Source organism: Tardiphaga sp. 768_D3_N2_1, from assembly GCF_052076105.1.
GTDB lineage: Bacteria > Pseudomonadota > Alphaproteobacteria > Rhizobiales > Xanthobacteraceae > Tardiphaga.
This window is the reverse complement of sequence record NZ_CP197245.1, coordinates 5,257,539-5,368,164: the sequence shown is the minus strand read 5'-3', so window position 1 is coordinate 5,368,164 and position 110,626 is coordinate 5,257,539. Positions and strand designations below refer to the sequence as shown.

Annotated in this window: 112 protein-coding genes and 2 tRNA genes (2 of these 114 only partly in view); 47 read left to right on the top strand and 67 right to left on the bottom strand. The window is 61.7% G+C overall.

Annotation, left to right across the window (positions count from 1 at the left end):
• Window positions 1-1,011, top strand: the 3' portion of a protein-coding gene (locus AB8A27_RS25240) for an ATP-binding protein (protein ID WP_441244249.1). The gene continues 1,236 nt to the left of window position 1, outside the view; 1,011 of the gene's 2,247 nt are visible here — the last part of the coding sequence; the start codon falls outside the window, past its left edge; its stop codon occupies window positions 1,009-1,011.
• 135 nt (window positions 1,012-1,146) lie between these two features.
• Window positions 1,147-2,097, top strand: a complete 951-nt coding sequence (locus AB8A27_RS25235; protein WP_441245022.1) for a GNAT family N-acetyltransferase — start codon at window positions 1,147-1,149, stop codon at window positions 2,095-2,097.
• A 4-nt stretch (window positions 2,098-2,101) separates the two neighbouring features.
• On the opposite strand, the gene coaA is transcribed toward AB8A27_RS25235, so the two are convergent.
• The 7 genes from coaA to hisB are packed head-to-tail and all read right to left on the bottom strand — an operon-like array spanning window position 2,102 to window position 6,757.
• A complete protein-coding gene (coaA, locus tag AB8A27_RS25230) occupies window positions 2,102-3,055 on the bottom strand; it encodes a type I pantothenate kinase (protein WP_089263094.1) in 954 nt (317 codons plus the stop codon).
• 28 nt (window positions 3,056-3,083) lie between these two features.
• Window positions 3,084-3,404, bottom strand: a complete 321-nt coding sequence (locus AB8A27_RS25225; protein WP_068730243.1) for a phosphoribosyl-ATP diphosphatase — start codon at window positions 3,402-3,404, stop codon at window positions 3,084-3,086.
• A 48-nt stretch (window positions 3,405-3,452) separates the two neighbouring features.
• Window positions 3,453-4,214: an imidazole glycerol phosphate synthase subunit HisF gene (gene hisF, locus AB8A27_RS25220; RefSeq protein ID WP_441244248.1), complete on the bottom strand. Its 762-nt coding sequence runs from the start codon at window positions 4,212-4,214 to the stop codon at window positions 3,453-3,455.
• Between the two features lie 10 nt (window positions 4,215-4,224).
• On the bottom strand, window positions 4,225-4,956 hold the full coding sequence (gene hisA, locus AB8A27_RS25215) for a 1-(5-phosphoribosyl)-5-[(5-phosphoribosylamino)methylideneamino]imidazole-4-carboxamide isomerase (RefSeq protein ID WP_441244247.1): 732 nt from the start codon (window positions 4,954-4,956) through the stop codon (window positions 4,225-4,227).
• The gene (gene hisH, locus AB8A27_RS25210) at window positions 4,953-5,603 is read right to left on the bottom strand and encodes an imidazole glycerol phosphate synthase subunit HisH (protein WP_441244246.1); all 651 of its coding nucleotides are present in this window, start codon (window positions 5,601-5,603) and stop codon (window positions 4,953-4,955) included. The genes hisA and hisH overlap by 4 nt, the downstream gene beginning before the upstream one ends.
• Complete coding sequence (locus AB8A27_RS25205) at window positions 5,600-6,130, bottom strand: DUF2628 domain-containing protein (protein ID WP_441244245.1); 531 nt, start codon at window positions 6,128-6,130, stop codon at window positions 5,600-5,602. The genes hisH and AB8A27_RS25205 overlap by 4 nt, the downstream gene beginning before the upstream one ends.
• A 33-nt stretch (window positions 6,131-6,163) precedes the next feature.
• On the bottom strand, window positions 6,164-6,757 hold the full coding sequence (gene hisB, locus AB8A27_RS25200; RefSeq protein WP_068730239.1) for an imidazoleglycerol-phosphate dehydratase HisB: 594 nt from the start codon (window positions 6,755-6,757) through the stop codon (window positions 6,164-6,166).
• 201 nt (window positions 6,758-6,958) lie between these two features.
• Here hisB and hslV point away from each other — a divergent pair, with 201 nt between their 5' ends.
• The 3 genes from hslV to hslU are packed head-to-tail and all read left to right on the top strand — an operon-like array spanning window position 6,959 to window position 9,482.
• Window positions 6,959-7,531, top strand: a complete 573-nt coding sequence (gene hslV, locus AB8A27_RS25195; protein WP_115032094.1) for an ATP-dependent protease subunit HslV — start codon at window positions 6,959-6,961, stop codon at window positions 7,529-7,531.
• On the top strand, window positions 7,528-8,139 hold the full coding sequence (locus AB8A27_RS25190; RefSeq protein WP_441244244.1) for a DUF2585 domain-containing protein: 612 nt from the start codon (window positions 7,528-7,530) through the stop codon (window positions 8,137-8,139). Before hslV ends, AB8A27_RS25190 begins: the two co-directional genes overlap by 4 nt.
• Window positions 8,140-8,180: 41 nt before the next feature.
• Window positions 8,181-9,482 (top strand): ATP-dependent protease ATPase subunit HslU, encoded by a 1,302-nt coding sequence (hslU, locus tag AB8A27_RS25185; protein ID WP_441244243.1) that lies wholly within the window; start codon window positions 8,181-8,183, stop codon window positions 9,480-9,482.
• An 89-nt stretch (window positions 9,483-9,571) separates the two neighbouring features.
• Here hslU and AB8A27_RS25180 read toward each other — a convergent pair whose 3' ends face one another.
• The 3 genes from AB8A27_RS25180 to AB8A27_RS25170 are packed head-to-tail and all read right to left on the bottom strand — an operon-like array spanning window position 9,572 to window position 12,589.
• On the bottom strand, window positions 9,572-10,168 hold the full coding sequence (locus AB8A27_RS25180) for a Smr/MutS family protein (protein ID WP_441244242.1): 597 nt from the start codon (window positions 10,166-10,168) through the stop codon (window positions 9,572-9,574).
• The gene (gene mltA, locus AB8A27_RS25175) at window positions 10,165-11,997 is read right to left on the bottom strand and encodes a murein transglycosylase A (RefSeq protein WP_441244241.1); all 1,833 of its coding nucleotides are present in this window, start codon (window positions 11,995-11,997) and stop codon (window positions 10,165-10,167) included. The genes AB8A27_RS25180 and mltA overlap by 4 nt, the downstream gene beginning before the upstream one ends.
• Window positions 11,894-12,589 (bottom strand): Tim44/TimA family putative adaptor protein, encoded by a 696-nt coding sequence (locus AB8A27_RS25170; RefSeq protein ID WP_441244240.1) that lies wholly within the window; start codon window positions 12,587-12,589, stop codon window positions 11,894-11,896. The genes mltA and AB8A27_RS25170 overlap by 104 nt, the downstream gene beginning before the upstream one ends.
• Before the next feature lie 504 nt (window positions 12,590-13,093).
• Between AB8A27_RS25170 and secB the strand changes: the two genes are divergently transcribed.
• On the top strand, window positions 13,094-13,573 hold the full coding sequence (secB, locus tag AB8A27_RS25165; RefSeq protein WP_092140941.1) for a protein-export chaperone SecB: 480 nt from the start codon (window positions 13,094-13,096) through the stop codon (window positions 13,571-13,573).
• Window positions 13,574-13,634: 61 nt separating this feature from the next.
• Here the strand turns inward: secB and dnaQ are convergent, their stop codons facing one another.
• Genes dnaQ through AB8A27_RS25145 form a run of 4 tightly spaced genes read right to left on the bottom strand, consistent with a single transcriptional unit; the run spans window position 13,635 to window position 16,429 of the window.
• Window positions 13,635-14,336, bottom strand: coding sequence for a DNA polymerase III subunit epsilon (dnaQ, locus tag AB8A27_RS25160; protein ID WP_441244239.1), 702 nt, complete (start codon window positions 14,334-14,336; stop codon window positions 13,635-13,637).
• 32 nt (window positions 14,337-14,368) lie between these two features.
• A complete protein-coding gene (gene coaE / locus AB8A27_RS25155; protein ID WP_441244238.1) occupies window positions 14,369-14,968 on the bottom strand; it encodes a dephospho-CoA kinase in 600 nt (199 codons plus the stop codon).
• Window positions 14,969-14,984: 16 nt separating this feature from the next.
• On the bottom strand, window positions 14,985-15,593 hold the full coding sequence (locus AB8A27_RS25150) for a Maf family protein (RefSeq protein WP_441244237.1): 609 nt from the start codon (window positions 15,591-15,593) through the stop codon (window positions 14,985-14,987).
• Window positions 15,590-16,429, bottom strand: coding sequence for a pyruvate, water dikinase regulatory protein (locus AB8A27_RS25145; RefSeq protein ID WP_441245021.1), 840 nt, complete (start codon window positions 16,427-16,429; stop codon window positions 15,590-15,592). Before AB8A27_RS25145 ends, AB8A27_RS25150 begins: the two co-directional genes overlap by 4 nt.
• A 472-nt stretch (window positions 16,430-16,901) precedes the next feature.
• On the opposite strand from AB8A27_RS25145, the gene hemJ reads away from it, so the two are divergent.
• Window positions 16,902-17,324 (top strand): protoporphyrinogen oxidase HemJ, encoded by a 423-nt coding sequence (gene hemJ, locus AB8A27_RS25140; RefSeq protein ID WP_441244236.1) that lies wholly within the window; start codon window positions 16,902-16,904, stop codon window positions 17,322-17,324.
• A gap of 13 nt (window positions 17,325-17,337) precedes the next feature.
• On the opposite strand, the gene AB8A27_RS25135 is transcribed toward hemJ, so the two are convergent.
• Window positions 17,338-17,559: a hypothetical protein gene (locus AB8A27_RS25135; RefSeq protein ID WP_441244235.1), complete on the bottom strand. Its 222-nt coding sequence runs from the start codon at window positions 17,557-17,559 to the stop codon at window positions 17,338-17,340.
• A 37-nt stretch (window positions 17,560-17,596) separates the two neighbouring features.
• Between AB8A27_RS25135 and rho the strand changes: the two genes are divergently transcribed.
• The 3 genes from rho to mnmG all read left to right on the top strand — a co-directional run bounded on the left by rho (window position 17,597) and on the right by mnmG (window position 22,617).
• Window positions 17,597-18,862: a transcription termination factor Rho gene (gene rho / locus AB8A27_RS25130; protein WP_068730228.1), complete on the top strand. Its 1,266-nt coding sequence runs from the start codon at window positions 17,597-17,599 to the stop codon at window positions 18,860-18,862.
• 216 nt (window positions 18,863-19,078) lie between these two features.
• Window positions 19,079-20,413 carry a tRNA uridine-5-carboxymethylaminomethyl(34) synthesis GTPase MnmE gene (gene mnmE / locus AB8A27_RS25125; RefSeq protein WP_441244234.1) on the top strand — a complete coding sequence of 445 codons (1,335 nt, stop codon included), beginning with the start codon at window positions 19,079-19,081 and terminating at the stop codon, window positions 20,411-20,413.
• A 332-nt stretch (window positions 20,414-20,745) separates the two neighbouring features.
• On the top strand, window positions 20,746-22,617 hold the full coding sequence (gene mnmG / locus AB8A27_RS25120; RefSeq protein ID WP_441244233.1) for a tRNA uridine-5-carboxymethylaminomethyl(34) synthesis enzyme MnmG: 1,872 nt from the start codon (window positions 20,746-20,748) through the stop codon (window positions 22,615-22,617).
• Between the two features lie 31 nt (window positions 22,618-22,648).
• Here the strand turns inward: mnmG and AB8A27_RS25115 are convergent, their stop codons facing one another.
• Entirely contained in the window at window positions 22,649-22,837 is a 189-nt protein-coding gene (locus AB8A27_RS25115; protein ID WP_441244232.1) for a hypothetical protein, read from the bottom strand.
• 68 nt (window positions 22,838-22,905) lie between these two features.
• Window positions 22,906-23,457 (bottom strand): DUF4269 domain-containing protein, encoded by a 552-nt coding sequence (locus AB8A27_RS25110; protein WP_441244231.1) that lies wholly within the window; start codon window positions 23,455-23,457, stop codon window positions 22,906-22,908.
• A gap of 102 nt (window positions 23,458-23,559) precedes the next feature.
• Here AB8A27_RS25110 and rsmG point away from each other — a divergent pair, with 102 nt between their 5' ends.
• The 3 genes from rsmG (at window position 23,560) to AB8A27_RS25095 (ending at window position 26,113) form a co-directional block, all read left to right on the top strand.
• Window positions 23,560-24,270, top strand: a complete 711-nt coding sequence (gene rsmG / locus AB8A27_RS25105; RefSeq protein ID WP_441245020.1) for a 16S rRNA (guanine(527)-N(7))-methyltransferase RsmG — start codon at window positions 23,560-23,562, stop codon at window positions 24,268-24,270.
• Entirely contained in the window at window positions 24,257-25,111 is an 855-nt protein-coding gene (locus AB8A27_RS25100) for a ParA family protein (protein WP_092140959.1), read from the top strand. Before rsmG ends, AB8A27_RS25100 begins: the two co-directional genes overlap by 14 nt.
• A gap of 111 nt (window positions 25,112-25,222) precedes the next feature.
• Window positions 25,223-26,113, top strand: a complete 891-nt coding sequence (locus AB8A27_RS25095; RefSeq protein ID WP_068730222.1) for a ParB/RepB/Spo0J family partition protein — start codon at window positions 25,223-25,225, stop codon at window positions 26,111-26,113.
• Here AB8A27_RS25095 and holA read toward each other — a convergent pair.
• From holA to AB8A27_RS25075, 4 genes are all read right to left on the bottom strand, one after another.
• Window positions 26,110-27,138 (bottom strand): DNA polymerase III subunit delta, encoded by a 1,029-nt coding sequence (gene holA, locus AB8A27_RS25090; protein ID WP_441244230.1) that lies wholly within the window; start codon window positions 27,136-27,138, stop codon window positions 26,110-26,112. The two genes, AB8A27_RS25095 and holA, sit on opposite strands and share 4 nt — an antisense overlap.
• Window positions 27,139-27,147: 9 nt before the next feature.
• Window positions 27,148-27,699: an LPS assembly lipoprotein LptE gene (gene lptE, locus AB8A27_RS25085; RefSeq protein WP_441244229.1), complete on the bottom strand. Its 552-nt coding sequence runs from the start codon at window positions 27,697-27,699 to the stop codon at window positions 27,148-27,150.
• On the bottom strand, window positions 27,686-30,295 hold the full coding sequence (gene leuS / locus AB8A27_RS25080) for a leucine--tRNA ligase (RefSeq protein WP_441244228.1): 2,610 nt from the start codon (window positions 30,293-30,295) through the stop codon (window positions 27,686-27,688). The genes lptE and leuS overlap by 14 nt, the downstream gene beginning before the upstream one ends.
• 183 nt (window positions 30,296-30,478) lie before the next feature.
• Complete coding sequence (locus AB8A27_RS25075; protein ID WP_441244227.1) at window positions 30,479-32,176, bottom strand: diguanylate cyclase domain-containing protein; 1,698 nt, start codon at window positions 32,174-32,176, stop codon at window positions 30,479-30,481.
• A gap of 75 nt (window positions 32,177-32,251) precedes the next feature.
• Between AB8A27_RS25075 and AB8A27_RS25070 the strand changes: the two genes are divergently transcribed.
• Window positions 32,252-32,980, top strand: coding sequence for a YggS family pyridoxal phosphate-dependent enzyme (locus AB8A27_RS25070; RefSeq protein WP_441244226.1), 729 nt, complete (start codon window positions 32,252-32,254; stop codon window positions 32,978-32,980).
• 146 nt (window positions 32,981-33,126) lie between these two features.
• Window positions 33,127-34,200, top strand: coding sequence for a YXWGXW repeat-containing protein (locus AB8A27_RS25065; RefSeq protein ID WP_441244225.1), 1,074 nt, complete (start codon window positions 33,127-33,129; stop codon window positions 34,198-34,200).
• Window positions 34,201-34,283: 83 nt separating this feature from the next.
• On the opposite strand, the gene AB8A27_RS25060 is transcribed toward AB8A27_RS25065, so the two are convergent.
• Window positions 34,284-34,793 carry a L,D-transpeptidase family protein gene (locus AB8A27_RS25060; RefSeq protein WP_441244224.1) on the bottom strand — a complete coding sequence of 170 codons (510 nt, stop codon included), beginning with the start codon at window positions 34,791-34,793 and terminating at the stop codon, window positions 34,284-34,286.
• Between the two features lie 249 nt (window positions 34,794-35,042).
• Between AB8A27_RS25060 and AB8A27_RS25055 the strand changes: the two genes are divergently transcribed.
• Both AB8A27_RS25055 and AB8A27_RS25050 read left to right on the top strand, forming a co-directional pair.
• Complete coding sequence (locus tag AB8A27_RS25055; RefSeq protein ID WP_068730214.1) at window positions 35,043-35,729, top strand: response regulator transcription factor; 687 nt, start codon at window positions 35,043-35,045, stop codon at window positions 35,727-35,729.
• A 72-nt stretch (window positions 35,730-35,801) separates the two neighbouring features.
• Window positions 35,802-36,251, top strand: a complete 450-nt coding sequence (locus AB8A27_RS25050) for a cyclic nucleotide-binding domain-containing protein (protein ID WP_092140977.1) — start codon at window positions 35,802-35,804, stop codon at window positions 36,249-36,251.
• Between the two features lie 6 nt (window positions 36,252-36,257).
• Here AB8A27_RS25050 and AB8A27_RS25045 read toward each other — a convergent pair whose 3' ends face one another.
• The 10 genes from AB8A27_RS25045 to tesB all read right to left on the bottom strand — a co-directional run bounded on the left by AB8A27_RS25045 (window position 36,258) and on the right by tesB (window position 46,667).
• Window positions 36,258-37,073 (bottom strand): exodeoxyribonuclease III, encoded by an 816-nt coding sequence (locus tag AB8A27_RS25045; RefSeq protein WP_441244223.1) that lies wholly within the window; start codon window positions 37,071-37,073, stop codon window positions 36,258-36,260.
• Between the two features lie 151 nt (window positions 37,074-37,224).
• Window positions 37,225-38,079 (bottom strand): outer-membrane lipoprotein carrier protein LolA, encoded by an 855-nt coding sequence (locus AB8A27_RS25040; protein ID WP_441244222.1) that lies wholly within the window; start codon window positions 38,077-38,079, stop codon window positions 37,225-37,227.
• Between the two features lie 193 nt (window positions 38,080-38,272).
• Window positions 38,273-40,753 carry a DNA translocase FtsK gene (locus tag AB8A27_RS25035; protein WP_441244221.1) on the bottom strand — a complete coding sequence of 827 codons (2,481 nt, stop codon included), beginning with the start codon at window positions 40,751-40,753 and terminating at the stop codon, window positions 38,273-38,275.
• 38 nt (window positions 40,754-40,791) lie between these two features.
• Complete coding sequence (locus tag AB8A27_RS25030) at window positions 40,792-42,021, bottom strand: aminotransferase class I/II-fold pyridoxal phosphate-dependent enzyme (protein WP_441244220.1); 1,230 nt, start codon at window positions 42,019-42,021, stop codon at window positions 40,792-40,794.
• A gap of 170 nt (window positions 42,022-42,191) precedes the next feature.
• Window positions 42,192-42,545, bottom strand: coding sequence for a HepT-like ribonuclease domain-containing protein (locus tag AB8A27_RS25025; RefSeq protein WP_441244219.1), 354 nt, complete (start codon window positions 42,543-42,545; stop codon window positions 42,192-42,194).
• Window positions 42,526-42,822 carry a nucleotidyltransferase family protein gene (locus AB8A27_RS25020; protein WP_441245019.1) on the bottom strand — a complete coding sequence of 99 codons (297 nt, stop codon included), beginning with the start codon at window positions 42,820-42,822 and terminating at the stop codon, window positions 42,526-42,528. The genes AB8A27_RS25025 and AB8A27_RS25020 overlap by 20 nt, the downstream gene beginning before the upstream one ends.
• Window positions 42,823-42,984: 162 nt before the next feature.
• Window positions 42,985-44,424 (bottom strand): ammonium transporter, encoded by a 1,440-nt coding sequence (locus AB8A27_RS25015; protein ID WP_441244218.1) that lies wholly within the window; start codon window positions 44,422-44,424, stop codon window positions 42,985-42,987.
• Window positions 44,425-44,478: 54 nt separating this feature from the next.
• Window positions 44,479-44,817 (bottom strand): P-II family nitrogen regulator, encoded by a 339-nt coding sequence (locus AB8A27_RS25010; RefSeq protein WP_068730208.1) that lies wholly within the window; start codon window positions 44,815-44,817, stop codon window positions 44,479-44,481.
• A 469-nt stretch (window positions 44,818-45,286) separates the two neighbouring features.
• Window positions 45,287-45,625 (bottom strand): P-II family nitrogen regulator, encoded by a 339-nt coding sequence (locus AB8A27_RS25005; RefSeq protein WP_441244217.1) that lies wholly within the window; start codon window positions 45,623-45,625, stop codon window positions 45,287-45,289.
• A gap of 166 nt (window positions 45,626-45,791) precedes the next feature.
• A complete protein-coding gene (gene tesB, locus AB8A27_RS25000; protein WP_441244216.1) occupies window positions 45,792-46,667 on the bottom strand; it encodes an acyl-CoA thioesterase II in 876 nt (291 codons plus the stop codon).
• 142 nt (window positions 46,668-46,809) lie between these two features.
• Here tesB and AB8A27_RS24995 point away from each other — a divergent pair, with 142 nt between their 5' ends.
• Complete coding sequence (locus AB8A27_RS24995) at window positions 46,810-48,030, top strand: ubiquinone biosynthesis hydroxylase (RefSeq protein ID WP_441244215.1); 1,221 nt, start codon at window positions 46,810-46,812, stop codon at window positions 48,028-48,030.
• Between the two features lie 7 nt (window positions 48,031-48,037).
• On the opposite strand, the gene AB8A27_RS24990 is transcribed toward AB8A27_RS24995, so the two are convergent.
• Entirely contained in the window at window positions 48,038-49,015 is a 978-nt protein-coding gene (locus tag AB8A27_RS24990) for a LysR family transcriptional regulator (RefSeq protein WP_441244214.1), read from the bottom strand.
• Window positions 49,016-49,102: 87 nt separating this feature from the next.
• On the opposite strand from AB8A27_RS24990, the gene gstA reads away from it, so the two are divergent.
• The 3 genes from gstA to AB8A27_RS24975 are packed head-to-tail and all read left to right on the top strand — an operon-like array spanning window position 49,103 to window position 50,776.
• Window positions 49,103-49,744 carry a glutathione transferase GstA gene (gene gstA / locus AB8A27_RS24985; RefSeq protein WP_441244213.1) on the top strand — a complete coding sequence of 214 codons (642 nt, stop codon included), beginning with the start codon at window positions 49,103-49,105 and terminating at the stop codon, window positions 49,742-49,744.
• Window positions 49,741-50,439, top strand: a complete 699-nt coding sequence (locus tag AB8A27_RS24980) for a glutathione S-transferase family protein (RefSeq protein WP_441244212.1) — start codon at window positions 49,741-49,743, stop codon at window positions 50,437-50,439. The genes gstA and AB8A27_RS24980 overlap by 4 nt, the downstream gene beginning before the upstream one ends.
• A gap of 7 nt (window positions 50,440-50,446) precedes the next feature.
• Entirely contained in the window at window positions 50,447-50,776 is a 330-nt protein-coding gene (locus AB8A27_RS24975) for a DMT family transporter (protein ID WP_092140998.1), read from the top strand.
• A 17-nt stretch (window positions 50,777-50,793) separates the two neighbouring features.
• Here the strand turns inward: AB8A27_RS24975 and AB8A27_RS24970 are convergent, their stop codons facing one another.
• The 3 genes from AB8A27_RS24970 to trxA are packed head-to-tail and all read right to left on the bottom strand — an operon-like array spanning window position 50,794 to window position 52,667.
• Window positions 50,794-50,994, bottom strand: a complete 201-nt coding sequence (locus tag AB8A27_RS24970; RefSeq protein ID WP_068730204.1) for a Trm112 family protein — start codon at window positions 50,992-50,994, stop codon at window positions 50,794-50,796.
• A gap of 47 nt (window positions 50,995-51,041) precedes the next feature.
• Entirely contained in the window at window positions 51,042-51,716 is a 675-nt protein-coding gene (locus AB8A27_RS24965) for an LON peptidase substrate-binding domain-containing protein (protein ID WP_441244211.1), read from the bottom strand.
• A gap of 30 nt (window positions 51,717-51,746) precedes the next feature.
• Complete coding sequence (gene trxA / locus AB8A27_RS24960; protein ID WP_441244210.1) at window positions 51,747-52,667, bottom strand: thioredoxin; 921 nt, start codon at window positions 52,665-52,667, stop codon at window positions 51,747-51,749.
• A 298-nt stretch (window positions 52,668-52,965) separates the two neighbouring features.
• Between trxA and AB8A27_RS24955 the strand changes: the two genes are divergently transcribed.
• The 4 genes from AB8A27_RS24955 to AB8A27_RS24940 all read left to right on the top strand — a co-directional run bounded on the left by AB8A27_RS24955 (window position 52,966) and on the right by AB8A27_RS24940 (window position 55,844).
• Window positions 52,966-53,040, top strand: a tRNA-Gly gene (locus tag AB8A27_RS24955).
• Window positions 53,041-53,201: 161 nt separating this feature from the next.
• Window positions 53,202-53,651 (top strand): hypothetical protein, encoded by a 450-nt coding sequence (locus AB8A27_RS24950; protein ID WP_199488734.1) that lies wholly within the window; start codon window positions 53,202-53,204, stop codon window positions 53,649-53,651.
• Between the two features lie 257 nt (window positions 53,652-53,908).
• Window positions 53,909-55,177 carry a PQQ-dependent sugar dehydrogenase gene (locus AB8A27_RS24945; protein WP_092141006.1) on the top strand — a complete coding sequence of 423 codons (1,269 nt, stop codon included), beginning with the start codon at window positions 53,909-53,911 and terminating at the stop codon, window positions 55,175-55,177.
• A gap of 76 nt (window positions 55,178-55,253) precedes the next feature.
• Window positions 55,254-55,844: a c-type cytochrome gene (locus AB8A27_RS24940; RefSeq protein WP_441244209.1), complete on the top strand. Its 591-nt coding sequence runs from the start codon at window positions 55,254-55,256 to the stop codon at window positions 55,842-55,844.
• 143 nt (window positions 55,845-55,987) lie between these two features.
• Here the strand turns inward: AB8A27_RS24940 and panE are convergent, their stop codons facing one another.
• From panE to AB8A27_RS24915, 5 genes are all read right to left on the bottom strand, one after another.
• Window positions 55,988-56,911 (bottom strand): 2-dehydropantoate 2-reductase, encoded by a 924-nt coding sequence (gene panE / locus AB8A27_RS24935; protein WP_441244208.1) that lies wholly within the window; start codon window positions 56,909-56,911, stop codon window positions 55,988-55,990.
• Between the two features lie 138 nt (window positions 56,912-57,049).
• A complete protein-coding gene (locus AB8A27_RS24930; protein ID WP_441244207.1) occupies window positions 57,050-57,787 on the bottom strand; it encodes an SDR family oxidoreductase in 738 nt (245 codons plus the stop codon).
• Between the two features lie 12 nt (window positions 57,788-57,799).
• Window positions 57,800-58,429: a 2-hydroxychromene-2-carboxylate isomerase gene (locus AB8A27_RS24925; RefSeq protein WP_441244206.1), complete on the bottom strand. Its 630-nt coding sequence runs from the start codon at window positions 58,427-58,429 to the stop codon at window positions 57,800-57,802.
• Between the two features lie 93 nt (window positions 58,430-58,522).
• Window positions 58,523-59,887, bottom strand: coding sequence for an MATE family efflux transporter (locus AB8A27_RS24920; protein WP_441244205.1), 1,365 nt, complete (start codon window positions 59,885-59,887; stop codon window positions 58,523-58,525).
• A gap of 88 nt (window positions 59,888-59,975) precedes the next feature.
• Window positions 59,976-60,572: a DUF2239 family protein gene (locus AB8A27_RS24915; RefSeq protein ID WP_441244204.1), complete on the bottom strand. Its 597-nt coding sequence runs from the start codon at window positions 60,570-60,572 to the stop codon at window positions 59,976-59,978.
• A gap of 117 nt (window positions 60,573-60,689) precedes the next feature.
• Between AB8A27_RS24915 and AB8A27_RS24910 the strand changes: the two genes are divergently transcribed.
• Window positions 60,690-61,355: a glutathione S-transferase family protein gene (locus tag AB8A27_RS24910; protein WP_441244203.1), complete on the top strand. Its 666-nt coding sequence runs from the start codon at window positions 60,690-60,692 to the stop codon at window positions 61,353-61,355.
• On the opposite strand, the gene AB8A27_RS24905 is transcribed toward AB8A27_RS24910, so the two are convergent.
• The 3 genes from AB8A27_RS24905 to ggt form a co-directional block, all read right to left on the bottom strand.
• Window positions 61,352-62,251, bottom strand: coding sequence for an amidohydrolase family protein (locus AB8A27_RS24905; protein WP_441244202.1), 900 nt, complete (start codon window positions 62,249-62,251; stop codon window positions 61,352-61,354). The two genes, AB8A27_RS24910 and AB8A27_RS24905, sit on opposite strands and share 4 nt — an antisense overlap.
• A complete protein-coding gene (locus AB8A27_RS24900) occupies window positions 62,238-63,542 on the bottom strand; it encodes an MFS transporter (RefSeq protein ID WP_441244201.1) in 1,305 nt (434 codons plus the stop codon). The genes AB8A27_RS24905 and AB8A27_RS24900 overlap by 14 nt, the downstream gene beginning before the upstream one ends.
• 80 nt (window positions 63,543-63,622) lie before the next feature.
• A complete protein-coding gene (gene ggt / locus AB8A27_RS24895) occupies window positions 63,623-65,368 on the bottom strand; it encodes a gamma-glutamyltransferase (protein WP_441244200.1) in 1,746 nt (581 codons plus the stop codon).
• A gap of 106 nt (window positions 65,369-65,474) precedes the next feature.
• On the opposite strand from ggt, the gene AB8A27_RS24890 reads away from it, so the two are divergent.
• The gene (locus AB8A27_RS24890) at window positions 65,475-66,866 is read left to right on the top strand and encodes an MFS transporter (protein ID WP_441244199.1); all 1,392 of its coding nucleotides are present in this window, start codon (window positions 65,475-65,477) and stop codon (window positions 66,864-66,866) included.
• Window positions 66,867-66,878: 12 nt separating this feature from the next.
• On the opposite strand, the gene purH is transcribed toward AB8A27_RS24890, so the two are convergent.
• The 3 genes from purH to AB8A27_RS24875 form a co-directional block, all read right to left on the bottom strand.
• Window positions 66,879-68,471: a bifunctional phosphoribosylaminoimidazolecarboxamide formyltransferase/IMP cyclohydrolase gene (gene purH, locus AB8A27_RS24885; RefSeq protein WP_441244198.1), complete on the bottom strand. Its 1,593-nt coding sequence runs from the start codon at window positions 68,469-68,471 to the stop codon at window positions 66,879-66,881.
• 100 nt (window positions 68,472-68,571) lie between these two features.
• The gene (locus tag AB8A27_RS24880; RefSeq protein WP_441244197.1) at window positions 68,572-70,263 is read right to left on the bottom strand and encodes a heparinase II/III family protein; all 1,692 of its coding nucleotides are present in this window, start codon (window positions 70,261-70,263) and stop codon (window positions 68,572-68,574) included.
• 182 nt (window positions 70,264-70,445) lie between these two features.
• Window positions 70,446-71,786 (bottom strand): RsmB/NOP family class I SAM-dependent RNA methyltransferase, encoded by a 1,341-nt coding sequence (locus AB8A27_RS24875; RefSeq protein WP_441244196.1) that lies wholly within the window; start codon window positions 71,784-71,786, stop codon window positions 70,446-70,448.
• Window positions 71,787-71,981: 195 nt separating this feature from the next.
• Here AB8A27_RS24875 and AB8A27_RS24870 point away from each other — a divergent pair, with 195 nt between their 5' ends.
• Both AB8A27_RS24870 and AB8A27_RS24865 read left to right on the top strand, forming a co-directional pair.
• Window positions 71,982-72,209 (top strand): DUF1674 domain-containing protein, encoded by a 228-nt coding sequence (locus AB8A27_RS24870; protein WP_441244195.1) that lies wholly within the window; start codon window positions 71,982-71,984, stop codon window positions 72,207-72,209.
• 111 nt (window positions 72,210-72,320) lie between these two features.
• Complete coding sequence (locus AB8A27_RS24865; RefSeq protein ID WP_441244194.1) at window positions 72,321-72,836, top strand: thermonuclease family protein; 516 nt, start codon at window positions 72,321-72,323, stop codon at window positions 72,834-72,836.
• A gap of 63 nt (window positions 72,837-72,899) precedes the next feature.
• Here the strand turns inward: AB8A27_RS24865 and AB8A27_RS24860 are convergent, their stop codons facing one another.
• From AB8A27_RS24860 to acs, 3 genes are all read right to left on the bottom strand, one after another.
• Window positions 72,900-73,415 carry a L,D-transpeptidase gene (locus tag AB8A27_RS24860; protein WP_441244193.1) on the bottom strand — a complete coding sequence of 172 codons (516 nt, stop codon included), beginning with the start codon at window positions 73,413-73,415 and terminating at the stop codon, window positions 72,900-72,902.
• A gap of 272 nt (window positions 73,416-73,687) precedes the next feature.
• Complete coding sequence (locus AB8A27_RS24855) at window positions 73,688-74,809, bottom strand: Kelch repeat-containing protein (RefSeq protein WP_441244192.1); 1,122 nt, start codon at window positions 74,807-74,809, stop codon at window positions 73,688-73,690.
• 37 nt (window positions 74,810-74,846) lie between these two features.
• The gene (gene acs, locus AB8A27_RS24850) at window positions 74,847-76,796 is read right to left on the bottom strand and encodes an acetate--CoA ligase (protein ID WP_441244191.1); all 1,950 of its coding nucleotides are present in this window, start codon (window positions 76,794-76,796) and stop codon (window positions 74,847-74,849) included.
• 351 nt (window positions 76,797-77,147) lie between these two features.
• On the opposite strand from acs, the gene AB8A27_RS24845 reads away from it, so the two are divergent.
• The gene (locus AB8A27_RS24845) at window positions 77,148-78,254 is read left to right on the top strand and encodes a DNA topoisomerase IB (protein WP_441244190.1); all 1,107 of its coding nucleotides are present in this window, start codon (window positions 77,148-77,150) and stop codon (window positions 78,252-78,254) included.
• A 3-nt stretch (window positions 78,255-78,257) separates the two neighbouring features.
• Here the strand turns inward: AB8A27_RS24845 and AB8A27_RS24840 are convergent, their stop codons facing one another.
• The 5 genes from AB8A27_RS24840 to tsaD are packed head-to-tail and all read right to left on the bottom strand — an operon-like array spanning window position 78,258 to window position 81,974.
• Window positions 78,258-78,965: a class I SAM-dependent methyltransferase gene (locus AB8A27_RS24840; protein WP_441244189.1), complete on the bottom strand. Its 708-nt coding sequence runs from the start codon at window positions 78,963-78,965 to the stop codon at window positions 78,258-78,260.
• Window positions 78,932-79,348 carry an EVE domain-containing protein gene (locus AB8A27_RS24835; RefSeq protein ID WP_115033147.1) on the bottom strand — a complete coding sequence of 139 codons (417 nt, stop codon included), beginning with the start codon at window positions 79,346-79,348 and terminating at the stop codon, window positions 78,932-78,934. The genes AB8A27_RS24840 and AB8A27_RS24835 overlap by 34 nt, the downstream gene beginning before the upstream one ends.
• A gap of 13 nt (window positions 79,349-79,361) precedes the next feature.
• On the bottom strand, window positions 79,362-79,913 hold the full coding sequence (locus tag AB8A27_RS24830) for a L,D-transpeptidase family protein (protein ID WP_441244188.1): 552 nt from the start codon (window positions 79,911-79,913) through the stop codon (window positions 79,362-79,364).
• Window positions 79,910-80,890 (bottom strand): NAD(P)H-dependent glycerol-3-phosphate dehydrogenase, encoded by a 981-nt coding sequence (locus AB8A27_RS24825; protein WP_441244187.1) that lies wholly within the window; start codon window positions 80,888-80,890, stop codon window positions 79,910-79,912. Before AB8A27_RS24825 ends, AB8A27_RS24830 begins: the two co-directional genes overlap by 4 nt.
• 10 nt (window positions 80,891-80,900) lie before the next feature.
• Window positions 80,901-81,974 (bottom strand): tRNA (adenosine(37)-N6)-threonylcarbamoyltransferase complex transferase subunit TsaD, encoded by a 1,074-nt coding sequence (gene tsaD, locus AB8A27_RS24820; protein WP_441245018.1) that lies wholly within the window; start codon window positions 81,972-81,974, stop codon window positions 80,901-80,903.
• Between the two features lie 145 nt (window positions 81,975-82,119).
• Between tsaD and AB8A27_RS24815 the strand changes: the two genes are divergently transcribed.
• From AB8A27_RS24815 to AB8A27_RS24800, 4 genes are all read left to right on the top strand, one after another.
• Window positions 82,120-82,866: a uroporphyrinogen-III synthase gene (locus AB8A27_RS24815; protein WP_441244186.1), complete on the top strand. Its 747-nt coding sequence runs from the start codon at window positions 82,120-82,122 to the stop codon at window positions 82,864-82,866.
• Window positions 82,867-82,922: 56 nt separating this feature from the next.
• A complete protein-coding gene (locus tag AB8A27_RS24810; RefSeq protein ID WP_441244185.1) occupies window positions 82,923-84,077 on the top strand; it encodes a COG4223 family protein in 1,155 nt (384 codons plus the stop codon).
• A gap of 7 nt (window positions 84,078-84,084) precedes the next feature.
• Complete coding sequence (locus tag AB8A27_RS24805) at window positions 84,085-85,800, top strand: heme biosynthesis protein HemY (protein ID WP_441244184.1); 1,716 nt, start codon at window positions 84,085-84,087, stop codon at window positions 85,798-85,800.
• A 154-nt stretch (window positions 85,801-85,954) separates the two neighbouring features.
• Window positions 85,955-86,030 (top strand) — tRNA-Thr (locus tag AB8A27_RS24800).
• A gap of 55 nt (window positions 86,031-86,085) precedes the next feature.
• Here the strand turns inward: AB8A27_RS24800 and AB8A27_RS24795 are convergent.
• Genes AB8A27_RS24795 through AB8A27_RS24770 form a run of 6 tightly spaced genes read right to left on the bottom strand, consistent with a single transcriptional unit; the run spans window position 86,086 to window position 90,655 of the window.
• Window positions 86,086-86,889, bottom strand: coding sequence for an ABC transporter ATP-binding protein (locus AB8A27_RS24795; protein ID WP_441244183.1), 804 nt, complete (start codon window positions 86,887-86,889; stop codon window positions 86,086-86,088).
• A 5-nt stretch (window positions 86,890-86,894) separates the two neighbouring features.
• A complete protein-coding gene (gene rutD / locus AB8A27_RS24790) occupies window positions 86,895-87,695 on the bottom strand; it encodes a pyrimidine utilization protein D (RefSeq protein ID WP_441244182.1) in 801 nt (266 codons plus the stop codon).
• Between the two features lie 31 nt (window positions 87,696-87,726).
• Complete coding sequence (locus tag AB8A27_RS24785) at window positions 87,727-88,518, bottom strand: ABC transporter permease (protein ID WP_441244181.1); 792 nt, start codon at window positions 88,516-88,518, stop codon at window positions 87,727-87,729.
• Between the two features lies 1 nt (window position 88,519).
• Entirely contained in the window at window positions 88,520-88,906 is a 387-nt protein-coding gene (rutC, locus tag AB8A27_RS24780; RefSeq protein WP_115032166.1) for a pyrimidine utilization protein C, read from the bottom strand.
• 7 nt (window positions 88,907-88,913) lie between these two features.
• The gene (gene rutB / locus AB8A27_RS24775) at window positions 88,914-89,642 is read right to left on the bottom strand and encodes a pyrimidine utilization protein B (protein ID WP_441244180.1); all 729 of its coding nucleotides are present in this window, start codon (window positions 89,640-89,642) and stop codon (window positions 88,914-88,916) included.
• Window positions 89,642-90,655: an ABC transporter substrate-binding protein gene (locus AB8A27_RS24770; RefSeq protein ID WP_441244179.1), complete on the bottom strand. Its 1,014-nt coding sequence runs from the start codon at window positions 90,653-90,655 to the stop codon at window positions 89,642-89,644. The genes rutB and AB8A27_RS24770 overlap by 1 nt, the downstream gene beginning before the upstream one ends.
• Window positions 90,656-90,797: 142 nt before the next feature.
• Between AB8A27_RS24770 and AB8A27_RS24765 the strand changes: the two genes are divergently transcribed.
• The 10 genes from AB8A27_RS24765 to AB8A27_RS24720 all read left to right on the top strand — a co-directional run bounded on the left by AB8A27_RS24765 (window position 90,798) and on the right by AB8A27_RS24720 (window position 100,292).
• Window positions 90,798-91,712 (top strand): LysR family transcriptional regulator, encoded by a 915-nt coding sequence (locus AB8A27_RS24765; protein WP_441244178.1) that lies wholly within the window; start codon window positions 90,798-90,800, stop codon window positions 91,710-91,712.
• A 76-nt stretch (window positions 91,713-91,788) separates the two neighbouring features.
• Complete coding sequence (locus tag AB8A27_RS24760; RefSeq protein ID WP_441244177.1) at window positions 91,789-93,081, top strand: glutamate-5-semialdehyde dehydrogenase; 1,293 nt, start codon at window positions 91,789-91,791, stop codon at window positions 93,079-93,081.
• A 30-nt stretch (window positions 93,082-93,111) separates the two neighbouring features.
• Window positions 93,112-93,741, top strand: coding sequence for a nicotinate-nucleotide adenylyltransferase (locus tag AB8A27_RS24755; RefSeq protein WP_441244176.1), 630 nt, complete (start codon window positions 93,112-93,114; stop codon window positions 93,739-93,741).
• Between the two features lie 372 nt (window positions 93,742-94,113).
• A complete protein-coding gene (rsfS, locus tag AB8A27_RS24750; RefSeq protein WP_441245017.1) occupies window positions 94,114-94,488 on the top strand; it encodes a ribosome silencing factor in 375 nt (124 codons plus the stop codon).
• A gap of 60 nt (window positions 94,489-94,548) precedes the next feature.
• Window positions 94,549-95,031: a 23S rRNA (pseudouridine(1915)-N(3))-methyltransferase RlmH gene (gene rlmH / locus AB8A27_RS24745; protein WP_441244175.1), complete on the top strand. Its 483-nt coding sequence runs from the start codon at window positions 94,549-94,551 to the stop codon at window positions 95,029-95,031.
• Between the two features lie 102 nt (window positions 95,032-95,133).
• Window positions 95,134-96,477: a murein hydrolase activator EnvC family protein gene (locus AB8A27_RS24740; RefSeq protein ID WP_441245016.1), complete on the top strand. Its 1,344-nt coding sequence runs from the start codon at window positions 95,134-95,136 to the stop codon at window positions 96,475-96,477.
• Window positions 96,474-97,850 carry a S41 family peptidase gene (locus AB8A27_RS24735; RefSeq protein WP_441244174.1) on the top strand — a complete coding sequence of 459 codons (1,377 nt, stop codon included), beginning with the start codon at window positions 96,474-96,476 and terminating at the stop codon, window positions 97,848-97,850. Before AB8A27_RS24740 ends, AB8A27_RS24735 begins: the two co-directional genes overlap by 4 nt.
• Window positions 97,851-97,996: 146 nt before the next feature.
• Window positions 97,997-99,205, top strand: a complete 1,209-nt coding sequence (locus AB8A27_RS24730; protein ID WP_441244173.1) for a divergent polysaccharide deacetylase family protein — start codon at window positions 97,997-97,999, stop codon at window positions 99,203-99,205.
• An 81-nt stretch (window positions 99,206-99,286) separates the two neighbouring features.
• On the top strand, window positions 99,287-99,790 hold the full coding sequence (locus tag AB8A27_RS24725) for an RNA pyrophosphohydrolase (protein ID WP_092141072.1): 504 nt from the start codon (window positions 99,287-99,289) through the stop codon (window positions 99,788-99,790).
• 7 nt (window positions 99,791-99,797) lie between these two features.
• Entirely contained in the window at window positions 99,798-100,292 is a 495-nt protein-coding gene (locus AB8A27_RS24720; protein WP_441244172.1) for an RNA pyrophosphohydrolase, read from the top strand.
• Between the two features lie 43 nt (window positions 100,293-100,335).
• Here the strand turns inward: AB8A27_RS24720 and AB8A27_RS24715 are convergent, their stop codons facing one another.
• The 5 genes from AB8A27_RS24715 to AB8A27_RS24695 form a co-directional block, all read right to left on the bottom strand.
• Window positions 100,336-100,743: a F0F1 ATP synthase subunit epsilon gene (locus AB8A27_RS24715; RefSeq protein ID WP_441244171.1), complete on the bottom strand. Its 408-nt coding sequence runs from the start codon at window positions 100,741-100,743 to the stop codon at window positions 100,336-100,338.
• Window positions 100,744-100,864: 121 nt separating this feature from the next.
• The gene (gene atpD / locus AB8A27_RS24710; protein WP_441244170.1) at window positions 100,865-102,307 is read right to left on the bottom strand and encodes a F0F1 ATP synthase subunit beta; all 1,443 of its coding nucleotides are present in this window, start codon (window positions 102,305-102,307) and stop codon (window positions 100,865-100,867) included.
• A gap of 76 nt (window positions 102,308-102,383) precedes the next feature.
• Window positions 102,384-103,259, bottom strand: coding sequence for a F0F1 ATP synthase subunit gamma (locus AB8A27_RS24705; RefSeq protein WP_092141080.1), 876 nt, complete (start codon window positions 103,257-103,259; stop codon window positions 102,384-102,386).
• Window positions 103,260-103,380: 121 nt separating this feature from the next.
• The gene (gene atpA / locus AB8A27_RS24700) at window positions 103,381-104,913 is read right to left on the bottom strand and encodes a F0F1 ATP synthase subunit alpha (RefSeq protein WP_092141082.1); all 1,533 of its coding nucleotides are present in this window, start codon (window positions 104,911-104,913) and stop codon (window positions 103,381-103,383) included.
• A complete protein-coding gene (locus AB8A27_RS24695) occupies window positions 104,913-105,473 on the bottom strand; it encodes a F0F1 ATP synthase subunit delta (protein WP_441244169.1) in 561 nt (186 codons plus the stop codon). Before AB8A27_RS24695 ends, atpA begins: the two co-directional genes overlap by 1 nt.
• A gap of 701 nt (window positions 105,474-106,174) precedes the next feature.
• Between AB8A27_RS24695 and AB8A27_RS24690 the strand changes: the two genes are divergently transcribed.
• A complete protein-coding gene (locus tag AB8A27_RS24690; RefSeq protein ID WP_441244168.1) occupies window positions 106,175-106,666 on the top strand; it encodes a septal ring lytic transglycosylase RlpA family protein in 492 nt (163 codons plus the stop codon).
• Window positions 106,667-106,854: 188 nt separating this feature from the next.
• Here the strand turns inward: AB8A27_RS24690 and AB8A27_RS24685 are convergent, their stop codons facing one another.
• Entirely contained in the window at window positions 106,855-109,053 is a 2,199-nt protein-coding gene (locus tag AB8A27_RS24685) for a primosomal protein N' (RefSeq protein ID WP_441244167.1), read from the bottom strand.
• Between the two features lie 147 nt (window positions 109,054-109,200).
• On the opposite strand from AB8A27_RS24685, the gene AB8A27_RS24680 reads away from it, so the two are divergent.
• Entirely contained in the window at window positions 109,201-109,833 is a 633-nt protein-coding gene (locus tag AB8A27_RS24680; RefSeq protein WP_441244166.1) for a carboxymuconolactone decarboxylase family protein, read from the top strand.
• Window positions 109,834-109,917: 84 nt separating this feature from the next.
• Window positions 109,918-110,626 carry the 5' portion of a tyrosine recombinase XerC gene (locus AB8A27_RS24675; protein ID WP_441244165.1) on the top strand. It continues 290 nt past the right edge of the window, so the window shows 709 of its 999 coding nt (coding positions 1-709); its start codon is at window positions 109,918-109,920; its stop codon lies off the right edge, out of view.

The following is a 110,626-nucleotide window of genomic DNA, read 5'->3' as shown; positions in this document are numbered from 1 at the left end:
GGCACCGCGCGCCATTATGGCGGAACGGGTCTTGGCCTCAGCATCAGCGAGCGCATCGTCAAGCGCATGAACGGCCGCATCACACTACAGAGCAAGCTCGGTGCCGGCTCGACATTCGAAGTGTCGATCCCGCTCGCCGCATCCGACAGCGGCACCGCGACCTTCATGCCGCCGGATCTCACCGGCCTTTCGGTGATGCTGGTGGCGCCACAGACCATCGAAGCTTCGCTGACGGCCTTGCGGCTCGGGCGCTGGGGCGCGCAGACCTGCACCGTCTCCGATCTCGCCGTCGCGCAAGCGTTGCTACCCGAGCGCCCGTGGCACGCCGTCATGATCGATCGCGCCCTCGGCGCCGACGCTGCCGAGCGCCTTGCAGATGCTGCAATTCCATACGCTCTCCGACGGATAGTGCTGTTCACGCCGGCGATGCGTCATGAGCTGCAGCCCACGACGCCGAGCGCGTTCACCGGCTATCTGGTGAAGCCACTGCGTGCGGCCTCGCTTGCCGCGCGCCTGACATTGCAGACGGACTCACCGACGATCGCCACCGATGATCCGTTGGATCTCGATCCGGCCACACCGGAGCCAGCGGAGGCAATGGCACCCAGCCTCTCGATCCTGGTCGCCGAAGACAATGAGATCAACGCGCTGCTGATGCGCTCGCTGCTGACACGGCTTGGCCATAAGCCCGTCGTTACCACCAATGGCGATGAGGCCCTGGAATCCTGGCTCGCCTCCGACTCCGCCGGCACGCCCTATGACCTCGTCCTGATGGACATCCAGATGCCGAAGCTCGACGGCATCGAGACCACCAAACGCATCCGTGCGCGCGAGGCCGGTCAACGCGTTCGGCGCACCCCGATCCTGGCCCTCACGGCGAATGCACTGGTCGAAGATCGCTACGCCTGTTTCGAGGCCGGCATGGACGGCTTCCTGATGAAGCCCCTGGACCGCGACAAGCTCGCCGAAGCCCTCAAGGGACTCGCCAAGACCCGACACGTCGCAGCCTAACTCCACCTTCGCTGTCATACCCCCGCAACACGCCCGTCACACGGCTGTTGAGCACCCGTGATGTCTGGTGCGGATAAGCCGCATCGATGATTCGCGTGATGCCTGCGGCACAAGGCGATTGAGTTGGGGATGGCCATGCACGGCAACGAACTGGTGCGACCGAAGCAGGGTTTCATGCAGATGTTGCGGCCCCAGAACATGAGCGCCGCCGCGCAGACTGCGATCACCTGGTTCAAGCCGCCACTGCATCTCGATCCCGCCAGCAACATTCCGGTCACTCCGAATTCGCTGGGCCGGATGGGTCCGCTCGAAGTTCGCCTCGCGCAGGACAAGCGCGACGTGAAGCGCGCGCAGCGTCTGCGCTACAAGGTATTCTACAAGAACGGCACCGCGATCGCCGACGCCGCCACCATGCTGGCACGCCGCGACAAGGATGCATTCGACAAGATTTGCGATCACCTTCTCGTCGTCGATCACGATGCCAAGCCTACGCTGTCCGGCAAACAGCCCGTGGTCGGCACCTATCGCCTGCTACGCCATGAGGCGGCCATGCGGAACGGGGGTTTTTATACCGACAGCGAATTCGATCTGTCGGGGATGATCGAGCGCCATGCGGGTCTGCGGTTCCTCGAACTCGGTCGCTCCTGCGTGCTGCCGCGCTACCGCAACAAGCGCACCGTCGAATTGCTATGGCAGGGCATCTGGAGCTATGTGCGGCAAAACAAGTTCGACGTCATGATCGGTTGCGCCAGCTTTGAAGGCACCGATCCGGATCGTCTGGCACTTCCGCTGTCGTTTCTGCATCACAATGCCCGCGCGCCCGAAGCTTGGCGCGCCCGCGCGCATCCGTCTCGCTATGTCGAGATGAACCGGATGGCCAAGGATGCTATCGACACCAAGGCGGCTCTGCGTGCGCTGCCACCGTTGATCAAGGGCTACCTGCGGATCGGCGCCATGATCGGCGATGGTGCCGTGATCGATCATCAGTTCGGCACGACCGACGTATTGATCGTGATGCCGGTGACGTCGATCGGCGCACGCTATATCGAGCACTTCAGCACGGACGCGTCACGCCACGCGGCGTGATCACTTAGAGGCGACGCAGCGCGACGTTCTCCACCACGTGATCCGCGCCCTTTTTCAGGATCAGCGTGGCACGCGGTCGCGTCGGCAGGATGTTGTCTTCGAGATTGGCGAGGTTGGTGCGCTCCCAGATCGCCAACGCCGTCGCCGTCGCTTCTTCATCAGATAGCAATGCGTAGCGATTGAAATACGACCGCGGATCGTGGAACGCGGTGTCCCGCAGTGCCAGGAAGCGGCGCACATACCAGTCGCGTAGTACCGGCTCGTCGGCGTCGATATAGACCGAGAAATCGAAGAAGTCGGAGACCACGGGCACCGCCTTGCCGTCGCGCGGCAGACGCCCGGTCTGCAGCACGTTGACGCCTTCGACAATCAGGATGTCGGGCTGATCGACCTCGACCCACTTGTTTGGAACCACATCGTAAGTGAGATGCGAGTAAACAGGCGCGCGGACGGCATTGCGGCCGGCTTTGATGTCGCTGAGAAACTGTAGCAGCGTCGGCAGATCGTAGCTTTCGGGAAAGCCCTTCTTCTGCATGATGCCTTCGCGCTCGAGCACCGCATTCGGATAGAGAAAGCCGTCGGTGGTGACGAGATCGACCTTGGGCCGCGGCGACCATCTTGCGAGCAGAGCCTGCAGCACGCGAGCGGTGGTCGACTTGCCGACAGCCACCGATCCGGCGACGCCAATGATATAAGGCATCTTGCGATCTTCGATGCCGAGGAACTTGCGCTGCGCGTAATACAGACGTTGTGTCGCCGTGACATAGATCGAGAGCAGGCGGGACAACGGCAAATAAATCTCTTCGACCTCGCGCAGATCGAGGCGATCATACATCGAACGCAGGGCAGCGATCTCGCCGGCCTCCAGCGTCATCGGCGTATCGTCGCGCAGTTTCGCCCACTGCTCGCGCGAGAAATTCCGATAGGGATTGTATTGCTGGTCTGCCCGCATATCCATGAAGCGGTCCCCGTTGTGATCGACGCTGTTACTCGCTCTTGCGCGAAGCTTTCTCTTGCAGTCCGGATTGCGACGTGCGCTGACCGAGGGCCATCTCGACCTCCTGGATCGTCACGCCGCGCGCTTTCAGCAGCACCAGCAGATGAAACAGCAGGTCGGCACTTTCATTGATCAGATTGGTGCGATCATTCTCGACCGCCGCAATCACGGTCTCGACCGCTTCCTCGCCGAATTTCTTGGCGCAATGCTCGGCGCCCTTGTCGAGCAGCTTGCGGGTATAGGACGCGTCGCCACCCGCCGCCGCGCGAGCGTCGATGGTATCGGCAAGGTCATGAAGCGTAAAAGCCATTTCGGCGCCTTGTTGGCTGGGCAGCGCAGACTCCTGCCAGAGATTGACCTAGGGGTCGAGCCGCATCGGCAGTCCGGCCCGCACCATATGCTCCTTGGCCTCGCGAATGGTAAATTCCCCGAAGTGAAAAATCGAGGCCGCCAGCACCGCGGTAGCGTGGCCGCTCCTGATACCTTCGACCAGATGGTCGAGATTACCGACGCCGCCCGAGGCGATGACCGGTACGCCGACGCTGTCGGCAATGGCTCGGGTCAGTTCGATATCGAAGCCGGAGCGGGTACCGTCCCGATCCATCGAGGTGAGCAGGATTTCACCCGCACCCAATGACACGACTTCCCGAGCGAATTCGATGGCATCGATGCCGGTCGACTTGCGGCCGCCATGGGTAAAGATCTCCCAGCGCGAACCCGCGCGTTTGGCGTCGATCGCCACCACGATGCACTGCTCGCCAAACTTCTCGGCGGCTTCCTTGACGAACTGGCGATTGGCCACAGCGGCCGAATTGATCGAGACCTTGTCGGCGCCGGCGCGCAGCAGCGTCTTGATGTCGTCCACCGTGCGCACACCACCGCCGACGGTCAGCGGCATGAAACAGGCTTCGGCGGTGCGACGGACCACATCCATCATGGTGCCGCGGTTTTCATGGGTCGCGTTGATATCGAGGAAAGTGAGTTCGTCGGCGCCAGCGGCGTCATAGGCGATCGCAGCCTCGACGGGATCGCCGGCATCGCGCAGGTCGACGAAGTTGACGCCCTTCACCACACGTCCGTCCTTGACGTCGAGGCAGGGGATCACGCGGACTTTGAACATGGCTCGGTCCTTACGCCGCCTGCTTGATGAGCTTCAGCGCCGCGGTCGGATCGATCCGCCCGTCATACAGCGCACGGCCGGAGATCGCGCCTTCGAGCTTCGCAGCGCGTGGCTCAAGCATGGCCTTGATATCATCGATGGAGGCGAGGCCACCCGAGGCGATCACCGGAATTGAAATCGAATCGGCCAGCGCAATCGTCGCATCCCAATTGATACCCTTGAGCAAGCCATCGCGCGCGATGTCGGTGAAGATGATGGCGGCAACGCCGGCGTCTTCAAAGCGCTGCGCGATTTCGAGTGCGGTGACGGTCGAGGTCTCGGCCCAGCCTTCAACGGCAACCTTGCCGTCGCGCGCATCGAGGCCGACAGCGACCTTGCCGGGGAATTTCTTCGCGGCTTCCTTCACCAGAGCGGGATCGCGCACCGCAGCCGTGCCGATGATGACGCGGGTGATGCCCTTGGCCAGCCAGGCCTCCACCGTCTTGAGATCGCGAATGCCGCCGCCGAGCTGCACCGGCATCTTGATGACCTTCAGCATCTCTTCCACCGCCTGGGCATTCACCGGCTTGCCGGCAAAGGCGCCATCGAGATCGACGACATGGAGATATTCGAAGCCTTGCTTCTCGAAGTCGCGCGCCTGTGCCGCGGGATCGAGGTTGAACACAGTGGCGCGCGCCATGTCGCCCTGTTCGAGGCGAACGCACTGGCCGTTTTTCAGATCGATGGCAGGAAAGAGAATCACGGCTTCCACTTCAGAAAGTTCGAAATCAGAGCCAGCCCGAAACGCTGGCTCTTTTCGGGATGAAATTGCGTACCGATTGCGGTGTCCTTGCCAACAATGGCGGTGATGGGACCGCCGTAATCGGCGCGCGCCAGCACATCGGCCTCGTTGACCGCATTCAGGTGATAGGAGTGCACGAAATAGGCGTGGCGACCTTTCGGTCCGAGCGGCAGGCGCTCCAGCACGGCGTGCTCGCGCACCATGTCGAGCGTATTCCAGCCCATATGCGGGATCTTCAGGGTCTCGTCGCGCGGCTTGATCTTCTCGACATCGCCGGCGATCCAATCGAGCCCATCGGTCGTGACGTGCTCCTTGCCCTTGGTCGCCATCAGCTGCATACCGACGCAGATACCGAAAAAAGGACGCGCCTTGTCGCGCACCGCTTCGGTCATCGCCTCGACCATGCCGTCCAGCGAATCGAGTCCCTTGCGGCAATCGGCAAAGGCGCCGACGCCAGGCAGCACAATGCGATCCGCGCGAAATACCGTTTCCGGATCGCGCGTGACGATGACTTTCTCGGGCACGTCCATGCTGCGCGCGGCGCGCTCGAAGGCCTTCGCCGCCGAATGCAGGTTGCCGGAGCCGTAATCGATAATGGCAACGCTCACCGTGTTGCTCCCGGTTGCGGGAATAACCCGATAATGTCGTTTTGCGCCGGAGACGGCGGACGCGAAAATGGTTGGGCGGGCACATGACGGGTCGGCGGCGGACCACCACGGTCGATCGCCCACTGATCGTTGACGGAGTTGTGCTCCGCGGTCCAGCGATCGAAGAAGCGACGCTCGGCGGCATCCTTATTATCTGCGACAACCACATCGAGCTGACGCCACTTGCCGCGCGACAACGTCCAGCGTCGGAGGCTGGCGGCCTCGAAACCCATCAGCAGCGCGAACAGCAGCATCACGACGAAACGGGCGCCGAGATCGACCTTCAATAGCGACAGCGCGACTTCGCCGGCAATCGACAGCACGACATAGCCGAGCAGCGCCCACCACAGCCGATGATAGATCAGCCAGATCAGGCCGGCGACGAACGCCCAGAAATGGAATCCATCGCGCACGAACTCGAACTTGTCCGTCGCTGAAAACGGCTCAGGGCCGGCGCCGCGAGGCGCGTGAACTGTGTAGACCGGCATGGCAAAAACTCCGCCCGGAACCATAGAGGCCGATCAGCCGCCGAGCTGACCCTTGGTGGATGGCACTTCGCCGGCATTGCGCGGATCGATCGCAACACCCGTCCGCAGTGCCCGCGCCAGACCCTTGAAGCAGGATTCGGCAATGTGATGGCTGTTCTCGCCATATAGGGTTTCGACGTGCAAAGTCACGCCCGCATTGCCGGCAAACGCATTGAACCACTCGCGCACCAGTTCGGTGTCGAATTCGCCGATCTTGTGGGTCGGGAAGGTGGACTTGAACACCAGCACCGGCCGGCCGGAAATATCCAGCGCCACCCGGGTCAAGGTCTCGTCCATGGGCATGTAGACCGAGGCATAGCGGGTAATCCCGGCCATATCACCGAGCGCCTGCTTAACCGCCTGGCCGAGCGCAATACCGACATCCTCCACGGTGTGATGGAAATCGACATGGAGGTCGCCAACAGCCTTCACGGTGACATCGATACGGGAATGGCGGGCGAGCAGATCGAGCATATGGTCGAAGAAGCCGATTCCGGTGGTCGATTTGGATACGCCGGTACCGTCGAGGTTCACGGAGACCTCGATATCGGTTTCCTTGGTCTTGCGCTTGATCGTCGCCGTGCGCATGAAAACGCCTCTCCGCCTGCTGAAAACGCGCCCTTTTAACAGGGAGATGACACCTTCGCTACCGCGGGAGAGCTGATTCCGGACCGATCTTTAGCCCTATGGTGACCGGAATCCGCGCGCATCGGCCGCTGGCCCATGCTTCCTCGCCGGATTTGCAACGGCCGGTATCCGTGCCTAGATCAGGCGCTCAAGAGGGTTTCCATGAACGCATCCTATTCGGCCTCCCATGACGGGTCGTCCCCAGTCTGGCATGGCACTACCATCCTGACCGTCCGCAAGGGGGGTAAGGTCGTGATCGGCGGCGACGGCCAGGTCTCGATCGGCCAGACGGTCATCAAATCCAACGCTAAAAAGGTTCGGAAACTGGGCCGCGGCGACGTGATCGGCGGCTTTGCCGGCGCCACGGCGGACGCCTTCACCCTGTTCGAGCGGCTCGAAGCCAAACTGGAGCAGTATCCGGGCCAATTGACCCGGGCGGCAGTCGAGCTCGCCAAGGACTGGCGCACCGACCGGTATCTGCGCCGGCTGGAAGCCATGATGATCGTCGCCGACAAGGACGTCTCGCTTGTGTTGACCGGTACCGGCGACGTGCTGGAGCCGGAAGCCGGCGTCATGGCGATTGGCTCCGGCGGCAATTACGCACTGGCCGCAGCAAGGGCGCTGGTCGATACGGACCAGGATGCCGAAACCATCGTGCGCAAGTCGCTGGATATCGCGGCGGACATCTGCGTCTACACCAACCGCAACGTGACGCTGGAAATGCTGGACGCATGACCGTCGCGGGTCACAACACCCGCGCGTCGTCCGTCAGCGACCTCTCGGTCAAACAGGGCGTAGTCATTGCGCTCGGTCTGCTCACCCTGCAGGCGGTACTTCTTTATGCGATGGGGCGATTGCCGATCTGCGCCTGCGGCTATGTGAAGCTCTGGCATGGCGTGGTGCTGAGTTCGGAGAATTCACAGCACCTCACCGACTGGTACACTTTCTCCCACATTATCCATGGCTTCCTGTTTTACGCCGCCACCTGGCTGCTGTTTCCGCGGCTGTCCTGGATCGCGCGCCTGATCGTTGCGATGCTCGTCGAAGGCGGCTGGGAGCTGCTGGAAAATTCGAGCTGGATCATCGAGCGCTACCGCGCCGGAACGATGTCGCTGGATTATTACGGCGACAGCATTGTCAATTCGCTGGCGGACACGCTCTCGATGATCACCGGCTTCATTCTTGCCAGGACGTTGCCGGTCGCGGCTACGGTGGCGATCGCACTGCTATTCGAGGTTCTGGTCGGCCTGCATATTCGCGACAATCTCACTTTGAACGTGATCATGCTGATTCATCCATTTGAAGCGATCCGAACCTGGCAGGCCGGGCCACCCATCATCTGATCCGCTTGTCCCAACGCCCTTCTCAACCTACGTAGAGCGACATGACCGACTTTTCTCCCCGCGAAATCGTTTCCGAACTCGACCGGTTCATCGTCGGCCAGCACGACGCCAAACGCGCAGTGTCCATCGCACTCCGCAATCGCTGGCGGCGCCTGCAGCTGACAGGATCGCTGCGCGAGGAAGTGCTGCCGAAGAACATTCTGATGATCGGCCCCACCGGCGTCGGCAAGACCGAGATCGCACGGCGGCTGGCAAAGCTCGCGGGCGCGCCTTTCATCAAGGTCGAGGCTACCAAGTTCACTGAAGTCGGTTATGTCGGCCGCGATGTTGAGCAGATCGTCAGGGATCTCGTCGAGGTCGCGATCTCGCTGACCCGCGAGCGCAAGCGCAAGGACGTGCAGGCACGCGCGCAGCTTGCAGCAGAAGATCGCGTGGTCGATGCACTGGTCGGCGCCACAGCAAGCGCGGCGACGAAAGAGTCGTTTCGCAAGAGGCTCCGCAACGGCGAGCTCAATGACAAGGAGATCGAGATCGAGGTGCAGTCGTCCGGCGGCCCATCGATGTTCGAAATCCCGGGGATGCCGGGTGCACAAATGGGCGCGATTTCTATCGGCGATATCTTCGGCAAGATGGGCAAGGGCACCAAGACGCGTCGTCTCCGTGTCGAAGATGCGCATGAGCCGCTGGTGAATGAGGAAGCCGACAAGCTGCTCGACAGCGATGCGCTGGTTCAAGAGGCGATCTCTGTCGTCGAGAACAATGGCATCGTGTTCCTCGACGAGATCGACAAGATCTGCGTGCGCGATGGTCGCAGCGGCGGCGAAGTCTCGCGCGAGGGCGTGCAGCGCGACCTGCTGCCGCTGATCGAAGGCACTACCGTCTCCACCAAGCATGGCGCGGTGAAGACCGACCACATCCTGTTCATCGCCTCCGGCGCATTCCATATCGCCAAGCCATCAGATCTTTTGCCGGAACTGCAGGGCCGCCTGCCGATCCGCGTCGAACTCAACGCACTCACGCGTGATGACATGCGCCGCATTCTCACCGAACCCGAGGCTTCGCTGATCAAGCAGTATGTGGCGCTATTGCAGACCGAAGGCGTGACACTGGAATTCGCCGACGACGCCATCGATGCGCTGGCGGATGTCGCTGTTGCGGTGAATTCAACCGTCGAGAATATCGGCGCACGGCGTTTGCAGACGGTGATGGAGCGCGTGCTGGACGAGATCTCCTTTGCGGCGCCGGATCGCAACGGCGAGACCATCCGCGTCGATGCAGCCTATGTGCAGAAGCATGTTGGCGATCTCGCGAAAAATTCGGATTTGAGCCGTTTTATTTTGTGAGACTTGACGACGGCCTTTCGCTCCCTCGCTCCGCGCTTGCGGGAGAGGGCGGGGTCAGGGGCTCTTCGATCCGCAAGCGCGGGGCGAGATTAAGTACGCGCCCGCCTGATCCGCACATACAGCGCACCGGCGCCGCCGTGCCCGATATGCGCTTCCTCGAATCCCACCACCAGCGAACGAAACTCTGGCAGCCCCAGCCAGAGCGGCACCTGGCGGCGCAGGATGCCGCGCTCGGATTCCGGACCGGTGGTCCGGCCCTTGCCGGTGATGACCAGCACGAAAGTCATGCCGTCATGGCTGGCGCGATGCAGGAAGGCGGACAGCGCGTGATGCGCGCGCGTCTGTGTCATCCCGTGCAGATCGATCCGCGCATCGATGTCCTTGCGACCGCGTGAGAGCTGCGAGCGCTCGCGACGGCCGAGCGGCGCCAGAGGTGGTACGGGTGGTGGTGCAGGCTTGGCAGGTTTGAGAGCTGGTAGCGATGATGACGCCGTCTTCTTTGAGACCGCCACTCTGACCGACGCCGGCGCGTCTTCCGCAGGCTCCGGCTTCACCACGCGCTTCTTGCGCAGCGGCTTGACCTGTTTGGCCACCAGTTCCCAGAGCGCGCGCTCCTCTTCGCTCAGCGCGCGGCGACGGCGCGGCGCCACGGGATCGATGAGTTGCGGTGGACGTGAACGCTTCATTGCCAGGGGAAACGGAAGAGTGACTGCGGCTGCTTCGCTGCGCGACGATACCCGCGGTGCCGGACTTTGGCACGTTTCGGTTTAACTTCCCGCTTCACTTCAGGTTTTACTTCGGGTTTTTTCTGTGGCTTCGTCTCGGCCGCAACTTGAGGCGCGACCGCAGGCCGTGCCTCCGGCAACGGCACCGTCGTTGCCGCAGACGGAGGCGACGCCAGTGCGGGCGCGATTGCAGCCGCAGCCGGTTTTGCAACTGGCAATGGCGTCGTCACCGCTGGTGCTACGGGCTTCGACGTCACCGACGTATCGGACCTGGACGCATCGGGCTTTGCTGCAGCCTTGTTATCTGTCGCGGAATTTTCGACGTTCGGTGCTTCGACAGGCTTCGGCCCGGTCTGCGGAAACAGCTTTGCGATTCGCTCCGACGGCCTGATATCGGGCAGCGGCATATGATGACCGCGTGCAGAGGGATCGAGACTCTTCGGCACCAGCATCACGAAGCGCGCGGGATGGCGCATCCGGCCGGCGACTCGGCCAGCTTCTGCGCCGGCTCCAAAATACAGATCGGCACGGGCCGGGCCGATGATGGCCGAGCCGGTATCCTGCGCCACCATCAGGCGCCGAAACGGCGTCTTTGCCGTATCCGAATCGACAGGCAGATCGCCTTCGATGAAGAACGGCGTGCCATAGACATGCAGCGACTTGTCGACGGCGATGGAGCGGCCCGGCGTCAGCGGCACACCCTGCGCGCCAACGGCTTCATCCTTGTCGGAGAGCTGCACCTCGCGGAAGAACACATAGGAGCGGTTCTGCCGACGCAACTCACTCGCTGCATCCGGATTCTCGTCCATGTATTGACGGATGCGCTGCATCGACATCTGTTCACGCGGGATAATGCCGCGATCGATCAGCACGCGGCCGACTGGCGTGTAGCGATAGCCGTTATGCGCATCGTAATTGATCCGCACCGTGCCGCCGTCTTCGAGGCGCACGCGCGCCGATCCCTGGATCTGCGTGAACAGTAAATCAGTCTGGCTCTTCAACCAGACGATTTCGAGCCCGCGCCCGGCGATGGCGCCATCCTCGATCTGGCCACGATCATAATAGGGCACAAGTTTGCGCCGGCCGATCTTGCGAAACACGTCACCACCATTCGGCATGCTTGCAGAGGACTGACTATAGCCGCGCACGAACAGATTCGACGGGCGACGATACACCGGCACCGTATAGACATCGGTCTTGGTTCGCGAACCATCGATCACCGGCTCATAATAGCCGGTGACAAAACCTTCAGGCTCGCCGAGCCGCGAAATACGCAGCGGCAAGAAATGCTCCTCGAAGAAAGTGCGGGCCTTGGCGCCATCGGAAATGTCGGCGCTCCTGGCTGCACGACAAGGATCGCGGAGCGTGGTGCCGAGCGCCTTGGAATCTGGCACTGACTTGCGTTGAGCTACGATCGGTTTGCAGCTGGTGCGAAAAGCCTGGAAGGCTGGGAAGTGATCGTCTTCGTTCCAGCCGGCGATACTGGCCCAAGCGACAGGCTCATACTGGCTGCCTGTGAATTCGAACGGCCATTCCCGCGGCGGATTATGCCGCGGGACATAGACAAATTGTGCAGGATCATTCTTGACGTGCTTGGTGTGACGCCGAGCCCGTGCGTCTGCAGGGGCAGGGATCAACGCAGCAGCGATCACGCACAGCGCGGCAAGCCGGCCGAGCCTGGCAGCGTTACTGCACGCTGCCGGTGCCAACCAGCTTCCAGTTCGGATCGCGCGAGGTGATATCGCGAGCAAAGGTCCAGACGTCGGTGATGTCGCTGACCTTATCGGCATTACCGTCGACGACAGCGCCAGTCTTGTCGCGTGTCACCGAGATCATCTGCGAGACGAAACGCACGGTGAGCTGCGCCGCGCGATCACGCACTTCGGCACCGACGAGTTCGGCCTTGTCGATCGAGACGAAACGGGTCTCGGTCTTCTGTTCGTTCTTCTCGCGGTCCTTGATGACGGCATCGAACGAGTCGAACACCTCAGACGACAGCAGGTCCTTCAGCGACCGGCGATCGCCATTCGCAAAGGCCAGCACGATCATCTCATAGGCGCTCTTGGCCCCGGTGATGAAATGACGGGGATCGAACGACGAATCCTGGTCGACGACAGCATCGAGACCTGCGGCCAGCGGCGTGCCCGGTTCGGTGATGCCCTTCCAGCGCTCGGCGGGAGAGACGTCGGCGGCCGGTGCCGGCGCAGTCTGATCGACGGGACCGCCGGGCATCGGCACGACATTGCCTTCGGGCGGCAAAGCATCACGCGCCGCGCGGTCGAAGGGCGGACGCTCTTCGCCGGTGCGCTGTCCAAGCACATTGCGCAGGCGGATAAAAATGAAGACCGCCAGTGCCAGGAAGATGATGGTGTAAATGTCCACGTCTTATTGCTTTCTGATCGGTGCCGGGCATGCCCGGCGGAAGACTATGCCGCCCATCGCGGTCCTGAAATCGGCTCCCGCAAGGTTGGGAGATCGCGTCATGGGCGAACCTGCTCCATGTAGACATGAAACTAAGCCCAGCCAATGGCGCGCCATCGTGTCCGGCTGCGGCAAAGCGGCCTTCGCACCGGCAACCTCGACCGCAACCGTTTCGATAAATTCTAGCGCGTTTGTCCGACAGAGGAAATCGGATCGGACGAGGAAAACCCGCACTTTCAGTCATTTAACGTGAATTCGGGACGAATATGATCGGTTTTGCGCCCGGATGGCCAAGCGGCGGGTCAAAGCGGCGATTTTCTAGCGTCCAGGTTGCAGCGTGGCATCCTTGTGGAATGCCTCAGGCCTATGATAGCCACTCGCCGCGATCACCTCATTCGACCATTCGCGCGGATACCCGCGACGAACCGGTTCCACCCGCCCGGCAGCGCTTCAGGAGAATTTTCGATGGCAAACGGCAACGGCACCCCTCCGGAGCAGTCCCCCCCCCAACTCAATGTGCTGGCGCAGTACACCAAGGACCTGTCGTTCGAAAACCCGAACGCCCCGGCCTCGCTGGCCCCGCAGTCCCAACAGCCGAACATCAATATCCAGATCAATGTCGGCGCCAACAACCTCTCCGAGAGCGAATATGAAGTAACGCTGTCGGTCGAGGGCAAGGCAGAGAACGCCGGCTCGGTGCTGTTCTCGTTCGAACTGGCCTATGCCGGCGTATTCCGCATCGTCAACGTACCGCAGGAAAACCTGCACCCACTGGTCATGATCGAATGCCCGCGCCTGCTGTTCCCGTTTGCGCGCGAAATCATCGCCACCGCGGTGCGCGATGGCGGCTTCCCGCCGTTGATGCTCGATCCCGTGGATTTCGTCGGTCTGTACCGGCAGAACCTGGAACGTCAGGCTCAGGCCGAGGCTGGCAAATCGAACTAGGTTCGCCGCGTTCAGCCAACCAGTTTGCGTGATGGCCGGGCTTGTCCCGGCCATTTTTGTTTTACGAGGCGGGCCCCAGAAACTCGTTCCAGATTGCCTTCTCGCCCATCGTTGCGACAAAGGCGCGGTGTTCGGCGCGATCGGCTTCGGTCACGCGCAGTGCAAGCGCAATCTCGCGCTGACGGCGCGGCGCGTCGTTGATGCTGCCGGTGCGCTGCGCAGGCGCTTCCTCCGCCAGGATCAGTTGCGACTGCCGGGCGCCGATGAGGTCGATATAGACTTCCGCCAGCAATTCGGAGTCAAGCAACGCGCCGTGCTTGGTGCGGCGGGAATTGTCGATCGCATAGCGGGCACAGAGATCGTCGAGCTTATTCGACACACCGGGATGCTTGCGGCGCGCCAGCAGGAGCGTATCGACGAGACGATCGCGCGGCACCGGCGGACGCTTGATACGATCGAGTTCGGCATTGATAAAGCCGAGGTCGAACATGCCGTTGTGAATCACCAGCGGCGAATCGGCGATGAAGGCCATGAAGTCGTCGACCACTTCATGAAACAGCGGCTTGGTCGACAGGAACTCGGCGGATAGCCCGTGCACGTTGAACGCTTCCTGAGGCATGTCGCGCTCGGGATTAATGTAGACGTGAAAGCTCTGGCCGGTCGGCATCCGGTTGAAAATTTCGAGGCAACCTATTTCCACCAGCCGATCGCCCCGCAAGGGATCGAGGCCTGTGGTTTCGGTGTCCATGACGATTTCACGCATCGCGGTAAGCCGGTTGTCGAATCAGGGAGTGGTTACGGTCGCCGTTGCGGCATCTTAACAGCCTCGGCGAGAATTTCACGGATTCGCTCCCGCACGGGATCCAATCCATTGGATGTATCCACCACGAAGTCGGCCCGTTTGCGCTTTTCCGCATCGGGCAGCTGCCGCGCCAGAATCGCGTCGAGTTTCTCGGCCGTCATACCCTCACGCGCCAAAATGCGCTCGCGCTGCTGCTCGGGATTCGTGGACACGACAACCACCGCATCGACACGCTTTTCTCCGCCGGTTTCATAAAGCAGGGGCACGTCGACCACTGCCACCGGCGCACCCGACTTCTCGGCATCGTCCAGGAATTTTCTGTGATAGGCGCCGAGCAGCGGATGCACGATCTGCTCAAGCTTCTTCATCGCCGTGGCATCATGCACGACTTGTGCAGAGAGCTTTGCGCGATCGACCTTGCCATTATCGGTAGTGCCAGGGAAGGCGGCTTCAATCAACGGAGCTGCTTCGCCTTCATAGACCATGTGCACAGTGGCATCGGCGTCATAGACCGGCACGCCGGCTTCCATGAACAATTTCGCGGTGGTCGATTTGCCCATTCCGATCGAACCGGTCAGCCCCAATACGCGCATCAAACCCTCATCAAAATCAGATCGTGATCATCTCTTCGCCGCGCAGAAAACTCAGCAGCGGCAGCAAGGGCAGACCGAGGATGGTGAAATGATCGCCTTCGATCAGCTCGAACAGATGCACACCCAATCCTTCAAGCTGATAGGCGCCGACACTTGTCGTTACCTTGTCGCCCGCAGCATCCAGATAGGCATTAATCGCTGCAGCATCCAGCTTGCGCATAGTCATGTGCGCGACAGAGACATTGCTGAACAGCGTTGCACCATCGCACACAACGGCAAGCGCCGAATGCAATTCGTGGGTTCGGCCAGCGAGGGCTGCGAGTTGTTCTGCGGCCTGTTCACGCCCGGTGGGCTTGCTGAACATCCGGTCGCCCAGCGCCAGCGTCTGGTCAGCGCCGAGCACATAGCGGCCGGGATGGCGCAATGAAATAAAGGCGGCCTTCTGCTCGGCAAGCAGGGCTGCGATCTCGCCGGGCGCGGTTAGTCCAGACTTCTCCTGAATGCCGCGCTCATCGATATCCGCAGGCATCGCATCAAAGGTGATGCCGGCATTCGCCAGCAACTGGCGACGGGCCAAACTCTGCGACGCGAGGATCAGCGGCTCCGCACTGCGCCAAACACTCATTCCGACATCCGTTGACGCTGGCGGTCGGCCAGCAGTTTCATGATGGCCGCCGCGGTTTCTTCGATGGAACGCCGTGTCACTTCCAGCAATGCCCAACCATATTTTGCGCTGAGCTTGCGCGCATAGGTCACTTCATCCGTCACCGCCTGGCGATCGATATAGTCGTCATTGGACGTATCGCTGCCAATGCTGAGAAGCCGGTTCTGGCGTATCTGGATCAGGCGTTCCGGCGTCGCGTGCAGGCTGACCACAAGCGGGTTTTTCAGCGTCTCAAGCTGATGAGGAATGGGGATGCCGGGGACGAGCGGCACATTGGCCGTGCGAACACCACGATTGGCAAGATAGATCGAGGTTGGCGTCTTCGACGTACGCGATACGCCGACCAGAACCACGTCGGCTTCTTCAAGGCCCTCAACATGCTGGCCGTCGTCATGCATCATCGAATAATTCAGCGCGTCGATGCGCTTGAAGTATTCGGCGTTCAGCGTGTGCTGCGCACCGACACGGCCAGTGGTCGACGCGCCGAGATAGGCCTGAAAGAGCTGCATCACCGGCCCGATGATCGACAGGCTCGGACTGTTGATTTCCTGGCACTTGGCTTCCAACCGGCCGACGAGATCTTTTTCCAGCAGCGTGAAGAGAACGATGCCCGGCGCTTCCTCGATTTCGGAGAGCACCCGATCGAGCTGCTTCTGACTGCGCACAAGCGGATAGACATGTTCAACCGGCGTGACATTCGCGTATTGCGCCGCGACGGCGCGCGCCACCGTGATCAACGTCTCACCGGTCGAATCGGAAACCAGATGGAGATGAAAATAGCTGCCGGTGGTGGGCATCATGACCGTGTATGTCCTGTGAATCTCTGTGGAGCTTTTCCGGGATATCGACCATCGCCTCGGCGGGCCCGGGATAACTCGGTTTTTTCTTCACAGGCCTCATGACGGGGAGAAACTTCGAGGCTGCCTCGAATGATAATGGGGTTATCCGGGTTTGTCTTGGGATAATCCGGTGCGGTGTGACGGTAAGCCTTTGCGCTGCATATCGATATCGCATGCAAGCGGCTTAGTGGAAATCACGCGGCGATGTGCATAAGCGCGGGACAGTTCCGGGATTGTTTTGGGCGGCTGAAATCCACTGCCACTCAGACTCAAACCTAAGATTCTATAAATATTTTTTAAGCGAAGGACGGCTTGCGGATAGCGCGATGATCCGCTCTGTATCCGCGGGTCCTGCAACGTAGCTTTCCGGTGAAATGTTCCGGTCTCAGCACGTGCGATGTGACGCAGTGATGCCGGAAAGAGCTTTCGAATGTATGAATGGGCCAAGGCGTTGCATGTGATCGCCGTCATCTCATGGATGGCGGGGATGCTCTATTTGCCGCGACTATTCGTCTATCACTGCGACGCGGAGACCGGCTCGAAGCAATCCGAAACCTTCAAGGTGATGGAGCGCCGTCTGCTCAAAGCGATCATCAATCCGGCGATGATCGTCACCTGGATCCTGGGCCTGTATCTCGCTTGGGCCGGCCATTGGTTCAGTTCGGGCTGGTTTCACGTCAAACTGACGCTGGTGCTGATCATGTCGGGCGTTCATGGCTTCCTGAGCGCCCGGGTGCGGGATTTTGCTCAGGACAAAAATACGAGGTCTGCGAAATTCTATCGGATTATCAATGAGGTACCTACCGTTTTGATGATCCTGATCGTGATTTTGGTGATAGTGAAGCCGTTCTAAGCCAAATTTCTCATCACAACCGCCGTTTCGGCTCCTTGCGCGACACCCTGCGATTTTCTATATTCGAGTCATCCCACCCCACGCAGGCGGATGTGGTTTGCACCGGTTTCATTTTTTGAACCGGCCACCGCATCAGGTTTGAAGCTCCTTCAGCAACTTCCTCGCTCAAGACTTCCTTGCCAGAGACCTGCGGACTTTCCTGATCTTTTCCAGCGTCCGCACTCGTCTCGGCCATAGCGCTCCCTCTCCGACTTTCCACAGGACACCTCCCAATGCGGGAAATGAAACTTCAGGACCTCAAGGCCAAGACGCCAGCCGAGCTCGTCTCGTTTGCGGAAGAGCTTGGGGTCGAAAATGCCAGCACCATGCGCAAGCAGGAGCTGATGTTCGCCAGCTTGAAGCAGCTTGCGATCAAGGAAACTGACATCATCGGCGAAGGCGTCGTCGAGGTTCTCTCCGACGGCTTCGGCTTCTTGCGGTCGCCCGATGCGAATTACCTGCCGGGCCCGGACGATATCTATGTCTCGCCTTCGCAGATCCGCCGTTTCGGCCTGCGCACGGGCGACACGGTCGAAGGCCATATTCGCAGCCCGAAGGAAGGCGAACGCTATTTCGCTTTGCTGAAGGTCAATACGCTCAATTTCGAAGATCCCGAGAAGTCAAAGCACAAGGTAAATTTCGACAATCTGACCCCGCTCTTTCCGGATCAACGTTTCCGCCTTGAGCTGGAAGATTCGACCCGCCGCGATCTCTCGGCGCGCGTCATCGACATCGTGGCACCGATCGGCAAGGGCCAGCGCGCACTGATCGTCGCGCCGCCGCGCACGGGTAAAACCGTGTTGATGCAGAACATCGCGCATTCGATTACGGCCAATCATCCGGAATGCTATCTGATCGTTCTTCTGATCGACGAGCGTCCGGAAGAAGTCACCGATATGCAGCGTTCGGTGAAGGGCGAAGTCGTTTCCTCGACCTTCGATGAGCCGGCAGTGCGACACGTTCAGGTCGCCGAAATGGTGATCGAGAAAGCCAAGCGCCTGGTCGAACATGGCCGCGACGTAGTCATTCTGCTGGATTCGATTACCCGCCTCGGCCGCGCCTACAACACCGTCGTGCCGTCATCCGGCAAGGTGCTCACCGGCGGTGTCGACGCCAATGCGCTGCAGCGTCCAAAGCGTTTCTTCGGTGCCGCCCGTAATGTGGAAGAAGGCGGTTCGCTGACCATCATCGCCACCGCGTTGGTGGATACCGGCAGCCGCATGGACGAAGTCATCTTCGAAGAATTCAAGGGCACCGGTAACTCGGAACTCATCCTGGACCGCAAGGTCTCGGACAAGCGGACCTTCCCGGCGATCGATATTTCGCGCTCGGGCACCCGCAAGGAAGAGCTCATCACCGATCCGCAGCTCCTCAAGAAGATGTATGTGCTCCGCCGCATCCTCAATCCGATGGGCACGATGGACGCCATCGACTTCCTGCTCGACAAGCTCCGCAACACGAAGAACAACTCCGAATTCTTCGATTCGATGAATACGTAAGTTTCGGGGCTGTTCGAGCGAACAGCTTGAGGAATGCAAGAAGCGCCGTTGCGAAAGCAGCGGCGCTTTTTTCTTATGAGTCCACAAGCCGTCATTCCGGGATGCAGATCGGTGGGCGGAGCTGACCAGAATGTAGACCCAGAATGACCCGTTTGGCTTAAAAGGCGCGACGCAAGAATCTGATTGCGCCACCTGCAGCCCATCGGCAAATAGGCGATGCATCCGCGCGACCAGACGATCTACGCTCTGTCCTCCGGCCGTCCGCCGACGGCGATTGCGATTGTCCGCGTGTCAGGTCCCCAGGCAGGCGAGGCGCTGACGCGTCTGGCAGAGAAGCTGCCAGCGCCGCGGATGGCCACCCATGTTCTCCTCTCGGATGACCGGCTCGGGCCGATCGACGATGCGGTGGTGCTTTGGTTTCCGGGGCCGGCGAGCGCGACCGGCGAGGATATTGCCGAATTTCACATTCATGGCGGGCGCGCGGTGTTGGTCTCGTTGTTCGAGGCGTTGGGCGCTATCGATGGCTTGCGGCCGGCGGAGCCCGGTGAATTTACGCGCCGTGCGTTCGAGAACGGCAAGCTCGACCTGACCGAGGCGGAAGGCCTTGATGATCTGATCCACGCCGATACCGACCGGCAGCGACGTCAGGCGCTGCGGCAGCTCAAGGGAGTGCTCGGCGACAAGGCGCGCAACTGGCGACAGCAGATCATCGAGGCGCTGGCGCTGGTCGAGGTCGGCATCGATTTTTCTGACGAGGGCGACGTGTCTGCCGAATTGCTAGCGCCGGCTTTGGCGAAGGCATCGGCGCTGCATCGGGAGATCGAAGATGTGCTGGCGGCGCAGGGTCGAAGCGAGCGGTTGCGTGACGGTCTGGTGGTGGCGATCGCGGGTCAGCCCAATGTCGGCAAATCGACGCTGATGAATCAGCTCGCCCGGCGCGATGTGGCGATCGTATCGCCGCATGCCGGCACCACCCGTGACGTTATCGAGGTGCAGCTCGACCTCGATGGTTATCCGGTGACGATCATCGACACAGCCGGCATTCGCGAGACGGCCGATCCGGTGGAGGAGGAGGGCGTGCGCCGGGCTCGGGCGCGAGCGGCCGAGGCGGACCTGGTGCTGTGGCTGGTCGATTCCAGCGCGGAGGCATCCCATCCGGAGCGATGGCTGGTGGAATCTGAAGTGCCGGTTTGGGTTGTCCGGAACAAGGTCGATCTGGTTCAGGGTGCCTCACCCGGGCCAGACCTGTTGATCGCAATCTCTGCGGAACGCGGCGATGGCATTGCACAACTGTTGGCCCTGCTGGTCGATTTTGCCGGTCGGTACTTTGGAAGTGGAGAGGCCGGGTTAATTACGCGGGAGCGGCAGCGTCTTTTGCTGCGCAGCACGTCTGATTTGCTGCAGCATGCTGCAGCATCAGCTTCGCAAGGTGAAGAATTCGTTGCCGAGGATATGCGTGTTGCGGCGCAGCAATTGGGGCGGCTGCTGGGGCGTGTCGATGTGGAAGATATCCTTGATAGCATCTTTCGCGACTTTTGTATAGGTAAGTAATATTTCTTTATTCATTATTTAATGAAGTGAATAATAAATCACTAAATCATTAAATCGCGGAACCCACGGTAAAAGCATAGAAATTTCAGCTGTCAGCGCGAGCGGAGCGAAGCAATCCAGAAGGCAACGTTTGCGGGCAGCGACTTGCAAAAGACTGGACAGTTTTCGCCGCAAGATGCTCCTCGTAATGACGGCTGAAGAGAAGAGTGTGTTTCACGTGAAACAGTCGGGCCTTTTCGGATCATCTTCCAAAAGTGTCCGTTGTTTCACGTGAAACAGTGCCTGTGGATTTCTCTTCAATCCCGGTGGCACCCGCGCTAGAAGCTGCGGTCATGCAGGACAAATTTGACGTCATCGTAATCGGGGGAGGCCATGCCGGCTGCGAGGCCGCGGCTGCGGCTGCGCGCATGGGTGCGCGGACCGCGCTGGTGACGCATCAGTTCGCGACAGTTGGCGCGATGTCCTGCAACCCCGCCATCGGCGGTTTGGGCAAGGGCCACCTGGTCCGTGAAGTCGACGCCCTGGATGGATTGATGGGCCGCGTCGCCGACGCCGGTGGCATCCAATTCCGCATGCTTAATCGCAAGAAGGGTCCGGCCGTTCGTGGTCCGCGTACCCAGGCGGACCGCAAGCTTTACGCCGCAGCGATGCAGGCGGCGATTGCTGCGACCGAGAATCTGAGTGTGGTTGAAGGCGAGGCTGACGACCTGCTGATGTCAAATGGCCGGATCGCCGGCATCCGTCTTGCTAACGGCCGCGAACTCTCCGCGGGATCAGTGGTCATCACCACCGGCACGTTTTTGCGCGGCTTGATCCATCTCGGCGAGAAGAACTGGCCCGCTGGTCGGATCGACGAGGCGCCGGCCCTTGGTCTGTCCAAGGCCTTTGAGCGCATCGGTTTCACTCTCGGACGGCTCAAGACCGGCACGCCACCAAGGCTTGATGGAACCACCATCGACTGGGCCGGGGTCGAGATGCAGTCCGCCGACGATCCGCCGGAGCCATTTTCGGTTATGACCGACCGGATCACCAATCCGCAGATCCAGTGCGGCATCACGCGCACCACACCGGCGACCCATGAGGTGATCCGCGCCAATGTGCATCGGTCTCCGATGTATTCCGGCCAGATCAAGAGTTCGGGACCGCGCTATTGCCCGTCCATCGAGGACAAGATCGTCCGCTTTGGCGATCGCGATGGCCACCAGATTTTCCTGGAGCCGGAAGGTCTCGATGACTCGACGGTCTATCCCAACGGCATCTCAACCTCGTTACCAGAGGAGGTCCAGTCCGCGATTCTGGCCTCGATCCCCGGTCTGGAGCGGGTCCGTATGGTTCGCTCGGGCTATGCGATTGAGTATGATCACGTCGATCCTCGCGAACTGGATCCAACACTGCAGACCAAGCGTGTCCCCGGCCTGTTTCTGGCCGGGCAGATCAATGGCACCACGGGATATGAGGAAGCAGCAGCCCAGGGTCTCGTCGCTGGCCTGAATGCGGCTTTAGCAGCGAGCGGCAGCCAGTTGGTCGTATTCGACCGGGCCGACGGCTATCTTGGCGTGATGATCGACGATCTGGTCACCCGGGGGATTACCGAGCCCTATCGGATGTTCACGTCGCGGGCCGAATACCGTCTCACGCTGCGTGCCGACAACGCCGATCAGCGCCTGACCGACAAGGGTATCGCTCTGGGATGTGTCGGCAGGGCTCGTTCGGTTCAGCATGGCGCCAAGATGGAAGCCCTCGCTGCCGGTAAAGCGCTCGCGCAGGCGCTTTCGATCACCCCGAACGGCGCGGCCAAGCATGGTCTGGCGCTCAATCACGACGGTCAGCGTCGCTCGGCCTTCGATCTCCTGTCCTACCCCGAGGCCGAATGGGTCACCGTGACCCGGATCTGGCCGGACCTATCGGCCATTGACCCAGCGATCGGCACCCATATCGAGATCGACGCCAAATATGATGTCTATCTGAAGCGTCAGACCGCCGATGTTGAGGCTTTTCGCCGCGACGAGGGTCTCTCGCTGGCCGATGTGGACTACGATGTGGTCCCCGGACTGTCCAATGAGGCTCGGGCGAAGCTCAAGGCAGCGCTTCCTCACACTGTGGGGCAGGCGGGACGTCTGGATGGTATGACCCCGGCCGCGCTGGCCATTCTAGCGGCCTATCTTCGCCGCCAAGCACGGAAGCCGAAGGCTGCTTTAGCCTAGTCGGTTGTTTCACGTGAAACAGGAAGCCAAATCAGCGTGGCTCTGTTGAAGATGGCTTCGCTGGACGGCGGGGCCAGAAGGCAACGGCTGCTACGGCCACCGTGAAAAGAACTACAGCGACCATCGTCTGGATGATGTCGAAGTTGAGTGCATCACGTGAGACGAATAGCGCGGTGATGGGTGCTGCCAGCGTCAGGAAAAGCCGTACGATCACACTCATGGTCATCTGCCTCCAACGATGATTCATTGGAACGCGGAGCCGCCCCGCTCACATTGATCCTGGTCAACTCAAGCCTCCTGAATTCTCCCGGCTGCGAACCCCTGCGCTCTCAGGATTGCCGTCAACTGGTCATTAGAGGTGCTGAACAAGTCGTACAGGACGGCGTAAGGGTCGCCTTCAAGCTTGAGAACACATGCAAAGGCAGGCTCCGTCTTTACGCCCTCGGCCCGTAACTCGCAGATGGCGGTGTGGAAGGCCGGTCCGCCTAGGCTCAGCAGTCGCCTCTCGACCTCGAAGTGCCGCCAACCGGCTTGATCCTGTACAGGAGTCGAGCTGATGAAGATCTCGAACGGCCATCCATACGCTTCGAATGTCGCGGTCACCGGTCGGCCTTTGGCCGACCATTGATGGACGGCGAAGCTTTCATTCTCGCCAAAGTGCTTCCAGATGAGTCCGACAGCCGCGGGCAGGTCGGTGGCGCTGCAGACGATATCGATGTCACTGTCGGGCCGGGCGACGCCGAGCGGCAGTGTGCCGACCACATGCGGGTCGAACGGCGCGAGGACGCCGAGCAGACCGGTGCGTCGAAGGGCCTCCTGATAGGTCGGTCGTTCATTCATCGGCAATTCCCGCCCGGATTCGTCGCCGCGATCCGGCAATTCGATAGCGACACAAATGGACTCAGAGTATGGATGGGTCCCAACAGCTTTTCAGACAATCCAATGGCTCAACGATCCCAGCAAGCAGCTCCCGCACCCCGGCTCGATGCCGACAAGGCTGCGGCCTTGCGGCTGACACCTGTTTCACGTGAAACGGAGGGCAGGCTCGATCGCTATGTCGATCTGCTGCTGCAATGGCAGGCCAAGACCAATCTGATTTCGCCCGCGACGCTTCCAAATCTCTGGACGCGCCATATCTCGGATTCGCTGCAGCTTCTGAACCTCGCGCCGGATGCAAAGATCTGGCTCGACTTCGGCAGCGGTGGAGGCTTCCCCGGTGTGGTTCTGGCCTGTGCCATGGGCGACGTTACAGGTGGACATGTTCATCTCGTCGAGCGCAACGCCAAGAAGGCGGCGTTCCTGCGCGAAGCGCTGCGAGTGACGCAAGCCCCAGGCACAATTCATCTGGCTGACATCGGGGATAATGTGGATAGATTTCCCGAACGCGTCGATTGCATCACCGCGCGTGCTGTTGCCTCGTTACATATCGTCATCGGTTTCGCCGAGCCCCTGATGAAGCCGGGTACAAAAGCCTTATTTCTCAAGGGTCAAGATGTAGAATCGGAATTGACCGAAGCTACTAGATATTGGAATATAAGCCCGCGCCTGCATGCCAGCCTGACCGGCGGACAAGGCTGGATCGTCGAACTCGACCGGATCGAGCGACTGACCCCGTCCGCAAACCAAAATGGCCACGCCAATGACCGTAATTGATCAAGAATATCAAGAGGATACGTCAAATACGATGCCCGGACACCCGCGCATCCTGGCGCTGGCCAACCAGAAGGGCGGCGTCGGCAAGACCACCACCGCGATCAATCTCGGCACGGCACTCGCCGCCATCGGCGAGCGCGTGTTGATCGTCGATCTCGATCCGCAGGGCAATGCGTCCACCGGTCTCGGCATTGATCGTCGCAATCGCAACTGCTCGACCTATGACGTTCTGATCGGCGAAGCGCCGCTGCGCGATGCTGTCGTGGTCACCGCGGTGCCGCGTCTGCACATCGCTGCGTCGACCATGGACCTTTCGGGCCTCGAGCTCGAACTCGGTTCGGCGCGCGACCGCGCCTTCCGGCTGCGTGATGCCATCGGTGAATTGAACAACAATGTCTCGCCGGGTTCCGACTACACTTACGTGCTGATCGACTGTCCGCCGTCGCTCAACCTTCTGACGGTCAACGCGATGGCCGCGTCTGATGCGATCCTCGTTCCGTTGCAGTGTGAGTTCTTCGCGCTCGAAGGTCTGTCGCAATTGCTGCAGACGGTCGAGCAGGTGCGTTCGACGCTGAACCCGAACCTGTCGATCCATGGCATCGTGATGACCATGTTTGATGCGCGCAACAACCTGTCGAACCAGGTCGTCGCTGACGTCCGCGAATTCATGGGCAGCAAGGTCTATGACACCATGATCCCGCGTAACGTCCGCATTTCGGAAGCGCCGTCCTACGGCAAACCCGTGCTGGTCTATGATCTCAAGTGCTCGGGCTCCGAAGCGTACTTGCGGCTTGCGACGGAAGTGATCCAGCGCGAGCGGGATCTGCGTACTGCTCACTGAAATCTTGCGTCGATAGTTTTCGGGATGCGGTGAGCTTTGCGCCACCGATCCTGCGGTCTGAATTTCTAGTTTGAGTACGGAGTAACCCGCATGAGTTCGAAGGGATTGGCTATGGCCGATGAAGCGCGTTCGCGGTTGGGCCGCGGTCTTGCAAGTCTGATCGGCGATGTCGGCGGCGAGGCCGCGCATGTCGAGCGTCCTTCGCGTAACCAGCGCAAGGTACCGATCGAATTCCTCAAGGCCAATCCGCGCAATCCGCGTCGGGCCTTTGCCGATGCTGAGCTCAGCGAACTTGCGGCGTCCATCAAACAGCATGGCGTGATCCAGCCGATCGTGGTGCGTCCGGTGAAGGGCTCGAACGATCGCTTCGAGATCATCGCCGGCGAACGCCGCTGGCGTGCATCGCAGATCGCCGGTCTGCATGAAGTGCCGATCGTGCCGCTCGACGTGACGGATTCGGCCGCGATGGAAATCGCGATCATCGAGAACGTCCAGCGCGAAGATCTCAATGCGATGGAAGAGGCGCAGGGCTATCACGCGCTCGCCGAGACCTACAAACACAGCCAGGACGAGATCGCGAAAATCGTCGGCAAGAGCCGCAGCCATGTCGCCAACATGATGCGCCTCACCAAGTTGCCTGAGGATGTGCAGGGCCTGATCGCTTCGGGCCAGCTCTCCAACGGTCACGCCCGCGCACTGATCAATCTGCCGGACGCGTCGAGCGCCGCGAAGCGGATCATTGCCGAGGGACTGAACGTTCGTCAGACCGAAGCACTCGCGCATGAAGAGGGGGTGCCGGAGCGCGCGCCGCAGAAGCCGCGCACGTCGTCTCCCAAGGCGGCGAAGGATGCCGACACGATCGCACTGGAGAAGCGGGTTAGCGACGTGCTCGGGCTGAAGGTGTCGGTGGATCACCGCGATCCCGGCGGCACCGTGATCATCAAGTATCGTGATCTGGATCAGCTCGACGAAATTCTGAAGCGGCTGGATTCGGAGAGCTAACCGCGCCGCCTTGCATTCACGGCAATCGACATCAACGCCCTTTGTGCGATCACCGCGCCGAGGGCGTTTTGCTTGCGGACATCGAGGGCCGCGACGGCGAGCTGGTCGATGATATTCACCAGCCGCTGCGCCGAGAAATTTCGCAGCGCCGCTTCCACCGTTCCCTTGCGTGAAAAATGCAGCCGTGGAAATCCACTCTCGACGGCGGATGACGCAGAGCTGCCGGCTTCGACCAGCAGGCTAGCTTTGTGTAGCAATGCGGCCTGGCGCTGCGCGGCCATCATGATCATGCCCGGATAAGTTCCGGCGATCATCGCCTTGTTGAACTCGACTTCCACCGCGGCGGGATTTCCGGCGAAGGCGCCATCGACGATCGGATCGATCTTCAGCTCGGATGCGTCGGCGACAACGGCCATCACGTCGTCGAGCGTGACTTCGCCGGTGCCATGCGCATAGAGCGTCAGCTTGCGGAGTTCATTGCGCGACGCCTGCCGGTCGCCGCCAAGCAGCGACATCAGTGTGGCACGCGCATCGGGCGCCATGCGGAGATTGGAGACACGGAGTTCTTCGTCGATGAGCTTTGCGAGATCGCGCTCGGTGTCCGGGTAACAGGCGATGGCCACCGCAGTTTTGGCCTTCTCGCACACCTTCCGCAAAGGCGATTCCGGCCTGAGCTCACCGGCCTCGATCACGATGCGGCAATCCTTGATGTCGGACTCGGCGAGCGTATCTACGCCGCTGGAAAAATTCTTCGAGCCCGCGCGCACACGGATGGCACGTCGGCCGCCGAACAGCGGGACGGTCATGGCTTCTTCGACGAGACGCGACGGTTCGGCGGCGAGATCGTCGCCGTCCATACGGACCAGCGAGAATGGATCATTGGGATCGTCGACCCCGGATTTCATCAACGCGTCAGCGCGTTCGCGCACGAGTCCGGCATCAGCTCCGTAGAGCAGGATGATCGGCCGGCCGGAATCCGGCCTGGCCAGGAACGTGTCGATATCTTTTCCGCGAAGCGCGACCACGCGACGGGCTTAGGTGCCGGCGTAGAAGAACGACGCCAGCCGGGTATTGATGTTGTCAGCGATCTCGGCTGCGGCGCGGTCTTCGGCGTCCCGATAGGCGCGGGCGCGGGCAAAACGCTGCAACTGACCGGGGATGTCGTAGGTGACGCGGGAGAAGGTGCTGCCGGTCAGAACCTGCTTGCCGGTAGCAATCTCGATCAGGCCGTAGGTCGCGTCGATGCCGTAGTTTTCGCTGGTCGGCAGCGCGGTATTCGGATCGACAATGAGCGAGGTCCGGCTCGGGTTGAAGCGGATCTTCAACTGATAGGTCGGCGGCAGGCCGGTGGCGCTGCCATACATCTTGAACATCAGAGCATTGCGGATCGACACGCCGACGCGGGCCTGCGGCGATGCGTTGGGATATTCCAGCGGCGGAACTTCCACGCCCTGCAGTTTCTCGCGCAGGCCGGGTTTGCCATCATTGCGCTCGGCATACATCGGCTGGAAGCAGCCGGCCGTCAGCGCCGCCAGGGTGGCAACGACCATCAGCCGGGCGGCGATGCGGAATTTAGCCGACAACATTCACGATCCTCTGGGCGACGACGATGACCTTCTTGACGGGCTTGCCGTCGAGCGCCTGTTTTACAGCATCGAGCGCCAGAGCGGCAGCCTCAATTTCCGGGTTCGTCGCTTCCCGGGCCACTGTGACTTCTCCGCGCTTCTTGCCATTGACCTGCACCGGCAGGGTCATGGTGTTTTCAACCAGCAGATTGGGCTCGATTTGCGGCCAACGGGCTTCCGAAATCATGCCCGGTTGCCCCAGTACGCCCCAACATTCCTCGGCCAGGTGCGGCATCATCGGCGCAAACAGTTGAACAAGGATGACCGAGGCCTCGTGGAGTGCCCAGCAGACATCCGGGGCGGGGGTTCCCGGGCGCGCCAAAGCTTCGCCCAGCACATTGGAAAATTCGCGGATATGCGCGAGGCAGACGTTGAAATGCAGTTTTTCGATCTCTGTCGAGACCTTGCTGAGCGCGCCATGGGCGGCCTTGCGGATCGCCAGCGCATCGGGACTGAATTCGGCCGGACGGGCTGCCGGCGCTGACTTGCCGTGCGCGGCTGATTCGTTGATCTGACGCCACAGGCGCTGCACGAAACGCGAGGCGCCCTTGACACCTTCCTCGCTCCAGATGACGTCGCGGTCCGGCGGCGAGTCCGACAGCATGAACCAGCGGGCGGTATCGGCGCCGTAGGTCCCCATGATGTCGTCGGGATCGACGGTATTGCGTTTCGACTTCGACATCTTTTCGATGGAGCCGATCTCCACCGGCGAGCCATCATTCAGCATAGTCGCGCGGCGCCCGTCACCGTCGCCAATGATGTTGATCTCGGCGGGTGAGGCAAAGGTGCCGTCCTGCTTCTTGTAGGTCTCGTGAACCACCATGCCCTGCGTGAACATGCCGGCGAACGGTTCGTCGAAATTGACGTGACCGGTCGCCTTCATCGCGCGGGTGAAGAAGCGGCTGTAGAGCAGATGCAGGATCGCGTGCTCGACGCCACCGATATACTGATCGACGGGCATCATGCGGTTGGCGACAGCGGTGGTTGTCGGCGCGGTCGTGTTCCACGGATCGGTGAAACGCGTGAAGTACCAGGACGAGTCCACGAACGTATCCATGGTATCCGTTTCGCGCCGCGCATCCGCACCGCAATTCGGGCACTTCACATGCTTCCAGGTCGGATGATGATCAAGCGCATTGCCCGGCTTGTCGAAGGAGACGTCCTCCGGCAGCACGACCGGCAAGTCCTTGTCCGGCACTGGCACGATATCGCAAGTCGGGCAGTGGATGATCGGAATCGGGCAGCCCCAATAACGCTGCCGTGAGATGCCCCAGTCGCGCAGACGGAAATTGATCTCGCGCTTACCCCAGCCGTCCTTCTCGAAGATTTCGAGCGACCGCTTCATGGCTTCTTCGCAAGTCATTACGCCAGGTTCACCGACCCAGCGGACATATTGCACCGTATCGGTCTTCGCCGGAACGAAGGCGACATCCTGCACGCGCTCGTCGCTGCCGACCGGCACGAACACGTCCAGCACCGGCAGACCGTACTTACGGGCGAAATCGAGGTCGCGCTGGTCATGCGCCGGACAGCCGATGATGGCGCCGGTGCCGTAATCCATCAGTACGAAGTTTGCGATATACAGCGGCAGCGTCCAAGACGCGTCGGCGGGATGCGTAACCTTGATGCCCGTGTCGAAGCCGAGCTTCTCGGCCGTGTCGATCTCGGCCTGCGAGGTGCCCATGCGATGGCATTCCTCAATGAAGGCAGCGATCTTCGGGTTTTTCTCAGCCAGCGCTTTTGCCAGTGGATGATCCGGCGAAATCGCCGAGAAGGTCGGGCCATACATCGTGTCCGCGCGCGTCGTGAAGACGGGCAGCTTGTCGAAGCCTTCAGGCGCGCCGATCAGTCCGAACTGGAAATGCAGGCCTTCCGACTTGCCGATCCAGTTGCGCTGCATAAGGCGCACCTTGTCGGGCCAGCGATCCAGCGTATCCAGCGCAGACAGCAGCTCATCGGAATATTTGCTGATCTTGAAGAACCACTGGGTCAGCTCGCGCTGCTCGACCAGCGCGCCGGAGCGCCAGCCGCGGCCGTCGATCACCTGCTCATTGGCCAGCACGGTATGGTCGACCGGATCCCAGTTCACCTTGGATTTCTTGCGCTCGGCCAGACCGGCACGCATGAAATCGAGAAACATCTTCTGCTGATGCTTGTAGTAGGTGGGGTCACAAGTTGCGAATTCGCGCGACCAATCCAGCGACAGACCCATGGTCTGCAGCTGCTTCTTCATCGATGCGATGTTCTCATAGGTCCAGGCCTTCGGAGCGACCTTGCGCTCGATGGCGGCGTTCTCGGCGGGCAGGCCGAACGCATCCCAGCCCATCGGATGCAGCACGTTCTTGCCCTGCGCGCGCTGGAAGCGCGCGACGACGTCGCCCATGGTGTAGTTGCGGACATGGCCCATATGGATGCGCCCCGACGGATAGGGGAACATCTCGAGCACGTAATACTTCTCGCGCGGATCGTCGTTCTTGGTGGCGAAGATCGCCTTGTCGTCCCAGACGCGCTGCCAGCGCGGTTCGGTCTCGCGGGCGTTGTAACGTTCGTTGCTCATGGTGCTTTTGAAATCCGCCGGCCGGTTCGAGCGCTTCTCAGATCATGGACGCGCGAACGAGGTCGCAAACCGGTGCTTGCTCGGGCTGAATTCGCGCTTGAGGCCGGGGACTAGGCCATAAAAGGCCGCGTTAGGTCAATGGTTTAAGACGAGAAACGGGACCAGGGGCGGGTCCCTGTCATCTCATCCCGCCAGCGACACGGCCGTGCCGTAGGCTCGGACAAAGCCGTGCTCAACCACTGTGTTGCGGCCACGCCGTTTGGCGGCGTAGAGCGAGGCATCGGCTGCCTCGAACAGGTCCCTGGCGGTCTCCAGCGTGGCGGGCGTCGCCGAGGCTACGCCGACACTGACGGTGACCCGCTGATGCGCGCTGGTGGCATGGGGGACTGACAGATTCCAGATGGCGGCGCGCACCATTTCGCCGATCTGGACGCCGCGGGCGACCTCGGTGCCCGGCAGCAGCAGGCAGAATTCCTCGCCGCCATAGCGCCCGGCAAAGCCCGAGCTGCGATCGGCCAGATTCGAGAGCGCTTCGCCAACGCGTGCCAGACAGGCATCGCCTTCGGGGTGGCCATAGGTGTCGTTGAAGAGTTTGAAGTGATCGACGTCGATCATCATCAGCGTCAGGTGGTCGCCGGACTGCTGGGCTTTCAGCCATTCGAAATCGAGGCGGCTTTGGAAGCCCCGCCGATTCGCTAGGCCGGACAGCATGTCCACCGACGCCAGCACGGTGAGCTGCTCGTTGCTGGCACGCAATTCGCGTTCGCGGCCACGTAGTTGCGCTGCCATGCCGTAAAAAGCGCGTGCCAGCGGCACGAACTCGGCCGGCAGCGTGTTGCGCGCAACGCGCGCCGACCAGTCACCGCGGCCAAACCTCTGCGCCATGGTTTCCATCATCTGGATCGGTTTGATGATCAGTCGCTCTGCAACCACCAGCGCGCCAAGCAGAACGAACAGGCAGACGAAGGCGAGCTGCAAATAAGCGGTGCGGATCTCACGATCGGCAACTGCCGAGACCCGGGCTTCGTCGATGCTGACGATCAATTGCGCGCCGGTGCCGGGGATTGTCGCGAATGATACGGCGCGCTGCGTACCGTCACTGGCGCTGAACGACAGCGAACCGGTCTGCTTGTCCGTATTGCGCAAATGCGCTTCGATCATCGGCAATAAAGCGAGGTCTTCCATTGGCCGACCAATCGCGCTGGCGTTGGCTGGGGGCGCCGCAAGCACGGTGCCCGCATGATCGACCAGTAGCGTCGTGACGCCGGGCCGGTCGCCGAGATTGCCCATGATCTTCGACATCCAGTCGAGATTCACCGCCGCCAGAACCACGGCATCGTCGTCCTTGGTCAGGCCTGGTGCAAGATAGGCAGCCATCACCGTCGGCTGGTTCGTCAAGCGGCTGAACAGATAGTCGCTGACGACAAATTCGCCGGTCGCTAGTGCTTGCTTGAAATAGGGGCGATCGCTGAAATCGAATCTCTGCTCGATGATTTCCGGCCAGGTCGAGCATCTGGCGATGCCATCCGCGCCGGCCACTGTCAGGCTGCGCAGCCACGGCATATCGCCGCGGAGACTCGCCCGCATAATGGCGCAGCTCCGATTCACCTGAGCGGCCGACGTATAGATATATGCGGATGATTTCAGCACGGCCTCGATCGAGGCGAAGACCTCGCGCTGCGCATCGGCACTGTGCTGGGCGACGCCAGCGAAATCACGCGCGGCCGTCGCGATCTGGTGGGTACGTGTCGCATCGAGTGAGCGAATTCGCTCTGCCATTAGCGGCCCGACCAGAATGAGGGCCAACAGGACCAGTCGAGCGCGAATACCGAGAGCTCCCCTAAGCCTCGCTTTATTGCGGTTAATACCGATGCGTGACATCTTCGATCCCTAAGCCCCGCGGACATAGGTACTCCAAAGCCTTCAAAAAGCCTTTCCCGGATTCGTTAAACTGCAATGGATCTCAAGAAAGTTCGCGCCTTGGTTGAAAATAAATCCGTGCAAGAGTCGTCGAGCGTAACGCCTTCTTTACCAACCGGCGGACTCGCATCGGTCGAGTACGATATCTTCCGCGCGTGTAACGAAGCGCGGCGGGATCGTAGTTCTGTGACTTTGATCGCGGTGTCGAAGACCTTCGAGGCTGATGCAATCACGCCCGTGATCCAGTCCGGTCAGCGTGTGTTTGGCGAAAATCGCGTCCAGGAGGCAAAATCAAAGTGGCCGGCGCTGATCGCCACTCAACCCGCGATTGCGTTACATCTGATAGGGCCTTTGCAGTCCAACAAGGCCAAGGAAGCGGTCGCGTTGTTTGATGCGATTCACTCGGTCGATCGCCCGAGCATTTGCGAAGCGTTAAGCAAGGAGATGAAGGCGCAGCAGCGGACACTGCAGCTCTTCGTACAGCTCAACACCGGAGAGGAGCCGCAAAAGGCCGGCATTGCTCCGGGAGAGGCCGATGATTTCCTGGCCCGCTGTCGCGATACCTATGGGCTGACGATTTCCGGACTGATGTGCATTCCGCCCGTTGACGATGCGCCGGCGCCGCATTTCGCGCTGACAGCGAAGATCGCTGCCCGTAACGGATTAACTGGGTTGTCGATGGGCATGAGTGCCGACTTCGCCATCGCCATCCAGTTCGGTGCGACTCATGTGCGCGTCGGCTCGGCGATCTTCGGGAAGCGGTAATTTTTCCTATTACTATCTCAAACACGCCGGCTCCTTCGTCTGAGCGCAAAAGTTCCCGGCCGCCCCATGGAAGGTGCGCCATAATGTCGCACTAATCCGTCTCGACTGTGCCCGGACGCGGGACCTCGCCCGCGAGAGGGACAGATATGCGACGCTTTCGCTCCATTACCTGGCTTCTGGCCGCCCTGGGCCTGATGACAATGCCAGTCATTGCCATGGCGCAGATCATCAGCATCACGATTGCTCCACCGGAGCTGCCGATCTACGAGCAGCCCGCCATTCCTGCGCCTGGCTATATCTGGACGCCCGGCTTCTGGGCCTATGGCCCGGATGGTTACTACTGGGTGCCCGGCACCTGGGTCGAACCGCCTCAGGTCGGCCTGCTGTGGACGCCGGGCTATTGGAGCTGGCATGGCGGCTATTACGGCTGGAACGCCGGCTACTGGGGAACCCAAGTCGGTTTCTACGGCGGCGTCGATTATGGCTACGGCTATAGCGGCATCGGCTATGGCGGTGGGCGCTGGGCCAACGGCGTGCTTGCCTACAACCGAACCGTCAATAACTTCGGCGGCGTCGCGGTGACGAATGTCTACAACCAGACCATCGTCAACAATACGACCAACATCACACGGGTCAGTTTCAACGGCGGTGCGGGCGGGACAACTGCGCAACCGACGCCGCAGGAGCAGGCCGTCGCGCAGCAATCGCACATCGCGGCGACTGCCGTGCAAACCCAGCACGAACATATCGCGAGCACCAACAGAGCACTGCTCGCGTCCGAAAATCATGGTCATCCGGCGATTGCGGCGACTGCCAAGCCGGGTGAATTCACCGGCAAAGGTGTCGTGGCCGCGCGGGAGATTGGGCCGACTGCTGCGCGGCCGGCGGCGACGGCCGTGCCCCTTCCTGCGACCGGCGCCAAACCGCCTGAGAACAAGGGTCCACCGACGGCCGTCGCACATGCAACGACCAATGGCGCAGTCCCGCCGAAGCCGCTGAATACGGCAGCCAGGCCACCTGCGATCAGGCCACCTATCGCCCCGCATCCGGCGGCTCCCAGGATGGCCGCTGTCGCGAAACCGCCGGCCCCGCCGCATGTTGCTGTTGCGCGGCCAGCGCCGCATCCGGTTGCAGCTCGCCCGGCACCCCGGGCGGCTCCTCATCCTCCGGCGAGGCCGAAGGCGCCGCCGCATAACGATCCGCGCAGGAAGCCGGAGTAATCGATCAGTCTGGCCGGGTCATTCAATCTCCGGTCAGATCTTCACGTTTCTTCTAAAATCTGAAGGCTGAGCTTGCACCGGATTTAGCCGATGACAATGCGCGTTTGCGGCCCGATCCGGGCCAGCAGCCGCAGCATGGCCGGCTTGGTCATCGCAACACAGCCCGCGGTTGGCGCGAATTTCGGGCGTGCCAGATGCAGGAACACTGCGCTTCCCCGTCCGGCGATCCGCGGCCGGGTGTTCTGGTCGATCTCGATGATGAAGTCGTAGAGATGATCCTCGCGGGCCAGTCGGTCGCCGTCATTTCCACGATCGAGTCGCACGGGCCGATTGTAGTGCCGGTCAGATGGATCCTCGCACCAGCCATCCACGGGGGTGATCGGGCGGATCGGCAGAAAGCTACGCGGACGTGGATTGCGGTCGGCTCGCCACCACAGCCGGATGGGGTGAAATGTCCCACGTGGCGTTCCGCCATCGCCTTCGCGTTTGTTCGCCTTGATTCCGCCGCGGCCGAGCGCGACGGGTATGGTTGTGTGGTCGGTCGTCAGCCATCCACGGAGTCTGTCTCCGGCTGACGCGCGAATGTGAACCATAGTTAGCGGTCGATCACGCAAGCTTGTTCGATAAGTGTCTGAAATAACGAGACTTCCCATCCGAATCGCGAACTCCGCCTTGCTATTTACCGCAAATGTTCTATTTCGCGCTGCAGCAGTACATTCGCCGGGAATGTCGCTGATTTTGCGCTAGAATATGCGTTAACGGCGAAGCCTGTCACGATTTCTGGCCCACTGTTTCAGCGCGGCGTACAACGCTCCGCCGCAGCCGTTCAAAGGATTGTCGCAATGCCCAATGCCCGCAAGATCCTGATCGTGGATGACGATACTGATTTGCGCGAGGCGCTGGTCGAGCAGCTGTCGCTGCACGAAGAGTTCGAGGCCTCCGCTGTCGACACCGGCGCCAAGGGCGCTACTGCAGCCAAGGCCAATTCCCCCGATCTGGTGTTGATGGATGTCGGCCTGCCCGACACTGACGGTCGCGAAGTCGTACGCAGCCTTCGCAAGGGTGGCTTCAAGGCGCCGATCATCATGCTGACCGGCCACGACACCGATTCCGACACTATTCTCGGTCTGGAGTCCGGCGCCAATGATTACGTCGCCAAGCCGTTCCGCTTTGCTGTGCTGCTAGCGCGTATTCGCGCCCAGCTTCGTCAACATGAAGCCAGCGAAGACGCTGTTTTCACCGTCGGTCCCTATAGTTTCCGACCTGGCTCCAAGATGCTCACCGGCGCCAACGCCAAGAAGGTCCGCCTGACCGAGAAGGAAACCGCGATCCTGCGCTTCCTGTATCGTGCCGGCCAGTTGCCGGTGTCGCGCGAGACGCTGCTGCAGGAAGTCTGGGGCTATAATTCCGGCGTCACCACGCACACGCTGGAAACGCATATCTATCGGCTGCGTCAGAAAATCGAAAAAGACGCCGCCAATCCTGAAATCCTGGTGACCGAAGCCGGTGGCTACAAGTTGGTGCCGTGATACGATTCGGGAGCCGATTCGCCATTAGCTGTTCGGTGCTCTCCTTCGCGCGTCCCGATCACACGGTTCTGCATGTCGATCGATGATGATGTAGCCCTGCTTGAGCGCGTCCCGACATTGCGCCTGTTGGGTATCGCCGCTCTGCGCGTGATCGCGATCGGCTCCGAGCAGCAGGAATTTGCCCGGGGGTCCGTGTTGTTTCGGCAGGGCGACGATGCCGATTGCGGCTATGTCGTCCAGACCGGCGCATTCCGCATCAGCCTCGACGGTGACAGAGATCATGAAGTGATCGCTGGTCCCGGCACATTGATGGGCGAGCTCGCACTACTGGTGGCGATGCAGCGTCCCTCGACGGCGGTCGCGACGGAATATTCCAGCACGATCCGGATCACACGCAGCCTGTTTCAGCGCGTGCTCGACAGCGATCCCGCGGCCGCGCGCCGTCTGCGCGACGACATGGCGACCCGCGTCAGCCAGCTCGCCAGCGACGTGACACTGATCGGCGCCAAGCTCAGCCAGTAACTGATATCAAAGCTCCAGCACCGTCGTGACCGGTACGTGGTCTGATGGCCGTTCCCATCCGCGTGCATCGCCGGTCACGGCGAAGTCGCGGATCGAATCTTTGAGAGCTGATGACACCCAGATGTGATCGAGGCGGCGGCCGCGATTCGACGCTGCCCAGTCGGCGGCGCGGTAGCTCCACCACGTGTAGATCTTTTCCGACAGTGCAATGCGTTCGCGCGCGACGTCGATCCAGTTGCCTTCGCTCTGCACGGCGAGCAGCTTTTCGCACTCGATCGGCGTATGCGACACGATCTTCAGCATCTGCTTGTGCGACCACACGTCATTCTCATGCGGTGCCACGTTAAGATCGCCGACCAGGATGTGACGCGCATCGCCGCGCGGATGCAGCGGCTCGCAGGTCTTCATCTCGTCGAGGAACGAGAGCTTGTGTGCGAACTTCGCATTCACGTCCGGATCAGGAACGTCGCCGCCGGCAGGCACATAGAAATCGTGCACGATCAGCGGCACGGCCATGCCGGCCTTTTCGCCGAACGATACCGAGATGTGGCGTGAATCCAGATTGTTGCAGAACACGCGGATGTCGCTGCTCTCGAACGGAAGTTTCGAGACGATGGCAACGCCGTGATAGCCCTTTTGCCCGTTCAGCACGACATGGTCATAGCCGAGCTGTTTGAAGCGCTTGAGCGGAAAGGCATCGTCCGGGCACTTGGTTTCCTGCAGACACAACACATCCGGCTGCATCTCTTCGAGAAACTTGGCGACAAGGTCGATGCGCAATCGCACCGAATTGATATTCCAGGTGGTCAAGGAAAAACGCATAGGGATCCAGTGATAGGCCGCAAGCTCGGCTCCTCATCCTGAGAAGCGCGTTCTTCACGCGCGTCTCGCAGGATGGCCGCGCATTCCCATCTCACGGTTCGAGACGCGCGCCAAGGGGCGCGCTCCTCTCCATGAGGGAAGCGTATTGCCCTTAATTCGCTGTTCCGGTGGGATATTTGGTGAAGTCGATCTTGAAAAGCCCCGGGTCGGGCTTTTTCGCGGTGTCGAGATTGTAGATCGCGACCGTGGTGTCGTAGCCCTGCGGGTCGGTGACGGTCCATTGTTTGAGCTGGCCATCCTTGGTGCCGACCATCAGCATCAGGCGCGAGGTGCCGACCAGCGCGTTCTTTTCCTCAATGGTCACCGACGTATAAAGGTCGTCAGCGGTGACGGCGACCACATTGGTGTCCTTCATCAGGTCGATGCGATCGGACAGCAGAAACCGCAACGGTGTCTGCGAGAGCGGGTAAATGTCCTGGGTCGCCAGCTTGGAGTCGCGGACGGCGAGCGACTGTCCGTCGGACACCATGGCGATGGTCGTCGGCGCATCATACTCGAAGCGGACCTTGCCTGGCTTCTGGATGAAGAAATCACCGGTGGTGCGACTGCCGTCCGGGCCTACCTGAACGAAGTTACCGCTCAGATTGCTGAGCGACGACAGATAGCTGCTGACTTTGCTCGCCTGCGCCTTTTGATTGGCGTCGAAGCTCATGAAAATGCTGGCGGGAACGTTGCGGCGCGGATCTGGAATAATCGGATTCGGCGGTGTGGATGTCGTCGCCGATGTCTTGGGTGCCACTGCGACCGGCGGCCGAACGGCCTGGGGCTCGGAAGCCGACATCTGGAAGCTGCCATTGCTGCGCGCCTGCGGTGCAGGTCGCGGCAAAGGAATTGACTGGGCATAGGCCGAGGGCGCCACAATGGCGGCGACAAACGTCGCGACGAGGCTGACTGCGCCGATGTGCAGGAAAGGCCGGTGTGCGGCGTGATGGGTCGGGCGTCTCATCAAGGCGTCGTCCTGCTCGGCGAGTTCGGCGCATTTTACCGCGCTTTGCGTCAGAATGGGTACCGGTTTTGCGGTCCGGGGGGTGGCCTCTTGCGCAGCCGTCGCGGCTGGCGCCACCAGCGCAGGCGCTAACCCGGAGCTGTGGCGATTTCGCGACTCGAAAGCGGGATTGTCCATCGGCAGGGTCAAACTCTCAGAACCCGCTTTCTTCTTCTTCGATCAGGATCTCGCGTTTTCCGGCATGGTTGGGCTGACCGACAATGCCTTCATTTTCCATCCGTTCTATCAGCGACGCTGCGCGATTGTAACCGATCTGCAGACGGCGCTGGATGTAGCTGGTCGATGCCTTGCGGTCGCGCTTGACGATCGCAACGGCCTGCTGGAACAGGTCGCCGCCGCCATCGGCGCCCATGCCGGTGTTGTCGAACACAGCGCCGTCTTCGCCTTCTTCCGGTTCTTCGGCAGTGACCGCCTCGAGATATTCCGGTTCGCCCTGCGTCTTCAGATGGCGCACCACCTTCTCGACTTCCTCGTCCGATACGAAAGGACCGTGCACGCGCGAGATGCGGCCGCCGCCAGCCATATAGAGCATGTCGCCGCGGCCGAGCAGTTGCTCGGCGCCCATCTCGCCCAGGATGGTGCGGCTGTCGATCTTCGACGTGACCTGGAAGGAGATGCGCGTCGGGAAGTTCGCCTTGATCGTGCCGGTGATAACGTCCACCGACGGCCGTTGTGTCGCGAGGACGACGTGCAGACCGGCGGCGCGCGCCATCTGCGCGAGGCGCTGCACCAGCCCTTCGATGTCCTTGCCTGCCACCATCATCAGGTCGGCCATTTCGTCGACAATGATGACGATATAGGGCAGCGGCGCGAGATCGAGCTTCTCTTCCTCGTAGATCGCCTTGCCGGTCTCCTTGTCGAAGCCGGTATGGACCGTACGGGTGAGCTCCTCACCCTTGGCTTTCGCTTCGACGAGGCGTGCGTTGTAGCCGTCGATGTTGCGGACGCCGAGCTTGGCCATGCGCTTGTAGCGCTCTTCCATCTCGCGTACCGCCCATTTCAGCGCAACCACGGCCTTCTTCGGGTCGGTCACGACGGGCGTCAGCAGATGCGGGATGCCGTCATAGACCGACAGTTCGAGCATCTTCGGATCGACCATGATCAGGCGGCACTGATCCGGTCGCAGCCGGTAGACCAGGCTGAGGATCATGGTGTTGATCGCCACCGATTTGCCCGAGCCGGTGGTACCGGCGATCAGCATATGCGGCGTGCGTGCAAGATCGATGATGATGGACTCGCCGCCGATATTCTTGCCAAGGCAGAGCGGCAGTTTGATGCCTTCGTTGCTGTCCTGCACGGTCAGGAGTTCGCGCAAGTAGACGTTCTCGCGATGCGCGTTGGGCAGTTCGATGCCGATGGCGTTACGGCCCGGAACAACAGCGACACGCGCGGACAGCGCGCTCATGGAGCGTGCGATGTCGTCGGCGAGGCCGATCACGCGCGACGACTTGATGCCCGGTGCGGGTTCGAGTTCGTAAAGCGTGACAACAGGGCCGGGATTGGCTTTGACAATCTCGCCGCGCACGCCGAAGTCCTGCAGCACGCCTTCGAGCGCGCGCGAATTGGCTTCGAGTTCGGCCTTGCTGAGCGGCTTGCGATCGGCGGCCTTCGGCGCGGTGAGCATGCCGACGGAGGGCAGTTCGAACTTGCCGTTGGATTTACGCACGGGCTCCTTGGCCGAGGATTTCTTGCGCGCCTTCGGGGCGGGCTCTTCTTCCTCTTCTTCTTCCTCGTAGTCGTGCTCTTCCTCCTCGTCGTGCTCGCCTTCGTCTTCGTCATGCGGCGCAATTGACGGGCTGTTGCGACGACCGCCGAGGTTCGGTTCCTGACGTTCGAAGGAGGCTGCGCGTGCCTTTGGCTCGCTCGCGACCATCTTGCCGTAGACCAGCGAGAGCAGCCGGCCGAGACGCGCTTTCGCGCTCATCAGCGCGTGCGCGGCCCAGCCCAGCGAAACAGAGATCGAGCCGCGATCGCGCGTTTCATCTTCCTCGAATGGCTCGTCATCTTCCTCGATATCGATCTCGGCGAATTCTTCCCTGGCGCGCGCGCCATAACCGCAGGCGATGAAGAAGGTCATGATCATAGCCGCGCAGAGAATAAAGCCGAGGACAAACCGATAGATGAAGCCGACAGGGCCGAATACGACCGCGGGCGCGCGAAACAGCGCGTCGCCGACCACGCCGCCGACGCCGGTCGGCAGGGGCCACGACCCGCCATGCTGCCAGCAGCTGGCAAAGCCTGATGCGATGATGGTGCAAAGGACCCAGCAACCGATGCGCAGTGCTTCGCGATCGAAATGCCGATGCGTCATCATCCGCCAGCCCCAGACGGCGATGGTGAGAATCATCATGATCGCGCCGAGGCCGAGAATCTGCATCAACAGATCGGCGCCGATCGCGCCGGGATAACCGGCGACATTGCGGATCGCACGCGAGGTGGCATGGCTCAGGCTCGGGTCCTGCACGGACCACGTCATCATTGCCGCCGCCGCGACACCAGCGGCGCAGACCAGGCCAAAACCCGCCAGTTCGCGCAGCCGTCGCCCCAGCATCTCGCGGATCGACGCGGGCAGATGGCCGACGAGAGGAATGACGCGTTCGATCGTGGTGCTCATACCGGAGTGCTCATGCGCCCTGCATTAATCCAGGATCTTCAATTCAATATCTTCACCAGCCGATGCAAAGCCTCGGCTGTCGTTTCACTGTCCTGCACCATGGCCAAACGAATATAGCCGGCGCCGGGATTGCTGCCGTCGGTCTGCGGGCGCGCCAGATAACTTCCGGGCACCACACGCACGCCGCCATCGCGATACAGTCTCACGGTTGCCTCTTCGTCACCGCCATACGCGGAGACATCGAGCCACAGACAGAAGCCACCGGCCGGTCGCTTGTAGCCGTAGCGGTTGCCGAGGATCTGATCCGCAAGATCGAACTTCAGGCGGTAGAGCCTGCGATTCTCTTCCACATGTGCTTCGTCGCTATAGGCGGCAACCGCGACCTGCTGCAGCGGTACCGGCACCTGCGGCGCAGCCACGTTGCGCAATTCGTGAAACGCGCTCAGGAATTTCTTGTCGCCGGCGACGAATCCGACGCGCATGCCGGGCAGGTTCGAGCGCTTTGACAGCGACTGAAACGCAACGACATTGGCATAGTCGGGGCCGGCTGACGCCAGCATGCTGCCGGGCGCGGCCTGCGTGTAGATTTCCGAATAGCATTCGTCGGACAGCACGATGAAACCGTAGCGCAGCGCGAGATCGTGCAGCTTCTTGAAGTAAGCGGGTGTTGCGACGGCGCCTTGCGGATTGGCCGGCGATGCGACGTACATCGCTACTGTGCGTACCAGCGTCGCTTCATCGAGTGCGTCGAGATCGGGAAGGAAGCCGTTGGCTACGGTAGTCGGCATGAAGATCGGCTCGCAACCCGCCGCGCGCGCACCGGCGCCGTAGGCTGGATAGAACGGGTTTGGCAGCAGGATCGCCGGCGTGCCTTTGCGCGGGCCGACAAAGCGCGCGGCCGTAATCGCGGCGAAGAACAGGCCTTCCCGGCTTCCATTCAGCACCAGCACTTCGGTTTCAGGATCGAGGGCGCGCGGAAGATTGAAGCGCGATCCCATCCATGTGGCGGCGGCGCGGCGGAACGGCTCGATACCTTTGGCGATCGGATAGCGGCCGAAATCGGCAATGTGTTTGGCGAGGACCGGCCCAACGAAATCCGGTACCGGGTGCTGCGGTTCGCCCAATGACAGTGTGATTAGCGGTTGGCCGGGCTGATACGGTGCCAGCAATTCCGTCAGTCGCGCAAACGGCGAACGCTCGCCATCGGGCCCAGCCGAGGTCCGGCTGCCAGCGCCTTGCGCCGCGGAAGGAGGAGCGGTGAGTGCCATCAGGAAAACGCCAGTACTTTCAAGGCAGCCGATCGCCCCATGAGATCGGCTGAAACGGGATCAAACCACCATAGATACGGCGAGGTTAAGACGCGATTAACCATCGAGGAAAGGGCACCTAAGGTGGCGTGCGTTCTGGATCGGTCCGTGAGAATCCTTCACCGAAGTGACTAAGTCGGTCTCGCGACCTCAACCGCGATCGCGGCTTCCAGCGGTGGTAGAGCGACCGTGACGGTGTCCCATATGATTTGAGCCGCGACATCCTCGTAGTCATGCCGGTAGACATTGCCGGCACCGGCGATCTGTTTCCAAGGGATGTCCGTATGACGCGCTTTCAAATCATCGGGCAGCCTGCGGGAGGCCTCCGAGATAATTTCAAGACAGCGGATGACTGCATAGACCGTTCGCAGATCATGTCGGAACTGATTGAAGTCGATATCGGCGATGAATTGTGCAGCTAAAGCAATGTGATGCTGAATATCGCGAAGTGCTGCTTCTGCAGCGTTAGAATGCGTAGACCGCATCTGCTGTCGCCGCCGGCGCAATGTGGGGCTTCAGGCTCTCACGGTTCACGACATCGACGGGGGCATCAAACAAGCCCGCGATGTAGTCCTTCAAGTCCACATAGTCATAGGCCGTGATATGCGCCTCAGGGTCGATTTCGATCATGATGTCGATATCGCTTTCAGGTCGATTGTCGCCGCGTGCGACGGAACCGAACAAGGCGGCTCGGGATACACCGCGAGCGCGAAGCGCTTGCTCCGATCGCCTTAGTGTATCGAGTGCACCTGCGCTGTTCATATTGGCAACATAGCACAACCGAAGCGCTTTCGCGAGGACCCCAAAAGTGAAAGGCCCCAGCTTGCGCTGGAGCCCTTCGACGGTTGGGACATTGCCGGGTAGTGCCCCAACCGATCCCTTTGCGAGCATCCCGGATCGGTGATCCGGGATGCTCTGTGACGCTTACATGTTGTAGGCGCGTTCGGTGTGCTCGGTGACGTCGAGGCCTTCGCGCTCGACTTCAACATTGACGCGGAGGCCGACGATCACGTCGACAACCTTGAACAGGATCGCCGAACCGACGCCCGACCACACCAGCGTGGTCGCGACAGCCTTACACTGGGCGAGCATCTGGGTGACCATGTCGTAGTCGCCGATCTTGCCGGCGACGTAATCCATGACGCCGGTACCACCGAGGGCCGGGTTGACCAGGATGCCGGTGCCGAGCGCGCCGATGATGCCGCCGACGCAATGGACGCCGAACACATCGAGCGAGTCGTCATAGCCGAGCGAGTTCTTCACGACGGTGCAGAAGAACAGGCAGACGACGCCTGCGACCAGACCGAGAACCATCGCGCCCATCGGGCCCGAGAAGCCGCAAGCCGGGGTGACGGCGACGAGGCCGGCAACCGCGCCCGATGCGGCGCCGAGCAGCGACGGGTGACCCTTGGTCATCCACTCCGCGAACATCCAGGCCATCGCCGCAACCGCAGTTGCGAGGAAGGTGTTGGTCATCGCGAGAGCGGCAGTGCCCGAGGCTTCGAGGTTCGAACCGACGTTGAAGCCGAACCAGCCAACCCACAGCAGGGACGCGCCGATCATGGTCATGGTCAGCGAGTGCGGAGCCATCAGCTCCTTGCCGTAGCCGGTGCGCTTGCCGATGATCAAGCAGCCCACGAGGCCAGCAATGCCGGCGTTGATGTGAACGACGGTGCCGCCGGCGAAGTCGAGAGCGCCCCACAGGAACACCTGGCCGGCATCGGCCATGACTTCATCAAGCTTGGCCTGAGCCGCAGCCTTCGCATCGGGAGCCGCTGCAGCAACAGCCTTGGCAGCTGCGACAATGGCGTCCGGACCAGCCCAGTACCAGACCATGTGCGCGATCGGGAAGTAGATCAGCGTCACCCAGAGCGGCACGAAAAGCGCCACAGCCGCGAACTTGGTGCGTTCGGCGAAGGCGCCGACGATCAGGCCCGGGGTGATGGCAGCGAAGGTCATCTGGAAGCAGAAGTAGACGAGTTCCGAGATGTTGGCGTCTGCGGTGAACGAAGCAGCCATCGAATCGGGTGTCACGCCGGCGAGGAACGCCTTCGAGAAGCCACCGATATAGGCCGAACCGCCCGTGAAGGTGATGCTGTAGCCATAGAGGGCCCACAGCACCATCACGATGCAGGCAGTGTAGAGAACCTGCATCAACACCGAGAGCATGTTCTTGGAACGGACGAGGCCGCCATAGAACAAAGCGAGGCCCGGGACGGTCATCAACAGCACCAGCACGGTCGAGGTCATCATCCAGGCGTTATCGCCCTTGTTGACCGTCGGATCGGCGTAGGCCGCGGTTGCGGCGAACAGGCCAACGGCAAGTGCCGCCAATCCCGCGCCAGAGGGACGCTTAAACGTCATTTTGTTTGACTCCTGATTGAAGAATGGGTGAGCGCGAAATCCGAGGAATTCGACTTAGAGGGCTGCAGCATCGGCCTCGCCGGTGCGGATGCGAACCGCGTGGTCGAGGTTGATGACGAAGATCTTGCCGTCGCCGATCTGGCCGGTCTTCGCGGCCGTTGTGATGGCTTCGATCGTTTTGTCGACCTGATCGGAGGCGACTGCGACCTCGATCTTGATCTTTGGCAGGAAGCTCACCGCATACTCAGCGCCGCGATAAATTTCCGTATGGCCCTTCTGCCGGCCATATCCTTTGACTTCCGTGACCGTCAAACCATGAACGCCAATGGCGGTCAGGGCATCACGGACTTCCTCAAGCTTGAATGGCTTGATGATCGCCATAACAATTTTCATGGGTCCTATCCCCGCTTGGGCCCGACCGAAAATCGACCGGGCGATCTCGACTGAGGTTCACCACGCGGAGAAGTTCACTACGCGGGCACAGCCACGCCAGATAGAATCAAATGCCGTGCCAGATCGGTGGAATTCTCTAACGGTTTATGAATCCGCAGCTTTTCGCGATTCTCACGCATTGAGACAGAGTGCGCTATTCGGTCGCGCCCAAACTCTAGTCAATTATGCCCAAAAGGGAAGCATGACAGGCTCTTGACATATTCCTGCTCAGGAGGCGGGCAGCTCGGAGGTGTCCAAATACGTCAATTCGAGGCAAAAACCTCGAGATTGTCTAATCTGCAGGCCGTCCAACCAACGCGCGCAGAATTGACCTTGCTCAACTGGCAGAGCAAGGGAGAGCTTCTCTGGATGTATCCAAGCTGACCGTCAGCAGTCCCGACAGGGGAGGGGACCTGCGCTGGCGTATTGCCTAAAGCGCGTCGCTGTCGGTCTCGCCGGTGCGGATACGCAGGGCGTGGTCGATGGGGGTCACGAAGATCTTGCCGTCGCCGATCTGGCCGGTCCGGGCTCCGGTGGAGATGACCTCGACCGCCTTGGTCGCGAGATCGGATGCCACGGCGATTTCGAGCCGCAGCTTGGGCAGGAAATTCACGATATATTCGGCGCCGCGATACATCTCGGTATGGCCCTTCTGGCGGCCATAGCCCTTCACTTCGGTCACCGTCATGCCGTGGACGCCGATGGCCGTTAAAGCCTGACGCACTTCATCGAGCTTGAAGGGTTTGATGATCGCAACCACGAGCTTCATGCCGGCTTCCTCTTCGGGGCGGTTTACGACCCTGCTTACGCAATCATGCACCTTTATGCCATCCCCGTCGGCACGGCGCGTGGAAATTGGGCGCCGGCGCTGCCTTCGGACGAGCCAACTGCACGCCAACGGGCGAGGCGGTATTCAGGGCTGGCAGTGAAGCAATTTACGTCGTTGGCTTCTCGCGTCGTTCGCGCACTGAGCCTTCCTGCGCCACCGTCGCCACCAGCGTGCCGTCGGGCTTGAAGATCAGGCCGCGCGCGAGACCACGGCCGTTCTGGGCGCTCGGCGAATCCTGGCTGTAGAGCAGCCATTCGTCGGCGCGGAACGGGCGGTGAAACCACATGGCATGATCGAGACTGGCCGCCATCGCCTGACCGTCGAACAAAGTGCGGCCATAGCGGGCCATGATGGAATCGAGCAGCGAAAAGTCCGACGCATAGGCCAGCGCGCACATATGGAGTGCCGGATCGTCCGGCAGCTTCGCGGCGGTACGAATCCAGAAATTGATCCGGCCCTCCGGAATCTTCTCGCCAGCATAACGCTGGAATTCCACCGGGCGCAGCTCGATCGGCCTGTCGGACTCGTAATAGCGGCGGATGAAATCGGGCATCTTCTCGATGATCGGATGTTTGGAGAGCTCTTCCGCAGTGAGCTTGTCCGGCGGTGGCACGTCCGGCATCGGATCCTGGTGATTGAACGAGTCTTCCTCCTCGGCGTGGAACGACACCATCATCGAGAAGATCGCATGGCCATGCTGGATCGCGGTGACACGCCGGGTCGAATAGCTCTTGCCGTCACGCAGCCGCTCGACCTCGTAGACGATGGGAATCTGCGGGTCGCCGGGCAGAATGAAATAACAATGCAGCGAATGCGGCATGCGGCCTTCGACGGTGCGGCACGAAGCCACCATGGCCTGGCCGATCACCTGGCCGCCGAACACCCGCTGCCAGCGTGTTTTCGGGCTGCGGCCGCGGAACATGTTCACCTCGATGGTCTCGAGATCGAGGATATCGATCAGATCGATCAGGCTCTTGGACATGTCGGCATCTTTCCGTCAGCGGCAATATTAAGGGAGGTTTACCAAGACCTTGGCCGTAAAGGCCCCGGTCCCATTGCCGCCCTTGTTTCGCGATCCTGTTTCGCCCAGCTATAAGCGCGTGGCAACAGCGAGAACGGATATCATGGCGGCACAACGAGGCATTGTCATCGGCGGCGGAGCGTTTGCCGGGCTGGCACTGGCGCTGGCGTTGCGGCAGGGGCTTGGCCCCGATCTGCCGATCATTGTCGCCGATCCCGCGCTGGCGGCCAGGCCGAGCCGCGATCCGCGCGCCACGGCCATCGTTGCTGCCTGTCGGCGGCTGTTCGATGCACTCGGTGTCTGGGATGCCGTGGCTGCCGACAGCCAGCCGATCCTCGACATGGTCGTCACCGATTCCAAGCTGGAAGACGCCACCCGTCCGACCTTCCTGACCTTCGGCGGTCATGTGGAGCCGGGCGAACCATTCGCACATATGGTCGAGAATCGCCGGCTGATCGACGAACTGGTGATCCGCGCCGAAGCGGCGGGCGTCGACCTGCGTGCGACTGCGGTGACGACATTCGATTCACGGGCCGATGGTGTCAGCGTCACGCTCGGGGATGGCAGTGTGATCGAGGCTGGCTTGTTGGTCGCCGCCGATGGCGCACGCTCCAAGCTGCGCGAGCGCGCGGGTATTGCGACCCATGGCTGGGACTATGACCAGTCCGGTATCGTGGTCACCGTCGGCCATGAGCGCGATCATGACGGACGTGCCGAAGAGCACTTCCTGCCCGCCGGGCCGTTCGCAATTCTGCCTTTGACCGGCAAGCGTTCGTCGCTGGTGTGGACCGAGAATCGCGCGGAAGCCGCACGCATCGTCGCCTTGCCGGATGAGGAATTCCATGCGGAGCTTGAGCAGCGTTTCGGCCTGCACCTCGGCGAGGTCAAGGCGCTCGACAAGCCGCGTGCGTTTCCGCTCGGCTATTTCGTCGCGCGCTCCTTCATCGGCGAACGGCTGGCGCTGATCGGTGACGCCGCGCATGTGATCCATCCGATTGCAGGGCAGGGCCTCAATATGGGTCTGAAGGACGTCGCTGCATTGGCAGAGACCATCGTCGATGCTGCACGGCTTGGGATGGATTTCGGCCAGAGCGATGTGCTTGAGCGCTACCAGCGCTGGCGCCGGTTCGACACCATGACGATGGGTGTCGCCACTAATGTGCTGAACGTTCTGTTCTCGAACGACCTGCCCTTCGTGCGCAGCATCCGCGACATCGGTCTCGGCATTGTCGATCGGCTGCCGCCGCTGAAGGGCGCGTTCATCAAACAGGCTGCGGGATTGTCGGGCGACGTGCCAAGGCTATTGAAGGGCGAGGCGCTGTAGTTGGCACTCATGCGGTTATGCCGTTCAATGTGGACGGGGGCTGATTCTTCTCGCCTTCGAACAGCGGGCGCTCGCGAATCAATCCTTCGCCGACGAGATCGAAAAAGGCCCTGACGCGCGCCGTATTCTTCAAATCCGCATGAGTCACGATCCAGAGTTCACCCTCGAGCTCCTTGAGGGGCTCGGATAGTGCTCTTGCCACCCCGCTGTCGTGATCAGCGAGATAGCACGGCATCAGCGCGAGGCCGATGCCGGCTTTCGCTGCGATGAGCTGGTTGACCAGACTGTTTGTCCGATAGACGAAGGCCTTCGATGGCGCGGTGCGTGACAGCCAATCGGCAGCCGCGATGCCTGATGTCGTTTCCTCCCAGCCGATCAGGGAATGGCGATCGATCTCGGATGGATTCGATAACGGGCCGCCAATCGCCTCAAGATAGGCAGGGGCGGCATAGAGCCCCCATGCGATGGCGGACAGTCTGCGTCCCCAAAGATCGCCTTCCTTCGGACGGATAGGGCGCAATGCAATGTCGGCTTCGCGGCGCGACAGGCTCAGCACGCGGTTGTCGATCACCAGTTCCACGATGATGCCGGGGTGAGCCTGCTGGAATGCGGCGAGAAGTGGCGTCAGCCGGCTATAGGCCAGTGTTTCGGATGACGTGACCGTCAGGCGGCCGGACAAACGATGATCGCGACCGGATATGTCGCGATCAAGCGCCAGCGCCTCGTCCTCCATGCGCTCCGCGCCGGCAGCCATCCGTGCACCGGCCTCCGTCGCTTGGTAGGCGCCGCCTGGAAGTCGTTCGAACAATCGCACGCCAACCTTGTCCTCCAGCGCTTTTAGGCGGCGAAAGGCCGTGGAGTGATCGACGCCGAGTGTTATCGCCGCCGCTGTCAGACTGCCCGCGCGCTGGATGGCGAGCGCCAGCCGAAGTTCGTTCCAATCATCCATGCTGACGAAGATAGCAGCGTGGTTGCTTGCAGTCACGCAAGCGGAGCTGGCGAAATGCCAATGGGACTTGCGCCCGTGCGGGCAATACCTTGCTGGTGCCGATAGCAACTCCCGACAGATGCAATGAAAGATCCAACCATGAAGCTCTATTACGCCGGCGGTACCTGCTCGCTCTCACCGCACATTGTTGCGAACGAAGCCAATATTCCGATTGAACTCGTGCGGGTGGATATCCGGAAGTCGCCCCACGTCACCGAGGCGGGCAGCGACTATTCGGCGGTGAACCCGAACGGCTATGTGCCGGCGCTGGCGCTCGATGATGGGGCAGTGCTGACCGAAGGCGCCGCGATCGTTCAATACCTTGCGGACCTCAAACCCGAAAACGGGTTGGCGCCGCCTGCCGGCACACCGCAGCGCGTCGAGCTGCAATCCTGGCTCAACTTCATCGCCACTGAACTCCACAAGATGTTCAGCCCGTGGCTGTTTCACCCCGAATATGGTGCGCAGGCGGCAGATGTTGCACGCGCAAAGATCGCAGAGCGGCTGGCGTCGGTCGAGCGCCATTTGGCAGCGGGCAGGCCGTTCCTGCTCGGAGAAAGCTTCACGGTGGCCGACGCCTATCTGTTCACGATCGTCGGATGGTCCAACTTCGCCAAGGTGGATCTGTCCAACTTTCCGCATCTGCGCGACTTCATGGCCCGCGTCGATGCGCGGCCCGCCGTGCAGCAGGCCATGCGCGCAGAGAGATTAAAGGTGAGCGCATGATCGTGAATCAGCCAGATGCGCCAGCACTGACGCTCGTCAGCCATCATCTCTGCCCTTACGTGCAGCGAGCGGCCATCGTCCTTGCCGAAAAGGGCATCCATTTCGAACGGCGCTATATCGATCTCGCGCACAAGCCGGACTGGTTTCACGCGATCTCGCCGCTGGGCAAGGTCCCGCTTCTGCTCGTCGGGCGAGACGGCAATGACACTGCCGCGATCTTCGAGAGCGCGGTGATCTGCGAATATCTCGAGGAGACGCAGACAGGCGTGCGGCTTCACCCATCCGATCCGCTCGAACGAGCCGGGCACCGTGGCTGGATCGAGTTCGGCTCGTCGATCCTCGCCGATCTGTGGGGATTCGAGACGGCTACCGAAGCGAACAGCTACGAAGCGAAACGGAAGACCTTGGTCGAAAAATTCGGTCGCCTCGAGAAGGTGCTAACCGCAGCGCCGTTTTTCGCGGGGCAGCACTTCAGCATGGTCGATGCGGTTTACGCGCCGATCTTCCGCTACTTCGATGTGTTCGACACCATCGCTGACACGGAAGTCTTCGCCCAGACACCCAAGGTTCGGGCATGGCGCGCAGCGTTACGCGAGCGTCCGAGCGTAGCGAACGCCGTCACGGCCGACTACGCCGACCGGCTGCGTGCATTCCTCGCTCAGTACGACGCCCATCTTCTCAAGATCGCAGCATGAGGCAGCCATGAGCCAGGGTGCCGCATGGCTACTCCTGATCGTGGCCGGGCTTCTGGATGTGGCGTGGGCGATCTCGATGAAATATGCGGCGGGTTACACCCGACCGGGCTGGACCATCCTGTCGCTGATCTTCCTCGCCGCGTTCGTCTATCTGCTCGGTCGGGTTCTGGAGGTTCTGCCGGTGGGGTCCGCCTACGCGATATGGGTCGGGATCGGCGCAGCCGGGACGGTGCTGTTCGGAAGCGTGTTGTTTGGCGAATCGATGAGTCTGCTGCGCGGCGGTGGGGTCGCCCTTATCGTCGCGGGCATCGTCGCCCTGAAATTTGCGCCGGCATGAGCTGCCACATCAGAAATTCAGTCGATCTTCCGCGCTTCTTCCGGCAGCATGATAGGGATGCCGTCGCGGATCGGATAAGCAAGCTTGGCCTGGCGCGAGATCAGCTCCTGGCGGGCGGCATCGAATTCGAGTTGCCCCTTGGTCAACGGGCACACCAGAATCTCCAGCAGCTTGGCGTCGACGGTGCTTTCGGCGCGCTCGATTGGCGGTGTGGTCATGGATACGCTCCGGTGATGCGGTCGTTGATCGTGGTTATTTGTCAGAATTACTGCAGCGGTGGGTCGCCGCTGGTGCGTTTCTTGGCCAGATCCATTTCAGTGACGGCGATCAGAATCTCGGCGCGGGTCTTGAGGTCGGGAGCTTCGAGCATCGCCTGCTTTTCTGGCGGACCATAGGGCGACATCATCGCCAGCGCGTTTACCAGGGCCTCGTTGGGAGCCTTGTCGATGCCTTCCCAATCCACTTTCAGGTTGTTGGCCTTGAGGAAGTCGGTGAGCACCGCGAGCAGCGCGGCCCGATCGACATCATCTTCGCCCTTGCGTGCGGTGAAATCGTCGATGAAGGGGAAGTAGTCGACCTTGCACTGCCGGTACGCGGTCAGCACCGAGAGTTCCTGCACCACCTCGAAACGGGAAACGCCGGTCAGTTCGAGGATGTAGCGGCCGTCACCGGATTCGGCGAGCTGGGTGATGCGCCCGACACAGCCGACCTTGAACAATGCCGGCTTGGCCTCATCCGCCGAATGCGCCGCATCGGGCTGGATCATGCCAATCAGCCGGTGCCCGTCGCGAAGCGAATCGTCGATCATCGCAAGATAGCGCTGCTCGAAAATGTTCAGCGGCATCTGGCCGCGCGGCAGCAGCAGTGCGCCCGGCAGGGGAAAGACCGGGATCACCTCGGGAAGTTCGGCAGGCCCGCGATAGTCGGCATTGATGGGCATGTCCGGTTCCGATTCGTCACGCGAGAAGAATTACGAGAACAGGATAGTCGACAATCGCCTGCGGCCGTCAACTGTGGCCTCGTCCGTCGGTCCCCAGGCGTCGAAGAACTGGATCAGCTGCTTGCGGGCGCCGTCGTCATCCCATTTACGATCGCGCTTGACGATCTCGAGCAGATGACCGGTGGCTTCAGCGCGCTGATTGGCACCGTTGAGTGCGATCGCGAGGTCAAAACGAGCCTGATGGTCGAGCGGATTGGCCGCAACCTTCTGTTCCAGTTCGGTGACCGGGCCGAGCGCGCTGGCCTGTTCGACCAGATCGATCTTGGCCTGCACAGCCTTGACCGCGGCGTCCTCACGTTTCGCGACCGGGACGAGCTCGAGCGTCTGCTTGGCCTGCTCGATGGCGCCGGTCTCGACGTAACAGCGGGCAAGGCCGGCAATGGCGGCGATATTGCCGGCGTCGGCGGCAATCACCTCGCCATAGATCGAGGCGGCGGTAGCCGGATCGCCCTCAGCCAGAATCGCTTCAGCTTCCTGAAGCAGTTCTGCGGCCGTGGGCTCGGCGCCGGGCATGCCGGCTGTCAGCTTGTCGATGAACGCGTTGACCTGGCTCTCCGGAACCGCACCCATGAAGCCATCGGCCGGCTGGCCGTTGACGAAGGCGATCACGGCCGGAATCGACTGGATGCCCATCTGGCCGGGAATCTCCGGATTCTCGTCGATGTTCATCTTGACCAGCTTCACCTTGCCCTTGGCGGCGGTCACGGCTTTCTCGATGACGGGAGTGAGCTGGCGGCACGGACCGCACCAAGGCGCCCAGAAGTCGATCAGGACCGGCTGGCGCTTGGATTCCTCGATAACGTCCTGCACGAAGGTGCGGGTGGTCGTGTCCTTGATGAGAGCAGTTGCTGCCTGCGGCGTCGCGGCGCCGCCCTGTTCCATGATGGTCACGTGAACCTCGCTCGATGTCTGAAAAATTTGGCCGCTTTTAGCATGGCCTGAGCGATTAAATGGCGTTCGTGACAGTAATTTGCAATCCGCTGAAATAGGTCCGGCCGGGACCGATTCGGCCCGAGAGGCGACATTTGGCTGTTTTGACCCGTTTTCTTGGCAAAATCTGGCTCAAATGGCCGTAAACCCCGGTTAACTCGGAGCGATCTGAAATGCAGTCTAACTGTTGCATTCGCCACCGGCATTTGGCATAGGTCTGCGCGTCGGCGGCGAGCAATCGCCGCCTGCCTTCTCGGATGCGGGTGTAGCTCAGTGGTAGAGCACGACCTTGCCAAGGTCGGGGTCGAGGGTTCGAATCCCTTCGCCCGCTCCAGAATTTTCCTGGTTTTTTTGGCATCAGTTTTATCGATTGCAGGCCGCCGTCAGGCGGCCTTGTCGTTTGTGATCCGCAGGCACGCAGATCCGTCCCGCATCGCTTGAAATCATCGGGCGTTGGGCAGACAATCCATAGGCGAAGCGGGTACGAGACTGACGATGCCGTCGACCACGGATTCCAACCTGGAAATTGCCAAGCGTGCCAATGATGAGGCGCGGGCGGATTTTGCGACCTGGGTGATGATGGCGAAGCTGAAAAGCCTCGACGCGCTGCCGCAAGAAGCCCAGACATTCTATGCCGGCTATCTCGCGCTGCTCGCGCGTGGCAAACAATCCGAACCAGCCGCGGCCGAAGCCACCATCCAGACTGTCTACCGCAGCTATTATTCCCGCATGGGCGGCACCGGCATCGCGCCCATCATCAAGACGGCTTCGAGATCAAGACCAATGCCCGACGACAACAATAGCAATGTCACGCCTTTCCGCCGGATCAAGCCCAACACGCCACCGCCTCCGCGCGAAAAGAAGAAGTTGCCGGCAGCGCTGATCTTCATCGGGCTGATTGTGCTGGCCGTGGCCTGGCGCTATCTCACCAAGGGCAGCCTTTAAAAAGCGTCGTAGTGATAGCGTGATGATGCGGTGCGATGTGCCAATCGCATCCGCTCGCTGGAACTAACTTTCAAAATTGCTTTTCAAGATGTCGTCGTGATGACGACGTCTTTCGTTTGCGCGAGCGTTAGTTGCGCTTTTCACCTGCGACATTTGTGGTAGCATCTCACTGTCTGAGAAAATCACAGACCAATAAGTTCGTCTCGAACGTTCAATAAGACATAGCAGCCGCAACAAGCTGCACAGGGAGTGACGCGATGAAATCGATGACTGGTCGATCCGTTGTTGCGTGCGCCGCCATCCTCGCCACGGCGATCGGCATGGCCTCGCTCAATCAAGCGAGCGCACAGCAGAAGCTCAAGAGCTACAAATCCGATACCAAGGACTTCTGGACCAATCCGCCGGACGACTGGTTTCTCGGCGACGAGACTGAAGCGCAAAAGGGCCTCGCGCCACCGTCAGGTCCGCCGACCGGTGCGTCTGATGCCGAACTCGCGGCCATGATGAAGAAGATCAAGCTGCCGCCAGGATTCAAGATCGAGGTCTATGCACCCGGCGTGCTCGCGGCGCGGCAGATGGCCTGGGGCGATAAAGGCACACTCTTTGTCGGTTCGTTCGGCCTCGGTAACGTCTATGCGATCACCGACAAGGGCGGCAAGAGAGAGGTCAAGACCGTCATCAAGGGCATGAAGATGCCGACGGGCATCGCCTTCCAGGACGGTGCGCTCTATGTGATCGATATCAACAAGCTGATCAAATACGAGAATGCCGAGGCGAATCTCGACAAGCTCGGTGACGGCAAGGTCGTCTATGACGACATGCCGTCCTATGCCGCACATGGCTGGAAGTATCTCGCGCCGGACAAGGACGGTTGGTTCTACGTTCCGTTCGGACCTCCCTTCAACATCGGCATTCCGCCGACCTCCTTGTCGCAGATCCGCCGTGTCGATCCCAAGACCGGCAATGCCGAAATCGTAGCGCTCGGCGTTCGCAACTCTGTGGGCGGCGACGTCGATCCTCGCACCGGTAAATACTGGTTCACCGAAAATGCACGCGACTGGATCAGCGACGATATGCCGAGCGACAAGCTCAACATGATCTCGAAGCTCGGTGAGCATTTCGGCTATCCGCATTGCCATCAAGGCAACATGCCAGATCCGAAATTCGCCATGGGGCACAAGTGCTCGGAATTCACGCCACCGGTGTTGAATCTCGGCGCCCATGTCGCGCCCCTGGGGATGAAGTTCTATACCGGCAACATGTTTCCTGCCGAATACAAGAACAACATCTTCATTGCCGAGCATGGCTCGTGGAATCGGCACAAGTATCAGGGCGCGCGTATCAAGCGTGTGATCGCCGGGCCGGATGGGAAGAATGCCAAGCAGGAGATCTTTGCCTCCGGCTGGATCGAGGGTGACCAGGGTTATCTCGGCCGCCCTGCCGATATCGTCCTGGCCAAGGATGGATCGCTGCTGATTGCCGACGATTGGGCAGGCGCAATCTATCGCATCAGCTACGCCAAGTAAGTCATGCGTCACGCGAGGCTGGAGTTGCTTCACGAGCGGCTCCAGCCTCGCGCATTCTGGAATGGGAATGTCGCTCATGCATCGTTCTGTACTCGCGGCAGTTGTTATCTTTCTCGCGCTTGGTTCTGGCTCTGGTCCGATCGATGCTGCCGATATTGCCGCCGGCAAGGAGAAAGCCGAGCTCTGCAGTGGCTGTCATGGCGAGAACGGCATTTCGCAAATAGAGAACATCCCATCGCTCGCCGCACAGCCGGATCTGTTTATCCAGTGGCAGCTGGTGTTCTTTCGTGCAGGCACGCGCAAGAACGAGCAGATGCAGCCGATTATCGAGCAGATCGACAACAACGACATCCGCAATCTCGGCGCCTATTTCGCCTCGCTGAAGCCGCCGGAGGGCAAGAAGCCCGATGACAATCCGGATCTGTCGGCCAAGGGCGCGCAAGCGGCGGTTGGCCGTCGTTGTGCGTCATGTCACACGGAGAGTTATGGCGGCACGAAAGCGGTGTCGCGCATCGCCGGACAGCGCGAGGACTATCTCGTCAAGGCGCTGCGCGACTACAAGTCCGGCGTCCGGGCCGGTGGCGGCATGGCTGCAATGGCCGAGGTGGCCTATTCGCTGAGTGAAGAAGAAATCACTGCGCTGGCGCATTATCTGGCGCATCTGTGATGCATGGTTGTCGTCCCCGCGAAGGCGGGGACCCATAGCCTCCGCCGTGAGCGGTTGGAACGGCAGAGAAGCGCCGACCGCGCTTCGCCAAAATCTCCGGCGTGTATGGGTCCCCGCCTTCGCGGGGACGACGAGAGTCCGAGCTACGCCACCCGCTGATGCTCATACGCCTTGAGATGCGTATAGATCATCCGCAGTCGCGGTACGGCGACCTTGGCGGCATCGGCGCGGGCGATGACATCTCCGACGATCTGGTCGGCCTCGATCTGCGCCTTGTTGAGGATGTCGCGATACATCGAGGCGGTCATCTTCGAACCTTCTGCCGTCAGCATGCCCTCGGTGCGTTCCAGGAACGCTGCCCGCGGTGCGAAGCCGTTGGCCTTGGCGACGGCGCTCATCTCATCGCGCACGCCGAGGATGAAGTCGCGGCCACCGGGTGCCGCGACGATGTCGCCGACGGCGCCGCGCATGGCGCTGGTGGAGCCGGCGATCGTTGCCAGGAACACCCACTTCTCCCACATGTCCTGCATGATGTTGTCGGAGGCCGTGCCGCCGAAGTTACCGGTCGCCATGATCGCGGCGATCGCTTTCGCGCGATCTGAACTGCCCCCCTTGCGCTCGCCGAAGCTGAGCACCTGCATCGGCGCCATCTGCACCACTTCGCGCGCCTCGTTGAGCGTGGCCGCGATCTGGCACTGACCGCCCATCACGCTCTCCGCACCAAATTTCTTCTCCAGCACGTCGAGATGCTTCATGCCGTTGAGCAATGGGATGATGGCGGTGTTCGGCCCGACAGCTGGCGCGAAGGAGGCGATCGCATCGTCCAGGTCGAACGCCTTGCAGCTCAGCAGCACGACGTCGAACTTTTCCTTGATCGCATCTGCTTGCACCGTCGGCGGATTCTTCAAGGTCACATCGCCATGCGGGCTCTTGATAACGAGGCCGGCGCTTGCCAGTTCACTGGCGCGCTTCGGGCGGACCAGGAAGGTGATGTCATTGCCGGCCTGCAACAACCTGCCGCCGAAATAACCGCCGATGGCACCGGCGCCGACCACGAGAATACGCATTGAGGGATTCCTTAGTTGGGTTGTTCTGAATTTTATTGTTCGATTGAGTCAGACAGAGATCTCATCCCAGCCTCAACACAACCGCGTTTAGGCGAGATGCGCGAAGTCGCACTCCTCACCATGAGGCAGGGTTTGCCTCTACCACTTCTCTCCGAACGGACGGATCTCCAGTTCGAACGTCCAGGCGCTACGCGGCTGCTGATAGAGCTGCCAGTATGACTGAGCGACCGAGGCCGGTGGCATCAACAAATCGGGATTGTTCAGCGCATCCTTGCCCCACATCTGCTCGCGGCGCTCGCGTACCCAGGCGGTGTCGACGCCGCTGTCGATGATCAGATGGGCGACATGAATGTTTTTCGGGCCGAGCTCGCGGGCCATCGCCTGGGCTACCGCACGCAATCCGAATTTGGCCGATGCAAAAGCGGCAAAGCCACTGCCACCACGCAAGCTCGCGGTGGCGCCTGTGAAGAAGATGTTGCCCTGACCACGCGGCATCATCAGCCGTGCAGCTTCGCGCCCGGCCAGGAAACCGGAATAGCAGGCCATCTCCCAGACCTTGCGAAATACCCGCTCGGTCGTTTCCAGGATCGGGAAATTCACATTGGCGCCGATATTGAAGATGCAGACTTCCAATGGTGCATGCGCATCCGCGCCATTGAGAAAGGCGGCGATCTCGTCTTCCTTGCGGGCATCCAGCGAGCGCGCCACGATGGTGCCACCCATGGCCTCGATCTCAGCCACCAAAGGCGCCAGCTTGTCGCCGTTGCGGCGGCCGGCGAACACTGTGAAACCTTCGGCGGCAAATTTCTTGGCGATCTCGGCGCCGATATAGTCCCCGGCGCCGATGACAGCGACAGTCGCGTTGCGCCTCTGCATGAAAGCCTCCCGTTATTTGCCGGTACCGGAGATCAGCTCCTCGACTTCGCGGAGCTGTTCCTTGCCGAAGAACATCTCGTTGCCGACGAAGAAGGTCGGCGAGCCGAAGGCGCCACGCTCGACGGCGGTCTGCGTATTCGCCACCAGTACCGCCTTCACCTCGGGCTCCTGTCCACGTGCGAACAGTCTTGCGCCATCGAGACCCGAGTCGTTGAGCGCCTTGATGGCCACTTCGGGGTCATCCATCTTCTTTGGTTCACCCCACATATGATGGAATGCGGCTTCGACATATTTCTCGAATACGCCGTCAAGCTGTGCCGCGATGGCGACGCGCATCAGGTTCAGGGTGTTGACCGGGAAGAACGGATTCATCGTGTAGGGCTTGACGCCGAAACGCTTCACGAAACGCTCTGTCTCGAGCTGATGAAACTCGCGCTTGTTCTTGACGCCGGCATAGGTTTCGGCCGGCGAGCGATTATTGGTCGCCTTGAAGATGCCTCCCAGCAGGACCGGGATATATTCAAACTTCGCACCGGTGCGCGCTTCGATCGCCGGGATCGCCTCGTGGCTGAGGAATGCGTTGGGGCTGCCGAAGTCGAACAGGAATTGTGGGGCAGCTTTGGTCAAGGCGGTCTCTCCCATCATTATTTTCTGGGCGTATTCTGCCGCAGGGATGCCGGTTCGTCCATTAACTTTATGATGACCGTCATCCTTTGGGATGCGCCTGAGCGAGTGTCAAATGAGGCGCTCGATGCGCTGCTTCTTCCAGACCAGATGGTAATAGCTCATCTGCAGAATGCACATGGCGCAGAACGCCATCGCATACGCGACCCAGATGCCTTGAAGTCCGAGCTGACGATCCAGGATGAAGGCGGCGGGTACCTCGATCCCGGCGATAGCCACCAGCGACAGGATCATGGGTGCGATTGCCGTTCCGCTCGCGCGCATCGCGTTGGAAAACACCAGCGACATCCCGAACATGACCGAACTCCAGGATACGATGTGAAGCAGGTTCTGAGCGAGATCGAGTACGACGGGATCGATGATGAACAAGGCCATGACGGCGCGCGAAAACAGATAGGTCAGCGCGACCAGACTGCCGGTCAGAACGAGGTTCATCACCAATCCAGTGCGAACCACGGAACCAACGCGATCGGCGCGGCCCGCGCCGATCATCTGGGCGCTCAGGATCGATACCGCAATGCCGATCGACATCGCGGGAAACTGGACATAGGCCATGGCCTGATTGACAGCACCGTAAGCCGCGGTGGCACTGGAGCCGTGGCCATTGACCAGACCGAGCAATACGAGTTCGGCGAGCGACATTGCGACCATTCCCACGGCGGCGGGAAAGCCGATGCGCAGGATCTTGCCGAGAAGCGCCGGATTGGGTCGTAGGTGAGCAAGAACCGCGGCGCTGCAGGCCAGCGGATGGTGTTTGCGGCCGAGATAAAAGCCGAGGCACACCAGCGTTACGAGGCTTGAAATCGCGGAGGCCCATGCGGCACTGGCGATATTGAGCCGAGGCAGGCCGAACCATCCGTTGATCAATGCCGGGGTCAGGGCGAGACCGATCGCTGTGGAAATCGTCAGGGCCAGCAGCGGCGTGACAGTGTCACCCACACCGCGCATCATGGACGTCCAGATGACGAACAGAAAGGTCAGCGGCATTGCGACCAACATAATGCGTGCGTAGTTGCTGGCCTCGTCGACAATATTTGCTGGTGCGGAGAGCGCGACCATCAGGGGGCGGCTGAACAAGCCGCCGACAATCGCCGTCACGAGTCCGAAGAGGAGACAGACCGTAAAGGTCGTGCCTGCGATCACGGCGATCTTCTCCCGTTCGCCGGCACCCCATGCCTGACCGATGAGCACCGTCGCGCCGATGCTCAATCCGATAACGAAGGACACCAGAAAGAACATCACGGGAAAGAATCCGGATGCGGCTGCGAGCGCATCGACGCCGATCATCTGGCCGAGATAGATGTTGTTAAATGTGCCGAACAGCGACTGCAGCACGTTGCTGAGCATCATCGGGACAAGGAAGGTGAGAAACGTCCTCCATAAAGGACGCGGCGTCATCGGCAAGGGCTCAGACATGGCGGATTCTCGTTTGGCACGAAGACATAACAGTCCGTTTGCGCGCGTTGATGCGCACGGTGTTGTGGTGGTCGATGGGGCCGGGTGATCAGGCCGGTGGGGCGGCGGCCTGATCACGAAATGCGAGTATTACGATGTGATCGCGAATATCGCTTGGCCAGTTCGCGATGAGTTCGGTGAATCGCCGTCGATCGCTTGCGAACAGCGCTCGTGACGCTTCCTCGAAGCCCGGCAGGTCGCCAGCCATCGTCGACATGAAATGATAGGCGGCGTCGCGCGCGGCGCGTTGCCGATCGCGGTCGCCATTGGCACGGCGGGCGTCTTCGACCAGCTTCCTCAGCGCGACCGAGGCACCGCCCGGTTGCGCGCCGAGCCAGTCCCAATGCCGCGGCAACAGTGTCACTTCGCGGGCGACGACGCCAAGCTTCGGCCGCCCACGGCCACGTGGCTCGCTAGATGCCTCGACGGCGGGTTCGGGTGTCGATGGCTGCGGCAGACGGGCGACGACCTCGCGATGGCTGCCGCGCAAATCGATATCGAGAGACTTGCCGGTGGCGTTGTCGAAAATGATGATCGGGTCGGCGATTGCGCCGGTCGCGATCTTGATTGCGATCGCCACCTCGGCCAATGGCCCAGAAGCAAGCAGCTTTGGGCCGGCAAAGGCGCTAAAGGGAGGAAAAGTCATTCCAGTCATGGGAATAAGCCCGTCTCATCATCAAGATCGACACTAATTATACCCGGATAATATATCTGTCAATATTACCCGGGCAATATTTATGCGCGTCACCCGCAAAGGATCGCCATGCTCACCGTCCATCACCTGAATAACTCGCGTTCCCAGCGCGTGCTGTGGCTGCTCGAAGAGCTCGGCACTCCCTATGAGGTCATCAGATACAACCGGCAGCCCAACATGCTGGCGCCGCCAGAGCTGCGGGCGATCCATCCGCTCGGCAAGTCGCCTGTCATCACCGACAACGGCAACACGATCGCCGAGTCCGGCGCGATCGTCGAATATCTCGTCAAGACTTATGGCAACGGCCGCCTGATTCCGGCTGACAATACGCCTGAGCGTCTGCGCTTCACCTACTGGCTGCACTATGCCGAGGGATCGGCGATGCCGCCGTTGTTGCTGAAACTCATTTTCATGATGCTGCCGAAGCGCGCGCCGCTGCTGATGCGACCGGTGGTCAATGCCATTGCGGCGAAAGCGCTGAACACGCTGGTCGACCCGCAGCTCAAGCAGCACATGGCCTTCTGGGAAGGCGAGTTGTCGAAGAGCGAGTGGTTCGCCGGCAGCGAATTCACCGCCGCCGATATCCAGATGAGCTTCCCGCTCGAAGCCGCATCAGCGCGTGCAGGGCTGGAGCAAGGACATCCCAAGGCGATGGCGTGGCTCGCGAAGATCCACGCGCGGCCCGCCTATCAGCGTGCGCTGGAGAAGGGCGGGCCGTATTCGGTGGGACGCTAGATCGCAGGGAAGCCGAACAGCTTTTGCGGGTTGTCCGTGAGGATACGGTTGCGCACCGTCTCATCCGGCACCCACTCCGCAAGCAGGTCGAGCAGATCGCTTACGCCCATCATCACGTCCCAATTCGCCACATGCGGCCAGTCGGAGCCCCAGATGCAACGACCCGGATTGGCAGCGACCAGCTTCTGCGCGAACGGAATCGTATCGCTATAGGGCGGGCCACCCTGGATGCTGGTGCGATAGGCGCCGGACAGCCGCACCCATGCGCCGTCACGAACGAGTCCGACCAGAGCGTCGAAGCCCGGATCGTTGATGCCGCGTGAGGTCGGGAAGTGTCCCATGTGGTCAACGAGGAACGGCACCGGCAGTTTCGCAAAGCGCGACGCCAGCGCCGGAATGTCCTTCGCGTCGATGAGGAATTGCAGATGCCAGCCCATCTCGCGGCAGAGCGACGCGTAGTCCTCGAGCTGCGCGAAACCCATTCCGCCGCCATAAAGCACGTTGAGCCGAAGGCCGACGACGCCGGCTTCTTTCAGCGCCGCCTTCTCCTTCTCGGGGCAATCGAGCCCGATCACAGCGATGCCGCACAGCCGCTGGCGATTGGCGGTGAGTGCATCCACCAGCAGGCGATTGTCGGTGCCATGCACGCTGACTTGGGTCAGCACGCCGTAAGTCATGCCAGTTGCTTCGAGCATCGATAGATAGGATACCGCCGTGGCTTCCGGCGGTGTGTAGCTGCGGCCGTCGACGAACGGATAGTCCGGCGGCAGACCGATGACATGGGCATGGGTATCGACGGCGCCGTGCGGCACGGTAAACCGTGTCGCGCTACGCTGGGTCGGTTGCGGTCCCGGGCAAGCCCGGGGTTCGCCAGCGGATGGATCAGGCGTCTGCATAGAGAATACGTCCGCGAGTCTCAGGCAGTGCAAAAGCTGCAAGGAAGAACAGGCCATAAGCCAGCACGGCGAAGATCGCGATGGCGTTGCCGAGGCTGGTGGTGTTGGACAGGGCGCCGACCAGGAACGGGAACAGGGCGCCTATGCCACGGCCGAAGTTGTAGCAGAAGCCTTGGCCCGATCCGCGCAGACGCGTTGGATAGAGTTCCGTGAGGAATGCGCCCATGCCGGAGAAGTAACCCGACGCAAAGAAGCCGAGCGGGAAGCCGAGGATCCACAGCACCTCGTTGGTGAGCGTCACCTGTGTGTAGATCAGGATGACAGCGATGGCGCCGAGCGAGAAGGTCAGGAACAGGTTGCGGCGGCCGATGCGGTCGGCGAGCCAGGCGCCGACGAGATAGCCGACGAAGGAGCCGATGATCAGTGCCGAGAGATAACCTGTCGATGAGACGATCGACAGCTTGCGCTCGGTGGTGAGAAAGCGCGGCACCCAGAAGGTGATGGCGTAATAGCCACCCTGGCAACCGGTCGCAGCGAGCGACGCAAGGATCGTGGTCTTCAGCATCGGGCCGGCGAAGATTTCGCTGAGCTTGGGCCGATCGCCGCTGGCGTTCTGCTTGGCGCGGGTCTCCGCGGCGATGACCGGTTCTTCGACGTAGCGGCGCAGATACAGCACCAGCAAAGCCGGCAGCGCGCCGATAGCAAACATCCAGCGCCAGGCCGTCTCTGGCGGCAGCCATGAGAACAGGATTGCTTGTGACAGCACGGCGAGACCCCAACCGATCGCCCAGCCGGACTGCACAGAACCGACTGCGCGACCGCGATATTGCGGGCGGATCGCTTCGCCCATCAGCACCGCGCCTGCAGCCCATTCACCGCCGAAGCCGATGCCGAGCAGCGCACGCGCCACCAGCAGCTGATCGAAATTCTGCACGAAGGCACAGATCAGCGAGAAGAATGAGAACCACAGGATTGTCAGCTGCAGCGTACGCACGCGGCCGATACGGTCGGCGAGATAGCCACCGAGCCAGCCGCCGATCGCGGAGGCAAGAAGTGTTACGGTGCCAGCGAGGCCGGCGGTGCCGGGATCGACCTTCCACATCACGATGATGGTGCCGATCACCAGCGGATAGATCATGAAGTCCATGCCATCGAGCGCCCAGCCCGTCGCGCAAGCCCAGAACGTGCGGCGCTCCGGCGGCTTCATGTCGCGATAGAAGGCCAGAAGGCTGGTGTCTTCGATCTCCGCGCGCTCGATGGCGCCGGAATCGGTTGGTCGGTTGCCGCTCATGATTGTTTCCCCCGTTTGTCGTCTTGGTTCGGGGACGCTCACCCGCGCGCCCCTGGGGGCATCGGATGTGTTATTGGACGTCAGTATCCAGATGCCTCAGCGCCACGCGTACGCGGATCAGGAGCGCCAAGCAAGCCGTCTGGCGTCACGAGAATAGAATTGGCCGAAGTCTGGCCCATCGGCTCGACCACCTTGTGGCCCATGGCACGCAGGGCATTGAGAGTCTCTTCGCTGAAGCCGCGTTCGATGCGCACTTCATCCGGCAGCCACTGGTGATGCAGGCGAGAGGTCGCAACGGCCGACATCACATCCATTCTGTAGTCGATCACATTGACGATCACCTGCAGCACCGTCGAGATGATGCGGCTGCCGCCGGGCGAGCCGGTGACGAGCACTGGCTTGCCGTCCTTCAGCACGATGGTCGGCGACATCGATGACAGCGGTCGCTTGCCGGGGCCGGGCAGGTTGGCTTCGAAGCCGACAAGTCCATAGGCATTGGATGCACCCGGTGCCGCGGTGAAGTCGTCGAGCTCGTTGTTGAGCAATACACCGGTGCCATCGGCAATCAGGCCGACGCCATAGCTGAAATTCAGCGTGTAGGTGTTGCTCACCGCATTGCCGGCGCTGTCGACCACCGAGTAATGCGTGGTGTTTTGTCCTTCGCGGGGCAGTACGGCCGAGAGGGCATCCGTCCACGGCGTTGCCTTGTTGGGATCAATCGAGGCGCGCTGCCCGGCGGCGTAGTTCTTCGAGGTCAGCGTCGCGATCGGCGCGTTGACAAAAGCAGGATCGCCCAGATAGCGCGCGCGATCCGCATAAGCGCGCTTCATGGCCTCGATCAGCAGATGCAGCGACGGTGCGGAGGCCTGCCGCATATCGCTCATCGGAAAGCCTTCAAGAATATTCAGCGTCTCCAGCAGCACGGTTCCGCCGGACGATGGCAGCGGCATCGAGATGATGTCATAGCCGCGATAGCTGCCGCGGACCGGCGTGCGGACCACGGGCTGATAGGTCTTGAGGTCGTCTGCCGTGAAGATGCCGCCTGCGGCATTGATGCCGCTGACCAGTTTCTCGGCGACGGGGCCTTCATAGAAGCCGCGCGGTCCCTGTGCGGCAATCGCCGTGAGCGTTGTCGCGAGATCTGTCTGGATCAACCGGTCGCCCTCGCGTAGTGAGGTGCCGTCGTCACGCGAAAAGATCTTCTTTGTTGTCGGCCAGCGCGCCAGGCGCCTGTGCCAATCCGGCAGCGTATCCGCGCCATCGTCAGTCAGGACGAAGCCGTCGCGCGCTAGAGCAATCGCGGGCTGTAGCAGATCCGACAGCGTGAACCGGCCGGAGCCATATTTCTCCAGCGCCAGCGCAAGTCCCGCCACCGTGCCGGGGATGCCGATGCCCAAAGCGGAATCGCGGGATTTCGCCGTGTCCGGCTTGCCGTCGCTGCCGAGAAACATGTTGCGGGTGGCAGCCGCCGGCGCGGTCTCGCGGTAGTCGATGGTGACGTCTTCGCCGGAGGCTGTGTGGATCACCATGAAACCGCCGCCGCCGATGTTGCCGGCGCGGGGGTAAGTCACCGCCATGGCAAAGCCTGTCGCAACCGCAGCGTCGATGGCGTTCCCGCCGCGCGCCATGACATCCGCGCCGATCTTGGCGGAAATCTTTTCCTGGGCGACGACCATGCCATGCTTGCCAGCTATGGGCTTGAGCGTGCCAGGTGGTGCGGGGGTATAGATGTCACGCGCCTGCTGCGCGTTTGTCGATGCCGGGACGACGAGTATAAATGCGAGTGCTGCGACGCAGGTACAACGCAGGAAAGCAAACGGTGCCATCGATCACTCCGGCTGACAGCGGACATGATCGCATCGCCGTCTCGAATGCTATATGGCTTGTGAAACGTACGAGACAACACTCTGTGATTCGCGGGGGATACCACGCATGGCGGTCGCCGCCGCTTCATCAGCCTCTGTGACAGCGGCGCCAAAGACCTATCCACCGCGCTCTGCGGTGATCAGCTGGATGTTTTTTGACTGGGCGGCCCAGCCTTACTTCAGTCTCATTACAACCTTCGTCTTCGCGCCCTATTTCGCCACGCGTGTGGCATCCGATGCTGCGACCGGACAATCCCTGTGGGGCTTTGCCACCGCCGCGGCCGGGTTGATCATCGCGCTGGCATCGCCGATCCTCGGCGCGATTGCCGATGCGAGCGGCCGCCGCAAGCCGTGGATCGCAGGCTTCGGCGCAATCTTCGTGATCGGTGCCTGCATCATGTGGATCGGCAAGCCCGGCGATCCCTCGATTATTCTGCCTCTGCTGATCGCGTATGGTTTTGCGACCATCGGTGTGGAATTCGCGACCGTGTTCAACAATGCGATGATGCCGACGCTGGTGCCGCCGGATAAAATCGGTCGCCTGTCCGGCTCCGGCTGGGCGCTCGGCTATGTCGGCGGTATTCTCAGCCTCATCATCGTGCTCGGCTTCATGGCTGCGAATCCAACGACGGGGCGCACGCTGTTCGGTCTGGTCCCTATCCTCGGCCTCGATCCCGCGACGTTCCAGGGCGATCGCATTTCGGCGCCGCTGTCGGGTCTGTGGTTCGTCGTCTTCGTGCTGCCGATGTTTCTGCTGACGCCGGATTTTCCTGCGAAGGTTTCGCCCGGTCACGCTGTGCGTGCAGGTCTGACCGATCTCAGGCACACGCTAAGTGAATTGCCGAAGCATCGCTCGATGATGGCGTTCCTGATCGCCAACATGATCTATACCGACGGGCTGGTGTCGCTGTTTGCTTTCGGTGGCATCTATGCGGCCGGTACGTTCGGCTGGAATACGATTCAGATCGGAACGTTCGGCATCATCCTCGCCGTTGCCGGAACGTTCGGCGCCTTCATCGGCGGCAAGCTCGACGATGCGCTGGGGCCGAAGCGCGTAATCACCGGGAGCATCCTGCTGCTGCTGACCTCGATCATCGCGATCCTGCTGATCGATCGCGAAACCATCTTCTTCATCAAGGTTACACCACCGGTGCCTGGCGGCGGGTTGTTCGTAGCGCCGGCAGAGAAGGCTTATCTTTTGCTGGGTTGCCTGATCGGCATGGCCGGCGGCCCGCTGCAGGCGGCATCCCGCACACTGCTGATTCGGTTGGCGCCTCAGGACCGCATCGCGCAGTTCTTCGGATTGTTCGCGTTGACCGGGAAGGTGACGTCCTTCATGGGGCCGTTGCTGATCGGCTTCGTCACCGCAGTCACCGCCAGCCAGAAGGCTGGCATGGCGGTGCTGGTGCTGTTCTTCGTCGGAGGCCTCGGCTTGCTCGGGCGGGTGCGGGAAGCCTGAGCCTCAAAAGCCTCAGTGCTTGAAGTGGCGGACGCCGGTGAACACCATGGCGATCCCGGCATCATCGGCCGCCTTGATCACTTCATCGTCGCGCACCGAACCGCCGGGCTGGATCACCGCGGTGGCTCCGGCCTCGATGGCAACCAGCAAGCCATCGGCGAACGGGAAAAACGCGTCTGATGCGACGACCGATCCCTTGGTCATCGGCTCGGCGAGCTTCATCTCGGCGGCAGCATCTTGCGCCTTGCGGGCGGCGATGCGTGCGGAATCGATGCGGCTCATCTGGCCGGCGCCGATACCGACAGTGGCGAGGTCCTTGGCATAGACGATGGTGTTCGACTTGATGTGCTTGGCCACGCGGAATGCAAATTTGAGATCGCGCAGTTCGGCATCGGTCGGCTGACGCTTGGTCACGGCCTTCAGCACCATGTCGTCGACAACGGCATTGTCGCGGCTCTGGATCAGCATGCCGCCGGCCACGGTTTTGGCGGTAAAGCCTGGCGCGCGCGGATCCGGCAATGCACCGGCCAGCAGCAGGCGCAAGGTCTTCTTCGCGGCGACGATGGCGATGGCTTCCTCGGTGGCGTCGGGCGCCACGATCACTTCGGTGAAGATTTCCGTAATCACGCGTGCGGTGTCCGCATCGAGCGTCTTGTTCAGCGCAACGATGCCGCCGAATGCCGAGGTGGAATCGCAGGCTAGTGCCTTGCGATAGGCCTCGACCAGGCTGCTGCCTTCGGCGACGCCGCAAGGATTGGCGTGTTTGACGATGACACAGGCCGCGGTGCGCTTGGGATCGAACTCGGCGATCGCCTCATAGGCCGCGTCGGTGTCGTTGATATTGTTGTAGGACAGCTGCTTGCCCTGCACCTGCCGCGCCGAGGATACGCCGGGGCGCAGTTCGGGCGTGCGATAGAACGCAGCGGTCTGATGCGGGTTCTCGCCATAACGCAGCGCTTCGACGAGCTTGCCGCCGACGGCCCGGAAATCCGGCGCATCGATTTTGAGCTGATCGGCAAACCAGTTCGAGATCGCGGCGTCATAGGCGGCGGTGCGGGCATAGGCCTTGGCTGCCAGACGGCGGCGCAGCGTCAGCGTGGTCGCGCCCTTGTTGGTGGCAAGTTCGTCCAGCACTGACTGATAGTCAGAGGGCTCAACGACGACCGTGACATCGTCATGGTTCTTGGAGGCTGCGCGGATCATGGCCGGACCGCCGATGTCGATGTTCTCGATACAATCCTCATAGGAGGCGTTCTTCGCGACGGTCTCCTCGAACGGGTAGAGGTTCACGACGAGCAGATCGATCTGCGAAATGTCGTGATCCTTCATCGCCTTCCTGTGTTCGGGATTGTCGCGGATCGCGAGCAGGCCGCCATGGACCTTGGGATGCAGCGTCTTGACCCGGCCATCCATCATTTCCGGGAAGCCGGTGAGATCGGACACGTCGGAGACCTTCAGGCCCGCTGCGGCAATCGCCTTGGCGGTACCGCCGGTGGAGACGAGATCGATGCCGTGAGCGGACAGCGCCCGCGCAAATTCGATCAGCCCGGACTTATCGGAAACGGACAATAGAGCGCGGGTAACCTTGCGCGGATGGTCGGTCATGATGCGTATCCCGTGGGAGAAGACCGCCGCGTAGCATGGTTTCGCGGTGCAAGAAACCGCAAGGGCTTGCATGCCAGCAATTTCGTCGTGAATGCCTGATTTACAACGGTAATTCAGGCTCGCGGCGGGCATTGCGGCGGGCCGTGGTCTGCGACGGCGAGGAGGCCGAGCGGGCAAAGCTCCAGCGAATGCTGGAGGTCTGCTGGGCGTTCTGGTGGATTACGATCTGAGCCGTCCGGCGCGGCCCGTCATTGCCGGCCAGGAACACGCTGTCCTCGAGTTCGACCTTGTCGTCGAGGGCCTCGAAGGTCCAGACGTCGCGGTTCGGCAGTACCAGCATGACGCCGCGGGCGTCGCTGAGCCGGCTGGCCTTCACGGACGGATGCAGATGGAAGCGCAGGGCGTAGTCGGTATTGCTGCCCTTGAGCCGCGCCCCGGGGGCGGCCGCCACGATGTCTTCGCCTTCGAGTTTCGAGCCGTCCTCGGAGATCATCAGCACGCGCCGATGGGTGACGCCAAAACGCGGGTGGTAGCCGTCATGCGACGTAGTCAGCACGGTGCCACTTGAGGTGATCTCGCGATAGCTCTCGACCACATGCGGACCGTTGACGATCGGTGCGCCTTGCAGAAACTTCTTCATCGCGCCGCGCTCGATGAACTGGCACGACGAGGTGTTGTGATAGGTCATGGTCGAATGCGCGGGCGTGCCACGCGCGAAAGCACGCCAGTTGTCACGTCCGGTCGACGGCATCCCGCAATTGACGACGATGCGGCTTGGGCCGGAGGAGAGTTCAAACGACAACGTGCCGGCATGAGCATCGTGGCTGACACTCGGCGGCGGCGGTGGACCGGTGTCGATGATCACGGTCATCTGTCCGGCTTCGAGGCGTTGGAAGCCTGTATGCGGCATATGTGCCATCGGCACGCCATGGGTGTCGTCATAGGCCAGCAGTGTCGCCAGCAGATGCGACGGCGCATTGCTCATGCCGTTGAACAGCGCGAACGAGCCATCGCCGTGACGGAAGAACCGCAACATCGGCATCATGCGGTCGATGGCGTTCAGCAGCGCCGGGGGCGGTGCGATGTTGCGGGCAGCAAAGGTCTGCCGCAGCGGTAGGAGGTCGATCAGCAATTCGATCAGCGCGCCCGGATTGCGCGAGATATGCCCGCCATCCGGGAGAATCTGGCGCTGTAATTCGTCGGACAGTTTACGCGTGGCAGTGCGGATGTGGCGTGCCTGATTGGCGAGGCAGAGCGAGGCGTAACACAGCGCAATGAGCGCCTGCAGTTTCGGCACGCCGTCGGGTGCATGCGACAGCGCGTAGCGTAGCGAGCGAATCTCGCGGCTGAGTGTGCGGAGATAACGACGATAGAATTTGCCGTCGGTATCGCCGAGCACCAGCGGTGCCTGCGATAGCAACGAGATCACGCGGCGGGCAATGACGTCGGCGCGGCGTCCGACCGGGCGCTTGCGCGACGGATTCGACATCCAGTCGTCGATCAGCGAGCGGGCGTTGGCGCGGGTGATGGCAGTGTCGGCGGCGCGCAGATGCCGTAGCCAGCCGAAGCCGAGCAGCGAGACTTCCCAGTCTTCCGACGGCGGTTCCAGATCGAAGATCGAGCGGCCGTGACAGGTGACGATCTTGCCGGCAAAGACGAAGCGCCCCGCATAGATTTCGGCGGCGCGGGTGGCGTCGGTGGTGCGCAGGTCATGCGGCGCAATGATCAGGCGATCGGTGCGTCCGGGCCACAACCTCGCCAGTGCGGCCGATCCGCCGGACGCGCGCGACATCGCACTCCGCGCGAAGCGGCCGAGGATCAGCCTCGAGATACGTCTGCGATGAGCGACCACGCGCGCCTTGAACTGGAGAGAAAGGTTTGTTGCGAATCCTTTTAGCCGGAAACGCGGTCCGCACACAGTACAAGGAGGCCCCCTGTGGAAGCCTCGCGAATCGGGAGATTACTCTGTGAATATCAGGATTTAATCAGTCGCGCCGCATAGAAGCCATCGAGCCCGCCGAGCCGGGGGTCGGCATGGGGCAGATGGCTCGGCAAAGTGCGCAGATCGCCCTCGGGGGTGACGATCTCGGCAAGGCCGGCCACCTCGCTAGCGTCGGCGGGGGCGCGGCGCATGCTGGAATCCTTGGCCAACAGGTCGGCGATGGCCTGTTCACCTTCTTCGAGCTCCAGCGAACAGGTGCAATAGACTAGGGTTCCGCCAGGTTTCAGGATGGAAGCGGCCTTGTGCAGCAGGCGTCGCTGCAGCGCCGTCAGCATGACGATGTCGGAGTCCTGCTTCAGCCAGGCGACGTCGGGATGCCGCCGGATGGTGCCGGTGGAGGAGCAGGGCGCGTCCAGCAACACGCCATCAAAGCCTTCGCCGGGATATTCGGTGCCGTCGACGACGACGGTTTCGGCTTCCAGAGACAGACGCGCCAGATTCTCGCGCAGGCGCGCCACCCGGTTTGGCGAGCGATCCACGGCAGTGACTTGCGCTCCGCCATGAACCAGCTGTGCGGTCTTGCCGCCCGGTGCGGCGCAGAGGTCGACGATGCGCTTGCCCTTGAGGTCGCCGAACAGCCGCGCTGGCAATGCTGCCGCCGCGTCCTGTACCCACCACTGGCCGTCATTGAAGCCCGGCAGCATGGTCACCGAACCCTGCAGCAGGGTTCGGACGGAGCCTGTGGGGAGTACCTCGCCATGCAGGCGCGTGGCCCAGGCATCGGCTTCGGATTTGACAGTGAGATCGAGCGACGGCTCATAGCTCAGCGCCACGGCCACTTCCTTCGCGGTCGTCTCGCCGTAATGCGCCGTCCAGCGCGCCATCAGCCATGGCGGGATGTCGAGAGTCTGGGCGGCCACTTCGTCGATGAGCGGTTGGCCTTCACGCGCGCAGCGCCGCAACACGGCATTGACCAGCCCCGCATATTTCGCGGCCTTACGATCGGATTGCACCATGCGGACCGACAGGTCGACGGCAGCGTGATCCGGCACGTCCATCCAGAGGATCTGAGCAGCGCCGATCAGGAGCGCGCTTTGCGCACGCGGTGCATCTGTCGGAACACCGCGGTCGAGCAGGCGGGAGAGGATGTGCCCAAGCGTGCCGAGCCGGCGAAGGATCGTCGCAACCAGACGGCGCATCAGCGCGCGGTCGCGGTCAGACAGCGTTTTCAGGCCGGGATGGGCGGCCGCACCTTCGAGCTGGTCGTCGAGGGTCCGGTGCTTGTGCAAGACGCCGTCGAGAATATCCGCCGCAATCCGTCGCGCGGCGAGGCCGGGGACCTCGGTTGGCGGTGCGTATCTTACTTGCGACATACAAAAACATCACGACTGAGGGCGGGCAATGGCGCGGGCAGGCTCAGCATGCGGCCACTGGATGGGAGCGATTCTGTCGCATGCGAATATGCCAAATGTAAGAATCGCCCTTATATGCTCACAGTCGAACGGCAACTGTTCGACTGTGATTGATGTAACGCATGCCGCCCTTGCCGGTTCAGCAGGAAACCTGAGATGAACGACATTCCTTCCGAGTCCGCAACGCCTTTGCCAGAGCATGAGCCGGCACCGAAGAAAGTTTTGACGCCCGCCGCGCAGCGCGCGCTGGCCGAGGCGGAAGAGCGCCGGGCCGCAGCTGCAGCAAATACTGCGGCGAAAGCGAAAGAGTTTCAGGGACCTGAAGGTCCTGAGCCCACGCGCTTCGGCGATTGGGAGCGCAAGGGTATTGCGTCTGACTTCTAGCCGTCGCGTAATTGTAGCCAGATTCTTCTGGCTGGCTGTTTCGACTCACATTATCGCAGGACGATGACCCCAGCATCACGCATTCATCGTGCGTCGCCGTGGCGTTCCCGCATGTCCGCGGCGATGCCGTGGGTATTTGTGCTCGGCCTGGCCGCCGGCACCATGCTGCCGGTGAAGCGCTGGCTGCCATTCCTGCCTGGCGCGGATCAGACAGAGGCCGCCCGCGATTCCGAGGCGATCGTCAGGCGCGCTGGCAATGCTGAGGCTCGCTATCCGATCGAGATGCGCTATGCCATCGACGGCGACACTTTTGGCGCGCGCGTTCATCTTGGTTCCGGTGAAGACGTCAGCGTGCGCATTCGTTTGCGCGGCATCGATGCGCCGGAGCTGAAGGGGCAATGCGCGCGCGAGATTCAGAAGGCAGAAACCGCGACGGCCGCACTGACGAAGTTGCTCCGCGAGGGAAGCCTCACGATCTACAATATCGGGCCTGACAAATATCCCGGCCGCGTGGTCGCCGATGTGGCGACCAGGCAAACGCCCAACGTATCTGCAGCAATGCTCAACGCAGGGCACGCGCGCCCGTATGGTGGTGGTCATCGCAGCGGCTGGTGTGATGGCCGCTGAGATCAGCAAAACAAAAAGCTGCGCATCATGCGCGGCTTTTCAGAATAGCGAAGCTGCCAGCGATCAACGCTGAGTGACGATGACCGGCGTGCCGACCGAGACGCGCGAATAGAGGTCAGTGATGTCTTCGTTATACATACGCACGCAACCGTAAGAGACATAGCCGCCGATCGAATTGGGCCGGTTGGTGCCGTGGATGGCATATTCGCCGCCGGCGAGGGTCATCGCAGCAACGCCCATCGGATTGGCTGGCGAACCGCCCGCAATCACGTCCGGGATGTTCGGATTGTCACGCTTGACGTCGGCGGGCGGAGCCCAGGCCGGCTGGCGGTACTTGCCGTCGATCTTAGTCGCGCCGGCCCACTGTTTACCGGGCTTGCCGACGCCGACGGGATAGCGCACGGCCTGACCCTGTTCGAGCACGAGATACAGCTTACGCTCGTTGGTCTTCACGACGATGGTCCCGGGCGCATAATCGCCGCGGAAGCCGACCACATTGGGTGCGGCCTGCGCGGCGGGGGACATCAGGGCGCCAATGACAACGGTGGCTGCCAGCGCACCTGTAATCTTCAAGGACATCGATCTCTCCAGTTCGGCCCGGCCGTTGCGGCCGACGAGGTCGTGCCGCCCCTCAAGGCAGCGAAAACAATTGCACACGGGAAATTCTCGACCGGACGTGTAAACAACCGGTCTCTGCCGGCGCGGGGGAGTGCGCCAACGAGCGCCTAAAAAGGAAATCCGCTGAACAAAGTAAATGCCCGGAAAACAACACTCGCTCTAAATTGGTCAGCGGTGGCCATCTGCCCCTGACAATCGCGTGAGGGCAGCCAGATGCGATGCGTTGGAGGTCACTAGGCCAGCGTAAAGGCCTCATGGACGGCGGATTGTACCGCGCCGCCGAGGACAGCACCGCCGCCGGCCACATAGATCCAGTCGCCAATGACCGTGGCGCCGACCGCATGGCGCGGGGTCAGCATCGGTGCGTGGCTCTGCCAGGTGTCGGAGGCCGGATCGTAGCTCTCCATCTGTCCGTACACCTTGCCCTGGGTAAGCTGGCCGTTCTGCACCACGCCGGATTCGCCGCCCATGGCGAACAGCCGGTCGCGATACACGACAAGGCCATGGCCCGAACGCGTCGTCGGCAGCGCGGCGCGCAGCTCCCATGTGTCGCGCTCGGGCAGATACACATGGTGCAGATCGGTATTGTACTCGAACGTATTGAAACGTCCGCCGATCACATGGATCACGCCGCGCGTGGCGACGCAGCCGACATGGTCGCGCGCGCCGGGCAGTGCCTTGCGGGTCTCCCATTTGTCGGTCTTGGGATCATAGACCTCGTGCCAGCTGACACTGGCGCGCTCGGCCGCCGGCTCCGACGCGCCGCCGATCAGATGGATCTTGCCGTTCAGCGCAACGGCCGCACCGGCACCGCGCGGTCGCGGCAACGGCGCGATCGTATCCCAGCGGTTGGCGGCGACATCATAGGCATAGGCGTTCTGGTCCGAGCCGCGGTTCTGCTGCATGAAGCCGCCGAGCGCATAGACGCGGCCGGCATCGGCAGCGACCGAGACATGGTTTGCGCCGCGCGGCAGCGGCGCGGCGTCGAGCCATTGATCCGAAGCGGGGTCGTAGACGTGGTGATAGGGGCGGTCGACGCGGCCTTCACCATAGCCACCAACGATATGCATGCGATCGGCCCAGGATGTCGCCCAGGCCATCTCGCTGCGCGGCAAGGGTAGTGCAGCGCGCGATGTCCACTTGCCCTGCGGTCCCTTCGGCGCGGGACTCTCAGTGACGCGCTGCGCTTCCTGCTCAGGCGTCATGTGATGCGGCACGCCGCCCTGCAGTTTGGCGTAGGGCTCTTTCGACGGAGCGGCGGCGGGTAGTGCCGGATGACCGGCATGTTGTGCACGGGCGGAAACTCCGCCCGTCACAATTGCAGCACTTCCCAACACGAATGACCGACGATCCATCACATCACCCCATGTTGGTCGATAGATATGCGAGCAGTTACGCCCCCGGCTTCTTGTTCTGCCGGTGCTCGACGAGGTCGGTGACCACGGCGGGATCGGCCAGTGTCGATGTATCACCCAGAGATGACGGTTCGTCTTCGGCGATCTTGCGCAGGATACGGCGCATGATCTTGCCGGAGCGGGTCTTCGGTAGGCCCGGCGCAAACTGGATGAGGTCCGGCGAGGCGATCGGGCCGATATCCTTGCGGACCCAGGCGACCAGCTCCTTGCGCAGCTCTTCCGTCGGCTCGACGCCGTTCATCAGCGTGACATAAGCGTAGATGCCCTGGCCCTTGATGTCGTGCGGGTAGCCGACCACGGCGGCTTCCGACACCTTCTCATGCGCAACCAGCGAGGACTCCACTTCGGCGGTGCCCATGCGATGCCCGGACACGTTGATGACGTCATCGACGCGGCCGGTGATCCAGTAATAGCCGTCGGCATCGCGGCGGCAGCCGTCGCCGGTGAAGTACTTGTTCTTGTAGGTCGAGAAGTAAGTCTGCTCGAAGCGGGCGTGATCGCCATAGACCGTACGCATCTGGCCCGGCCACGACTTGGCAATGCAGAGATTACCCGAGGTCTCGCCCTCCAGCACTTTGCCATCGGCATCGACGATCTCAGGGACGACACCGAAGAACGGCCGCGTCGCCGAACCCGGCTTCAGCTTCGTGGCGCCGGGCAGCGGCGTGATAAGAATGCCGCCGGTTTCGGTCTGCCACCAGGTATCGACGATCGGCGCGCGTGCCTCACCGACCACGTGATAGTACCACTCCCAGGCTTCCGGATTGATCGGCTCGCCGACCGAGCCCAGCAGGCGCAGGCTCTTGCGCGAGGTCTTCTTTACCGGCTCGTCGCCGGCCTGCATCAGCGCGCGGATTGCAGTCGGCGCGGTGTAGAAGATGTTGACCTTGTGCTTGTCGATAACTTCCCAGAAGCGCGACATAGACGGATAGTTCGGCACGCCTTCGAACATCAGCGTTGTCGCGCCGTTGGCCAGCGGTCCGTAGAGAATGTAGCTATGACCGGTGACCCAGCCGACATCGGCGGTGCACCAGTAGATATCGCCCTCGTGATAATCGAACACATACTGATGTGTCATCGAGGCGAACAGCAGATAGCCACCAGTGGTGTGCAGCACACCCTTGGGCTGGCCGGTGGAACCTGACGTGTAGAGGATGAACAGCGGATCTTCCGCATTCATCGGCTCGCAGGGGCATTCGGTGGTGACGACTTCAGCGGCTTCGCGGTACCAGAAGTCACGGGCGGGATCCATGTTCACCGGTGTGCCGGTGTGCTTGACGACGACAACCCAGTCGACACCGCCGGCCTTGGCGACCGCGGCATCGACATTGTTCTTCAGCGGCACCTTCTTGCCACCGCGCAGGCCTTCATCGGCGGTGATGATGATCTTCGACTGGCAGTCGGTGATGCGCTGCGCCAGCGAGTCCGGCGAGAAGCCGGCGAAGACGACAGAGTGGATCGCGCCGATGCGGGCGCAGGCGAGCATCGCATAGGCCGCTTCCGGAATCATTGGCAGATAGATGGTGACGCGGTCGCCCTTGCCGACGTTGCGGTTGCGCAACACGTTGGCCATCTTGCAGACTTCGTCGTGCAGCTCCTGATAGCTGATGTGTTTCGACTGCGAGGGATCGTCACCTTCCCAGATGATCGCGGTCTGATTGGCGCGCTTCGGCAAATGCCGGTCGATGCAGTTATAGGCGGCGTTCAATACGCCATCCTCGAACCACTTGATCGAGATCTTGCCTGGGGCAAAGGACGTGTTTTCGATCTTGGTGGGGGCGTGGCTCCAGGCGAGGCGCTTGGCCTGCTCGGCCCAGAAGCCGTTGGAATCGCTGATCGAGCGCGCATACATCGCCTTGTATTTCGCGTCATCGACGAAGGCGCGCGTCGTCCACTCAGCCGGTACGTCGTAAATCTTGTCGGACATTGTCCCCTCCACCACCGTGCGACCGCTGCGCGAATTCGCCGCCAGCCGGTTCTCGTTGCGCGCAATATGCGCCGGCGCGAGATAGCTGGACAAGCGGGGCCGGACTAGGCCTTTGGTCGGTCGGCAAGGTCGCAGCCCCGATCACGTTCGCGTTTCGACGGCCCGGAAATTTCATCATAAAGCCATTTCGGCCGCTAAACGGTAACCAGTAACCGAAATTGCGCGCCTGTGGACTCGCAATAGTTGCGGGAAGCCCCTAAATCGCCCTCGCAGGGGCGGCCAAGCGGCCCGGAACCAAAAATCAATAAACGGCATTAGCAGAGACACAGGGCCGACGAGGCAGATAACACTATGATGGAACAGCAGAATTTCGCGCCTTCCCGGGCCGTTTCCGCCCGTTCCGTCGCGCGACCAGCCCGTATGGCCAAGCCAAGTCCTGCGAGTGTGGAGGTTTTGGCCCGTGAAATGGGCTTGAAGCTTGGCGATCAGTCCGAGCTGACGATCCGCCGGCTCAAGCGCGGAAAATCTTACTCCTTCGTCAGGGCCAACGGCACCCCGATCAAGCATGTCGGCACGATCAAGCGGCTGAATTCCATGGCGGTGCCCCCGGCCTATGCCGAAGTCCGCTATGCCGTTGATCCTACGTCGCATTTGCAGGCCGTAGGTCGCGATGCGGCCGGCCGGCTGCAATACCGCTATCACTCGGACTGGGAGAAGGTCCGCGAGCAGCGCAAGGCGCATCGGCTGGCGAAGCTGGTGGCGGCACTGCCGAAGATTCGTCGCAACGTTTCGGCGCTTCTGGCTGGCGACGAGCCGACGCGTGAGTTCGCGCTCGCCGCTGTCATCGAACTCGTCACGCGCACCGCGATCCGTGCCGGCAATGAGAGCTATATGAAGCTGTCAGGCACGCGCGGCGCTACAACACTGATGAAGTCGAACGTCCAGCTCGAAGACGATTGCATCGTGCTCGCCTTCAAGGCGAAAGGCGGCAAGGCCGTACGCAAGGAATGCAGCGCGACCAAGCTAGTGCGCGCGATCGGAATTTTGCATGACGTCCCCGGCAAGCGGCTGTTCCAGTATCGTGACAATGTCGGCCGCATCCACAAGGTCAATACGGCTGCGGTGAACGCGTTTCTGCGCGACATCGCCGGGATCAAGATTTCGCTGAAGGATTTTCGCACTCTGATGGCTTCGGCCACGGTGGCCGAAACGCTGTCGCGGATCGAACCGGCGGCGAGCGAGCGCGGTCGCAAGAAGCAGGTGCTCGACGCCGTGCGTTCGGCGGCGGACGAGTTGCAGAACACGGCGGCGATTTGCCGCAAGAGCTATGTGCACGACACCATCGTTACGGCCTTCGAGGATGGCGTCCTCGCTCGCATCGCCGCGACGCAGACGGGCTATCGCTCGCAATCGAAGCGCGAGCAGCTTCTGGCGCAGGTGGTGGCCGAGGCTGGCTGAGTCTCAGGCGAGCGTCCACACTGCGGTGTTTTTGATCTCGGCATCTTCGAGATCGCGCGTCACCGGCACCTTGTATTCGGTCAGCTTTCGCAATTTGTCCTTCGGCAGATAGCTGCGACCGGGATCGCCGATCAGCACCGTCGCACCGCGTACGGCCTGCGCTGATAGAAATGCAAAGGCGCTTTCTGCGGTGTCGCGTTCATAGAAAATATCGCCTGCCAGAATCGTTTGTGCGATGGGGACAGATGAGCCGCCGAGCAGATCGTCACCGCGAGCATTGATCGTAACGCTATTTTCAGCCGCGTTCAGTGTGATCGCCATGCGCGCAAAGGCGTCGATGTCATAGGCGAAGACACTGCTTGCCCCTGCCTTCATGGCGGCGATAGCCACAAGCCCCGATCCCGATGCGAGATCGATGACGGTCTTTCCAGCAACATGCTCGGGATGATCGATAACAAAGCGCGCCAGCGCCTGTCCGCCGGCCCAGGCAAAAGCCCAGAATGGCGGCGGCAATCCGGCCTCGCCGAGTTCTTCCTCCGTCTTGCTCCAAAGCGGCACGGCCTCGTCGGCCACGTGCAACATGATCTCCGGCACCAGCGGCACCGGCAGCAGGCGCGTATTGGTGCGGATGAAAGCAGCGGGGTCGGCGATCGCAGGTTTGGCCGCGCTGTGGGCGCTCACAGCCCGCCCATCTTGCAGAGCAGCTTCCATTCCTCGGCAGTGATCGGCGGTACCGACAGGCGAGACTGCTTCAGGATTGCGACGTCAGCAAGCTTCGGCTCAGCCTTGATCGCTGCCAGCGACACCGGCTTTGGTAGGTCTTGCACGGCCTTGACGTCGACGCAGACCCAGGGCGTTCCCGGCTCGGCGGTGGGATCGGGATGATGCTCCCTGATGATCTCGGCGATACCCACGATCTCCTTGCCGATATTCGAATGATAGAAGAAGGCGCGGTCGCCCTTCTTCATCTTCATCATGTTCAGCTTGGCGGTGTGGTTACGGATGCCGGTCCATTCGGTGCCCTTGGCACCGGCCTTTTTCTGCTCGTCCCACGACCAGGCGTCGGGCTCTGATTTGATCAGCCAATAGGCCATGCCTGCTATCCTTTTATAGTCTGATATCGATGGGTGTCCCCGGTGCGACCCGTGCCCAGATGTCCTCAATCTCGCGATTTGTCACGGCGACGCAACCATCCGTCCAGTCGCGGAGTAGATGGAGCTTGCCGAGCCAGCTCATGCCGTTGCGCAGGCCGTGGATCATAATGTCGCCGCCCGGCGCCACGCCTTGCTGCCGCGCACGCTCGCTGTCTTCAGTATTCGGATAGGAGACATGGAGCGCGAGGTGAAAGCGGCTGCGGCCGTTTTTCGAATCGATGACGTAGCGTCCTTCTGGCGTACGCCCGTCGCCTTCACGCGTCTTGTGGCCGGCCGGCGTGGAGCCCAGCGACACCGGATAGGTCGTGAGCACGGTGCCGCCGCGCGATAGCGTCAGCGTGCGGGCACTCTTGTCGACGGTGATGAGATCGGCTCGCTCTTCTGCCGCGACCAGTTCGGGAAATCGGCGACTGAGCTGCAGGAAGTCCCAACCGACGAAAAATGCACCCGCTGACAGCAGGAGCATCGCAGCGGCCAGCACATAGTTCCGAACCGACAGACTCATCCTTCTGCCTTGAACGGCCGCGTCAGCAGGCCATCGATCGCCTGATCGATGGTTGCCTGGCCGGCCAGAATTGCTGCCACGGCTTTTGCCACCGGCATATCGACGCCCTTCGATGTCGCAAGCTCGATCAGCACGGGCGCCGTGAACTCACCCTCGGCGAGTTTGCCGCGGGCCGGCTGTTCGCCGCGGCCGAGCGCCACACCAAGTGAAAAATTGCGCGACTGCGCGCTCGAACAGCTCAGGATCAGGTCGCCCAATCCTGACAGGCCCGACAGCGTCTCGGTGCGCGCGCCGCATGCGATGCCTAGCCGTAGTAACTCACTGAAGCCGCGCGTGGTGAGTGCTGCGAGGGCCGAGGCGCCCAGTTCCTTGCCGGCGACGATGCCTGCGGCAATCGCCAGTACATTCTTCGCCGCGCCGCCGATCTCGACGCCGCGCACATCGGTGGAGTGATAGGGACGGAACGTTGCCGAACCCAAGGCCTGCACGAGTGCGACAGCGACATCTTCGTCGGCGCAAGCGAGCGTCACGGCCGTGGGCAAGCCAGCCGCGACATCGTCAGCAAAATTCGGTCCCGACAGAATGGCAGGGGTCGCATGCGGTGCGACGTCGGCGATGACCTCCGTCATGAATTTGTGGCTGCCGCGCTCGATGCCTTTGGCGCATGCGACCACCGGAATGCCCGCCGGCAATAGCGGCGCGAGCGCCGTCAATGCCTCGCGCAATTGCTGCGAGGGGACTGCGAGCAGAATGATATCGGCGCGTGCCGCCAGCGAAAGATCGGCGGTGACGAAGACGGACTCATCGATGGTAGCGCCGGGCAGCCGTGGATTGGCACGCGATACCTGCATCAGCTCGGCAGCCGCAGTGGAGCGCGCATAGAGTACGACGTCGCGGCCAGCGCGCGCAGCGACATCAGCCAGTGCCGTGCCATAGGCACCGGCCCCGATCACCGCCACTGAGTTGAAGTCGGCCATGGTGTTCCAGTCAGTAAGCCGCGCGGGATTTGGAATGGCCTGCCGGCGCCTTGGCGTCAGCGTCGAGCAGCCAGCGAGCGCGGGGCGGTGCTTCCATCGTGTCGGTGAGTCCTAGCGCAAGGCGCTCTGCGCCGGCCCAGGCGATCATCGCGCCGTTGTCAGTGCACAGTGCCGGGGGCGGGATGATCAGTGTGGTCTGCGCTTTTCCGGCGACGGCCTGCAGCGCGCCGCGGATCGCCTGGTTGGAGGCGACACCGCCGGCTGCGACCAGCGCATGCGGTGGGCCGAATTGGTCTTCGAACAGTTTGAGGCCGACGCTCAATCGATCCGCCGTCGATTCCAGCGCCGCTGCCTGGAAGCTGGCGCAGAGATCCGCGATGTCCTGCTCTTCCAGCGGAATGAGACGGCTGGCTTCGTTACGGACCGCAGTCTTGAGACCTGAGAGCGAAAAATTCGCATCGGGCCGGCCGAGCATCGGTCGCGGAAAGGCGAAGCGCTTGGGATCACCGCCCGATGCGGCGCGTTCCACCTGCGGGCCGCCGGGATAGGGCAGGCCGAGCATCTTGGCGACCTTGTCGAAGGCTTCCCCCATGGCGTCGTCGACGGTGGTGCCGAGTCGGACATAGTGGCCGACGCCGAGCACCGCGACGATCTGGGTGTGACCCCCGGAAACGAGAAACAGGCAATACGGAAACGCCAGCGCAGTGGTCAGCCGCGGCGTCAGCGCATGGGCCTCGAGATGGTTCACGGCCACCAGAGGCGTGTCATGCACCATCGCGATAGCCTTGGCGGTGGTGAGACCTACGATGACGCCACCGATCAGACCGGGCCCGGCTGCCGCCGCCACGCCGGTCAGTTGCGCGAAATTGACGTCGGCGTCCTTCATGGCGCGGCCGACAATGCCATCTAGCAGGTCGATATGGGCGCGCGCGGCGATTTCGGGCACCACGCCGCCATAGGGGGCGTGGTCGCCGATCTGTGAATGGACGATATTGGACAGGATCTTGCCGCTGCCGTCGGACTGGCGTTCGATGACGGCGGCCGCGGTTTCATCGCAGGTCGTCTCGATTCCCAGCACCAGCATCGGTTGGTCGGTGGTCACTATCGGTCCTTGCTAAATCAGCCAAATCCGGGCTTTTCCTGTCCCCGGCGTAGCATTGCGGGGTCGCAAGGTGCAATCACTCGATGCCCTGTGTGACATGCGAGACCCCCGAAACCGGACCTCAGATATGGCTATTCTCGTCACTCGCCCACAGCCGGACAATACCAGCACCGCTGCAGCCTTACGCGCGCGGGGCTTCGAGGTGCTGGCGGCACCGATGCTGCGCTTCGAAAAGGTGTTGCTGTCCATCGATGCCGATGCGGATTTCGGCGCGGTGATCGTGACGTCGGCCAATGCACTGCGCGCCCTTGCCGATCAGCCCGTGCAGGCAGCCCTGCTTCGCCTGCCGCTGTTCGCGGTCGGCGACCGGACCGCCGAGGTCGCGCGCAATCTCGGCTTCGCCAGGGTCATATCCGCCGAAGGTGATGCTGCGGCACTGCGGGACCTGTTGATGGAGAGCAGCAAGAGCAAGTTGCTGAACAAGGATCGCCCGCTCGTTTATCTGGCCGGCGCCGATCTGGCGCGGGATCTCGCCGGCGAACTCGGTGCGCGCGGCTTCGCGGTGGTGACACAGACCACCTACCGGATGATGCCGGTTGCCGATCTGCCGCATGATGTTTCGGCGGCCTTCGTGGCCGGTAAGGTCGAGGCCGTGCTGCATTATTCGCGGCGAAGCGCCCGGGCCTTCTTTCAGGCGGCTGGGCTTTCAGGGGTCGAAATCGCTGCCCTCGCAGTTCCACATTATTGCCTTTCGGCTGCGGTCGGCACGATTGCGCACGATGCCGGAGCGAGCCAGGTCGTGGTAGCTCAAACCCCGGACGAAAATGCCCTGTTCGCGGCGCTGGACCGTGCCATCGCGCCATTATCACGTTAAGACTGCTGTGACCAAATCCGGATAGGGATCGGGCATGTTACGAGGGAACCGACGCGATGGCCGACGATAGCGATACAGGATCGTCTCCCGATGCCGGTCGGCCCAAACGCCCGCCGCCAACCATCGAATTGACGGCTGCAGACGTCACCGAGCGCCCGGCTGCTGCGGAATCTGCGGCACCGGAAATACCGTCGGAGGCTGTCGATACCGCGCCGTCGGATATGCCGCCGTTCGAACCTGCCGGGGAGGCTGTGGCCGAAAAGTCCGCGCCTGCGCGCGCACCTGTGCTGGTTCCCGCTGCGGTTGGCGCGGTTGCCGGTGCGCTTGTCGCCGGCATCGCCTGGTTCGGTCTGAGCGGAAGCGCATCGAGCGACAAGGCTGATGTGGATGCATTGGCCTCTCGCATCGCGCAGATCGAAGCGCGCCCCGCCATTGCGCCGGATACGGGCCTGGCGACGCGGATCGATACGCTCGAGAAATCCATCGCGGGATTGCGCGGCGATCTTACCGCCGCGAAGACGCAATCGGACCGTGTCGTCGCCGATCTCAATCAACTTAAATCCGCGCCCCGCCCGGCCGCCGGTGTGGTCGATCTCGGGCCGATCAATGAGCGGCTCGGGCAGATCGAACGCGCCGCCAGCGAGCTGAAGTCTTCAGCGGCCCAACAGAATATCAAACCCGTCGATGACACAGCCTTGCGCCGTGTCGTTGCGGCATCATTGCTCGATACATCGGTGCGTCAAAGCGAGCCCTATGCGGCCGCACTCGCAGCCGTCAAACCGCTCGCAAGCAATGCCAATCAATTGAAACCGCTCGACGCATTTGCAGCGACGGGTGTGCCGAATGCAGCCGCGCTCAGCCGTGAATTGCTTGTATTGCTGCCGAAGCTGACACCGGCTCCGGCGGAGACGCCTGCCGCAGGCGTCGGTCTTATGGATCGCTTGCAAGCCGGCGCCGCCAGGCTGGTCCGTCTTGAGCGCACCGATGCTCCCGGTGCAGGTAACAACAGCGGCACCATCTCACGCGTCGCCGTTGCAGCGCGCAGCAACGATATCGCCGTGGCCAAGCGTGAGTTGCTCACGTTGCCTGCCGCCGATCGCGCGGCGGTTCAGCCCTGGCTCGATAAGGTTGATGCGCGCGATGCAGCGCTCGCGGCTTCACGACAATTCGCAGCCGACGCGATGGCAGCGCTCTCCAAACCGGCGCCATAGGAATCCGATGTTTCGTATCATTCTGTTCCTCGTGTTGATCGCGCTGGCTGCAGCTGGCGCGGCGTGGGTGGCTGACCAGCCCGGCGATGTTGTGTTGTCGTGGGGCAACTGGCGTGCCGCGCCGTCGTTGCCTGTATTCATACTGGTGCTCGGCCTCATCGTCGTCGCCGCGATGCTGGCCTGGTCACTCTTGCGTGGCTTGTGGCGCGCGCCTGAGCAGATGCGCCGCCGTGGCCGCGAAAAACGTCTGGCGCGGGGACGTCAGGCGATCACCCATGGCCTGCTCGCGATCGGGCAGGGCGATGGCCACTCTGCGCGGCGTCATGCCGATATTGCCAAGCGTTTGACGGCTGAAGATCCGCTCGCTCTATTGCTGCAAGCTCAATCCGCGCAGCTCGATGGCGATCGCGCTGGTGCGCATCGCGCCTTCCAGGCGATGGCTGAGCGCGGAGATACGCGGCTTCTCGGTCTGCGCGGCCTGTTCATCGAGGCGCAGCGCAGTGACGATCCGGTGGCCGCCGTCACGATCGCCGAAGAAGCGTTGAAACTATCGCCGGGATCGACATGGGCCTCGCAGGCTGTGCTCGGCTTCCGCTGCGCGCAGGGCGACTGGACCGGCGCGCTGAAAATCCTCGATCACAATTTCGCCTCCGGGCTGATCGATCGCGCGACATTTCGCCGGCAGCGCGGCGTGTTGCTCACGGCGCGTGCGCTGGAACTGGAAACCGGAGATCGCGACCTGTCTCGCGAGAGTGTGACGGAGGCGATCAAGCTTGCGCCAACTCTGGTGCCGGCCGCCGTTCTTGCCAGCCGATTCCAGAGCGAGGCGCATCAGACCCGCCGGGCGATGAAGATCATCGAGACAGCGTGGCTGGCGCAGCCGCATCCGGATCTCGCCGACGCCTATGCCCATGTGAAGCTCGGCGATTCGGCGCGGCAGCGGCTGGTGCGTGTCGAGACGCTGGCGTCGAAAGCGCCAGGCCATATCGAAGGCGCGCTGGCGATCGCCCGCGCGGCCATCGATGCAGCCGAATTCACACGCGCCCGCGAAGCACTGGCGCCATTCACGACCGACTCCACCCAGCGCGTCGCGATGCTGATGGCGGAAATCGAACGTACCGAACATGGCGACAGCGGCCGCGCCCGTGCCTGGACATTGCGTGCCGTGCGCGCGTTGCATGATCCGGTCTGGACCGCCGACGGCTATGTGTCCGATCGCTGGCGGCCGGTGTCGCCAGTCACCGGCCGGATCGACGCGTTCCAGTGGCAGACGCCGCTGGCTGCGCTGCCGTCGGACAAGGCCTCGACCATCGAGACCGAAATCTTGCGCGAAACCGTCCTGGCTCCGCCGCCCGCGATGCCGAAACCGGTGGCGCCCATACCGGCCGAAGTCACACCCTCCGCGCCGGCTCAGGACTTCGCGGCGGAACCTGAGGTGTCGCCACAGTCCGAACCGGTAGCCGATACCGCGCCCGAGCCCGCCGAGGCGCCGCCACCGCCCCCGAAGCCGGCCCCCACGCCGCCACCGCTGTTCCGCGACCGCAGCGATATCGCCAGTGCCGCGAAGCCCGCTGTGGCCATTCCGGCCGTCATTCCCATCGTCCGCCCGCCAGACGATCCCGGCGTGGACGAGGCGGACGATTATCGCGATGAATTCGCCGAACTGAACGCAGGCCAGCAACAGGGCGGTTGGCGCGGTTTTCTGCGCCGCTGGGGCGGCTGACGCCCCTGATTCAGGCCGAAATGGTCGGTTTCGGCAGTTGGTTCGCTCAGCTTTTCGGCCACCGAAGACGTCTCGGCTTCTTGCAAAGCGGAGCCCCGGGCGATATCAGATGCCCCAGCGTTTTCGGCCGAAAAGCCGAATCGCCGCTTGGTTCGCCGCAATAGCTCAGTTGGTAGAGCACGTCATTCGTAATGACGGGGTCACAGGTTCGAGTCCTGTTTGCGGCACCATCTGCGCTTCGGCGCCATATTCTCAGTCACAACGATCAGTCGCAGCTTCGGCGTCTCATGTGGCGGTGGCAGGCATTTCCAGGTCGGCCCAGATCTGCGCGAAATAGGCTTGGAACGCGGCGTCGGTGCGCAGCGCTACGGGATCGCGGCCTGCCTTGGGCAGATCGATGACATGGAGCGCCCTCACCGTTGCCGGGCGTGCACTGAGCACCAGAACCCGGTCGGCCATGGCAATGGCTTCGCCAATATCATGGGTGACAAGAATGGCGCTCTTGCCGTTTTCGGCGATGATGCGTGACACATCGGCCTGCAACAGCAGGCGGGTTTGGAAGTCCAGCGCCGAAAACGGCTCATCCAGCAGAATCACCTGCGGATCGAAGGCCAGCGTACGCATGATCGCTACGCGTTGGCGCATGCCACCGGACAAGGTTGCGGGCTTGGCATGTTCGAAGCCGGCGAGGCCGTAGGCGCGGATCAGTTTGGTGGCGATCTCCCGCGACGTCTGACGCGGTGCTCCGCGCACCTCCAAACCGAGCATCACATTGTCGATGACGGAACGCCACGGCAGCAGCAGATCCTTCTGGAGCATATAGCCGACATGTCCTGCGGCATCGTCGACACGGATGCCCCCGACCTCGACATGCCCCCGTGTCGGCTTCAGCAGACCGGCGATGACATTGAACAATGTGGACTTGCCACAGCCGGACGGACCGACAATGGCCAGCGTTTCGCCCTGCCGCAGTTCAAAGCTAACGTCGCGGATGGCCTCGACAAACTGCTTGCCGGTTCCGAAGGATGCGCCGACCTGTTCGGCCTTGAGCACAGTGGATGTGGACGACGACGTTGCGATTTGCGTCATGACGTTCATGCATCCACCTCGTCGCAGAAGCCGAGCAGCATGTCATTGAAGACATCGGGAGTTACGGCAGTGAAGGCATGTGCGCCCCACTCCACTTCGCGAATGCGGGCGCCGGGAATGGCTGCGGCCAGTTGTCGTGAGAGATAGGCCGGTACCAGGCTGTCGTCGCGAGACGAGGCCAGCAGTGTCGGCGTTGTAATGGTCGTGAGGGCTTCGCCGGGATCAAAGGCGAGAAACATGTCGATGCGCGCATTCATCGTGGCTGCTGTCGGGAAGTGCGCGAGGATGCGCTCTTCTTCCGCATCGAGCTGCGCGGCATTGTCGGAAATCCAACGCGGCGGATAGAGGAACAGGGGCTGCGCGCGCACATATGCTTTCGGGCCGGACTGGTTCAGTATCTGTTTGCGGACTTCGAAGCAGCGCCGGAGGAACGGATCGGCGCGGCCCCAGCCGTTCACCACCACCAGACTGCGCAAGCGCGCGGGATCGCGCAGGGCAAGTTCGATTCCGACGATACCGCCGATGGCATGGCCCACCACATGTGCGTTGCTGACACCGGCGTCGTCCAGCACATGCGCGATGTCATCGGCCATGCCGGCGATCGACCGCGATGGCGCACTGTTCGCAGCGCTACGGCCGGTGCCGACGTGGTCGTAGAGGATAACCTGGTGTCGTTGTGCAAGGGCGTCCAGCTGCGGCGTCCAGAACGATCCGCTACCGCCCATGCCGGCCGACATGAGGATCGCCGTTCCGTGTCCATGAGTTTCGTAATAGATGTCGGCGTCACCGCCGCTTGCATAGGGCATGGCTGGTCTTGCGTGTTCGAGCGATGAAAAATCAGAAGCGCAGGCGGCGTTCGAGAATGTCGATCGCGCCGTACATCAGCAGCGCCACTGCCATGAGCGCAGCGATGCCGACCCAGACGGCATTCAAATCGTAGAGCACGCCGGCATAGTAGATCATGTAGCCGAGGCCTTCTTTTGAGGCGATGTATTCGCCGACGACTGCGCCGATTAGCGCGAAGCCGACATTGAGACGGAAGGCGGACACGATCCATGGCATGGCACCCGGAATGACGACGGTGCGCCAGGTCTTCCAGCGGCTGGCGCCGAGCGAGCGCATCAATTTGATCAGATCGCTATCGACTTCCTTGGCGCCCTGCTGTGCCGTGATCACCGCGACGATGAAAGTGATGATGGCGGCAATGGCGATCTTGGATGAGATGCCGATGCCGAACCACACGATAATCAAGGGTGCGAGCGCGATCTTCGGCAAACCGTTGAGCGCAATGAGATAGGGGCGCAACACCGCTGCGCTGGTTGGAAACAACCAGAGCAGCAGACCAACCGCACTGCCAGCGATGGTGCCGATCAGAAATCCCGCGATGGCTTCCCAGGCGGTCAGGGCAGAGTCGCGCAGGAGTTCGCCGTTGGCGATCAGAGTGGAGGCCTTGGCGAAGATGCCGCTTGGCCGTCCATAGAGATAGACGGCGATCCATTTGAAGCTGATCGCAATTTCCCAGGCTGCAAGTAACAGAGCCAGCAGGGCGACCTGCAGCAGCGCGATTCGCACGATGGGCGGCATCACGCGCTGCTCGACATTGCCCTGGGGGGCTTCGATCGCCGTCACATCAAGCTCGCTTGTGCGCGATTGATGCGATCTCGACGAGACAGTCCGGCTTCACCAATCCGCACTGGATGCAATAGCGCGCTGGCTTTTCGCCAGGGAAGTATTCGGCATAGACTTTATTGACGGCGCCGTAATTGGCCCAGTCAGTCACGAAGATGGAATTAAACGTGACATCGGCCATCGTGGCGCCTGCGGTCTCCAGTACGCTCTTGATGGTTTCGAGGATGTGCCGGGTCTGCGCGGCCGCATCGCCGACGTGAACGACGTCGTTATTCTTGTCGAAGGCCAGTGTGCCGGACACATAGATCACACCATCGGCCATCATGCCGGGCGAGTAAGGTGCGAGCGGCGGATGAGTACCGGGCGGAATGATCGCGCGATCTGTCATGGGATCCTCAGGCTTTCGTGGATGGTTCGGTCTGCGCGAATGCGCGGCGGAAATCGGCGGTGCTGGAGACCCAGCCGAAGAAAGTTTCGATGTTGAAGACGGCCGCCTTCTGGACGTAGTCGGGGCCAGCCTGATGTGTGGCGTCTTCGAGCATCACGCCGAAATATTCGAGATGGAAGCCGTCGCGCAGGGTCGATTCCACGCAGACATTGGTGGCAACTCCGCAGAACACCAGATTGCGGATCCCGCGCGCGCGCAGGATGCTATCGAACTGGCTGTTGAAGAAGCCGCTATAACGCGGCTTCGGTACCACGATGTCGCCGGGCTGTGGCTGGAGTTCATCGACGAGCGCATAGTCCCAACCACCCTTGGCGAGCAGGCTGCCTTGTAATTCGGGGCGTGCGCGCATGGTCTTGAGTGCGTTTGATTTGTGCCAGTTCGGGGATCCCGGACCGCCGGCCTCGACATAGTTGGCGTCCCAGCCGTTCTGGAAATAGATCACGGTGACGCCGGCCTCGCGCGCGACGTCCAGCGTCTCCTTGACGGCCGCAATCGCAGCCTTGGCGCCGGTTACGTCGAAGCCCGCGAGATCCAGATAGCCGTTCGGCGACGCGTAGGCGTTCTGCATGTCGACCACAATGACCGCGGTCTCCTCGACCGCGAGCCGCAGCGGCTCGGGGCGCGCTGGCAGCGTGACATAGCGCCGTTCCGGCGGAAAGCTAGTTGAAACCGACATTAGGCCAATCCGAATTCCTTGGTCGCTTTCTCGGCGAAACGATTGTCGACCATCTGTGTGTAGGGCAGTGTTGAAGAGACAGCGCCGCCGCCCTGTTCGAGCAACATCGCGCGATCCCATTCGTCCGCAGAGATGGTCGGGTTTTTCGGGATCGCCGTCTTGCTGCCAAAAAAGTTTTTCGTCGCGTTTCCAACCACTGAGGGCGAGACTTTCGGAAAGTACTTCTCTGCGACCTCGGTGAAGACCGCATTGTTCTGGTGCATCATTTTCTGGGCTTCGGCGATGGCGTTGCAGAATCCCTGCACGGCCTCCGGGTTGGAGGTGATCACGTCTTCGGTGGCCATGGCGGTGGTGAAACACAACGGCCCGAGCAGATCGGCAAAGGACAGCGAGGGAACGAGACCGAACTGTTCAGCGCCGATGCTGATGTCCCATTCGAATGCGGTGGCGATGTCGGCACGGCCGTCCTTGACGGCTGCGGCCTGTGCGCCGGGAGGCAATTCCAGGAAAGTGACGCCGGCTTCCTTGGGATCGAACTTGCCGACCGTCTTCATCGCATAGGTCGGGACCTGGATTGTCGATGAGGGAAATTTCAGTGTCGCGATCGTCTTGCCGCGCAGATCGTCGATCGTGGTGATCTTGGTGTCCGGGCGGGTCATGCCCCACATCGACACGCCGCCGACGATCTTGGCGATGTTCTTGATCTTGCCGCCTTCACGCGTTGCGTTGACCGACATGCCCGGGCTGGTGACACCGATCTGACCGCGGCCGGACAGCAGGATTGGTACTGGCAGGGCGATGCCGCCTGCGGTCGACAGGTCGGTGTCGAGGCCATGTTTGGCGAACAGGCCTTTGTCGGTCGCAACGTAGAGCGAGGCATACATGCCGAGCCGGATGGCTTCCGACACCAGCACCTTGCGGCCTGCGGCAAAGGCCGGTCCGCCCAGACCAGCAAATGGGGCCACTGCGGCGCCGATGAGCGAGTATTTGAGTAGGTTGCGCCTGTCGATCATGCCTCTGTCCCTCGCCGCCGTTGCCGATGTCAGATGGTGCGCTGCATAGTTTTTAGCCGCAGCGTCTCTTCGCATAAAATTCTTGCACCCGTTAATTTCATTAACAAGTCGGGAAAAACAGATATATTTATCTGTAATGCTAATGAATATCGACCTCCGGCAACTTCGTGCCTTCGTCGAGGTGGTTCAGGCTGGCAGCTTCAGCCGGGCCGCGCGGAAACTTGGCGTTTCCCAGTCCGCTCTCAGCCAGGCCGTTCGCCAGCTCGAGGATGCGTTGCAGGTCCGGCTACTGGACCGGACGACGCGCAGTGTTCAGCTCAGCAAAGTGGGTGTCGAATTCCTCCCGGGGATTCAGCGTCTGCTGGCGGATCTCGATCACCAAATCCAGGATTTACGCGATCTGCGCGAGCATCGCCGCGGCCATGTTACGGTGGCTTGTGTGCCGTCGGTGGCGTTGCGCCTGATGCCGGTGGTGCTGGCGAACTTTCAACGCGAATATCCAATGGTGAGCGTGACACTCAAGGAAGTGTCACGGCATCAGATCATTACCGGACTGCGCAGCGGCGACGCCGAGCTCGGCATTGCCAATGTGCCCGGTGAAGATGTCGATCTCGATGCTACAAAACTGCTGAGCGACCGTTTTGCGCTGGTGATGCGGCGGGATCATCAATTGGCGTCGCAAAGCGCCGTGAACTGGATGGACGGCGTCGCTGCAGGCATGATCGCGATGGCCACCGGCACCGGCATCCGGCTGGAAATGGAACGCGGCCTGCAGGAACTCGGCCGCAGCAGCCCGCTGCATGAGGCCGAACACCCGGCAACTCTACTCGCGATGGTCGAGGCCGGCGTTGGCGTTGCGCCATTGCCAGGCCTGGCACTGCCGGCGACGGACCACCCCGTGCTGACCTTCCGCAGGCTGCTCGATCCGGTCATCGAGCGCGATCTCTATCTGATCCGGCGTGTGGGGCGTGACCTGTCGCCGGCCGGGCGTGCACTTTACCGCGGCATCCAGCTCGTGGCTCAGTCGATCCGCGAGCGCACTGCCGCCGGATGGTAGCGAACACGCTTTGACCTTGCTCTCGCGAGTCCCTATTTTGGGATGGATAGTCCCATTTCGCTAATTTGAGCTCCTTATGACCGCCTCGTTAAAAGCCATCGACGGATCGGCCGATTTGCCTGTCCTGATGAACGACCTCGCCCGGAGCGCCCGTGCGGCTGCGCGTGCGTTGGCGGTGGCCCCAACGGAACAGAAGAACCGGGCACTTGCGGCGATGGAGCGCGCGATCCGCGCCGGTGCGCCGGCGATCCTGGCGGCTAATGCAGAGGACGTCGCTGAGGTGCGCGCCAATGGCGCGACGTCGGCTTTTATCGACCGGCTGACCCTGACCGAGGCGCGCGTGCATGCGATGGCCGACGGCATCCGCGTCATTCACGACATCGCTGATCCCGTGGGCGCCGTCACCGAAAGCTGGCAGCGGCCGAATGGCATGACCATCGAGCGTGTGCGTGTGCCGCTCGGCGTCGTTGCGGTGATCTTCGAAAGTCGTCCGAATGTCGCGGCGGATGCCGGCGTGTTGTGCCTGAAGTCGGGTAATGCGGTGATCCTGCGCGGCGGTTCGGACAGTTTCCGGTCCTGCCGCGCGATTCACGAATGTTTGGTGCAGGGCCTGCGCGAAGCCGGTCTGCCGGAAGCCGCGATCACGCTGGTGCCGACGCGCGATCGTGCGGCGGTGGGCTTGCTGTTGACTGGCCTGAACGGCGGTGTCGACGTGATCGTCCCGCGCGGCGGCAAGAGCCTGGTTGCGCGCGTCGAGGCCGAAGCGCGCGTGCCGGTATTCGCACATCTCGAAGGCGTCAATCACACCTATATCGATCGTGCTGCAAAGCTCGATATGGCGAAGTCGATCGTGCTGAATGCGAAGATGCGCCGTCCCGGTGTCTGCGGCGCGACGGAAACGTTGCTGATTGACCACGCAGCCGCGGGCACGCATCTGAAGCCGCTCGTGGAAATGCTGATCGATGCCGGTTGCGAGGTGCGCGGCGACGCCGCCGTGCAGCAGGCCGATGCACGCGTAAAGCCTGCAACCGCCGAGGATTGGGACACCGAATACGAAGACGCAATCATCTCGGCCAGGATCGTTGATGGTGTGGACGACGCGCTCGCGCATATCCGCGATCACGGATCGCATCACACCGATGCGATCGTGACCGAGGACGCTGCGGTGGCCACGAAGTTTCTCAACGAAGTGGATTCGGCGATCGTGCTGCATAATGCATCGACGCAGTTCGCCGACGGCGGCGAGTTCGGCTTCGGCGCGGAAATCGGAATTGCGACCGGCAAATTCCATGCACGCGGTCCGGTCGGCGCCGAGCAGCTCACCAGTTTCAAATATCGCATTCACGGCACCGGACAGACCCGGCCGTGATGATGTGTGCGTGGGCGCGTGGAGACTGAATTGGAGTCGCATTCAGTCCCGCCGGCGCAGGGCATACCGCCACATAGTCCCGGCATGCGGATCGGCCTGCTCGGCGGATCGTTCAATCCGCCGCATGCCGCGCATCGGGCCATCAGCCTGTTCGCAATGAAGCGGCTGCAGCTTGATCGCATCTGGTGGTTGGTGTCGCCGGGCAATCCGCTCAAGGATCAACGCAATCTGCACGATCTCGCCGGGCGGGCGGCCGCTGCGGAAGCGATGGCCGATCACCCGCGCATCGATATCACCTGTCTCGAGAGTGTCATCGGTACGCGCTATACTGTCGACACCATCAGCTACCTCCGACGTCGATGTTCGCAAGCACGATTTGTCTGGATCATGGGTGCCGACAATCTCGCCCAGTTTCACCGCTGGGAGAGCTGGCAGGTCATTGCCGGGGAAGTGCCCTTTGCGGTCATCGACCGGCCACCGCAAAGCTTTCAGGGATTGGCGTCGACCGCCGCCCAAGCCCTTGGCCGTTACCGGATACCGGAGCAGGACGCTGGGTCATTGGCCGACCTGAAGCCCCCGGCATGGGTATTTCTGACCGGTTTGAAGCTGAATCTGTCTTCCACCCGGCTGCGGAACCCGGATGGCAGCTGGAAGACGTAATTCCACAACACTCGCCCGATAAGTGTTATAGGGCGGGCGCTGGAATATTGAATCCGGCATTCCCACATGCATACTTGATCTCACCGGGCGTCGGATTCGGCGTCCCAATACAGTGAAAGGAATGGTCCTCTGGCCACTTCTGTATTGTCCAAGACAGGCGCCAAGAAAGCCTCGTCCAAGGTTGCCTCACCTAAGAAGCCCGCTTCGGTAAAGAAGGCTGCCGCGTCTGAAAAGGCGACCGCAACCAAAGCCGCAAAGCCGAAGGCTCCAGCCAAGACACCTGCTGCCGCAAAAGCCGCACCGAAGGCTGTCATTCCGAAGAAGGTTGCCTCGCCCAATGCCTCGTCCAAGGCGGCGAAGAAATCAGCTGCGGTGGCAGCGGTGCGTGACAGCGCGACCGAAACGCTCAATCTCGTTCTCGCCCGCCTCGAAGACATGAAGGCGGAGGAAACGGTGACCATCGACCTGCGCGGCAAGTCGGCATTCTCCGACTACCTGGTTGTGACCACCGGTCGGTCGAACCGCCATGTCGGCGCGGTCGCGGAGAATGTTGCCAAAGGCCTCAAGGAAGCCGGGCAGAAGAAGCTGCATGTCGAAGGCATGACCAATTGCGATTGGGTGCTGATCGACACCGGCGAGGTGATCCTGCACGTGTTCCGTCCCGAGGTGCGCGAATTCTACAATATCGAACGTCTATGGACGCAGAATACACCCGACGACTCGCGGATCAGCCTGAAGGCGGTCTGACCCAGCCGGATGGCTGCTTCGGTCGATGGGAAACGGCTCGGCGCATGCTAATCTGCGCCGATGCATCTCATCGTGATTTCCATCGGCAAGCTCAAGCAGGGGCCGGAACGCGAACTCGCCGAACGCTATCGCGAGCGGTTCGACGATATCGGCCGCAAGCTCGGTTTCCGTAGCCTGACGATTCATGAAATTCCGGAAAGCCGGGCCCGTGATACGGCCACCCGGATGGCCGAGGAGGGCACGGCGATTGCCGCCCTGATTCCCGATAAGGCCATCCTCGTCACCATGGACGAGCGCGGCAGCAGCATTGATAGCGCGAGCTTTGCTCGCCATCTTGGCAAGGCACGGGACGAATCGGTGTCACATTATGTTTTTGTCATCGGCGGGGCGGACGGACTTTCGCCCGAATTGCGGCGCAAAGCCAAACTGAGCATTGCATTCGGCTCGGCGACCTGGCCGCATCAAATGGTTCGCGTCATGCTTCTGGAACAGATTTACCGGGCCGCTACAATTCTGGCTGGCCACCCATATCACCGCGTTTAGCTCACGGTGTTTAGCTTAACGCGTTTGGAAAAAGGCGCTGTCGAAACCACGATGCTGTCACCGCGGGCCATTCCATTTGAACACGCCGCCGTTCGCCGCGGGATGTCGAGCGTATCGTCGTTGTCGATGATGGTACTGTCAGCAGCTCTTATAGCTGCCACTGTTGCAGGTTTGATGACGACCTCGGTCCGGGCGCAAACCGCTGCGCCAGTTCAACAGGCAAATGCGCCATCGCCTGATATCATTCGCCAGCGCGAGCAGGAGCTCGAAGCGATCCGCGCGCAGCAGAAGAGCGCCGCAGAACTGCAGACAAAGCTGAAAGCCGATATCGCGGCGATCGGGCAGGATCGCGGCAAGCTCAATCAGCAGCTCATCGATATCGCAGCTCGTGTACGCGGCATCGAAGGCCGCATCGACGACGCTGAAGCGCGGCTGCGTCCGCTGGATGCGCGCGAGCAGCAGATTCGCGGTACTCTGGAAGCGCGCCGTGGCGAGATCGTCGAGGTCCTGTCGGCCTTGCAGCGCGCGGGCCGCCGTGCGCCGCCTGCCTTGCTCGTGCGCCCCGAGGATGCTTTGAAGTCGCTGCGTACTGCGATGCTGCTTGGCTCCGTCGTACCCGACATGCGCGAGCGCGCCGAGAAGCTGGTGGCTGATCTCAGCGAGCTCGTGAATCTACGCAAGGCGATCTCGACGGAGCGCGATCAGCTTGCAAGCGATCGCGACAAGCTCAAGGAAGACCAGACGCGCCTCGCGTCCTTCACCGAAGAACGCCAGAAGCAGCAGTCGGCTGCGGAAAAGGACATGGAAGCGGAAGCCGCGCGTGCATTGGCGCTGTCCCGTCAGGTCGACAGTCTGCAGGGTCTGATCGCGAAAATGGAGCAGGACTCCAAGGCCGCGGCGAAGGCAGCCGCTGCCGCCAGTCTGCAAGGAACGCCGGCGGCGCTCAGCAATGGCAAGCCGAATATCGGCGCCTTCAAGGACCCCGGCCGGCTCAGTCCGGCGATCGCCTTTGTCTCGGCGAAAGGTATGCTCGCACTTCCGATCAACGGGGTTAAAATTCGCAATTTCGGCGGTTCCGATGGCGTCGGCGGCGTCGAAAAAGGCATTTCACTGGCCGCACGGGCCGGTGCGCAGGTCACAACACCGTGTGACGGCTGGGTTGTTTATTCCGGTCCGTTCCGTAGCTATGGACAACTCTTGATCCTCAACGCTGGGGGCGGGTATCATGTCTTGATCGCCGGGATGGAGCGTATTTCGGTGAACATTGGTCAGTTCGTCCTTACCGGGGAACCGATCGCTGTCATGGGGTCAACATCCCGGGTAGCATCCGTCCTTGCGGCCAATGCCAGCCAGCCTGTGCTTTATATCGAGTTCCGTAAGGACGGGACTCCCATTGATCCAGGCCCATGGTGGGCCGCTAACGAAGGCGAAAAGGTTCGCGGATGATGCGCAAGACTTCCATAATTCTGCTGAGTGCTGCCACTGGCGCCGCCTTGACGCTCTTCGTGACTCAGCCACGCGCCGTGTTCATGGGCACGAGCGCCCGCGCCGCGACGTCCGATACCTATCGTCAGCTGAACCTGTTCGGTGACGTGTTCGAGCGCGTCCGCAGCGACTACGTCGAGAAGCCCGATGATAGCAAACTGGTCGAATCCGCGATCTCCGGCATGCTCACGGGCCTCGATCCTCATTCCAGTTACATGGACGCCAAGAGCTTCCGCGACATGCAGGTGCAGACTCGCGGTGAGTTCGGCGGCCTCGGCATCGAAGTCACCATGGAAGACGGCCTGATCAAGGTGGTGTCGCCGATCGACGATACCCCGGCATCGAAGGCCGGCATCATGGCCAACGACATCATCACCAGCCTCGACGAGGAAGCGGTGCAGGGTCTCACTTTGAACCAGGCCGTCGAGAAGATGCGCGGTCCGGTCAATACCAAGATCAAGCTGAAGATCATCCGCAAGGGCCAGGACAATCCGCTTGATGTCACCCTCGTGCGTGACAACATCCGCGTCCGTTCGGTGCGCGCCCGCGTTGAAAGCGACGATATTGCTTACATCCGCATCACCACCTTCAACGAGCAGACCACCGAAGGTCTGAAGCGCGAGATCGCGGCACAGACCGCGGCGATCGGTGCTGACAAGATCAAGGGTTACATCATCGACCTCCGCAACAATCCGGGCGGTCTGCTCGAAGAAGCCGTCACCGTTTCCGACGCGTTCCTCGAGCGCGGCGAGATCGTCTCGACCCGTGGTCGTAACGCTGAGGAAACCCAGCGTCGCACAGCGCATGCTGGCGATCTGACCAAGGGCAAGCCGGTGGTCGTGCTGATCAATGGCGGTTCGGCTTCGGCATCGGAAATCGTTGCCGGCGCGCTGCAGGATCACAAGCGTGCGACCACCATCGGTACGCGCTCGTTCGGCAAGGGCTCGGTGCAGACCATCATCCCGCTGGGCTCCGGCAACGGTGCGCTGCGTCTGACCACCGCGCGTTACTTCACGCCGTCGGGCAAGTCGATCCAGGCCAAGGGCATCGTTCCGGACATCGAGATCGTGCAGGACGTGCCGGACGAGTTGAAGTCCCGCGACATCAAGGGCGAGGCTTCGCTCCGTGGCCATCTCAAGAACGATGGCGACGAGAAGACCGGTTCGCAGTCCTACGTGCCGCCGGATGCCAAGAATGACAAGGCGCTGAAGGCCGCTGCTGATTTGCTTCATGGCATCAAGGTGACGTCGAACGCAATCATCACGCCGCCGCCGGGAGCCGCTGCTGCTGCGGACAAGCCGGCAGACGATAAGCCGGCCGCCAAGCCGAACTGATCGGCGAGTACGCATCAATTCTGCGGAACGGGCGGCCTTCGGGCCGCCCTTTTTGTTGGAATCCTCTCAAAGGGATCCGATGCCCTTCCGGCTGCCGTGGCCATGACCGGGCGTGTTATTGTCCGGTCGGGTGATTCGGGGGATCCATGGCAGTGTCGGCGGACGATCTAAGCGCCCCGCTTGGACAGAAATCGAAGCGTAAGCGTCAGTTCCGGCTTCCTTTTTCCGGAACGCAGGCGCTTGCCACGATCTTCGCCTTGCTGCTGCTCGGCTTTCTCGGTGTTGCCATTTTCAATAACAACCCGATGGGCGGCGAGCCGGTAGCGCGCGTAGCGATCAAGGCACCTGCCACGGCCGATGATGAGAAGGCCGCCGTCAAGCCGCCGGTCGAGATCAAGCACGGTACGCCGGAGACGGCCAAGGCGCCTGAGGCTCCCGGCCAGAAGACCATTACCATCATCGACGGTTCCAGCGGTGCCCGTAAGGACGTCGTGGTGTCCAGCGAGGGGGCGGATAGCGCCGCGGTCGATGCACCGCCGCCGGTCATGACGGGGATTGATCAGAAACTGCTGGAGAAATCTCGCCACGGTATGGTGCCGATCGCGATCGGTGCGCTGAAGCCGATGACGGCCTATGCCGCCGGCTCTGAAGCCGAGCGCGCCAGGGCGATGAAGATGCCGAGCATTTCCATCGTCATTGGCGGCCTCGGCGTTGGTGCAGCCAAGACCACCGATGCCATCATGAAGCTGCCGCCGGCGGTCACGCTGGGCTTCACGCCCTATGGCTCGGATCCCGGCAAGCTGGTCGAACGCGCACGTGCGCAGCGCCACGAGGTGCTGCTGCAGCTGCCGATGGAACCGTTCGACTATCCCGACAACGATCCCGGCCCGCAGACGCTGTTGTCCTCGGCTACGGCCGAGCAGAACCTCGATCGCATGATGTGGCATATGAGCCGCTTCCAGGGCTATGTCGGGGTCGCCAACTTCATGGGTGCAAGGTTTATCGCTACGGACACCGCCATGCAGCCCATCGCGCGCGAGGCCAGCAAGCGGGGGCTGGCATTGTTCGACGATGGCTCGACGCCGCGCAGCGTTGCCGCGGCAGCGGCCGAGGGGCAGGGTATGTCCTTCGCACGTTCCGATGTTACCATCGATGCGGTGCCGACCTCCGCAGATATCGACAAGGCGCTGGCGCGGCTCGAGGGGCTGGCCAAGGAGCGCGGTGTGGCTGTTGGCGTCGCTTCGGCCCTGCCGATCTCGATCGAACGTATCAGCGCCTGGGCGAAAACCCTTGAAAGCCGCGGGGTCATGCTGGTGCCATTGACAACCGCGATGCTGAAATCAAAATCAAGCTAGCGTCTTTGGGCTAGGGTGAATTCGGCACAGTCGAATTGCTGCGTAAAGAGTGCTCGAACGGACGCAAGAGGCATTGACGGAATGGCGCGCTACGAAGACCTGCCCTATCGAACTTGCGTCGGAATGATGCTGATCAACCCGCAAGGGCTCGTCTTTATCGGCCGACGTGCCGGTGGTATCGAGCATGTCGATGACATGCATGTCTGGCAGATGCCGCAGGGCGGCGTCGATCCCGGTGAGGACACCTGGGAGGCCGCCAAGCGCGAGCTCTATGAAGAAACCAGTGTCCAATCGGTCGAGAAGCTTGGCGAAGTGCCGGATTGGCTGATCTACGACATTCCCCGTACGGTGGCCGGGCGGGCCTGGAAGGGTCGCTATCGCGGCCAGCGCCAGAAGTGGTTTGCGGTGCGTTTCACCGGCGACGACAAGGAAATCAACGTCACGCATCCACCGGGGGGCCACAAGGCCGAGTTCATCAATTGGCGCTGGGAGCCGATGAAGAACCTTCCGCAGTTGATCGTGCCGTTCAAGCGCCCCGTCTATGAGCGGGTGGTGAAGGAATTCGCCGGTCTGGCGGACGGCTAGCGTCGGAATGACGGACAACCGCCCCTATCGCCCCAATGTGGGCGTCGCATTGTTCAATGCCGACGGCAAAGTTCTGATCGGTCGCCGTTTCAAGGATGATGGGCCGGAGATCATCCTGCCGGGCCTGGAATGGCAGATGCCTCAGGGTGGGATCGATCCCGATGAAGATCCTCGCGTCGCCGTGATGCGCGAATTATGGGAAGAGACGGGCGTCAGCCATGCCGACTATCTCGGCGAGACCGGCTGGATGACCTACGACTTCATCCCGTTCGAGAATCCCGGTCATCGCTTTGCGCAGTTCCGCGGGCAGCGGCAGAAGTGGTTTGCGCTGAAATTCACCGGGGATGACGCTGAAGTCGATCCGCTGACGCCACGCAACGGTCAGCCGGCTGAATTCGACGCCTGGCGCTGGGAGCGGCTGGATCGCGTCGCAGACCTCGTGGTGCCCTTTCGGCGCGAGGTCTATCGCGCCGTGGCCGAGAGTTTCGCGAAATTTGTCTGAACCGAAGCCCTGACGAAACGAAGCGCTATCCGGGCTATAGCGCTTAGTGCATCGCCGTCGATGTGACGTGCTGCTGGATGACCTTGAAGTGGTCGATGCGCTCGATGGCGCGATCCAGCGCGGAGCCTTCCTTCTCGGCCAGCTTTTCTTCCATCTCGGCGATCTGGCTCGCGAAAGCTTCACGGTCGAGCTCTTCTATCGACGTTGCGACCTCAGCCAGCACGGTAAGGCCCTTGTCGGACACTTCGGCGATGCCGCCGAGCACGATGATCTTCTGCTGGGTGCCGCCGGCCTTGACGACCATGATGCCTGGACGAAGTGCTGCCACCAGCGGTGCGTGACCGGCCATCACGCCGAGATCGCCAGCGACGCCGGGGATATCGACCTGATCGACTTGGCCCGCGAAAGCGAGCTTTTCCGGCGAGACGAGATCGAAGTGGAACGTGGCCATCGGTAGCTACTCTCTTGGCTGTCACCCGCGAACTCGGTCCGCGGTCTATCAGTCAGAATCTGCAGTCGGAACAATCAAGTCCGCTGTCGGGCTGAGCCCGACAGCGGCAATACCCTTTTGCTTAAGCGGCTTCAGCAGCCAGCTTCTTGCCCTTCTCGACGGCTTCTTCGATCGCGCCGACCATGTAGAAGGCCGCTTCCGGCAGGTGATCGTACTTGCCTTCGACGATTGCGCGGAAACCCTTGATGGTGTCGGCGAGCTCGACGAACTTGCCCGGCGAGCCAGTGAAGATTTCAGCGACGTGGAACGGCTGCGACAAGAAGCGCTCGATCTTGCGGGCGCGGGCCACGGCAAGCTTGTCCTCTTCCGACAGTTCATCCATGCCGAGAATGGCGATGATGTCCTGCAGCGACTTGTACTTCTGCAGCACCTGCTGAACCATACGCGCCGTCTGATAGTGCTCTTCGCCAACGACCAGCGGGGACAGCATGCGCGACGTCGAGTCGAGCGGATCCACTGCCGGATAGATGCCCTTTTCCGAGATCGCACGGTTCAAAACGGTCGTTGCGTCCAAGTGGGCGAACGAGGTGGCAGGTGCCGGGTCGGTCAAGTCGTCGGCCGGAACGTAAATGGCCTGCACCGAGGTGATCGAACCCTTATGCGTGGTGGTGATGCGCTCCTGCAGAGCGCCCATGTCGGTCGCAAGCGTCGGCTGATAACCCACCGCCGAAGGAATACGGCCGAGCAGAGCGGACACTTCCGAACCTGCCTGGGTGAAGCGGAAGATGTTGTCGACGAAGAACAGCACGTCCTGGCCCTGATCGCGGAAGTGCTCGGCGACGGTCAGACCCGACAGCGCGACGCGGGCGCGGGCGCCGGGAGGCTCGTTCATCTGGCCGAACACGAGAGCGCACTTCGACTTCACGGACGGATCCGGGTTGTGCGGATCGGCGTTCACCTTGGACTCGATGAACTCGTGATACAGATCGTTACCTTCACGGGTACGCTCGCCGACACCGGCGAACACCGAGTAACCACCGTGCGCCTTGGCGACGTTGTTGATCAGTTCCTGAATGAGAACGGTCTTGCCGACGCCGGCGCCGCCGAACAGGCCGATCTTACCGCCCTTGGCGTAAGGCGCGAGCAGGTCGACGACCTTGATGCCGGTGACGAGAATTTCAGCCTCGGTCGACTGGTCGGTGTAGAGCGGTGCTTCAGCGTGGATCGGACGAACGCCTTCGGCATCGATCGCGCCGGCTTCATCGATCGGCTCGCCGATCACGTTCATGATGCGGCCGAGGGTGCCAACACCCACCGGCACCTTGATCGGCGAACCAGTGTCGGTGACTTCCTGGCCACGGACCAGACCTTCGGTGGTGTCCATCGCGATGGTGCGGACGGTCGATTCACCGAGATGCTGGGCGACTTCGAGAACCAGGCGGTTGTTGCCGTTCTTGGTCTCGATCGCGTTCAGAATGGCGGGCAGGTAACCTTCGAACTGCACGTCGACGACGGCGCCGATGACCTGTGTGATACGTCCGGTCTGGTTGGCGGGGCTAGCCATGAAAACTTCTCCTTAAACCTCAAGGACTCTGAAGTCCGAAACTTGAACGGCGGTCGGGTAGACCGGATTATTGCTGTTAGATCGCCTCGGCGCCGGAGATGATTTCGATCAGCTCCTTCGTAATCATCGCCTGGCGGGTGCGGTTGTAGATCAGTGTTTGCTTGCGGATCATGTCGCCGGCATTGCGCGTGGCGTTGTCCATCGAACTCATCTGCGCACCGTAGAACGAAGCATTGTTCTCCAGCAGCGCGCGGAAAATCTGCACCGCGAGATTGCGCGGCAGCAGGCCGTCAAGGATCTCATCCTCGGCGGGCTCGTATTCATAGGTCGGCGTCGGGCCGGCATTGGCAGCAGGCGCTGCGACTTCCAGCGGAATGATCTGCTGGGCGGTCGGGACCTGCGAGATCACCGACTTGAAACGCGAATAGAACAGCGTGCAAACGTCGAACTGACCGTCATTGAAGAGAGCCAGAACTTTCTTGGCGATATCATCGGCATTGACGAAGCCAAGCTGACGCACGGAACGCAGTTCGATATGACCGACGATCTGCTTGTCGAAGTTGCGGCGCAGCTGCTCGTAACCCTTGCGGCCGACGCAGAAGAACTTGACCTCTTTGCCCTGGTTCATCAGCGCCAGCGCACGTTCGCGCGCCAAGCGGACGATCGAGGAGTTGAAGGCGCCGGACAGGCCACGCTCGCCGGTGCAGACCAGCAGCAGGTGAACCTGATCCTTGCCGGTACCAACCAACAGCGCCGGACCGGTGCCCGGTGTGGTCGCACTGGCGATGCTGGCGATCACCGCATCCATCTTCTCGGCATAAGGACGTGCAGCTTCGGCAGCAGTCTGCGCACGGCGCAGTTTCGATGCTGCAACCATCTGCATCGCCTTGGTAATCTTCTGCGTCGCCTTGGTTGAGGCGATGCGGACACGCATGTCTTTAAGTGAGGCCATTCTCAGTCCACCCCGGCGATCTAGCCAATCAGCTGATCGCGAACCTCTCGTTCGAAACGTCCGACCTCGTGCCGGACATCAACGCGAATGGCCGGCATGAGCCGGCCATTCATTGGCAATATTAAGCGTAGGTCTTCGCGAAGCCTTCGACGACGGCCTTGAGCTGGGCGGCAACGTCATCCTTGAGATCGCGGCTGTCGCGGATCGCGTTGAGGATCTCGACGTTCTTGCCGCGCAGCAGCGACAGCAGACCATCTTCGAAGCCCCGAACCTTGCTGACCGGCAGCGCGTCGAGATAGCCGTTGGTGCCGGCCCAGATCACGCAAACCTGCTCTTCCATCTTCAGCGGCGAGAATTGCGGCTGCTTCAGGAGTTCAGTCAGACGTGCGCCGCGGTTCAGCAGGCGCTGGGTCGAAGCGTCGAGGTCCGAGCCGAACTGCGCGAATGCAGCCATTTCGCGGTACTGGGCGAGCTCGCCTTTGATCTTGCCGGCGACCTTCTTCATCGCCTTGGTCTGCGCGGCGGAGCCGACGCGCGACACGGACAGACCGACGTTCACGGCAGGACGGATGCCCTGGAAGAACAGATCGGTTTCAAGGAAGATCTGACCGTCGGTGATCGAAATAACGTTGGTCGGGATGTAGGCCGACACGTCGTTGGCCTGGGTTTCGATGACCGGCAGAGCCGTCAGCGAACCATTGCCCTGGGAATCGTTGAGCTTCGCAGCGCGCTCAAGCAGACGCGAGTGAAGATAGAACACGTCGCCCGGATAAGCTTCGCGGCCCGGCGGACGACGCAGCAGCAGCGACATCTGACGGTAAGCAACGGCCTGCTTCGAGAGATCGTCATAGATGATAACGGCGTGCATGCCGTTGTCGCGGAAGAATTCGCCGATCGTGCAGCCGGTGAACGGCGCGATATACTGCATCGGAGCCGGATCGGAAGCGGTCGCAGCGATGACGACGGAGTATTCCATCGCACCCTGCTCTTCGAGCACCTTCACGAACTGAGCGACAGTCGAGCGCTTCTGACCAACGGCGACGTACACGCAGTACAGCTTCTGGCTCTCGGGAGCACCCGCGCCGTTCAGCGACTTCTGGTTCAGGATGGTGTCGAGCGCGATTGCGGTCTTGCCGGTCTGACGGTCACCGATGATCAGCTCGCGCTGGCCACGGCCGACCGGGATCAGGGCGTCGACCGACTTCAAGCCGGTTGCCATCGGCTCGTTGACCGACTTGCGCGGAATGATGCCCGGCGCCTTAACGTCGACGCGCATACGCTTGTCGGCCTGGATCGGACCCTTACCATCGATCGGATTGCCGAGCGCGTCAACGACGCGGCCGAGCAAACCCTTGCCAACCGGCGCGTCCACGATCGAACGGGTGCGCTTGACGGTCTGGCCTTCTTTAATTTCGCGGTCAGCGCCGAAAATAACGACACCGACGTTGTCGGTTTCGAGGTTCAGCGCCATACCGCGGGTGCCGTTCTCGAATTCGACCATTTCACCAGCCTGGACGTTGTCGAGGCCGTAGACGCGGGCAATGCCGTCGCCGACGGACAATACCTGTCCGACTTCGGAAACTTCAGCTTCCTGGCCGAAATTCTTGATCTGGTCTTTGAGGATCGCGGAAATTTCTGCGGCGCGGATGTCCATCAGCCTGCCTCTTTCATCGAGTGCTTGATCGAGTTGAGTTTGGTGCGAAGCGAGCTGTCCACCATGCGGCTGCCGAGCTTGACGACAAGCCCGCCGATGATGGACGGATCGACTTTCACGTTGAGCGCGACGTCCTTGCCCGTCACTGATTTCAGCGCGGTCTTGAGAGCGTCGAGATTCTTGTCACTGAGCGGCTCGGCGACGGTGACGTCAGCCGTAGCTTCGCCCTTGAACTTGGCTACCAGTGCATTGAAACCGCGCACCACATCGCCAACGGCGAACAGGCGGCGGTTGGCGGTGAGGACCTTGAGGAAGTTGGCGGTGATGCCGGTAATTCCGGCCTTCTCCAGAACCGAAGCGAGGGCCTTGCCCTGGATCTCTGCCGAGAACACCGGGCTGCGAACCAGTCGCGCCAGATCGGCGCTGTCGGCCAGCATCGCTACGAATTTGTCGAGATCGGCCTTCACCGCATCGACGGATTTTGCGTCACGCGCCAGCTCAAACAGAGCCGTTGCATAACGACCGGACATTCCCGAAACCGACGGATCTTCTGCTGCCACGAATTGCGCTCTTCAGGCTGTCAAATTCGCAAGGGAATAACCATCGCCTGAATGTGGCGCCTAGCGATCCAAGTCCTTGGAATTCAAGCGGGACTTCGATTTTTGGGTCACAACAAAATGTCGTGACCCGTTCAAATCGCGGCTTTGCTAACATAGCCCGCGCGCGGGTGCAACGCGACGAAAGCGTTTGATGATGCCTTGTCGCAGGCCTTCGCAAAGAATCATTTCAGGGAGGTGGACGCTTGATGGGCGTCCTGACGACGCGCCTTGCTGCTTGCCTCCGAGGCGGAATTTCTAATTCCGCATGACGGCACAGGGTGGCGATTTTCGAGTGCTGTGCGAGCCACATTGCCGTCCAAGTCGCAACGGCATGCCGAAGGCTTCGCTGGGGGCGTTGGCCGCTGCGTTGCAGGTCGCCGCGGCCGACTGCTTAAGATTTACTTACCGAATGCTATCCATGCGCAACGATCACTTCGCTATTCAGTATAGTTATGTAATAGATAGTATATTAAATAGTTAATAAATTATTAAAGCGGCTCATTAGCCATGTTTTGTTCCATCACAAGATATTTCATCTGGTCATGGAACGATTGTGTTGCCCATTTTACGCCTCATTACGTCGTCAAACGCTCAGCCAGTGAAATTGGGACGGGGGTCCACTTGCCACAATTGTGGCAATACTGTCTGAGGGACAACACCTTATGCTGCGTTACGGAAAATCGACGCTGGGCGCTATCGCTCGGCCGCGTACGGCAATCGCTGTCATGACTGCCGCTCTTGTTCTCGGGGGAACTGTTTCAGAGGCTTCGGCCAAATCCCGGCACCATCGCCATCATCACAAGCATCACGCTCGTCAGGCCAGCCAGCCGTCGCTGTTCGATGCCAACGCGTCGATCGCTCCGTCGACGGGCGGTCGTAGCTTCTCGGGTGTTGCGTCCTATTACGGCAATGAGTCAGGCAGCCGCACCGCGTCGGGTCAGCGCTTCAATCAGAATGCGATGACTGCCGCGCATCGTTCGCTGCCGTTCGGCACCAAGCTGCGCGTTACCCATGGAGGTCGCAGCGTTGTCGTCACCGTCAACGATCGCGGGCCGTTCATCCGTGGCCGCGTACTCGACCTGTCGAAAGGCGCAGCCAGCGCGATAGGTTTGACCGGCCGTGGCGTCGGCCGCGTCGTCGCGGAAGTCATGTAAGCAAGACTAACGCGTCGCGTTTCTGATCTTTCAAGTTCAGTAGCGTTGTGTGTGTATCGAGTAGAGTAAGCGTTGAGTAAAAGAGCCTGCTGTCATCAAAAGACAGCAGGCTTTTTTGTTTTTGCGTTGTCAGTTCACACCGTCATTCCGGGTTCGCGCACAACAGCGAGCGCTCCGAATGAAGAAGCTCAAAGAAAGCTCTGCGGGTCGACATCGACTTCGAGCTTGAGGTTGCCTGTCGGTTTCGGGCCATGCGCCAGCCAGTCGCGGAGATAGTGCGACAGGTCGACATTGCGCGCCGACTTCACCAGCAGTCGGAAGCGATAGCGACCTTTGATGACGGCGAGCGGTGCTTCGGCCGGGCCGAGCACCATGATGCGCTCATCGATCGGTGCTACGGCGGCGAGTTTGCGCGCATAGCCCTCGGTGGTTGGCCGGTCGCCGCCTGAGATGATCAAGCTCGCCAATCGGCCGAAGGGCGGATAGCCCGCGCGCTCGCGGGCCTCGATCTCGCTGGCGTAAAACGCTTCGCGGTCGTTTGCCACCAGCGCCTTCATTACCGGATGCTCCGGCTGATGGGTCTGCAGATAGCCAACGCCGCGTCCCTGTTCACGTCCGGCGCGTCCGATGACCTGATTGAGCATCTGATAGGTACGCTCCGCAGCTCGCGGATCGCCATTGCCGAGGCCCAGATCCGCGTCGATCACACCGACCAGATTGAGCCGCGGGAAGTTATGGCCTTTGGCCACGAGTTGCGTGCCGATAATGACATCGACACGGCCTTCGGCGATCTCGGCCAGTTCGGTCCGCATCGCATCGATCGACGTAATGAGGTCGCTCGACAGCACCATGGTGCGCGCATTCGGAAACAGGCTTGCTGCTTCCTCTTGCAGCCGCTCGACGCCCGGACCGACGGCGACCAGCGATTCCTCAGCCTGACAATGGGGACACTGATGCGGGCGATGCATCGAGAAGCCGCAGTGGTGACAGACCAGTCGCTGGCGAAAGCGATGATCGACCAGCCAGGCATCGCAGATGGTGCAGGCGAAGCGGTGGCCGCAGCCGCGGCATAGCGTCAGCGGCGCATAGCCCCGGCGATTCAGAAACAGCAGCGCCTGTTCCTTGCGCTCTATGGCGACCTGGATTTTCTCGGCGAGGCGCGGTGCGATGAAGCGGCCGCGCATCGGCCCTTCGCGGCGCAGATCAATGGCTTCGATATGCGGCATGTGCTGGCCGCCGAAGCGCGAAGGCAGCGCGATGCGCTGGTAGCGTCCCTTCCGCGCATTGACCTCGGACTCGACCGATGGCGTGGCAGAAGCGAGCACGATCGGGATCTTCGCGATCGATGCCCGCACCACGGCCATGTCACGAGCGTGGTAATGCGCGCCTTCGTCCTGCTTGTAGGCTTGGTCATGCTCTTCATCGACGATGATCAGGCCGAGCTTCGCATAGGGCAGAAACAGTGCCGAACGGGCGCCGACGATGACATGCGCCTCGCCATTGGCGATCGACGCCCAGTTGCGGGCGCGGGTGCGCGGGGTCAGTTCGGAGTGCCACTCCAGTGGCCGCACGCCGAAGCGTTTTGAGAAGCGCTCGAGGAATTGCCCCGTCAGCGCGATTTCGGGCATCAGGATGAGCACCTGTTCCCCGCGCTTGATCACCTCGGCAACCGCCTCGAAATACACCTCGGTCTTGCCGGAGCCGGTGACACCGTCGAGCAGAGCGGCGTGAAAATCCCCCTTGGCGGCAAAGGTCCGCATCGCTTCAGCCGCGACGGCCTGGTCGTCCGAAAAGTCCGGTTCGGCGAAGGTGGGATCGGGTGCCGGCGGCGGTAGCGCGCGGGGCATGGCTTCAATAGCAAGCGTGCCTTCATCGACGAGACCGTCGATCACGCCGGCGCTGACGCCGGCTTCCTTGGCGGCTTCGGACTTCCCGTGCAGCAGACCGTCGGACAGAATCTCGATCAAGCGTGCGCGTGCCGAAGTCATGCGCCTGGGCACTTCGCCAACCAGGCGGACGCCCATGCGCACCCGCTCCGGGCCGAGATGCTCGCCCATCCGCAGGGTCATTTTCATGACCATGCCGCGCGCCGACAACGTGTAATTCGCCACCCAGTCGACCAGGCTGCGCAATTCCTGCCTCAGCGGCGGGACATCGAATTTATCACCGACTTCCTTGAGCCGGTTGTGCAGCCGCGGATCGGGATTGGTGTTTTCCGCCCAGACCACGCCGATCACCTCGCGGGCGCCAAGCGGCACGCTGACGACATCGCCGGGCTGCAGATCGAGGCCACGTGGCACGCGATAGGAATAAGCCTGGTTCAGCGCGACCGGCACCAGCACGTCGACGACGCCAGATGATGTTTTGGTGCGCGCAGCTTCGTCCATCAGGGGAATTCAGACTCGAATTGGAGTATCCGCTAACCTAAGCTCGGGGTGCGGTCCGGACCAGTGCCGGCCCGGGTAGCCCGGTCTTATGACCGATGTGCCGCCACGACAATGAAGCAAAAACAATAAGCCAAAGGGAGACCCTTCATGGGCCACAGGCTCGCCGGGGCAGTCGCCTCATTCGTCATGTTTTCTGCCGTCGTAATGCCTGCGCTGGCGCAGGACCGGATGCCGCCGATCCCGGCCGATAAATACACCGAAGCGCAGAAGAAGGCTGCCGAGGAATTCGCCGGCGGGCGCGGCTATGAAGTCCGAGGCCCCTTCGTGCCGTTGATTCGCAGCCCGGAAGTGATGCTCCGCGCCAAGGCCATGGGCGATCATCTCAGGTTCAAGAGCGTGCTGGCACCGCGGCTCAGCGAAATGATTATCCTGATCACTGCGCGGGAATGGACCCAGCAATATGAGTGGGTTGCCCACCATGACATCGCGATCAAGGCGGGTCTGCGCAACGAGATCGCCGATGCGATTGCCGATGGTCGGCGTCCTGTTGGCATGGCCGAGGACGAAGAGGCTGCCTACGACATGTCAATCGAGATCCAGCGCACCAAACGGGTGAGTGACCCGACCTGGAACAGGGCCGTCGCAAAATTCGGCGAGCAGGGCGTCATCGATCTGCTCGGGATCAATGGCTATTACACCTTCCTGGCCATGGCCATGAATGCTGCACGAACAGGGCTCCCGGCCGGTGTCGCAGAGCCCCTGAAGCGGTTCCCGGACTGATGCTGCCGTCGGTTCACCAAAGTGAAACGAGCGGGGAGTGATAATCTCCGCCCGTTCGCGTTCCGCGAACTGCAAGGCATCCCGATGGCCAAGCTTTCCGACAAGAAACCAGCCGAAGCCAAATCAGGTGGGCCAGCGCCGATCGACCTCATCTGCGCGGACGCCGATGTCTCGCTGCAGATGACGCGGTGGCTGTCACATCTCCGCGCCGAGCGGCGGCTGTCGCCGAAGACGCTGGAGGCCTATACGCGCGACGTCCGGCAGTTTCTGGCATTTCTCGCCGAACACTGGGGCGCGCTCGTCTCACTGCCGCGTTTCGCCAAACTGGAAGCCAGCGATGTCCGTGCCTTCATGGCGGCGCGCCGCGGGGATGACATTGGCGGTCGCTCGCTGATGCGCGCGCTGGCGGGTCTGCGGTCGTTCGGCCGCTTTCTGGAGCGCGAAGGCAAGGGCACCGTCGGTGCGCTGTCAGCGATTCGCGCGCCCAAAATAGGCAAGAGCCTGCCGAAACCGCTGCAGATGGCCTCTGCCAAGCGCCTTGCCGATGCGGATGAGCGTGCGGGCGAAAATCGCGATCCGTGGATCTGGGCACGCGATGCCGCGGTGATGGCGCTGCTCTATGGTTCGGGCCTGCGCATCTCCGAGGCGCTTGGCCTCAAGCGGCGCGACGTGCCGGCGCCCGGTGCCGGTGACGTGCTGATCGTCAATGGCAAGGGCAACAAGACCCGCATGGTACCCGTGTTGCATAATGTGCTCGAGCTCATCGCCGACTATGCGGCGCAGTGCCCACACC

Excerpts from the sequence above, each read along its gene's own strand:
- AB8A27_RS24875 (WP_441244196.1), bottom strand. The coding sequence starts at position 71,786 with ATGTCGCAAGTAAGATACGCACCGCCAACCGAGGTCCCCGGCCTCGCC.
- AB8A27_RS24925 (WP_441244206.1), bottom strand. The coding sequence starts at position 58,429 with ATGGGAGAGACCGCCTTGACCAAAGCTGCCCCACAATTCCTGTTCGAC.
- AB8A27_RS24735 (WP_441244174.1), top strand. The coding sequence starts at position 96,474 with ATGATGCGCAAGACTTCCATAATTCTGCTGAGTGCTGCCACTGGCGCC.
- mltA (WP_441244241.1), bottom strand. The coding sequence starts at position 11,997 with ATGCCGATAAGGTCAGCGACATCACCGACGTCTGGACCTTTGCTCGCG.
- rsmG (WP_441245020.1), top strand. The coding sequence starts at position 23,560 with ATGGCTCAACGATCCCAGCAAGCAGCTCCCGCACCCCGGCTCGATGCC.
- AB8A27_RS24805 (WP_441244184.1), top strand. The coding sequence starts at position 84,085 with ATGTTTCGTATCATTCTGTTCCTCGTGTTGATCGCGCTGGCTGCAGCT.
- AB8A27_RS24845 (WP_441244190.1), top strand. The coding sequence starts at position 77,148 with ATGATGGAACAGCAGAATTTCGCGCCTTCCCGGGCCGTTTCCGCCCGT.
- AB8A27_RS25075 (WP_441244227.1), bottom strand. The coding sequence starts at position 32,176 with ATGTCACGCATCGGTATTAACCGCAATAAAGCGAGGCTTAGGGGAGCT.
- AB8A27_RS25040 (WP_441244222.1), bottom strand. The coding sequence starts at position 38,079 with ATGAGACGCCCGACCCATCACGCCGCACACCGGCCTTTCCTGCACATC.
- rutB (WP_441244180.1), bottom strand. The coding sequence starts at position 89,642 with ATGTCGGTTTCAACTAGCTTTCCGCCGGAACGGCGCTATGTCACGCTG.
- hslV (WP_115032094.1), top strand. The coding sequence starts at position 6,959 with ATGAACGCATCCTATTCGGCCTCCCATGACGGGTCGTCCCCAGTCTGG.
- rutC (WP_115032166.1), bottom strand. The coding sequence starts at position 88,906 with ATGACAGATCGCGCGATCATTCCGCCCGGTACTCATCCGCCGCTCGCA.
- AB8A27_RS24975 (WP_092140998.1), top strand. The coding sequence starts at position 50,447 with ATGAGCCAGGGTGCCGCATGGCTACTCCTGATCGTGGCCGGGCTTCTG.
- AB8A27_RS25190 (WP_441244244.1), top strand. The coding sequence starts at position 7,528 with ATGACCGTCGCGGGTCACAACACCCGCGCGTCGTCCGTCAGCGACCTC.
- AB8A27_RS25035 (WP_441244221.1), bottom strand. The coding sequence starts at position 40,753 with ATGAGCACCACGATCGAACGCGTCATTCCTCTCGTCGGCCATCTGCCC.
- AB8A27_RS24940 (WP_441244209.1), top strand. The coding sequence starts at position 55,254 with ATGCATCGTTCTGTACTCGCGGCAGTTGTTATCTTTCTCGCGCTTGGT.
- tesB (WP_441244216.1), bottom strand. The coding sequence starts at position 46,667 with ATGTCCAAGAGCCTGATCGATCTGATCGATATCCTCGATCTCGAGACC.
- AB8A27_RS24905 (WP_441244202.1), bottom strand. The coding sequence starts at position 62,251 with ATGCAGACGCCTGATCCATCCGCTGGCGAACCCCGGGCTTGCCCGGGA.
- AB8A27_RS24810 (WP_441244185.1), top strand. The coding sequence starts at position 82,923 with ATGGCCGACGATAGCGATACAGGATCGTCTCCCGATGCCGGTCGGCCC.
- AB8A27_RS24760 (WP_441244177.1), top strand. The coding sequence starts at position 91,789 with ATGACCGCCTCGTTAAAAGCCATCGACGGATCGGCCGATTTGCCTGTC.
- hemJ (WP_441244236.1), top strand. The coding sequence starts at position 16,902 with ATGTATGAATGGGCCAAGGCGTTGCATGTGATCGCCGTCATCTCATGG.
- AB8A27_RS24830 (WP_441244188.1), bottom strand. The coding sequence starts at position 79,913 with ATGAGTCTGTCGGTTCGGAACTATGTGCTGGCCGCTGCGATGCTCCTG.
- AB8A27_RS25050 (WP_092140977.1), top strand. The coding sequence starts at position 35,802 with ATGTCGATCGATGATGATGTAGCCCTGCTTGAGCGCGTCCCGACATTG.
- AB8A27_RS24880 (WP_441244197.1), bottom strand. The coding sequence starts at position 70,263 with ATGTCGCGCGCGTCCGGCGGATCGGCCGCACTGGCGAGGTTGTGGCCC.
- AB8A27_RS25095 (WP_068730222.1), top strand. The coding sequence starts at position 25,223 with ATGGCCGATGAAGCGCGTTCGCGGTTGGGCCGCGGTCTTGCAAGTCTG.
- AB8A27_RS25030 (WP_441244220.1), bottom strand. The coding sequence starts at position 42,021 with ATGGCACTCACCGCTCCTCCTTCCGCGGCGCAAGGCGCTGGCAGCCGG.
- mnmG (WP_441244233.1), top strand. The coding sequence starts at position 20,746 with ATGCAGGACAAATTTGACGTCATCGTAATCGGGGGAGGCCATGCCGGC.
- AB8A27_RS24950 (WP_199488734.1), top strand. The coding sequence starts at position 53,202 with ATGCCGTCGACCACGGATTCCAACCTGGAAATTGCCAAGCGTGCCAAT.
- AB8A27_RS24865 (WP_441244194.1), top strand. The coding sequence starts at position 72,321 with ATGTCCGCGGCGATGCCGTGGGTATTTGTGCTCGGCCTGGCCGCCGGC.
- AB8A27_RS24890 (WP_441244199.1), top strand. The coding sequence starts at position 65,475 with ATGGCGGTCGCCGCCGCTTCATCAGCCTCTGTGACAGCGGCGCCAAAG.
- AB8A27_RS24825 (WP_441244187.1), bottom strand. The coding sequence starts at position 80,890 with ATGGCCGACTTCAACTCAGTGGCGGTGATCGGGGCCGGTGCCTATGGC.
- AB8A27_RS25150 (WP_441244237.1), bottom strand. The coding sequence starts at position 15,593 with ATGAGTGTTTGGCGCAGTGCGGAGCCGCTGATCCTCGCGTCGCAGAGT.
- AB8A27_RS25010 (WP_068730208.1), bottom strand. The coding sequence starts at position 44,817 with ATGAAAATTGTTATGGCGATCATCAAGCCATTCAAGCTTGAGGAAGTC.
- AB8A27_RS25115 (WP_441244232.1), bottom strand. The coding sequence starts at position 22,837 with ATGAGTGTGATCGTACGGCTTTTCCTGACGCTGGCAGCACCCATCACC.
- AB8A27_RS24980 (WP_441244212.1), top strand. The coding sequence starts at position 49,741 with ATGATCGTGAATCAGCCAGATGCGCCAGCACTGACGCTCGTCAGCCAT.
- AB8A27_RS25065 (WP_441244225.1), top strand. The coding sequence starts at position 33,127 with ATGCGACGCTTTCGCTCCATTACCTGGCTTCTGGCCGCCCTGGGCCTG.
- AB8A27_RS24870 (WP_441244195.1), top strand. The coding sequence starts at position 71,982 with ATGAACGACATTCCTTCCGAGTCCGCAACGCCTTTGCCAGAGCATGAG.
- ggt (WP_441244200.1), bottom strand. The coding sequence starts at position 65,368 with ATGGCACCGTTTGCTTTCCTGCGTTGTACCTGCGTCGCAGCACTCGCA.
- AB8A27_RS24910 (WP_441244203.1), top strand. The coding sequence starts at position 60,690 with ATGCTCACCGTCCATCACCTGAATAACTCGCGTTCCCAGCGCGTGCTG.
- AB8A27_RS24860 (WP_441244193.1), bottom strand. The coding sequence starts at position 73,415 with ATGTCCTTGAAGATTACAGGTGCGCTGGCAGCCACCGTTGTCATTGGC.
- rutD (WP_441244182.1), bottom strand. The coding sequence starts at position 87,695 with ATGCCCTATGCAAGCGGCGGTGACGCCGACATCTATTACGAAACTCAT.
- AB8A27_RS25145 (WP_441245021.1), bottom strand. The coding sequence starts at position 16,429 with ATGCCCACCACCGGCAGCTATTTTCATCTCCATCTGGTTTCCGATTCG.
- AB8A27_RS24765 (WP_441244178.1), top strand. The coding sequence starts at position 90,798 with ATGAATATCGACCTCCGGCAACTTCGTGCCTTCGTCGAGGTGGTTCAG.
- leuS (WP_441244228.1), bottom strand. The coding sequence starts at position 30,295 with ATGAGCAACGAACGTTACAACGCCCGCGAGACCGAACCGCGCTGGCAG.
- hslU (WP_441244243.1), top strand. The coding sequence starts at position 8,181 with ATGACCGACTTTTCTCCCCGCGAAATCGTTTCCGAACTCGACCGGTTC.
- AB8A27_RS24705 (WP_092141080.1), bottom strand. The coding sequence starts at position 103,259 with ATGGCCTCACTTAAAGACATGCGTGTCCGCATCGCCTCAACCAAGGCG.
- AB8A27_RS24685 (WP_441244167.1), bottom strand. The coding sequence starts at position 109,053 with ATGGACGAAGCTGCGCGCACCAAAACATCATCTGGCGTCGTCGACGTG.
- AB8A27_RS24795 (WP_441244183.1), bottom strand. The coding sequence starts at position 86,889 with ATGACGCAAATCGCAACGTCGTCGTCCACATCCACTGTGCTCAAGGCC.
- AB8A27_RS25180 (WP_441244242.1), bottom strand. The coding sequence starts at position 10,168 with ATGAAGCGTTCACGTCCACCGCAACTCATCGATCCCGTGGCGCCGCGC.
- purH (WP_441244198.1), bottom strand. The coding sequence starts at position 68,471 with ATGACCGACCATCCGCGCAAGGTTACCCGCGCTCTATTGTCCGTTTCC.
- coaA (WP_089263094.1), bottom strand. The coding sequence starts at position 3,055 with ATGGATATGCGGGCAGACCAGCAATACAATCCCTATCGGAATTTCTCG.
- coaE (WP_441244238.1), bottom strand. The coding sequence starts at position 14,968 with ATGCGCGTATTGGGGCTGACCGGTTCGATCGGAATGGGCAAATCGACC.
- hisF (WP_441244248.1), bottom strand. The coding sequence starts at position 4,214 with ATGTTCAAAGTCCGCGTGATCCCCTGCCTCGACGTCAAGGACGGACGT.
- AB8A27_RS24730 (WP_441244173.1), top strand. The coding sequence starts at position 97,997 with ATGGCAGTGTCGGCGGACGATCTAAGCGCCCCGCTTGGACAGAAATCG.
- AB8A27_RS24680 (WP_441244166.1), top strand. The coding sequence starts at position 109,201 with ATGGGCCACAGGCTCGCCGGGGCAGTCGCCTCATTCGTCATGTTTTCT.
- AB8A27_RS24720 (WP_441244172.1), top strand. The coding sequence starts at position 99,798 with ATGACGGACAACCGCCCCTATCGCCCCAATGTGGGCGTCGCATTGTTC.
- AB8A27_RS24725 (WP_092141072.1), top strand. The coding sequence starts at position 99,287 with ATGGCGCGCTACGAAGACCTGCCCTATCGAACTTGCGTCGGAATGATG.
- hisB (WP_068730239.1), bottom strand. The coding sequence starts at position 6,757 with ATGCGCACGGCGACGATCAAGCGCAAGACCAAGGAAACCGATATCGAG.
- AB8A27_RS24855 (WP_441244192.1), bottom strand. The coding sequence starts at position 74,809 with ATGGATCGTCGGTCATTCGTGTTGGGAAGTGCTGCAATTGTGACGGGC.
- AB8A27_RS25070 (WP_441244226.1), top strand. The coding sequence starts at position 32,252 with ATGGATCTCAAGAAAGTTCGCGCCTTGGTTGAAAATAAATCCGTGCAA.
- AB8A27_RS24740 (WP_441245016.1), top strand. The coding sequence starts at position 95,134 with ATGTCGAGCGTATCGTCGTTGTCGATGATGGTACTGTCAGCAGCTCTT.
- secB (WP_092140941.1), top strand. The coding sequence starts at position 13,094 with ATGGCAAACGGCAACGGCACCCCTCCGGAGCAGTCCCCCCCCCAACTC.
- acs (WP_441244191.1), bottom strand. The coding sequence starts at position 76,796 with ATGTCCGACAAGATTTACGACGTACCGGCTGAGTGGACGACGCGCGCC.
- AB8A27_RS24920 (WP_441244205.1), bottom strand. The coding sequence starts at position 59,887 with ATGTCTGAGCCCTTGCCGATGACGCCGCGTCCTTTATGGAGGACGTTT.
- AB8A27_RS25020 (WP_441245019.1), bottom strand. The coding sequence starts at position 42,822 with ATGAACAGCGCAGGTGCACTCGATACACTAAGGCGATCGGAGCAAGCG.
- gstA (WP_441244213.1), top strand. The coding sequence starts at position 49,103 with ATGAAAGATCCAACCATGAAGCTCTATTACGCCGGCGGTACCTGCTCG.
- lptE (WP_441244229.1), bottom strand. The coding sequence starts at position 27,699 with ATGTTGTCGGCTAAATTCCGCATCGCCGCCCGGCTGATGGTCGTTGCC.
- AB8A27_RS24840 (WP_441244189.1), bottom strand. The coding sequence starts at position 78,965 with ATGGAAGCTGCTCTGCAAGATGGGCGGGCTGTGAGCGCCCACAGCGCG.
- tsaD (WP_441245018.1), bottom strand. The coding sequence starts at position 81,974 with ATGCTGGTGCTGGGAATCGAGACGACCTGCGATGAAACCGCGGCCGCC.
- AB8A27_RS25235 (WP_441245022.1), top strand. The coding sequence starts at position 1,147 with ATGCACGGCAACGAACTGGTGCGACCGAAGCAGGGTTTCATGCAGATG.
- AB8A27_RS25110 (WP_441244231.1), bottom strand. The coding sequence starts at position 23,457 with ATGAATGAACGACCGACCTATCAGGAGGCCCTTCGACGCACCGGTCTG.
- rlmH (WP_441244175.1), top strand. The coding sequence starts at position 94,549 with ATGCATCTCATCGTGATTTCCATCGGCAAGCTCAAGCAGGGGCCGGAA.
- AB8A27_RS24970 (WP_068730204.1), bottom strand. The coding sequence starts at position 50,994 with ATGACCACACCGCCAATCGAGCGCGCCGAAAGCACCGTCGACGCCAAG.
- AB8A27_RS24715 (WP_441244171.1), bottom strand. The coding sequence starts at position 100,743 with ATGGCCACGTTCCACTTCGATCTCGTCTCGCCGGAAAAGCTCGCTTTC.
- AB8A27_RS25055 (WP_068730214.1), top strand. The coding sequence starts at position 35,043 with ATGCCCAATGCCCGCAAGATCCTGATCGTGGATGACGATACTGATTTG.
- AB8A27_RS24770 (WP_441244179.1), bottom strand. The coding sequence starts at position 90,655 with ATGATCGACAGGCGCAACCTACTCAAATACTCGCTCATCGGCGCCGCA.
- panE (WP_441244208.1), bottom strand. The coding sequence starts at position 56,911 with ATGCGTATTCTCGTGGTCGGCGCCGGTGCCATCGGCGGTTATTTCGGC.
- AB8A27_RS24945 (WP_092141006.1), top strand. The coding sequence starts at position 53,909 with ATGAAATCGATGACTGGTCGATCCGTTGTTGCGTGCGCCGCCATCCTC.
- AB8A27_RS25205 (WP_441244245.1), bottom strand. The coding sequence starts at position 6,130 with ATGCCGGTCTACACAGTTCACGCGCCTCGCGGCGCCGGCCCTGAGCCG.
- dnaQ (WP_441244239.1), bottom strand. The coding sequence starts at position 14,336 with ATGCGTGAAATCGTCATGGACACCGAAACCACAGGCCTCGATCCCTTG.
- AB8A27_RS25100 (WP_092140959.1), top strand. The coding sequence starts at position 24,257 with ATGACCGTAATTGATCAAGAATATCAAGAGGATACGTCAAATACGATG.
- AB8A27_RS24835 (WP_115033147.1), bottom strand. The coding sequence starts at position 79,348 with ATGGCCTATTGGCTGATCAAATCAGAGCCCGACGCCTGGTCGTGGGAC.
- AB8A27_RS24965 (WP_441244211.1), bottom strand. The coding sequence starts at position 51,716 with ATGCCCATCAATGCCGACTATCGCGGGCCTGCCGAACTTCCCGAGGTG.
- AB8A27_RS24815 (WP_441244186.1), top strand. The coding sequence starts at position 82,120 with ATGGCTATTCTCGTCACTCGCCCACAGCCGGACAATACCAGCACCGCT.
- AB8A27_RS25005 (WP_441244217.1), bottom strand. The coding sequence starts at position 45,625 with ATGAAGCTCGTGGTTGCGATCATCAAACCCTTCAAGCTCGATGAAGTG.
- AB8A27_RS24995 (WP_441244215.1), top strand. The coding sequence starts at position 46,810 with ATGGCGGCACAACGAGGCATTGTCATCGGCGGCGGAGCGTTTGCCGGG.
- AB8A27_RS25135 (WP_441244235.1), bottom strand. The coding sequence starts at position 17,559 with ATGGCCGAGACGAGTGCGGACGCTGGAAAAGATCAGGAAAGTCCGCAG.
- AB8A27_RS24915 (WP_441244204.1), bottom strand. The coding sequence starts at position 60,572 with ATGACTTTTCCTCCCTTTAGCGCCTTTGCCGGCCCAAAGCTGCTTGCT.
- atpD (WP_441244170.1), bottom strand. The coding sequence starts at position 102,307 with ATGGCTAGCCCCGCCAACCAGACCGGACGTATCACACAGGTCATCGGC.
- AB8A27_RS24930 (WP_441244207.1), bottom strand. The coding sequence starts at position 57,787 with ATGCAGAGGCGCAACGCGACTGTCGCTGTCATCGGCGCCGGGGACTAT.
- mnmE (WP_441244234.1), top strand. The coding sequence starts at position 19,079 with ATGCATCCGCGCGACCAGACGATCTACGCTCTGTCCTCCGGCCGTCCG.
- AB8A27_RS24900 (WP_441244201.1), bottom strand. The coding sequence starts at position 63,542 with ATGAGCGGCAACCGACCAACCGATTCCGGCGCCATCGAGCGCGCGGAG.
- rho (WP_068730228.1), top strand. The coding sequence starts at position 17,597 with ATGCGGGAAATGAAACTTCAGGACCTCAAGGCCAAGACGCCAGCCGAG.
- AB8A27_RS25060 (WP_441244224.1), bottom strand. The coding sequence starts at position 34,793 with ATGGTTCACATTCGCGCGTCAGCCGGAGACAGACTCCGTGGATGGCTG.
- AB8A27_RS25045 (WP_441244223.1), bottom strand. The coding sequence starts at position 37,073 with ATGCGTTTTTCCTTGACCACCTGGAATATCAATTCGGTGCGATTGCGC.
- AB8A27_RS25025 (WP_441244219.1), bottom strand. The coding sequence starts at position 42,545 with ATGCGGTCTACGCATTCTAACGCTGCAGAAGCAGCACTTCGCGATATT.
- AB8A27_RS24690 (WP_441244168.1), top strand. The coding sequence starts at position 106,175 with ATGCTGCGTTACGGAAAATCGACGCTGGGCGCTATCGCTCGGCCGCGT.
- atpA (WP_092141082.1), bottom strand. The coding sequence starts at position 104,913 with ATGGACATCCGCGCCGCAGAAATTTCCGCGATCCTCAAAGACCAGATC.
- AB8A27_RS25225 (WP_068730243.1), bottom strand. The coding sequence starts at position 3,404 with ATGGCTTTTACGCTTCATGACCTTGCCGATACCATCGACGCTCGCGCG.
- AB8A27_RS25015 (WP_441244218.1), bottom strand. The coding sequence starts at position 44,424 with ATGACGTTTAAGCGTCCCTCTGGCGCGGGATTGGCGGCACTTGCCGTT.